Below are 97,699 nucleotides of genomic sequence, written 5' to 3'. Positions count from 1 at the left end.
AAGGTTGCTCATCATTCAGGTCTCCTTGCGAGCCCTGAATCACGGCAGATGACCAAAATCAATGGGTCTGGAGCCTAGATATATGTAGACCTCTGGAAAATGCAGAATCCGAACGCGCGTTCCAGGGCAGTAGATTTCATAGTGCATTTGCACCATAGACCGGACGCGGTCGGGTGATGTTTCCTTCACGGTCAGTGAACAGTGAGGAAACGGAAATGCCATTTATCAGCAGAAGACTTTTCTTGAAATCGACAGCGATGGCGGTCACGGCAGCAACCATTGCCGCGCCTGCGCTCGCGGCAGACCCGATCATTCTCGGCGTGCCGACAGCGCAGTCCGGGCCGGTTGGTGTTGCCGATCAGAAGGACTGGATGAACGGCGTCACCATGGCGGTGGAAGAGATCAATGCCGCTGGCGGCGTTGCGGGCCGCATGCTCGAGATCAACAATGTCGATATCGACATCCTGACGCCCGAGGGCACGCTGGCCGCATTTCAGAACCTCAACGAGGCCGGGGCGCACGCGATCCTGTCGCCCTTCGTGCTAATCCCGCAGCCGGCGATGGAGGCCGCAGCGGCGACCGGCATTCCCTATCTTCACGGCAACACCCAACAGGCCTCGCTGGACCTGTTCAAGTCCGACCCGCAGAAATACCGCAACATCTTTCAGATCGATGTGGCCGAAACCTTCTATGGTTCGGGTTTCGTCAAGTTCCTTTCGGATCTGAAAGCCAGCGGCGCATGGACGCCGAAGAACAACAAGATCCACATCGTGCAGGAGCAGATCGGCTATACCCAGGCGATCTCGAAGGCGACGCAAGATGCGATTGCGGCCTCGGGCGGCGAATGGGAGCTTGGCGCAGTCACCGACATCCAGTTCCCGGTGCAGGACTGGGCGCCGGTCATGCGGGCGCTGAAGGAAACAGATGCGGGCGCGATCATGATCGACCACTGGGTCGCGGCGGAACTGGCCTCGTTCGCGCAGACCTTTGCGGTGGACCCGGTCGAAGGCTCGCTGGTCTACCTGCAATACGGACCGTCACAGCCGGAATTCCTGGACCTCGCGGGCGAGGCGGCGAACGGTTTTGTCTGGGGGTCGGTCATCGGCGCCTATAACGACGAGATGGGCGCAGCGTTCCGCGCGGCCTATCAGGCGAAGTTCCCCGGTACGATGGGGCTGGTCTATAGCGGTGCCGGTTACGACACGGTGCACCTGATGGCCAAGGTCTGGGCCGAGACTGATCCGGGCAATTTCGACGCGGTGGGCAACGCCATCCGGTCAATCCAGCATCGCGGGGTCAGCGGGCTGTACCGGTTCGACAACGATACCCAGTCGGGTACCAGCTATCCCAACCAGACCGACGATCCCGAAGGCGGACAGGCGCATCTCTTCTTCCAGGTGCAGGACGGTGAGCACAAGATCATCGCTCCGTCGCCCTTCGAAGAGTCCGGGTTCCAGCCCGCCTGGTGGATGTAAGCAAAGGCATTTGCAGTGACCATCGCGGACACCAAAGGCATCTTCGGCTGCCGGGGGATAGGAATATCCTTCGGCGGTCGTCCGATCCTGAACGACGTCGCCCTGCATGTCGAAAACCACGAGGTGATGGGACTTGTCGGGCCGAACGGCGCGGGCAAGACATCGCTCTTCGAGGTTCTGTGCGGGCGGTACACCCCCACCGCGGGGCAGATCTGGCTGGACGGGACCGATATCTCCGACCACGCGGTGCATGACCGGGCACGGCTGGGCCTGGCGCGCACGTACCAGAGCCCGGTGGTGCCTTCGGCCATGACCGCGGGCGAGGTGTTTCGCGCGGCGCGATTTTCGCACAAACCCTATCTGACACGGTTCGATGCGGAATGGGGCTGCCACCTGGCGCATTTTCACCGCAGCTGGGAGACGCCCTGTGGTGCGCTCGATACTTTCGACCGTCGCAAACTTCTGCTGGCATGCCTCCTGATGCGCAAGCCCAAGGTGCTGCTCTTGGACGAACCGGCCTCAGGCCTGATCAATTCCGAGATCGACGAACTCGACCTGATCATCCGCCGCCTCGTCGACGAATACGCCTTGGGTGCTGTTCTGATCGAACACCGGCTGGAACTGTTGTCGGCAATTGCCGACCGGACCGTCGTGCTGGACCTGGGCGAGGTGATCGCCACCGGCACCCCGCGCGAGGTGTTCGACGATCCGCGCGTGCATGCCGCCTATTTCGAGGAGCCGGAACATGCCTGATGTGCTGACGATTTCCGGGTTGACGGCGGGTTACGGCCCGCTTCGGGTGCTGCACGAGATCGATTTTCGCGTCGGCGAAGGCGAACGGGTCGGGCTGGTCGGTCTGAACGGTCACGGCAAGACCACGCTCTTTCGCGCCGTGTCGCATCTTGTCGGGTGGCAGAGCGGTTCGATCAAGCTGAACGGGGTCGAGATCGGCGGCACGCGGTCCACCGGACCGGGGCGCAAGACGCCCGCAATCGTGCGCCTCGGTCTGGCCATGACTCCGCAGGGCGATGCCATCTTTCCCGGCCTCACGGTACGCCAGCACCTCGATTGCGGTGCCTATACGCGGCTTGCCTGGCGCGAGCGCCGTCAGCGGCGCGACATGGTAATGGACATCTTTCCGCCGCTCAGACGGCTGGAAGACGCGCTGGTGGGAAAACTGTCGGGCGGCGAGCGGCGCATGGTCTCGGTCGGCCGGGCGCTGATGGTCGAGGCGTCTCTCTACCTGATCGACGAACCATCGCTGGGCCTTGCGCCCAAGATATCGGCCAGCGTGGTCGAGGCGTTGTTCTCCCTTCCGACCGAAGGGCGCGCGATGGTGATCGCCGAGCAAAACGTGGCGCTGCTGTCGGGCCGGGTCGACCGGATGATCGGCATGCATGCGGGGCGCATTCGCGGCGATGTCGGCCACGTGGGATTGGAGTAGGGACGATGGACATTTTCGGAACGATCATTCACGGGCTGAACCTGGCGGCCATCTACGGGCTGATGGCGATCGGGATCTCGATCCTGTGGTCATCCGTGGGTATGATCAACATGGCCCATGGGGCCACCTTTGCCGTATCGGGCTATGCTGCCTGGCTGGCGTCAGCCGCCGCCAAGCCGGTCATCGCCGCCGCTTTCGGCAAGACGCTGGCGGCCACGCTGGCAACGGCGGGCGTGACGGTTGGGGCGGGGATATTGGCCGGCGCGATTTTTGGCGCCATCATCTACCTGCTGGCTTTCCTGCCGATCCATGACAAGCCGAATTTCGCAGTGCGGTCGCTGATCATGACCCTGGCGATCAACCTGGCGACGGTGCAGTTGCTGTTGTGGTATTTCGGCCCGCGCCAGCGCGGCCTGCCCAAGCTCTTTGGTTTTGGCAAGTTCGAGGTCCTGGGCATACCGGTGCGCTACGACCAGGCTGGCGCGATCCTGTCAACCGCAGTGATCCTGACCCTGGTGTTGCTGTGGTTGAGGATGTCGCGCAAGGGGCTGGAAATCCGGGCCATGATGCAGAATCCCGAAGGCGCGGTGCTGTCGGGGATCTCGGTGCGCTGGACGGCGCTTCCGGTCACGATGCTGACCGGAGCCCTGGCGGGGCTGGCGGCGATTCTTCTCTCCCAGACGATATTCGTCAGCCCCACCTCTGGCGCCTTGCCGCTGATCAAGGGATTGACCATCGCTTTGCTGGGCGGCCTGGGTTCGGTTCCCGGTGCGGTGGCCGGGGCCGTGATTATCGGGTTCCTCGAGGCCACGGTCGGGGCCATCCCCTTCCTGGGCCAGCGATACGTGCTGTTTGCCAGTTTCATTTTCATCATCACGGTCCTGATCATCCGCCCTCGCGGTTTGGGCGGGCTGTTGGACGAGACGCGGGAATAGCACATGTCCGAGACCAAGACCTTTTATCAGATCGGAACGCGCCCGCAGGAGTTGCTGTTCTATCCGGCAAGTGATGCACCGATGCGCCGCTATCGGTTGCCCTTCACCCGCCGGCACCTTTTGAAATGGCGCAGCCGCGCCAATCCCAAGTCCCTGCGGCAAGAGCGGCGGTTGGCCGACAAGCGGCCCTTGTGGTGGACGCTGGGTCTGGGTGGTTTGCTGGTGGCCGCGCCCTTTCTGTCGAATTCGATGCTGACCATCGCGGCGATCTTCTGCATGTTTGCGGCCATCAACGTGCTGTGGACGCTGGTGATCGGGACTGCGGGCATCTTTTCGTTGGCCACGCTGGCGATCGTCGGCATCGGTGGCTATGCGGCCGCCGCTTTGAACGTCTGGCTTGGCTTGCCATGGCCGCTGATGTTCGTGGCCGGCGGGATGGCCGGGCTGATGATCGGGGGGGTGCTCGCCCTGCCGTCGACCCGGCTGGACGGGCTCTACTATGCCCTGCTGACCATGGGATTTGCCGAGATCTGCCGCCTGTTCGTGGTGCAGTTGAAGGTGCTGGGTCCGACCAACGGTTCGATCAATAACGTAGGCAGTTTCATCCCCGAAGCGTGGTTCCTGCAACGGCCCGGTTTGCTGATGGGGTTTGCCGGAGCGTTCGTCCTGCTGCTGCTGGCGCTGCTTACGTTCCGGATCGTCAATTCCGAACGTCTCGGCATGCTGCTGCAAACCTCACGCGAAGAGGTGGGCGGCGAGGCCTTTGCCGAGGCGATCGGCATCGACTACCGCCGGGCACGGATGCACGTGTTCCTGATCTCCTCGACCGGGCTTGGGGTGATCGGGGCGTTCTATGCCATGTTCTACCAGTCGATTTCGCCTTCGATCTTTTCGTTGGACCAGTTGCTTCTCCTGTTCGCGATGATCGTGATCGGTGGATTGGGCCGGTCCGAGGGCGCGGTGATCGGCACCGCCATCGTGGTGCTGATCGACAAGGGCATGCTGGATCTGGGCCCGCTCCGCGTGTTGCTGATCGCGACCATCATGCTGGGGGTCACTTTGTGGACCCATAACGGCATCGTCGGCATCCGCGACCAGTTCCGGGGCTATCGCAATCGCAAGAAATCAGAGGCGCGCGCGCGCCGCACGGAAAAGGGAGGTGAGGTCATGCCGGAAGAGGCGATTGAGTTTACTGACAAGCAGGAGATCTATTATCGCCGCTTTCACAAGCGTCTTCGCGATCACCTGAAATCATTGATCACCGAGGATCTGATCGAGGAGCACCGGCGCGATCCGCTGGGCAAGCATTCCGACAACCTGAACCGGGTTCTGAACTATTTCCGGCGCGGCGAGATGGCGGACAAATATGCCATCATGCGCCTGCCCGAGGGGTTCCACAAATACAAGATCGTCGCCTTTTCGGGCGTACGTGGGGCGCCGCCGCGGCTGGTGGACGACAAGCTCTACGAAAACCTCAACGATGCCTATCACGCGGTGTTCCTGCTGCGCGTGAACGACCTGTTGGAAAGCTGACATGACCAATACCCGCATTTTCGGCTATGCCGACCCGCTGAACCCCAAGGCCGGGGAAAATGTCGACTTCATGATTTCGGTCGAAGGCCGCCACGAGGTCGAGGCAAAGCTGGTGCGCCTGGTTCACGGTGACCAGAACCCCGAAGGTCCCGGTTTCATCGAAGAGGAAGTCGAGGTCGATCTGCCCCACTGGCTTGATGTGAAACGGCAATACACCCAGATCGGGGCCTTTGCGCAATGCGACGATCCCGATGGGCGTCTGGAAGGCCTCGAGAGCTTCACCCTTTTTGCCCATGTCTATCCCACGCTGGCCAAGACCGAACGGCAGATGATCATGGGCCGTTGGGCGATCGAGGGGAACCGGGGCTATGGCCTGGGCATCGACCCCGAAGGGCATGTTTCGCTGTGGCTGGGCGACGGCAAGCAGGTCGACCAGATCACGACCGAGATCTCGCTCGTGCCCTACGCCTGGTATTTCATCGCGGCCAGCTTTGACTCCACGACGGGGCAGGCGGCGCTGCATGTGATCAACTGCGTGAACGCGTGGAACTCGCGCATTTCGACCGTGGTGCCATTCGAGGATGATGCCTGGGTCGAGGAAGTGTTGCGGATCAAGCCGGCCGACACCGGCGCGGATGCGCCGTTCAAACTGGCTGCCGCGACGGCGTGGAACTCTCAGCGCGGCTCTTATGCGTCTTTTCTGTTCAACGGCAAACTGGACCGCTCCGGCGTTTACGGTCGGGTTCTGACGCGAGACGAGGTCGCGGCGCTGGCCTCCGGCGGCAAGCCTGGTGAAGACAAGCTGATCGCCTATTGGGACCCGACCGAGGGGATCACGCCCAAGGGTGTTGGCGATGTAATTGCCGACACCGGGCCGCATGGGCTGCATTTGCAGGGTGTGAACCGCCCGGTGCGCCTGATGACTGGGGTGAATTGGCGCGGGGCCGACAGTTTTCACATGGCGCCGGAAACCTACGGGGGCGTGCATTTTCACGACGACGCCCTGACCGACAGCAAATGGGAGAAAACACATTCCCTGACCCTGCCCGCCGATCTGCGCAGCGGGGTCTATGCCCTGCGCCTGCGCGCCGGCGAGGCCGAGGACCACATTCCCTTTATCGTGCGACCCCGGACCCCGCGCGCCCGGATCGCGTTCCTGCTGCCGACCTTCACCTATCTGGCCTATGCCAACGAACATCTCAGCTATGAGGCACCGATCGCCCAGGCGATTACCGGCCATACGCCGATCGTCACAGCCGAGGACCTGGAGTTCAAGAAACTCGAGGAATTCGGCCTGTCGACCTATGACCATCACACCGATGGTGCGGGCTGCTGCTATTCGTCCTGGCGTCGGCCTATCATTTCCATGCGGCCAAAATACCGTCTTCCGGCCATGGGATTCCCCTGGGCGCTGCCGGCCGACCTGTCGCTGCTGTGGTGGCTTGAGCATGCGGGCTATGACTATGACGTATTGACCGATCACGACCTGCATGCCGAAGGTGTCGCCGCCCTGCGCCCTTATAAAGTGGTCCTGAACGGTACCCATCCCGAATACTACTCGGAACAGATGATGGACGGGACCGAAGAGTACCTGCGCGAAGGGGGGCGGGTAATGTATCTGGGCGGCAATGGATATTACTGGGTCACGGGCACCCGCGAGGACGAGCCGCATTGTATCGAGGTGCGCAAGCTGGATGCTGGCAGCCGCGCTTGGCAAGCGGAACCGGGAGAAGGGCACCTGGCCTGTACCGGAGAGCGTTCGGGTCTGTGGCGGTCGCGCGGACGAGCGCCGCAAAAGATCGTGGGCCTGGGCTTTACCTCCGAAGGGATGGATTCCAGCGAGTCGTTCGAGCGGATGCCGGATTCGTTTCACAAGCGGGTTTCGTGGATCATGGAAGGCATCGGTGACCAAGATTCGATCGGCGATTTCGGCTTGGCCCTGGGTGGCGCGGCCGGGGTCGAACTTGACCGGTACGACCTTGTGCTGGGCACGCCTCCGCACACGATGTTGCTGGCTTCGAGCTGGGGTCACTCCGACAACTATCCGCTGGTCAGCGAAGAGGTTACCTATGCCTTTCCCGGCCGCGGCGGCACCCAGGACGCGCAGGTGCGTGGCGACATGATCTATTTCACCACGCCGAACAATGGCGCGGTCTTTGCCGCGGGTTCCATCGCGTGGAGCCAGGCTTTGCCGTGCCACGGGGGTGAAAACAACGTTGGCACCATCATGCGCAACGTGCTGAACGCCTTCATAAAGGATGGCAAATTACCCGGTACACAGTATACTGGCGACGAAAAACTTTGGCGATAGAGCCCGCTGTCCAAAGGGGGGCAGCCGCATGAAGAACAGCCTGCACGCGTTTTCCAGTTTCGTGTCCGAGATCCACGACCGGGTTCGGACGGACGATGCCGAGGGCCTTGCTCGTTGGGCCGTGGGTGAGTTGTCGGAAACCCTTGGGTTCGATGCTGCCTGGTACGGCTGGGCCGACATAAATCCGGAAGGGGTGGTGGTGCACGCCAACGCCACCGTCAACCTGCCGGATGATTTCTACGACACCTGGCTGACGATTGCCGACGACGATCTTCTGGCGGAAAAGTTCCTGAAAGATCCGAGCGGCATCGCGACCTACAGCCGGTCCGGCCCGCATCAGACCGAAGGAATGGTGCATCTGGCCGACACCTACGGGCTGACGAAACTCGCCACCGCGATGCACATGCGTCCGGGGCGCATCGCCTCGTTCTATCTATCCAGTTACCGCACGGGTCGTCACGTGCGGGACTGGTCCGAGACCGAACAGCAGTTTCTGCAATGCGCCGTGGATCAACTGTCGGAAGCGATGAAGCTTTCGACGGCTGAGCCCGGGCGTGGAGAAAGCGCTGGCTCCGTGACCATCTTTGTCAACGAAAACGGCATTGGCATTCTTGGGCTTGGCAATTTGCGGGACCAATTGGGCGCGCTCTGGCCGGAATGGAAAGATGATCTGCTGCCCGAACATCTGCGCCGTCTGGTCAAGACACCGGGCGAATACATCATGACCGAGCGGGATATGGTCGTGACTTGCGAGGAAGCCCCCGGACTCGGTGGAATGGGATTGCGAAAGCTCACGCTCAGACGGCTGAGTCCGCTGGACCTTCTGACACACCGCGAGCGCGAGGTCGCGCGGGTTCTGGCGGCAGGCAAAAGCCACAAGGAAGCGGCCCGCATCCTCGGCGTGGCTCCGGCGACGATCCGCAACCAGACACAGGCGATCTATGCCAAGCTGGGGGTCGGGAACCGGGCAAGCCTTTCGTCGTTGCTACACTCTTCGCGCGGTATTTGAGCCACTGAGCGACGTCAGAACCACTATTCCCACTGGCCGGATGCGATCTGCAATTCCAGCCCTTCGTTGATATGGTCGATCATGGCCGCAGCGGCGATCGAGCCGTCCTTGGTCTCGATGGCATCGATCAGTGCCATGTGCCCGCCAAGTGATTTGGCCAGATCGACGGACCGGATTGTCGAGAACACGGTAAAGGAAGACCCCCGGTTCCAGATGTTTTCCGAGAACTCCAGCAGGAAGCGGTTTTCCGATGCTTCCACGATGGCGCGGTGAATCTGGTAGTTGGCCATGAAATAGGCTTCGACCGAGTCGTTTCGGAGGTCTTCTGCCTTGGAAATCGTTTCACGCAGCGAATCGTAGATGGCCTTGCTTCCGTTGCTGGCAAGCAACCGAGCGGCGTAGGCTTCGATCGCGCAGCGTGAGCCATAGAGTTCCCGGATCTCGGCCAGATCAAGCTGACGGATACGGAAACCGCCGTGACCGGCAACCTCGAGAATGCCTTCCTGCTCCATCCGGAACAGAGCCTCGCGGACCGGCGTGCGGCTGATTTCGAACTGTTCGGCAAGCTTTTCCTGGACGATCCGGTCCTGAGCGGAGATATCGCCCGCCCGAATCGCGGCCATGATCTGCTCATAGACCTGATCCGCCAGTCGAAGCCGGGGTTGCGACAAAGATTTGAAAGCCATGCAATGCGCCCTTTTGTTCCGGGATACAGGATACAACTGTCCGGCGGAAGTGTGAACGCGACGAATTCCCCCTTGCGCATTCTTGAGTACTGTATACAGTATACGAATAAAGAAATCGTGCGCCATGGGCGAATACTGGAGGTAAACGAATATGTGCGGAATCGCTGGGCGAATACTGAACGCGCCGGGCAAGGTGGGGCGCGATCTCGTGGAGCTCATGCATGCGCAAGAGCATCGCGGGGCGGATTCCACCGGATTTGCGATCTACGGTGTCCCGAGGGACAGCGGCTATGTCGTGCGCGCGATGGGATTTGACCGCGCCACCCTGGGCAAGGACCTTGAGGATTTTCACGCGATCCTTCGGGATCACGGCGGCGACTTCGTCGATGACCCGACCTGGGATGACAGCCGCGACAAGCACTATTCGGTGCGCATGACCATCACGGATCCTGCGGATCGGGCCCGCTGGACACAAGCCGCCGACGAGATCTGCGACCGGCTGGAGATGCAATCCGTGGGCCGGTCGCTGGAAATCATCAAGGACACCGGCGGCGCCTATGCCGTGGCCGACAAGCACGGTGTGCGCGACATGATCGGTACACATGGGCTGGGCCATGCCCGCCTGGCGACCGAAAGCGACGTTCGTCCAAATGCCAGCCACCCGTTCTGGGCACGTCCGTTTGCCGATGTGGCCATCGTGCACAATGGTCAGATCACCGACTATTACTCCTGGCGCGACAGGTTGCAGCGAAAGGGCTATCGCTTCCTGACCTACAACGACAGCGAGCTGATTGCCGTCTGGGTGTCGGACCGGATGAAACAGGGGCTGGACCTGGAAGCCGCGCTGACCCGTTCGATCAAGGAGATCGACGGCGTGTTCACCTACATGATCGGAATGCCGGGACGGATCGGTTGGGCCAAGGACCGTTTCGCGATGAAGCCGCTGGTTGTGGTCAATCAGAATGGCGACATCGCCGCCGCGACCGAAGAACAGGCCGTGCGTCGCGTGTTCGACCAAGATGACATCGGTATTATCAATTACGACGGTCCCAGCCTGCACGGCATCTGGGGTGTCGGGAACCGGGAGGCGGCGGCATGAGCGACGTCATCATCGAAGTCGGCGATCGTCCGGTTCGCGAAGTCCACGAAGAGATTCAGGCCGCGGCCAAGGCGGGCAAGTCGATCGTCGTGCGCCACACCATGTCGCGTCACAATCTGGGTGTCGGCCTGCCCGCGGGCTGCAAGATCCGGTTCGAGGGGTCGGTGGGTTACTATTGCGGTGGCCTGAACAACGGCGCCACCATCGAGATCAAGCGCAATGCCGGCTGGGGCTGCGGAGAGGCGATGGACTCGGGCCATATCACCGTCGGCGGATATGCCGGCATGTCGGTCGGTGCCGCGATGCTGGGCGGCACCATCCACGTCAAGGGCGACTGCGGCCCTCGCGCCGGTGTCGCCATGAAGGGCGGCAACATCATTGTCGAAGGCAAGATCGGCTATCAGTCGGGCTTTATGGCGCATGGTGGCAAGATCATCGCACTGGGCGGCGCAGGGCCGTCCTGTGCCGATGCCCTGTGGCAAGGCGAGGTTTGGGTTACGGGCGATATCGAGGATCTCGGGGTTGACGCTGTCGTGACCGAACCCACGGCCGAACAGGTGGCCGAGGTCGATGCGATCCTCGATCCCTTGGGTCTGAAAGACACTTCTCGCAACTGGCGCCGGATCGTTGCCGGACAGCGCCTTTGGTACTTCGAAAGCAGGGACGCAAAAGCATGGCTGATGATATAAAACAACCCTACGAGTTCCCGTTCGAGGAAGCATCGGAAGAACTGATCAAGTTCGGTGACGGAGCCATAGACGGGCGGCCCGCCGGTGTTCCGTCATCCTATGACGAAGGCGGTTCGACCCGCTGGACACCCGAAGCGATCTCGGAAATGCACGCGCTGGCGCAGCTGGGGCGGTACCAGGTCCGCGGCTACAACACGTTCAACAAACGGTTGCCTACCTGGGACGACCTGACCTTTGTCCCGGCCACCATGACGCGTCTGCCGCTGGAAGGGTATCGCGAGAAATGCGAGACCCGGACCGTGCTGGGCCGAGGCCGGGGGCTGGTGGAGAACCCCATCGAGCTGGATATCCCGATCTACATCGCGTCGATGTCCTTTGGCGCTCTGTCGGCCAGCGCAAAGGAGGCGCTGGGTCATGGTGCGTCCAAGGCGGGTACGATGACCTGCACCGGCGAAGGTGGCATGCTGGAGGAAGAGCGTGCGGCATCGAAGACGCTGGTCTACCAGATGTCTCCGGCGCGCTACGGGCTGGACCTGGATCACCTGCGCCGGGCAAACGGACTGGAACTGGTGGTTGGGCAGGGCGCAAAACCCGGCACTGGCGGCCTGCTTCTGGGGATGAAGGTTTCTCCACGCGTGTCGAAGATGCGCACCCTGCCCGAAGGTGTCGACCAGCGGTCGACCATCCGCCACCCTGACTGGCTGGGTGCGGATGACCTTGCGGTCAAGATCGAGGAGCTTCGGATCGCCACCGACTACAAGGTGCCGATCTTCGTCAAGATGGGTGCGACCCGCCCGCGCTATGACGTGGCGGTGGCCGCCAAGGCAGGAGCGGACGTAGTGGTGGTCGATGGTGCCGAAGGGGGCACCGGCGCTTCACCCGAATTGCTGCTGAACCACACCGGCATTCCCGCGATGTCCGCCATTCCGGCTGCGCGCGAGGCGCTGGACGAATGCGGCATGTCCGGCAAGGTCTCGCTCGTGGCCGCCGGCGGTATCCGCACCGGAACCGACGTGGCCAAGGCGCTGGCGCTTGGGGCTGACGCGGTGATGATCGGCAATGGCGCAATGATGGGCCTGGGCTGCAACTCGCCCCGGTATCTCGAGGACTATCTGGCGCTTGGTACCTCACCGGGAGCCTGCCACCATTGCCACACCGGGCGTTGCCCGGTCGGAATCGCCACACAGGACCCGAAACTGGAAGCGCGCATGAACGTGGCCGCCGGGGCCGAGCGGATCGCACGTCTGCTGACCGCGATGACCATGGAAGTAACGGCTCTGGCGAAAGCCTGCGGCAAGTCGTCTGTGCACAATCTCGAAACCGAGGATCTGCGCGCGCTGAGTTTCGAGGCATCGGCCTTTACCGGCGTCAAGATGGCTGGCATCGACCGCCCATTCGACTGGGCGGGCGGACGCAAGGGCTGAGTTCGTTCTCGACTTGCCCTTGGTTGCGAAGGACCGTGCCACCTCCCCGGCGCGGTCCTTTTTCGTAGGAGAATGATAATGGCGCAACGCCGCATTCTGGTGTTTCAACATCATCCCGCCGAGCATCTTGGCCGTTTCCTGCCGCTGTTCGATGCGCATGGGTTGGTTCCGGTCACCGTCCAACTGGATCAGGGCGACGCTGTGCCCGACCTGAGCGGATTTGACGGGTTGTGGGTTCTGGGTGGCCCGCAACAGGTATGGCAAGAGCAGCAGTATCCCTGGCTGGTGACAGAGAAAGCGGTAATCCGCAGTGCAGTTCGGGATCTCGGATTGCCGTTCTTCGGTCTGTGTCTTGGCCATCAATTGCTTGCCGACGCGTTGGGCGGCGAGGTTGGGCCAAGTAAATCGCCCGAAGTCGGAATCCTGCCCGTCGACCTGACGGAAGACGGTGCCGCGCACGCGTTGTTCTCCGGCCTCGGTCCGTTCATGACCTGCGTGCAAGGGCACGGGGCCGAGGTTTCGCGACTTCCGCCAGGGGCGATTTCACTGGCGCGCTCACCCGCATGCGGGGTTCAGGCCATGCAAGCGGGTCGCCGGGCGTTCAGCCTGCAATTCCACATGGAGCTGACACCGGAGATGATCGACGCCTGCCTGAAGCTGCCCGAATACAAGGCGGATTTCGACGCGATGCTGGGCGAGGGCGGGGTGCGCGACTTTATCGTAACGAACCGGCACCGCGCGCCGCAGTTCGAAGCGGATGCTGAACGTATCCTCGGGAACTGGGTCGGGATCGTCTTCGGCTGATCGCGCCGGGCGGTGCGACCAGCCGAGGTGCTTTATCTCCCCGAAGGGCTTTCGTTCGGAGAAAGCTTCTTGCGCGGTCCCAGCTTGAACCGGTCCGGAGTTCCGAAATCGCGGAGCCCAACTCCGGCGGCAAACTCGCCGAACACAGGCCCATGCTTCAACAGGTGTCCCGAACATCCGCCGGCCAGCAGCACGTTTTTATGCTCGGGGTGGAAGTCCAGGATGAAATGGGTGTCGGGCGTGATGATGATCTGGTTGAACTTGCTGTCCACAATGCGCTGACCTTTCAATCCGGGCAGGCGGTGGTCAATGTATTGCCGGGTGCGCGAGATCATCTTTTGCCGGATCAGACGTTCGTCGTTGTCCAGGTCGATCTGGTCGGGGATCACGACCGCGGCCTTGACGCCCGAGCCTTCGACGGATGGCAGGCCGAAGCTGCCTTTTCCGTGGTCGATCCAGCAAGGCATCCGGCTTTGGTCGAAGAGTTCCGAACCGTCCGGCGTCGAGTGATAGAGAACGTTCACCCCGGCCACGACCGAGATCGGCTTGACCGTGCGGGGGAACATGTCGGCCATCCAGGGACCGGTGGCCACAACGACCAGTTCCGCATCCAGCGGCTTGCCATCCAGGCAGGGGCGTTCGGCCGCGTCCGTGGTGACATGCCCGCGCCGGATCGTGCCACCCAGCCGCTTGAGCAGGGCCACGGCCGTGATCAGGGCGCGATGCGCCATGATCATGCCGGCCTCGGGTTCATGAATCGCGTATTTAATTCCCTTCGGATCGAACTGCGGAAAGAAGGTTCTGACATCATCGGGGCGATAGGTGTGATAGGGCACGCCAAGTGCGTCGAAGGTGGCGCAGGTGTTGTCTTCCCAGGCGCAATGCCCCTCGGTCGCAAGAATGAGCGCCCCGCATTCGTAATAGAGCTTCTGCCCGGTCTCTTGCTCGAGTTCGAGCCAGCGCAACCGCGCCTCGCGCGCCCAGCGGGTATAGAAATGATCCTTGCCGTGAATGGCACGAATCACACGGTTGTAGTCAGAGGACGTGGCGCGGGCGTGGCCGGGTTCCCACCGGTCGATCAACTCGACCTGAACGCCACGGCGGGCCAGGGAAACGGCGGTCATGAGGCCGGCAATTCCCCCGCCGACAACGATTGCTTGGGGTTTTTTCATCTCGTCCAACTTTCTTCTTGCACGGTGCTGCATTCTGTATACAGTATACACAACGAGAGCGCAAAAGACTTTTGTCGCGAACCGGGAGGAAAAAATAGTGAGCGAACAGGATTACAGTTTGCCGCCTGGCACTCATACGGTGGCATTTGGCATGGGCGATCTAAATGGCATCATGCGCGGAAAGCGCATTCCCGCCAGCCATTGGGAAACGACGTGCAAGAGCGGCAATGCGCTTTCGATTGCTCTTCTGGCGCTGGATATGACGTCGGATGTCTGGGACACACCTTATGTCAACTTCGACAATGGCTATCCCGACATGCACATGTTCCCGCTGACCAAGCCGGTGGCAACACCGTGGGAACCCGGTGTGGCCTTCTGCATGGCACGGGCCGAAGGAATGGACCACAAGCCGGTTCCGATCGACCCGCGCGGCGCATTGGTGGCCCAGGTCGAACGGGCCGCAAGAATGGGGTTCGAGGTCAAGACCGGAACCGAGCTCGAATTCTACCTTCTCGATCCCGAAACGCTGAGACCAAAGGATACGGGAATCCAGGTCTATAGTCTGGCCCGCGCGGCGCGGCTGGAACACGTTCTCGGGCCGATCCGTCAGCAGATCAACGAGATGGGCATCGCCATCGAGCAGTCCAACCCCGAATACGGACCAGGACAGGTCGAGGTGAACATCCGCTATGACGAGGCGCTGAAATCGGCCGACCAGGTGATCATGTTCCGCTCGCTTGTGCGGCAGCTAGCACAGTCCGAAGGCTATATGGCAACCTTCATGGCCAAGCCTTTCATCGATCAATCGGGCAGCGGGTTCCACACTCATTATTCGCTGTGGAAAGACGGCAAGAACGCGTTTTCAAACGATGGCAAGCTGAACGATACCGGTTTGTCGTTCCTGGCCGGTCTGCAAAAGCACATGGCCGAGATCGCGCTGGCCGGGTCCAGTACGCCCAACGCCTATCGCCGCCGTCAGCCCTATACCTTCTGCCCGACCAACAACAGCTGGGGCTATGATAACCGCACCGTCGGGTTGCGGGTGATCGAAGGCGATGACAGCGCGGTCCGGATCGAAAAGCGGGATGCTTCGGCCGACTGCAACCCGTATTACCTGTTGGCCTGTGACATCGCGGCCGGCCTTGACGGGATCGAACAGGGCCTGCGTCCGACCGAGCCCTGCATGGGCAATGCCTATGAGTTCGAGGGCGCCGATCCGCTGCCGCTGACCCTCCCCGACGCGATTGCCGCGGCCAAGGACAGTGAGTTGATGACACGCGTGATGGGTGAAGACCGCAAGCTGATCCTGATCCAGCAGGCGGAGCGCGAGGTCGAGTTCTTTGCCCAACAGGTCACGCAGGTCGAGATCGACCGTTACATGAGGAATTTCTGATGCGGATTGCTCGTGTCATCGGAACGGCGACGGCCACGGCCAAGGCGGCCGGTCTGTCGGGTCACAAGTTGCTGATCGTCGACGTCCAGGATGCCAGGGGCAAGGTGATCGAACCTTCGCTGGTTGCCGTGGACACGGTCGGCGCCGGGCGCGGCGATCTGTGCCTGATGGTGCAGGGTTCCTCGGCACGAATTCCCGCGGGCGCGGCCGGTCTTCCGGTCGATGCAACGCTGATTGCAGTGATCGACACCGTGTCGGTCTGAACCAAACAGAAAAGACAGCTACATCAAAGGAGAAATGAGCATGGCTCAGAAAACGGCTGCAGGGCAGACCGCCCTGGGAATGATTGAAACCCGTGGCCTGGTCGCGTCGATCGAAGCGGCGGATGCGATGGTCAAGGCGGCCAGTGTCACCATGGTGTGTCAGACCAAATCCGGCGGCGGCCTGATTTCGACGCTGATCCGGGGTGAAGTGGGAGCGGTCAAGGCCGCAACCGATGCCGGTGCCACCGCCGCCAACAAGGTCGGCGAAGTGGTTGCCGTTCACGTCATCGCGCGCCCGCACGAGGAACTCGAAAGCTTCCTTTCGGCGCTTGGCGGCGGCAGCGCCGACTGAACCCGAAACAAGAGCTGAAGCGGCAAGGCGGCGGACAGCCAGTCCGCCGACCCGCTTCCCATGCGCAGGTGACAGATGAGCGTTGCTGGATTTGAAGAATTCGCGAACACGGTGAGCAGCCGGACAAGTACCCGCGCCGCAATCCCAGGTCGCGCCCTGACGCGGGTGACCGTGCTGGGCGGCGGGGACGATGCGCGCATGTATGCTGCTCTGGCCCTTGCGGAAAACCGGGAGGTCACTCTCTTTTCGGCTTACGGGCAGGAACTGGACGACTTGCGGAGCGCCGGCAGCGTGACCCTGCGTGGCGAGGGCCCGATTGGTTCGTTCCATGTAAACCAGCCCTCGGGGCCGTCCATCCGCACCACTGCGGCGCTGGATCAGGCCGTAGCCGGGGCCGAACTGATCCTGCTGACCGGTCCGCTCCACAAGCAGCGCACCTATGCGATGGTTCTTGCGGATCATCTGCGGGACGGGCAGGTCCTGGTTCTGCCAAACGCCCGCTCTCTGGGCGCTGTCGAGGTGGCCTGGCTGTTGCAGACCGGTGGTTGTGCCGCCGATGTGACCATCGTCGAATGCGGCGGTGCACCCTATTGGATCCAGCGGGACAGGTCGGCGCTGATCCTGTCGGCTTGTGGTTCGGTTCCGGTGGCGACGCTCCCCCAGGGTCGCTCCGACGTGCTTTCTGGGTTGAAGCCCTTGTTTCCCAACGCCAGTGCAGAACTCTCGTGCGTGCATTCCGGCTTTGACGACGCCAGTGCGGCGGTCGAGCTTCCAGCGCTGCTGATTGGCGGTCCGGCCGCCCCCTGTGGTGCGCCTCTGGTACAGCAAGGTGGCGTGCCATTGGCCGAAAACGCGACATTCCGCACCCTGATCGGCGCAGCGCATCAGGCCGTGATCGCGCGGCTCTGGGAAGAACGTGTCGCCGTCGCCGCCGATTTCGGCGTGCGCGGTCTCGAGGACGCGGCGGCAGCCACGCAAAGGGTCGCGGGAAATCTGCGCGGCGCGGGCGCCCGGCAGGTTCCCGACAGTGCCGAGGCGAAGGAGCTTTTGCGCGCCGGGGTGATCGGGTCGCTGATCCCGTTGGTGTCGGCGGCCGAGCTGACCGGGCGCAATGTGCCGATGACGCGGGCAATGATCGACTTGGCCATGACCGTGCTCGAGCGCGACCTGCGCGGCGCCGGGCGCAATCTCAACTCAATCGGCGTAACGGCGACGGATGTCAGCGCAGCGCGCCGCCAGTTTGATGCAATTCTGAACGGGGGCCTCCATGGATAAGGATCTCAAATCCATCGCCAGCGCCCGCCGCACCGTCGAACGGGCGTGGGAAGCTTATAACAAGTTTCTGGGCACCGACCCCAAGCTGATCGACGAAATCGTCGATGCCATGGCACGTGCGATCGAACCCGAGGCCGAGCGGCTGGCGGTGCTGGCAGTCGAGGAAACCGGATACGGCAACGTGCCCGACAAGCGGGTGAAGAACCTGTTCAATGCCCTGTCGGTGGCCGATTACCTGCGCGAGATTACGACACTGGGCGTGTTGTGGCGCGACGATGCCGCCAAGATCGCCGCTATCGGGGTGCCGATGGGAGTGGTGGCTGCATTGATCCCGGTGACGAACCCGAATTCCACCATCATCTACAAGGTGCTGAGCGCAGTGAAGGCCGGTAACGCCATCGTCTGCGCGCCGCATCCGCGCGGTCTGAAATCGGGGATCGAGACGGTCAAGATTCTCGCCGACGTCGCCGAAAGCATGGGCGCCCCCAAAGGGCTGATCCAGTGCCTGGAGGAAGTCACGCTGGAAGGCACCGCCGAGCTGATGCGACATAAGCGTACCAGCGTTGTCATGGCCACCGGTGGGCCGGCGATGGTCAAGGCGGCTTATAGCTCGGGCAAGCCGACCCTGGCAGTGGGCGCGGGCAACGTGCCCTGCTATGTCCACAAATCCAAGGCGCATATGCTGGGCGAAGTGGCCGAGCAGATCATCACCTCGAAATGCTTCGACTATGGCACCGCCTGCGTCAGCGAACAGGCGGTGGTGGCGGACAAGGAGATCGCCCGCGAGCTGCGCCAGGAGATGAAGATGCGCGGTGCCTATTTCTGCACACCGCAAGAGGCCGACCGGCTGGCCAAGGTTATCTTTTCCGGCAAGCACGCGATGAACCCCAGCAACGTGGGTCAAAGCCCCGAAAGCCTCGCCCGTCAGGCCAGTATTTCGCTGCCGCCCAACACGCGCTGCCTTGTCAGCGAGGAATCCGAGATCGGCTGGCACCGTCCGTTGACGGCGGAAAAGCTGAATCCGGTGCTGGCGTTCTTCGAGGCGCCGACCAGCGAAGAAGGCGTCAACATCGCCGAGCGCATCGCCAAGTTCGAGGGTTGGGGGCATTCGTCGATCATCCATTCCGACGATCCTTCGGTCGTGGCCGAGTTCAGCCGCATTCCGACGGGCCGCATCCTGGTCAACACGCCAGGTATCCTGGGTGGCATGGGCTACTCCACCGATCTGGAACCCTCGTTCATGCTGGGTACTGGCACATGGTCCGGCTCGATCACCTCGGACAACGTGACGGCGTTGCACCTGATCAACATCAAGCGCGTGGCCTACGAGAACCGGCCCTGGCGCGACATCTACGAAGATTACGGAGCTTGATAAATGGCTATCACCATTCGCGCGCTTGTGCAGATCGACAACCTTCAACCGAAATTCGCGGCTTTCAACGGTGCCACCGTCCAGGGGTCGGTTCCGCTGGCCGGCGATACGGTGCTGATCGGTGAATTCGCGCCGGGCAACGGAGTGTTTACCCTGATCGACCGGGCGCTCAAAGCGTCGTCGGTGGAAACCACAACGCAGCTTGTCGAGCGCGAGTTCGGGTTTTTCATCCTGCGGTCCAGTTCCAACGCCGAAGTGTCGGCGGCCCGCGATGCGATCCTGGCAGAGCTTGGACAGAGCATGTCGGACCGGATCAAGCCGACCGTGGCCTCGACCCAGCTGATCACCAGCGTCGAACCCTATCAGGCGCAGCTTCTGAACAAGTGGCGCAAGGGCTCGCTGATCGTGCCGGGTCAGACCTTGGGCATCGTGGAATGTGAACCGGCCGCCTATATCACGCAGGCTGCCAACGAGGCCGAAAAAGCCGCCAATATCGACATCGTCGAGGTGCGTGCGGTGGGCAAGTTCGGGCGTCTCTTCGTCTCGGGCGGAGAGGATGATGTGAAGAACGCTCTGGAGGCGGCTTCGGCTGCGATCGAGGCGATTGACGGGACCGCCCGGAAATGAGCAAGCGGCGCGTCATAGGGGCCGAAACGGTCGCCGAGGCGCGCAAGCGCCAACGAAATATCATCGAGGTCCTGCCGGGCGACATCGTGACCTCCGAGGCCAGGGATCAGGCTGACCGCCTTGGCATCGCTCTGGTGGCCGGGCCGTTGGAAAAACCGCTTGCGGTGCGCACCGACGGCAACACCGCAGCGCGCCGGGCGCTTTGGCGGCGCTCGCCAAAATGGGTGGCGCCGTCGAACCGGATCAGCCATCGGCCGCGCCGGTTCCGCAAGATCGCCTTTATCGGTGCAGGTGGTGTTGGTGCCAACGCGGCGCATCTGTGCGCCAATGCGGACATGGCCGAGGAACTGACCCTGATCGACATTTCACCGGGCGTGGCCGAGGCGACGGCCCTGGACCTGAACCACGCCAGCGGCGTAACCCGCTCGCGGGCACGGGCCAATGGCGGCACCTCGCTGTCCCTGGTCGAAGGTGCCGATGTGGTACTGGTCACGGCGGGGCGACCGCGCCAGCCGGGCATGACCCGTGCCGACCTGATCGACGTGAACCGACGGGTGATCCATGCCGCGGGTGCGGCCATCGCTGCCCATGCGCCGAACGCCATCGTCATCGTCGTCACCAATCCGCTGGACGAAATGACCTTCGAGATGCTGCGCGCGACCGGGTTTCCCCGCAACCAGGTGCTGGGCATGGCGGGAACGCTGGACAGTTCGCGTTTTCGCAATGCGCTGGCCATGGCGGCGGGCGTGACCACTGCGGATGTCGAGGCGGTGACGCTGGGCAGTCATGGCGAGGAGATGGCGCCGATCGTGTCGGCCTCGCGCATCAAGGGGCGGCCTCTGGACGTGTTCCTCAGCGAGGAAAAGATCGCCGCCTGCGTCAAGGATGCGATAACAGGCGGCGGCCAGGTCGTGGCCCTCAAGAAAACCGGATCAGCGGTGATCGCACCAGCGCACAGCTCGGTCGAGGTGATGGACCACATTCGCGGCGCGCGCGCCGGAACGGTGCCGGTCTCGGTCATGCTGGAAGGTGAATACGGTATCGACGGCGCGGTGCTGGGGGTGCCTTGTCATCTGGGTCAGTCCGGGCTGGTGAGCGTGGATGAAATGAAACTCCTGCCGGATGAACTGGCCGCGCTCAAGGCTGCGGCCGAGGCGATCCGCAATAGGCTGGCGGAATGATGGCCAAGGCAACCTATTTCTCGGGCGGTAGGTTCGAACAGGTGGGCTCTTATGCACGTGCAAAGCGGGTCGGGCCCTTTGTCTGGGTTGCGGGCACCACCGCCATCGAACCCAACGGCAAACTGCACGCGCCCGGGGATGCCTATGCGCAGTCGGTCTATATCTTTGGCCGCATTCGCGAGGCGCTGGAGGAGGTGGGCGCCGAGATGCGCCATGTTGTACGCACAACAGGGTTCCTGACCGATATGGCCACGGGTGCAGCCGGGCTGGTCCGTGCCCATGGTGAGACGTTCAAGGGCATAAATCCGGTCATGGCGGCGGTCGAGGCCGGGCTGACCACGCCGGGCATGGTTGTGGAAATCATGGTCGACGCCGTGATCCATGACGAGAATGGTACGATTCCGTTGACCTGAGCCACCCCTGTTCGCCCCGCCCGGCGGGGCGGAACACGACATCCGGGCGTTTGGTCTGGCACGCCTGACCCGCCGCGAGAGACAAGCCATCACCGCAAGACCACCGATGAAAATGGCTATTCTTCTGACCGACACCGATGTGTCTGAGTTTGCCAGCGGCTTCGCCGATGCCCTGGGTGCAGCCCTGGCAGGAGGATATGCGTTTCTGGCGCGCGCGTGACGAGGACGTCACCCGTCTGCCCGAGGGCGCGGTAACGCTTGGCTATGATCCTCGGTCCGACATCAGCGCCTAATCCACCGGAGCGCATGCCTTCACCACCCAGCATCACCCCGAGATCACCCCGGACTTCATGCAGGGCATGCTGGAGGTTCTGGCCGATGCCGTCGAGCCCGGTCTGCTGGCCGAAGCGAGATCAAGCAGCGACGGCGGCGCCGAAGGTGTGCGGTTCGCCGAATCGATGGCGAGATTTTTCGAGTTGCCGCGTCAGGGATGACCCCTTCGCAGTCTCGTTGGCCTGTGTGCCGTCAGGCTGCGTCACGATTTTCTCCACGACGGAGACAAGGATTGACTGAATTAGGATACCGTGTACTGTATACGGAATACATAGTTCTGGGAGGATCAACATGAATTGGAACACGCAACTGTGGCTGGGTTCGGTTTCGCTCGCCTGCTTGATGAGCGCCGGGATCGCCGCTGCGGACGTTAAGGTGGGGTTCATCGGATCGCTTGCATCCGACGCGGGTCGCAGCACGCTGCGCGGGGCACAGATCGCCATCGACGAGTTGAATGCCAGGGGAGGCGTTCTCGGCGGTCAGCAGATCACCCTGGTCGAGGCCGACACCGGGGAGGACGTGACCGAGGGCATCAAGGCCTATGAGTACCTTGCTGAAACCGAAGAGGTCGACTTCATCATATCCGGGTCGATCGACGATGTGAGCCTTGGCTGGCTGCCGCGTATGGTCGAGTATCAGATCCCGACCCTGGACACCTGGACCAGCTATATCGGCATTATCGACAAGCTGGTCGAGGACTATGACGACTACAAACCCTATTTCATGAATGTCGCCTCTGACGAGGCGTTGGCGACACTGTATATCGATTTCGGCAAAGACGTGCTGGCCGGTCAGATGGGTTGGAAATCGGTGGTGATCCTTCAGGAAGACACCGCGTTCGGCGGCGCCATCAACGGGCTGGTCAGTCAGCTGCTGGCACCCGAGGCTGGCATCGAGGTGGTGGACACCATCGTCTATGACGTAGCGACGGTCGACTTCTCGCCGATCTTCAACCGGGCCGTGGATAGCGGGGCGGATTTCATCTATATCATCTCGTCGGTCAACTCGCAGGTGGTCAGCTCGCAATACGTGAAGTTGCAAGTGCCCAAGGCAATGACCGGGGTGAACGTGGCGGCACTGGGCCAGGAATACTGGGAAGACACCGGCGGTGCCGGGGGTGGCATCTCGACCTTGTCGCCGGTGCCCTCGGTCGGCTTCGCGTTGGACCCCGTAAGCAAGGCATTTGCTGACAAATACGTGGAGCGATTTGGCGACAGCCGTCCGAAATTCCCCCATTTCAACGGGTTCAACGCCTATCACGGCATTTACCAGGCATTTGCAGCTGCCGAAGAGGCGGGCGGGTTCAACAACACCACCTGGGTCGAGGCGATGGAGAAACAGGACATCGTGCTGGAACGGGATGGCCAGATGTGGCTGCGCTACGGCTTTTGGCAACCGGGCGAGGTCGAGCCGCGCACCGGGCGCACCTATCCGCACAACATCCGCTTTGACATTACGCCGCCCTATGACGATGGCGCGCCGTCGATGGTGGTGATCCAGTGGTACGAGGACGGCACGAACGCTGTTGTCTATCCACCGAAATACGCCACCGGTGAATTCAAGGTCCCAAGCTGGGTCAAGTGACCCCTCGCTGGTCCGGGGGCGTCTTCCTCACGCCCCCGGATCGATGACGATGACTTTTCCCAAAGGATGACCTCATGAGCCAGATCCTGATCCAGGGCCTGCTGCTGAGCGGCCTCTATGCGCTAATCTCCATCGGTTTCACCATGATCTTCAGCGTCGGGCGCGTTCTGAACCTCGCCTATGGCGCCTATCTGATGCTGGGCGGGTACAGTTATTTCTGGGTGGTGCAAAGTTTGGGTTTTCCAAAGATCGCCGGGATACTGGTGGCCGTCGCGGTCGGCATTCTTGCCGGACTTCTGAAACACCGCCTGATCGTGAAGCCCTTGAAATCGGACCCGGTTGCCGTGGAGATTTCGACGTTGATCCTTGCGGTGGTGATCCAGGCGGGTATCGTCCTTGTGTTCAACGACAGTCCCAAAATCATGCACCCTATCGTCAACGGGGTCTGGCGGGTCGGTGGGGCGACCGTCACCTACAACATTCTGGCGGCGACCATCGCCAGCTGGGTGATCCTGATCGGGCTTTATCACTTTGTACGAAGGACTCATGTTGGGCGCGCCATTTCGGCGGTCAGCATGGATGTCAAGGGCGCGGCGATTTCCGGTATCAATCCCGACCGGATCAACATGATCACATGGGGGCTGTCGGGCGCTTTGGGCGCTGTGGCGGGCGTTTTCTTTGCCTCGTACACCCAGCTTTCGCCGTCGATGTGGGTGGCGCCCCTGATCATCGCCGTGGCGGTGGTGATCGTCGGCGGCATCGGGTCGATCATCGGCACGCTGATCGTCGCCCACATAATCGGCTTCATGGAGATCATCTCGACCACGCTGATCGCGGCCGAGCTGCGCGGCGTGTTCACCATGTTGTTGATCATCACGGTGCTGGTTCTGATGCCCAAAGGGCTGTTCGGACGGGGAGAGCTCTGACATGACACCCGCAATCAAATGGCAACACATGCTTTACTGGGCGCTGTTCCTCGGCGGCATGGCCTTGCTGCCGCAACTGGTCGGCAAGGGGACGCTGCGCACCATCATCTTTGCCAACTACCTGGCGATCTTCGCCATGAGTTGGGATGTGCTGTCTGGGCGCACCGGTTATATCAGTTTCGGCCACCCCTTTCTGATCGGTATCGGGGCCTATACCAGCGCGATCCTGAGCTATCGTTTCGACGTGCCTTTGGGATACTCGATCCCGATTGCCGTTGTGGTGACGATGGCAGCGGGCATCCTTTTCTTCCTGCCGGCATTGCGCATCAAGGGCACCTACTTCGCGCTGGTCACACTGGCCTTCATGGAATTGATGTATCAGTTGGTGCAGGTGATCCGCCCCGACCTGACCGGCGGAACGCGTGGCATCTCGGGGGTCGAGACCCTGATCAGAGGCGCTGAGAACAACTATTATATTTCGCTCGGATTGATGGGGGTGATCGCCATGTCCCTGTGGGCGATGATGAAAACCCGGCTCGGCACGGCTTTGTCGGCCATCGGAATGAACGAGGAAGCGGTCGAAGGTTCCGGGCTGAACACCACCAAGCTGAAGCTGTTCGCCTTTACCGTCGGCGCCGGAGTCGCCGGTATTGGCGGCGCCTTCTACGTACATTATCTGGGCTCCATCGCACCGCGAGCGCTCTTCGACATCAACTTTCTTTTCACCATCATCGTGGCCGCCCTGCTGGGTGGGGCCTCGACCATCATCGGCCCACTGGGCGGAGCGTTTTTCCTGACCTTCCTGCTGGAATACCTCCGGCCCTTCCTGCCTGGGGCTGAACGATACTTCATCTATGGGGGCATTGCGCTGGTGCTCTATATGTATCAGCCCAAAGGCCTCTACGAAGTGATCCGGCAGGGCCGCGCCAGATTGACCGGAGGCCGCACATGAGCACGATCCTCGAACTCGATCATGTGGTGAAGCGTTTTGGCGGGTTGGTGGCCACGAATGACATGTCATTCGTGGTGGACAAGGGCGAAAGCGTGGGGCTGATCGGCCCGAACGGGGCCGGCAAGACCACGATCTTTTCCCTGATCATGGGCGAGCACAGGGTCAATTCCGGTTCGATCCGCCTGCATGGCGAGGAGTTGACGCGCCTGCCGACCCACAAGCGCATCCGCCGGGGCGTCGCGCGGACCTACCAGGTGCCACGTCCCTTTGCGGACATGGACGTGCTGGCCAATATCGAGGTCGGACTGATGCCGGATTCGATCCTGGGCATGCTGCTGTCGCCCTTTGACCACAAGGAGGGAGTCGCCCTGGCCCGGTCGGTCGGGCTGAGCGAAGGGGATCTGCATCGCGACCCGGCAGAGCTGAGCATGGGAGACCTGCGCAAGCTCGAACTGGCGCGAACCCTGGCGACCCGGCCCGAAGTCATGCTGTTGGACGAGGTATTCGCCGGGCTGACAGCGGGCGAGATCTCGCAAATCTCGGGCCTGCTCAACGAGAAGCGGCAAGAGGGGCTGACCTATGTCATCGTCAGCCACGATCTGCGCTCGCTCGAACCGCTGATCGACCGCGCCATCGCGATGGCGCAGGGCACATTCGTCTGCCAGGGCAGTTATCAGGAGGTCATGAGCAACGAGGCCGTGCGCATGGCCTATCTGGGACATTGAGGGGGCACGCAATGGCATTGCTGGAAATCGAAAATCTCTCGGCCTTTTATGGACGGGCGCAATCGCTGCATGACGTCTCGTTCTCGGTCGAGAAGGGGGATATCGTGGCGGTAATCGGCACCAATGGTGCGGGCAAGTCCACGCTGATGGATTCAATCATGGGCATGGTCACGAATACCGGTGCGATCCGGCTGGACGGGCAGAACCTGGTTGGGCGCCGCTCGTCTGAGATCGTCGAGATGGGCGTGGGCTACGCGCCTGAACGGGCGCACCTGTTCCCTTTCATGACGGTCGAGGACAATTTGCTGGTTGGCGGTTACACCGCCCGCGACGACATCGCCCGCAACCTGGCCCATGTGCACGAACTGTTCCCCGTTCTCAAGGCTCGTGCCAATCAGGAAACCGCGACCCAATCCGGCGGCGAACGCCAGATGGTGTCCGTGGGCCGGGCCTTGATGACCTCTCCGCGGCTTCTGCTGGTGGATGAGCCCACGATCGGCCTGTCTCCCAAGGTCTGCTCGGAGATTGCCCAGACATTGCGTCGTCTGAATGAAGAGGACGGGCTGACCATTCTCATCACCGAGCAGAACATCAACTTCGCGATGTCGTTGGCGCGCAGGGTCCATGTCCTCGAAACCGGCCATCTGCGCATCAGTGGCACGCCCGAGGAGTTGATGGAGGACGATGATCTGAACAGGGCGTATTTCGGGACATGAGGGGGGAATACACAGGCTCTAATCCTCCGGCTGCAACTCCGTAAACAGTGTCAGGTTCATTCCGGGACTGTAACGTAGCCGGAAGAGCGGTTTCGCCGACAGTAAGGGGCGCTCCTCCGCCTCGACAGCCGGTTTCTTCTTGTCGGTACCATGCCTCGACACCGAGGCCGCCAGGTTTCCGAACTACTCCCCGCGCGAAAGGTTCTCTCCGACGGGAGTTTGGCGAGGAGGATTTGTCGTCAGGCAACCGAAAAGCAATTTGTAGGCGTCGCAACGTGCGCAGCAGCGGCTTTCTTGGGTTATTGAATTGACAGGAAAGTTCGACATGAGCTTTCTTGTAATCAGAGTTCTGCCTCGATCCCTTGTGCACCGCATTGTGCCAAGACCGAGGCAATCGCCCGACCGCTGCCGTGGCCCGCGCCGTTGACCAGCGTGGTCCTGTCGCCCAGGTCGATGGACAGCCCGACGAAGCTACAGGTCCGTCAGGCTGCCAAGTGCCCGTTCGACGGTGAAGGCGACGGTTTCCGACAGTGTCGGATGGGCGTGTACGGTCAGCGCGATATCTTCCAGCGTTGCCCCCATTTCCATCGCCAGCACGCATTCCGCGAGAAGTTCGCCCGCATTGCGCCCGACCAGGGTAGCGCCCAGAACCCGGTGGCTGGTGGGGCAATGGACCAGTTTGGTCAGCCCGTCGCCACCGCCTGCGGACAGGTTTCGCCCACTCGCCGCCCAGGGGAAGCACGCGACCTTGTGAGAGATGTCGCGTTCCTTGGCCTGCGCCTGTGTCAATCCGGCCCAGGCCACCTTGGTGCCGGTATGGATCGTAATCCCGTCCGCCTCCAGCGCCGCATGCAGGATGCGCGCCGCCTCGGTATCGGCGCCGGGGGCGATCTGGTCCATGAACTCGATCACTGTCACATCCGAACCAAGCGCGGCGTAAACCGTCGCCATCTCAAGCCCGATGATGCCGCCGCCGACGATAGCCAGCCGTTTCGGCAGCGCGCGCAGGTCCAGAGCAGCCGTCGAATCCCAGATGCGGTCGTCCTCGGGCCAGCCCGGCAGGCGCACCGTGGCGGAGCCCACGGCGATCACCGCCTGATCAAAGGTCCATGGCTTGCCGCATATCTCAAGGCTCTGCGCCCCGGTGAACTCTGCGGTGCCCCGCACCACCTGCACCTCGCGACGCTTGGCAACCCGACAAGCCCACCGGTCAACTGTCCGACGATCGCGTCCTTCCTGGCGCGGAGCATGTCGAGATCGACCGCCACCTTGCCCGTGGAAATGCCCCAGACGCTGCCATGGCGGGTTTCGCGGAGGATCTCGGCGGCATGCAACAACGCCTTGGACGGAACGCAGCCCTCGTTCAGGCAAACCCCACCCAGCGTGGCGCGCGGATCGACCAGCACCACCTTGCGGCCCAGATCAGCGGCGCGAAAGGCGCTGGCATATCCGCCGGGTCCGGCGCCAAGCACGATGAAATCGGCGTGATTTTCCGCCATCCCGGCCCCCTCAGACCATGATCCGGCGCGGATCGGCGATCAGCCCGGCCAGGTAGGTCATGAACCGCGCCGCATCGGCGCCGTTGATCACCCGGTGGTCATAGCTCAGGTCCAGCGGCACCATCGGCACCGGGCGCGGCGTGTCGCCCTCCCAGAGTGTGACCGTCTCGGTCCGGGTAATGCCAAGGATCGCGACCTCGGGCGGGTTGACGATGGGGGTAAAGCCGAGGCCGCCGATGCCGCCGAGATTCGAGATCGACATCGACGCGCCGCCCATCTCGTCCGGCCCGATCTTGCGCGCCTGCGCGCGATCGGCGAGGTCGCTGATCTCGTCCGCGATCTGCCACAGCCCCTTGCGATCCACGTTGCGCAGCACCGGCACCATCAGGCCATGGGCAGTGTCCACGGCAATGCCGATATGCACGTAATCCTTAAGGATCAGGGCCTTGCCGTCAGGGCTGAGCGAGGCGTTAAAGCGCGGAAATTCGCGCAACGCCCGCGCCAGCGCCTTGGCCTGGAACGCCAGCGCGGTCAGTTTGACACCGCGCGCCTGCGCTTCGGGCTTCAGCTCTTTCCGCAGCGTGTCGATGGCGGTGACATCGGCGCGGTCATGATGCGTCACCTGCGGGATCAGAGCGTTGGCAGCCGCCAGGTTGCCTGCGGCCACCCGGGCGAACCGGCTCATCGGGTCTTCGGTGACGGGCCCATATTGCGCATGATCCACGTCCCAATAGGTCGTGTCTCCAACGGGTCCGGCGGCCGGTTTGCCGCTCTCCAGATCCTCGCGCGCGATTGTCGTGCGGCCCAGTTCGCGGGCCAGCTTTTCCAGGTCGATGCCCTTTTGCAGGGCCAGCGCCCGGACCGAAGGCGGTGCGATGACATCAGACATGCCGCTCACCATGCCGCCGAGATGTACTGGGTTTCCATGAATTCGAGCATGCCCTCGTGCCCGCCCTCACGGCCCAGCCCCGATTGCTTGACCCCGCCAAACGGCGCCGCCGGATCGCTGACCAGGCCACGGTTTAGGCCGACCATGCCATATTCCAGCCGCTCGCAAACCTGCAGTGCGCGTTTCATATCCTCGGAGAAGACATAGGCGACAAGCCCGTATTCGGTGTCGTTGGCGCGGGTGATGACCTCTTCCTGATCGGTGAAGGTCTGGATCGCGGCGACCGGGCCGAAGATTTCGTCATGTACGCAGTCCGCGGTTTCCGGAACGTTCGACAGAACGGTGGGTGGGTAGTAGAAGCCCTTTCCGTCCGGCACGGTGCCGCCGCATTCTACTTTCGCCCCCTTGGCAACGGCGTCGGCCACGAACGCGGCCACCTTGTCGCGGGTGTCCGCATTGACCAGCGGACCGACATCGACAGAGGGATCCGTGCCATCGCCCACCTTGAGCGCGGACATGGCGGCGGCAAGGCGGCGGGTGAACTCCTCGGCTATGCTTTGATGCACGTAAATGCGGTTGGCGGCGGTACAGGCCTCGCCCAGGTTGCGCATCTTGGCCAGCATCGTGCCCTCGATGGCCGTGTCCATGTCGGCATCTTCGAACACCACCACGGGTGCGTTGCCGCCCAGCTCCATCGCCGGTTTCAGGACCTGGTCGGCGGCGCCCTTGAGCAGCTTGCGGCCTACGCCTGTGGAGCCGGTGAAGCTGACCACGCGCACGCGCGGATCGTGCATCAGGTGATCGACCAGCGCGCCGGTCTTGCGGCTGGGCAGCACATTGACCAGACCCGACGGCACGCCGGCCTCCTCAAGCAACGGCATCAGCGCGAGCATGGTCAGTGGCGTTTCCGAGGCCGGCTTGATGATCACCGCGCAGCCCGCGGCCAGCGCTGGTGCGATCTTGCGGGTGCCCATGGCCGCAGGATAGTTCCAAGGTGTCACCAAAACGGCGAGGCCGGCAGGCTTGTGCTGCACCATGATCCGCGCGCCAGAGGCAGGCGCATGGGTGATCAGCCCATCGGCGCGTACGGCCTCTTCCGCGAACCAGCGAAAGAATTCGGCGGCATAGGTCGCCTCGCCCATAGCATCCGCGCGGGCCTTGCCGTTTTCCAGCGTGATCAGGTGGGCAAAGTCTTCAAGCCGGGCAGTCATCAGTTCCCAGGCCTTGCGCAGCACTTCCGAGCGGGCGCGGGGCGTGCGGGCGGCCCAGTCTTTCATCGCGGCCTCGGCAGCATCCAGCGCGGCCTCGGCGTCGGCGATATCGGCGGAGGCGACAGAGGCGAGTACCTCTTCGGTGGCGGGGTTGAGCACATCGAAACGCCCGGCGCTGCCCTTGTGCCATTGGCCGTTGATATAGAGATCGGTGTAGTCCATGTCGGTCTCCCGTCGGATCAAAGCAGGTGGCGGAGCGGCTGCTCCATCCGGCCTGCGAAATCGGAAATCAGGGCGACGGCTTCGCGAGCCGTCATGTGATGGGCGGCGCATTCGAGCGTGATCGTCAGCCCGGCGCCCGCGCGGGTCAGGGTCAGAACCGGTCTGTCTTCCGGCCCTAGGTCCACCCCGCTGATCGAGCTCATGCGCAGGTCGCGCAGGGTGAGAGCGGGCACGGCCTCGGGATCGGCGGGTTCGACATGAGACAGGGGACCCATCGGCGCGGCATAGGTCGCGACATCGCCAAAGCTCTCGACCGCCACGATCGCGTCGCACCCCAGGCTGGCTCCGGCCAGGCCGGCAAGCAGTGCGCGTGGGTCCGACAGGTCGGCATTCTGTGCCGCCCATGTGGCAAAGCCAGCGAACCCGTCCGATGCAGGCGTGGCGGTCAGGCGCCGCGATGCGGACCCAAGCGCGACAGGTGCGGCAGGGGGCAGCGTTTTCAGCACTTCGAGATCGGAGACATGATATGGTTGCGGGTGACCGGCCTCGACCAGGCGACCCAGTTCCAACCCCTGTTCCAAAGCCAAGCGGCGTGCCTTGGGAGAGGCCAGGATACGGCCGTCCCCAGAGGCGGGGAGCGCGGGTACGGGCCGGGGTCGCACATCCCCCTTTTCGGGTGTCTTCGCAATCGGAACCGGCGCCGGTTCGGCGGCGGGCGCGGTGGTTCTGGCACGGCTCTTTTGCACCGGGTTCTCTGGCTTTTCGACGGCGATCACCGCAATGACCTCGCCCACCGGGGCCTCTTCGCCGGCCTCTGCCAGCAGGGCCGCGACGAAGCCATCGCACCCGGCTTCAACCTCCATCGTGGATTTGTCGGTCTCGACCTCGAACAGCACGTCGCCCGAGGTCACGGCATCGCCCGGCGCCTTGTGCCATGCAACAATCAGCCCGGTGTCCTGTGCCATGCCGAGCGCGGGCATGATCACCCTGTTGCCTTTGGGCAGGTCGGGTGCGGATAGCGCCGCGTCTGCGGACGGTTCCTCGGCCTGGTCGACCTCAGCCGCCTCGCCGATCACGGCGATCACGTCGCCCACCGGTACATCGTCGCCAGCCTTGGCGCGCACCTGGGTGAGAAAGCCCGCGGCCTGGGCCTCGACCTCCATTGTCGCCTTGTCGGTTTCCACCTCGAACAGCACATCGCCCTCGGCCACCGGGTCGCCGGGCGATTTGTGCCAGGCAACGATCAACCCGGTGTCCTGCGCCATGCCGAGCGCGGGCATGATCACCTTATGCGGCATGGATCATCTCCCCGGACATGAGCTTGCGGGCGTTTTCGACCACCGCTTCGGGCGTTGGCACGGTGATGTCCTCAAGCGCCGGGCTGAACGGCACCGGCACGTCCATCGCGCCCATGCGCAGCACCGGCGCATCAAGATGATAAAAGGCCTTTTCGTTGATCCGACCGGCAATCTCGCCAGTGATGCCAAAACTCTGGTGGCCTTCGTCGACGACAATGACGCGGCTGGTTTTCTTCGCCGATTTCAACAGCGCTTCCTCGTCCAGCGGGACGATGGTTCGCGGGTCGATCACCTCGGCGCTGATACCTTCAGCCGCCAGGATCTCGGCCGCCTTTTCACAGACCTGCACCATGGACGAGGTTCCGATCAGCGTGATGTCCGTGCCATCGCGCAGCACATGCGCCTCACCGAAGGGGATCAGGTACTCCTCCTCCGGCACCGGGGCCTTGTCGTTGTACATCAGCTTGTCTTCGAAGATGACCACCGGGTTGTTGTCGCGGATGGCGGTCTTCATCAGGCCCTTTGCCTCGTAGGCCGAGGAGGGCAGCGCTACCTTCAGCCCCGGGATATGGGCGACGAGCGCGTGCAGGGACTGCGAGTGCTGTGCTGCCGAGCGGCGTGTCGCGCCGAGGTTGGTGCGCAACACCAGAGGTACGTTCAGCTTTCCGCCCGACATGTAATGCGTCTTGGCGGCCTGATTGCAGAGTTGGTCCATGATCAGAAAAATGAAGTCGCCGAACATCAGGTCGACCACCGGACGCGCGCCGGTCATGGCCGCGCCGACGGCCATGCCCATGAAGCCCGGTTCGGCAATCGGCGTGTCGATCACGCGGGTCGTTCCGAACTCCTCGACAAGACCGGACAGCACCTTGAAGGGCGTGCCGGCCTCGGCCACGTCCTCGCCGATGATGAATACGGTCTCGTCCCGGCGCATTTCCTCTGCCAGGGCTTCGTTCACGGCCTGGGACAGGGTGATGTTTCGCATATTCTCTCTCCTCAATCCGCAAAAACGTGCATGTCGACTTCGACAGCATCGGGGTATTTGGCGTTGAGTGCGTATTCGACGGCGGCCTTGGCTTCGTCGCGGATCTCGGCCTGCATCGCCTCGAGCTCCTCGGTGCTGGCGATCCCTTCCTTGGTCAGGTATGCGCCGAAGAGGGTGATAGGATCCTTGTTATCCTTCCAATCCTGCTCTTCTTCTTTGGGCCGATAGTATTCGCGGTTGATGTCGCCGACATGGTGACCGTGATAGCGATAGGTCATCAGTTCCATCATGAACGGGCCTTCGCCCTTGCGCGCCCGGGCAACCAGTTTCTGGGTCAAATCGTTAACGGCCAGAACGTCCTGTCCATCGACCGTATGCGCCTCGATCCCAAAGGCCTCGGCACGGGCGGTCAGTGACCCGGCAGCGATCTCGTCCGTCTTGGTGTATTCAGAATAGCCGTTGTTCTCGCAGGCATAGATTACCGGCAGGCCCCAAAGCGCCGCCATGTTCATCACTTCGTACCACAGCCCCTGCGCGGTGGCGCCGTCACCGAAGAAGCAGACTGTCACATCGTCCGAACCCTGCAATTTGGCGCGCAACGCCGATCCGGTGGCGATGCCCATCGACCCGCCGACGATAGCGTTCGCGCCCAGGTTGCCATGGCTCTGGTCGGCGATATGCATCGAGCCGCCCTTGCCCCGGCAATAACCCTCTTCCTTGCCCAGCAGTTCGCAGAACATCTCCTTGAACGCGGCACCCTTGGCCACGCAATGGCCGTGGCCCCGGTGGGTCGAGGTAATGCGGTCGTCATCGGTCAGCGCCTCGCAGATGCCCACAGCGACGGCTTCCTCGCCGGAATACATATGCGTCAGCCCTGGCATCTTCGCCGACAGGTACAATTGATTGGCGTTGTCCTCGAAGGTGCGGATGCGCACCATCTGGCGGTACATGCGCAGATAGTCCTCTGCGTTCGATGTCTTATTGGCGGGGTTCATGGGCGATATCCTTGACAAAATCGCCCGGACCCGAAGGTCCGGGCAGTCTCGGGGAGGTTAGTAGCGATTGGCGATCGGCAGCTCTTCGGCCGGGAAGAGCGAGATCACTTCGCAGCCGGTCTCGGTCACTACGACCTCTTCCTCGATGCGCGCGGCGGAATAGCCATCGGCCGCCGGGCAATAGGTTTCGAGCGCAAAGACCATGCCGGTCTGGATCTCCATCGGATGATCCAGGCTGACCGCGCGACTGATGATGGGCCGTTCATGCAACGCAAGGCCAAGGCCATGACCGAATTGCAGGCCAAAGGCCGCGTCCTCGTTGGGAAAGCCGAATTCCTCGGCCTTGGGCCAGACTTCGGCGACCTTGTCGGTGGTCACGCCGGGTTTGATCATCGAGATCGAAGCGTCGATCCATTCGCGCGCCTTGACATAGGCATCGTTCTGCGCGGGCGTCGCCCGGCCGATATTGAAGGTCCGGTAGTAGCAGGTGCGATAGCCCTGATAGCTTTGCAGAATGTCAAAGAAGGCCTGATCGCCCGGGCGGAACAGCCGGTCGGTGAAGTTGTGCGGGTGCGGGTTGCAACGCTCGCCCGAAATGGCGTTGATGGCTTCTACATCGTCGCTGCCCATCTCATAGAGCATCTTGTTCGACAGGGCGACGATGTCATTCTCGCGCACACCCGGTTTCAGCTCTTCATAGATCATGTGGTAGACGCCATCGACCATCGAGGCCGCCTGGGTCAGAAGCTGGATCTCGTCCCAGTTCTTGATCTCGCGCGCTGCCAGCATGATCTGCTGGCCATCGATCACGTGCAGGCCTTCTTCCTGTAGTGCGTGGAACATCGCCGTTTCGGCATAGTCCACACCCACCGGCATATCACCCATGCCGGCGTCGCGGATAAGACCTGCGATCTGCTTGGCGTATTTCTTCATCAGTCCGAATTCGGGCGGGATGGTGCCGCGCATGCCGACGACGCCTGCCAGGCAATGGTCCGGCTCCAGCCAGTCGGAATAGAGCTTGTGGTGCTGTGCGGCGGAGCCGAAATCCCACACATAGGGGCTGTCGTCACCGGTCAACAGGCAGAAACGGCACATCTTGTCCCGCTCCCATTCGCCGATCTTGGTGGCGCTGACATAGCGGATGTTGTTCACGTCAAACAGCAGCAGCGTACCGGCGGGCGAGTTCTGCAGCGCCTGCCGGGTCCGGGCCAGGCGATACCGCCGCAGGCGGTCATGGTCGATGCGGCGTTCGAAATCGACCGACATGTGCCCCCAGGCCGGCAGCTTGTCGCGCCATTCCCAATTGGGTTCCAGATCCTGCGGGGTAAGCATGTTGGGCATCAGTGCGCGTGACATGTAAGGCTCCTTCGGGTGCGGAGTTGCGCACCCGTTTGTTGATGAAAATCAGTTGTTTACTTCGTTACTTGGTGACCCAGCCACCGTCGATCGAGATCATCTGACCGGTCATGTAGTCGCTGTCGTTCGATGCGAGGAACGAGGCCGTGCCGGTGATGTCATCGGGGTAGGACACGCGCTTGATCACCAGATTGTTCTCGACGATGTCGTCATAGGCCTGCCCGGCCCGTTCCTTGAAACCGATCTCGACAAGATCCTTGTCCAGCTGCTCCCAAAGCGGGGTCACCACGACACCCGGCGCATAGCCGTTCACGGTGATGTTGTGCTCGGCAAGACCCAGCGCGCCGCACTCGGTCAAGGCAAGGCAGCCGTATTTCGAGGTGCAGTAGACGGTGACATCCACCAGCGGCTTGCGCGAGGCGATGCTGCCCACGTTGATCAGTTTGTAGGGGTGATCCTCCATCGGTCCCTGGGCGATCATCTGGCGGGCGGTTTCCTGCATCCCCAGCCACATCGCCTTGGTATTGACGTTCATGATCATGTCCCAGTTGTCTTCGTCGATATCCATAAAGAACCGGGGTTTGTTGAGACCCGCGTTGAACAGGCCCACATTGATCGACCCGAACGCCTCGACCGTGGCCGCCACCGCTGCGGCATTGTCTTCCCTCTTGGTCACGTCGCAATTGACCGCAATAGCGCGGCCATTGCCGGCCGCGTTGATGCGATCGGCCACGTTCCGGGCCTCGTCTCCGTCCAGATCGGCAAGACAGACATTTGCCCCCTGTGCGGCAAAGGCCTCGGCATTGGCCGCCCCCATGCCGCGCGCGGCACCGGTGATCAGAATGTTCTTACCTTTCAGGCGATCGGGGTCCATGGGTCATTCCTCCTCAGGTCAGGTTGTCTTGTGGTGTCGCATCAGCGCATCCGCCCGATCTTGGGCCTTGCGCAAAGCTTCTCGCGGGGGGACGATCCCACGCAGCATGTCGTGAAATTCCTCGCCGCAGATCTGGATGATGTCGCAGATCTCGGGCACCGGCGGGCGTGGCCAGAATTGCAACTCGTCGCGCCAGGACATCCCGTCCACCGCCTCGAAGATCGGCGAGGTGCGGCGGACTTCGGGGTCTGCCCCGACCGAGTAGCGGGGATTTGTCCGACTGCCGTTCTGGACATACATCTTCTGCGCCGCAGGTGAGGTAAACACGGTCAGCGCTTCGACCGCTGCGGGCACCCTGTCTGGTGGCAGGTTGGCCGGGATGCCCATGACATAGCCGCCCACAGGTGCGACCGGTGACGCACCGGGGCCAGCCGGATGCGGCAGGTATCCGGTTTGACCGCAGGCTGGCGAGCTTTCGTCCAGCTCGAAATAGGGCGCGAGCAGGGTATAGCCATAGGCCATCGCGATGGTGCCCGCCGCGTAAGGACGGACGCGCTCGTACCAGGACATCGACAGGATGTCGGGGGGGGAATACTTCAGCAGTTCCATCAGGAACTCGGCGGCGTGCAAGCCCGCCTCGGTGTCGATGGTCGGCTGATAGTTGCGGTCGGACAGGCGGTCGGTTTCGAACCCGCCCGCGATTTTCGGCAGGTTCAGCACCGGCTGGCCGAAATCGGCCATGGTCATCAAGACGGTATGCCCCAGAGCAGTGCCGCGCGCGGCGTTCCAGGCGATGCCGTAACGCCCGCGTGCGGGGTCATGCAATGCCGCAGCGGCCGTCAAGAGGCCCTCGGTCGTTGCGGGCGGTTCCAACCCGGCCTTGGCAAACAGGTCCTTGCGATAGAACAGAAGCTCGGGCGTGGTCTGGGCCGGCACGCCATACGGGCGCCCGCCCCAATGCGCGGCCTTCCACCCGGCGGTATGAAAATCCGCCGGATCAAGCCGCGCGATATCCATCGCCTCGTCCAGCGGCATCAGCATGCCACGCTCGGCATATTCGCCGACCCAGGGCAGGTCCAGGGCGATGATATCGTAGCGACTGGTCTTGCGTTCGGCATTGCGCAGCGCCTCTTCGCGCAAACGGTCGATGGAAAAGGCGCGCTGGTGAATCTGGCTGCCGATGGCCTGTTCGAACTGGCGCTTGAGGGTTTCCATGACCATGAAGGTCGGATCTCCATGCACCAGCACACGGACGCCGCCCGGCACTTTCAACGGCTCAGGCAGAACTTTCAGAGGTGGAACCGTCTGGGCCGACATGTAGGAGCCGCCAAAGAAGTAATCCTTGGTATCAGTCCCGCGCTCACGCCCGCCGAACTGTGCCTCTGCAAGGCGGCGAATGCGGCTCGACAACTTGGCCCAGTGATCCAGCAGTTTCTCGCTGGGATGCATCGAGAAGCTCTTGCCGCTTTTGGTGCGCGGGCGCTGCTCGATCAGTCCAGCGTCCAGCATCTCCTTCATGCGCCGGGTCGCTGTCGCGTATGGAACCTGGCTGGCCCCGATCAACGAGGTGGGAGTGATGGTCTTGGCGTCGAAGTATCCCTCAAGCAGATGCAGCGCCATTCGCAGGTAAGGATTGGGCACGACCAGATCCATCCCGCGATCAAGCTCATCGCTCAGATCATCCAGAAAGGACACCATCTGGAGCATCTCGGACTTTGCCTGAGGCGCAGCCGAACCCTGGTCCATATGTCCCTTCATGGCATTCATCGAGATTTTCCGTATCCTTGCGTTGTGCGATATGCCTTCGCTTGCAGATTTATTCATTTTGGACGAAGCTGAATCTGTCATCGCGCTGGTCCTCCGCAAAATGTTCAAATTGGCATCCGGACCGTATCGCAAAAATGTTCATTTTGGATATCAGCAAGTTCAATTCGGATATTTTGCCTGCATTTCGGATTGGCTCGAACCTGCATGCTGCTGCGCATTCGTCCAACATGACAGGATGATGATTCTCGGCCCGGGAGGGGCTCTGAGAACAGTTATCGCAACTGGATTAATCCGGGAGGAGACCCGCATGAGATTTCGCAACGTACTTGCAACGACCACAGCTGCCGCTCTGGCCTTTGCCGGCGCTGCCACGGCCGAAACCATGAAAATCGGCATCACTCAGAACAACGTGGGCGTGGACAGCTATCAGACCACCTACGAGCAGGCCTTCATCGCGGCGGCCGACGCCAACGCCGATGTCGAAACCGTGGTTCTGGACGCCGGTGGTGATGTCGCGCGCCAGATCGCGCAGGTGGAGGACCTGATCCAGCAAGAAGTCGATGCAATCATCATCTGGCCGACCAACGGCGAGGCCGTGATCCCCGCCGTGCGCAAGGCCCACAAGGCCGGTATCCCGGTCATCGTGACCAATTCGAACATCGCCGAGCAGGGCTTCGGCTTCGTCAAATCCTTCTCCGGCCCCGACAACATCACCCAGGGTGCACGTTCGGCCGAGATCATGTGCGACAAGTTCAAGGCCATGGGCATCGAGAACGAGGCCAAGGTCGTGCACATCACCGGCCAGCCCGGCTACACCACCGCCATCGAACGCGCCAAGGGCTTCAACGATCGCCTGCCCGAGGTCTGCCCGAACGTCGAGCAGATCGACCAGCAGCCCGGCGACTGGAACCGCGAGAAATCGCAACAGGTCATGGAAGCCTTCTTGGTCAAGTATGACGATATCGACGGTGTCTATGCTGGCGACGACAACATGGGCGTCGGCGCCCTGAACGCCGCCAAGGCCGCCGGCCGCGACGGCATCATCTTTGTCGGCGCCACCAACTTTGCCGTGGGGTACGAGGCCATGGCCGCAGGTGAATACTGGGGGTCGATCTATCAGTCTCCGGTCGACGATGCCGAAGCTGCCCTGAAAACCGCCATCGACGTGCTGAACGGTGTCGAAGTTCCGTTCCTGAACTACTTCGACACGCCGAAGATCACCCAGGACAACATGGGCGACTTCACCAAGCCGGTCTTCTAGGACCCGCTTGTTTCCGGGCGCGCATCGCCGCGCCCGGTTCTCAATCCAGATCACAACGTTTTCCCGGGGAGGAGAGCATGGGCCGAGTTTCGGGTCGTTCTTGCATCGTGACCGGCGCCGCCCAGGGCATTGGGCGCGCTATTGGCGAAGCTCTGCTGGACGAAGGCGCGGATGTCTGTTTTGCCGACATCAATGGTGAAAAGGTGGCCGAGGTAGCCGCGGCCAACGCCGAACGGGCCGCCGCGGGCGGTGGACTGGTGACTCATGCCACAGTCGATGTGACCGACCGCGCACAGGTCCGGGCGATGATCGCCCACGCGGTGGGTCTCTTCGGCAAGCTGGATGTCAAGTTCAACAATGCCGGCGTCAACAAGCCGATGAACTTCCTCGATGTGACCGAGGAAAACTGGCGCTTCATCACCGATGTGAACGGGCTGGGTTGCCTGATCGGCATGCAGGAAGCAGCCCGGCAGTTCATCCGTCAGGGTTCCTTCGGCAAGATCGTCAACACCGCGTCGATCGCCAGCCGACAGGGCTTTGACAACGTGGCGCCCTATTGCGCATCGAAATGGGGTGTCGTCTCGCTTACCCAATCGGGTGCGCGCGATCTGGCCAAACATGATATCACGGTCACGGGGTTCGCTCCGGGTGTGGTGGCGACCGAGATGTGGGAGCAGGTCGATCAGGACCTGATGGCAATCGGTGCCGCCGAGCGGCCAGGCCAGGCGATGGAGGAGTTTTCGTCCGATATCCTGAAGGGCCGCGTCGCCACACCGCAGGACATCACGGGAACGACCACGTTCCTGGCATCGAAGGACAGCGACTACATGACCGGCCAGATCGTGATGATCGACGGCGGCATGACGCTGGTGTGACCGCCCGTGCGGGCAGCAGAGGGGAAAGCGCCATGGCAGGACTGACAAAAGAGCAACTCGGTGGATTTCTTGCCCGGCAAGGTATCCTGGTCGCCTTTGTCTTGTTCATGATCGGGTTCACAATCGCCAATGCGCGGTTTCTCGACCCTGATAACATCATGGGCGTGGTGCGCTCGTCGGCCATTCTGGGCGTGATGGCGCTTGGGGTCACCTTTGTGGTGATCAGCGGAAATCTCGACCTTTCGGTCGGCTCGATGATGTCTTTCTCGACCATCGTGGTGCTGGACCTGCACGACAAGATCGGCCCGGCGTTGGCGATCCCGGCGATGTTCGCCATGACCTTGTGCCTGGGCGCGTTCATCGGCTTTCTCGTGGGCTACCTGAAGCTCAATTCGCTAATTGTGACATTGGGTATGCTGTCGGCCGTACACGGCCTGACGCTGACCTATTCCGGTGGTAAGAACATGGACATCGCCGACAAGGAGGGGACCTGGTTCAAGGTCTTCGGTCAAGGAGAGGCGTTGGGCATACCGGTTCCCATCCTGATTTTCGTGGCTCTGGCGGCCGTGCTGGGAATGCTCCTGTCGAAGACCCCGTTCGGGCGCAAGGTCTATGCCGTCGGCGGCAACGGCGTCGCGGCCACGTTCTCAGGCATCCGCCGCGCGCGGGTGGTATTCATGTGCTACCTGATGTCGGCATTTTGTGTGGCCACCGCCGGCCTGTTGCAAGCCAGCCGCAGCCTTGGCAGCCAGAACACCGTCGGCCAGGGCATGGAGCTTGAAGTGCTCGCCGCCGTCATCCTCGGTGGTGCGTCGCTCCTGGGCGGGTCCGGCACGATCTTCAAAACAGTGATCGGCGTGCTGATCCTGGGCTTCATCCAGAACGGTCTGCTGCTGGTGGGCCTGCAGTTCTACGCCCAGTTCATCGTCACCTGGATCATCATCATCCTTGCTGTCTGGCTCGACATCGCGGCCAAGCGCGGCAAGCTCTGGTCGCCAATCGCGTGAGGAAATGGACATGAAACCCGGAACTCTCAGCACATTTCTCAAGCGTGGCGCGATCTGGGCTTTCATCGCCGTCGAGCTGGTCTTCTTCTCGATCGCCGGTGAATATCTTTCAGTCTCGGACAAGGCGTTCATGGATTTCGACAACATGCTGCTCTTGTTCAAACAATCGGCGCCGATCGGAATCATCGCGCTTGGCATGACCATTGTCATGATCAACGGCAATATCGACCTGAGCGTCGGGGCCACCTATGCGCTTGCCGCCATCGTGCTCCTCGACAGCATGACCTGGCCGATCTTCGCGGGCTTGGGAGACTGGGTGATCCCGGTGGCGTGGCTGTTGGCGCTGCTGACCGGTGTTCTCCTGGGCGCGATCAATGGCATCATCGTCTGGAAGACCGGGGTCGATGCATTCATCGTCACGCTGGGGTCGATGCTCGGCTTTCGCGGTCTGGTGTTCATGTATAACGGAGAACAGCCCACCAGCCACCTGAACTGGACGCTGGTCGATTTTTCCGAGGCGCAGTTTCTCGGGCTGCATACCGCAACCTGGTTCCTTCTGGCCGTCACCCTTTTCCTGTGGTTCGTGATGACCCGAACCGTGCATGGACGTAACGCATATGCCATCGGCGACAATCGCGATGCGGCGGTGAATGCCGGCATCCGCGTCGGCCCGCACATGCTGATCAATTTCATGATCATCGGCTTTCTCGCGGCGCTGTCGGCGGTGGTGTTTTATTCCGAAAGCGGGTCGGTCAATCCCAATGACGGCATGCTCTTCGAACTTTGGGCGATTACCGCCGTTGTGCTTGGCGGCACCAAGCTGACCGGGGGTGCGGGGTCGATCGTCTCGACCTTTGGCGGTGTGCTGGCAATCCAGCTTCTGCGCAAGGGGCTGGGCCATATCGGGGCGGACACCGAGACCGTGAACCTGGTGATCGGCCTCATCCTGATCGCGGTCCTGTTCCTGGATCGTCAACTGAACATCAAGGGCAAAGAGGAGTTGCGGACATGAGCGAAAAAACACCCGCCCTGCGCCTGGAAGGCATCGTCAAGACCTTTCCTGGTGTGCGTGCCCTGGACGGGGTATCGTTTTCCGTCATGCCTGGTGAAGTTCATGCCCTGATGGGCGAGAACGGCGCGGGCAAGTCCACCCTGATGAAAGTTCTGGGCGGGATCTATCAGCCCGACGAAGGCAAAATCGTTGTCGGCGAAGAGCCAGCAGTGATGGCTTCGCCGCTTGAGGCGAAATCCAAAGGCATCGTTTTTATTCACCAGGAGTTGAGTCTTGCCGAAGAGCTCTCAGTTGCAGAGAACATCTATCTGGGCGAGTTGCCCCGGAAGAGCTTTGGCCGGGTGGATTGGACCTCTCTTTACGCCAAGACCAACGCCATTCTGGACAAGCTGAAAGTCAAGTTCGACGCCAGGACACTGGTCGGAGAGCTGTCGATTGCCAATCAGCAGATGGTGGAAATCGCACGGGCGCTGACGGTCGACGCAAAGGCCGTGATCTTCGACGAACCCACCGCCTCTCTCACCGATGCCGAGAAGGTGGTTCTGTTCGACGTTATTGCCGATCTCAAGGCGCATGGCGTCGGCATCATCTATATCTCGCACCGGATGGAAGAGATCTTCAAGATCACGGACCGGATCAGCGTGTTGCGCGACGGCAGTTATCGCGGCACCGTCAACACCGCCGAGACCGATGAGGAAGCCGTCACCCAGCTAATGATCGGGCGCAAGCTGGATCTCAGCCGCAACGAAAACCATCACGAGTTGGGCAGCGTCGTTCTGGAAGTGCGCGGGTTGAGCTGCGGCGATCTATATCGCGATGTGAGTTTCGAGGTGCGCCGGGGCGAGGTTGTCGGGTTCTACGGCCTCGTCGGGGCGGGGCGCACCGAGATTGCCGAGACCCTGTTCGGCCTGCGCGAACCCTCGGCGGGAACCATCCTTCTCGATGGCGAGCAAACCCGCATCCACTCCCCCGCCGATGCCATCGCGCGCGGTATCTCGCTGGTGCCCGAGGACCGCAAGGGCCAGGGCCTGGTGCTGGGCATGAATTGCCGGGACAACATGACCCTTCCCCAGGTCGACGACCTAAAGGCTGGACCTTTCGTGGCCGAAGGCTCGGAGATTGCGATCTTTGACCAGTACCGCGACCGCCTCGATATCCGCACGCCGGGCTGGAAGCAGCTTGTCGGCAACCTCTCGGGTGGCAACCAGCAAAAGATCGTCATCGGCAAATGGTTGTCGATGCATCCAAACGTGCTGATCGTGGACGAACCGACCCGCGGCATCGACGTCGGTTCAAAATCCGAAATTCACAACCTGATCCGCGAATTGGCGGCCCAAGGTTATGCGATTATCGTAATCAGCTCGGAAATGCCCGAGGTACTGCATGTCTCGGACCGGATCGTCGCAATGTATCACGGCCGGATCATCCGCACCTTTACCTCGGACGAGGTGACCGAGGACAATCTGATCCAGGCGATTTCCGGGATCGGAGTCGAGAGCGGCGCGCAGGTGGCGTGATGCGCGTTGGCTTTGTCGGGCTGGGTAGGATGGGCGCTTGTATGGCACGCAACCTCGCGCGGGCCGGGTTCGATCTGAGGCTGTGGACTCGCTCGTTGGGCAAGGCGCACGCCTTGGCGGCCGAGTTGGGATGCGCGGTGGCCGACAGCCCGCGCACGCTCTCGGATACGGTGGATGTGGTTGTGACGATGCTGGCCGATGATCCCGCGTCGCGGGTGGTGCATTTCGGGCCCGACGGGCTGTTCGCCGGTCAGCGCGCGACCCGTTTCGTCGAAATGGGCACGATGAGCCCTGATCACCTTCGAGCTCTTGCAGATGCCGCTCGCAGCGGTGTCAGGATTATCGACGCCCCGGTCTCGGGCGCGACGCAGGCGGCGGCAGAGGCACAGCTGGTGATCATGGCTGGATGCGACGCCGAAAGCGCCGCGCCGGTGCAGCCGCTTTTCGACGCGATGGGAAAACAGACCCTCTACCTTGGGGAAACCGGTGCAGGCGCGGTGATGAAGCTGGCGGTCAATTCGCTGATCCACGGCATCAACCAGACCCTGGCCGAGGCAATGACCCTGGCCGAGGCAGCGGGGATTGCGCCCGAGGTTGCCTTTGACGTGATCGAGGCCTCTGCGGCCTGCGCACCGATGCTGAAATACCGCCGTCCGCTTTACCTCGACGAGGCCGGCCATGACGTCACCTTCACCGTGGCGCTGGCGCGCAAGGATATGGAGGTCACTGCCGACCTGGCCCACAAGCTGGGCACCGGGATGCCACAGGGGTTGCGTACATTGGCCATTTTGAAACAGGCCGAGGCCGAGGGATTTGGTGCCCGCGACATGGCCGCGATCCTGAATTACATGCGAGGAAAAAAGTCATGAAAGCTGCGCTTTTCGTGGGCGGCTGGCAGGGGCATGCCCCGACCCATTTCGCCGAGTGGTACAAGGACCTGCTCGAGGCCAGTGGCTTTGCGGTCGACATTTATGACACGCTGGAGCCGCTGGAGCGGCCCGAAGAGCTGGCAGATCTGAGCCTCATTACGCCGATCTGGTCCTCTGCCCGGTCCGGTCACCGCGAAGAGTTCGGCAACATGACCAAGCCACAGGAAGACGGACTGCTCAAGCTGATTGGCGAAGGCTGTGGCCTTGCCGGTTGGCACGGGCATATGGGTGACGCGTTCCGCGACCGCCCGACCTATCACTTCCTGATCGGAGGCCAGTTCGTCGCCCACCCGCCGGGCTGGCCCGACAATCTCCAGCCGAAAGAGGATTACATCGACTATGATGTCACCATCTGCAAGCCGGACGATCCAATCGTGCAGGGCATCCGCAGTTTTCGCCTGACATCCGAGCAGTATTACATGCTGGTCGACCCCTCGAACGAGGTTTTGGCCACAACCACGTTTTCCGGAGATCACCTGTGGTGGATCGAGGGTACGGTGATACCGGTCGTCTGGAAGCGCCGCTGGGACAAGGGGCGCGTGTTCTATTGCTCGATCGGGCACGAGCTTGCCGATCTGAAGATCCCCCAGGTCACCGAGATCATCCGGCGCGGTGCGTTGTGGTCTGCCGCTGGTAAAGACCAGCGACCGAATGTCTGCTGACCAACCTCCCGCGACTTCCCTCAGCGTCGTGCAGAGGCTGCGCCCACTCTGAACGAGCGGGCGAATGCGAGTAGCTTTTTCACCGAGGCGCAGATTATCGGGGTGAACACAATGCAATAGCCCGGTAATCGGCGCGCGAAACGTGGACGCCGATGCCAGCCGAGGGATGTCAAACATGCGCTGGCCGTTGGACTTTGAGCCCGGCTGCTCCGGCCCCTCGCAAAGGGTCCGAAGCCTGGCCGTCATTGATGATTGCCGCGCGAATAGCCCGATATCAACAGGACAGAGTTGCAGGCGAAAAAAGCAAGCGTCCGGGTGTTTGTCCTAGAACGAGGATGGCGTGCATGCGCTGATCACTTTGCAGGCGGTGTCACCTGCATTCCGGAACCGATGGGGAAGGATGCTGGAAAAATAGTAAGCGTCGCCGGGTCCCAGAACACGGGATTGGCCATCGACAGTAACCTCAAGCCTGCCTTCGATGACCACCGCGCATTCCTCGCCCTCGTGCGAAAGCGCGGTGCGACCGGACTCTGCGCCGACTGCATATTCTTCTATCAGCATCTGAAGCTTGCGATTCCGCCGCTCACCCGCGACGAGAAGGTAGGAAATACCGTGAGAGCCAAGGTCGCGCATACCGCTATGGGGAAAAAAGAAGCCTTCGTCGTCCTTCAACTCGAAGCTGAAGAAAAAACCCAGATTCACATCAACACCCGCAAGAATTTTCTTGAGAAGCGCCACTGACGGTTGGGTCGAGGCACTTTCGATCTGTGAGATCGTTCCGCTGCCGACGCCTGCTCTCTTCGCCATTTCACGCTGACTCAAACCCTTCGACGTTCGAATCAAGCGCAATCGCCGCGCGACTTCCAAATCTGATGTGATGGATTCTCCCACGGCGCTTTCCTGCTTTCGATCGAAAGCAGAATAGTCTGGCGCCCCCGATTTTTCAACGTCTTAGAGATCTCTACAAAACCGGCTGCACAGCATTCGGCGCATCTGCAAACATGTCAACAATATTAAAAATCACCAAGAGGGATTTCCGGTGCTCGATAAGCGCAACACTTTGACATCGTTCTGGATGCCATTCACGGCAAATCGCGATTTCCTGCGCGACCCACGGATGATCCAGTCTGCCGAAGGCATGTTTTTTACCAGCGCCGACGGTCGGAAGGTCATGGATGGTACGGCCGGTCTCTGGTGCGTCAACGCTGGGCATCGCGATCCGTTGATCGTAGAGGCCTTGCAGCGCCAGGTCCAAGAGCTGGACTATGCTCCGAGTTTTCAATTCTCGCATCCGCAGGCATTCGAACTCTCCTCAAGGCTGACGACCTTGATGCCCGAGGGCATGAACCACGCATTCTTCACCAATTCCGGGTCTGAATCGGTCGATACTGCACTGAAGATCGCATTGCACTACCACCGGATGCGGGGTGATGCGTCGCGGACTCGGCTGATCGGACGGGAGCGCGGTTATCACGGGACCGGCTTTGGTGGCATTTCCGTCGGCGGGATTGTCAAGAACCGGATGTATTTCGGGTCATTGCTGACGGGTGTCGATCATTTGCCGCATACGCATGAACTTGAGCGTAACGCTTTCTCGCGTGGGTGCCCGGCTCATGGAGCAGAGCTTGCCGATGATCTGGAGCGTATTGTCGCCCTGCATGATGCCTCGACCATCGCGGCAGTGATCGTCGAACCGATGGCGGGCTCGACGGGCGTTCTGTTGCCGCCAAAAGGCTATCTGAAACGACTGCGCGAAATCTGCGACCGATACGGTATCCTCCTGATTTTCGACGAGGTGATTACAGCCTTTGGCCGTTTGGGCGCGGCCACGGCTGCGGAGTATTTCGAGGTCACCCCGGATATCATCACCACTGCGAAGGGGCTGACAAACGGCATCATCCCGATGGGTGCCGTGATCGTGCGGGACGAAATCTACAACTCCGCCATGGAAAACGCGGATGCGCCCATCGAACTGTTCCACGGCTATACCTATTCAGCCAACCCGATGGCCTGCGCGGCGGCCCTGGCAACGCTTGAGAGCTACGAACAAAACGATCTTTTCAGGCGTGCCGCGTTGTTGTCGCGGGTTTGGGAGGAACAGATGCATGCGCTGAAAGGTTTGCCGAATGTCATAGATATTCGGAACCTGGGGCTGGTCGGTGCCGTTGAGCTTGCGTCACGTGATGGCGCACCGGGAGCGCGGGCCTACGAGGCGATGAAACGGGCCTGGGACGCTGGGATCATGATCCGCGTCACCGGAGACATCATCGCGTTGTCTCCGCCGCTGATCATCTCCGAGCCCGAAATCGTAACTCTGTGCCAAACACTGGGCGAGGTTCTGGCGGACCTGCCATGACCCCTGACTGATTTTCCCTGAAGGACCCAGATCATGAAAGATGCATCCCCGATCGATTTGATCGGACACGACAGGCGTGGCCAAATCTTTGCTTCGCCGCATCAAGAAGAAACCCAATCGGTATTCAAGCCCGTGACAGGTGCGCGGTCCGGGCAGGTTCCGCTGGTAGGCGCGCAGACATTGGGCCAAGCGGTTGCCGTTGCCAAATCCAAGGCGACAAATCGTGCCGACCCTTTTCATGTGGTGGATGGTGTCGTGCGATATTGCATCGCCAAAACGCCGGATAGTGTCGCTCTCACCTCGGTCTGTGTTGCTGACAACGTGACCCTGCCGCGTGCCATGTCTTTGGCTGACAGCGGCCCCAAGGCGGCGTTGCCCCGGAATGATCGCCTGGTGAACGGGGTCAACACGGCGCTCCGCACCATTACTCACAAATTCGAAGATCCCAGAAATTTGCTGTCTTGAGCAAATCATTGCCCGTCACGGGACGGGCGCAACTCGCCAACAGGAGGACAAACCCAAATGAGTTTGAACAAGATCAAGAACGTCATGATTGCGGGCGCCATCGGCGCAGTGATGTCGACCGCGGCAGCCGCAGATGACATGAAGCTGCGCTTTGCCGGCGTGTTCCCGATCGACCATCAGGGCACGAAGATGATGGAGCAGGTCGCGGCCGACGTTGCGGCAGCGAATGTCGGACTGACGATTGAAGTCTTTCCGGCAAACCAGCTCGGCTCGGGCGAGGCACTGTTCGAGGACGTGGCGCGCGGCAATATCGATCTGGCCGCTGCCTTTATCTATGCGGATACCGATCCCCGGCTCGAGTTCCTTTCAATGCCGTTCCTTGTGAGCGGCTGGGACGACATGAACAACATCATGCGCAACATGGATTCCGAGTATAACAAGATCCTGCAAGAAATTACCGGGGAATATGGGGTCAAGATCATGGCCCAGAACCCGGAAGGTTTCGTCGGCATCGTTGCCACGCAGGAACCGACCAACTGGAACACTTTCGAAGACAAGGGCATGAACATTCGTGTCTGGTCTTCGAGCGTCGTGAAATCGATGGTCGAAGAGCTCGGCTTCCAGGCAACCACGATGGCCTGGGGTGACATCTTCCCGGCAATCCAGTCCGGCATCGTCGATGGCGCGATCTGCTGCACCAAGACCGCGACCTACTCCATCTTCGCAAAGTCAGACGTCGGTACGCATTTCGTCGAATACAACTCGATCTCTGAACTGACGACCTTCTATGCGTCGCAGAGGACGCTGGACAAGCTGAACGACGAACAGCGCAATGCCCTGCAGGCGGCGATGAGCAAGGCCTCGGACGACTTCTTTGCATACAATCGCGAGAACGACGAGGTCTTTGGGCAGAAGCTGCTCGACAAGGGCTACACCATCCTGAGCCTGAGCGCCGAAGAGCAAGCCGCAATGGCCGCGCATGTCCAGGAAAAGGTCTGGCCGTCAATGGCCAAGAACGTCGGGCAGGACATCATCGACCGTCTGCTGGCAGCCAAGAACAACTGACCAGCGGGGGCCGGCGCAACAGCCGGCCCCTTTTGCTTTGCAGCGTAAAAGGGAAGGGAGGGAGAAAATGTCCAGTACATTGGACGAACGGCCGCCGGTCATCCTCGACGAGGAAAGCAACCGCCCGCAAAGGATCACCGACGAACTGCCTGCTGTCATTGGCTATCCCATGAAGTTGGTAGCATTGGTCATGCGGCAGATCGTGATGTTCACAGGGTTTCTGATGGCATTCACATTCGGCGCCGTGGTCGTGATCAGATACGGATTCGGCGGCGACCTTTTTGCCTACGAGGAATGGCTTCTGGGGATCAGCATCGTCGGCTTTTTTGCCGGTGCTGTCCTCGCCTCGGCGCGAAATCTGCACATCAATGCAGACATACTCGGGATCGTGATCCAGAACCCCCGGCTGATCTGGTGGCGCGGGTTTGTCGTGCTGGTGGTCGAATTGCTGGTGATCCTGTTTCTTGTTTACGCGTGCTATGTCTCGCTGCTTGACGATTTCTCGTTCCCTCGTTTGCGAGCGACCCCCGTGTTGCGCATTCCGTTCGTCAGTTGGCGGATCGGGATCATGATCGCCTTCGGCTTCATGGCGATGTTCACCGCTGCCTACCTCTACGTTCATATCCGCAAGGGCCTTGGCCTTCCGCTGAAATCCGACCTGTCCAGGAGGGCCGCAAAATGATCATCACCGGTAGTCTTCTTATCGTCTGCGCGATGCTGCTTCTTGGTGTCAGCGTCTTTGTGGCCTTTGGCGCGGTTCTGATCTTTATCGCTCTTGTCGGGGATCAATCGATCACGGGATACCTGCCGACGGGTTCGACGGGAATCCGATCACTGGTCCTTCTGGCAATCCCGCTCTTCATGATTGCCGGCGGCATCATGGAGAAAGGCAAGATCGCCGCGCCTCTTGTCGCACTCGCAGAAATGTTCATCGGGCATATCAAGGGTGGTCTCAGCGCAGCCGGCGTCTTGGCTTGCGGGGTCTTCGGGTCGATTTCAGGCAGTGCGAACGCCACGCTGACCTGTATCGGCGGCATCATGATGCCACACCTGAAAAAGGCCAATTATCCAGGAGGCCAATCGGCTGCGCTCATTGTTGCCGCAAGCCCACTTGGTCTTCTGATTCCGCCAAGCTCGTCCCACATCCTGTACGGATGGGTTGCTCAGCAGCACGTTCTGAAATGCTTTCTGTCCACTGTGATCCCGGCGATCATCCTGATCACGCTGCTGATCGTGGTCAATCAGTTCATGCTGCGCAAATACGATGGTATCAACCTGACGGAACGGCCAAGGCCTTTCCTGCCAACCTTCGGTCGTCAGGCACGGCTGGCAGGGCCCGCCCTGATGATGCCTCTCATCATCCTCGGCGGGATCTATGGTGGTATCATGACACCCACCGAAGCGGCAGGTATCGCCGTGGTTTATTCGATCCCCATCGCGATCTATTTCTACCGCGGCCTGACCTGGAAAACTCTGGCTCAAACGATCCAGGGTTCGGGGGTCACCATCGGCGTGGTGATGGTCATGATCTTCATGGTTCTGATCGTATCGGACAACCTGATCGCACAGGGTGCGCCACAGCTGGCCAAAGACCTGGTCTATTCGGTTTCCGATAATCCGATCGTCATCCTGCTGATGATCAACGTCGTGATGATCCTGATCGGGATGCTGATGGATGATATCTCGGGCCTTCTTCTGGCGACTCCGATCCTGTTGCCCATCGCGCAGAGTACCGGGATGGACCCGATCCATTTCGCTGCCGTCATCGGTGTCAACCTCGGCATGGCGAATATCACCCCGCCGACGGCACCTTTGCTCTATCTGGGTGCTCAGGTCTGTGACGAGCCGGTTTCGCGGATGCTTTGGCCGACCTTGATCTTCATCACCTTTGCCTGGCTGCCAACGCTGATGCTGACGACGTTCGTTCCCGAGCTTGCCCTGTTTTTGCCGGACCTTCTGCTCGGGAAATAAGGCACGCAGACCAAGGCTCGTCGGATCAAGACAACAATCGTGCATCCCGGATTGGGTTCCGGGATGCGCGGCAACCGGCCCGACAATTGACACTTGAGAACAAGCGGCAGGCCGGGAGAGCCGGCGAAACGACAGAAACCCGAAACGCGAGGATAACTATGTACAGCAATATATTGGTCGCTCTTTCGTTGGAACACGGCATCAGTGAACAGGCACTTGCGGCAGCCCGCGCCCTGTCTTCCGAGGGAGGGAAAATCACCGCGGTCCATGTCCATGAACCACCTAACAAGCAGATCATGTACTACATGGACGAAGGTGTTTCCGAGAAATCCTATAACAAGGCAAAGTCCAGTCTGGCTGAGCGGCTGCGCGGGGAAACCGGTGTCATTCCTCTTCTGCTCGAAAGCCAGTCGGCCGGGCGGGCGATTACCGAGTTTGCCAACAACAACGGCATAGACTGCATCGTTCTGGCCTCTCACAGACCGGGAATGAAGGAGTTCTTTCTGGGCTCGACCGCCGCATTGGTGGTTCGGCACGCCCATTGCACCGTGCACGTGCTGCGACTGTGATGTTCCTGTCGGGCCCACTCCCGCCAGAGCGCTGGCATTCCTGCCACAGATGGTGATTGGAATCTTGCCAGGCTCTGAGCCTGAGGAGGATCACGCCGGGGTCGCTCCCGCCCCGGCGTGATCTGGTCCATGTGACGTGTGGCCTGAACCTCAGGAATGACTGCATCGGGAGCGACCTCGATCACACTCGGCAGCCAAGGTGGAGCGGCCTTTTTCTCGGATAGTGCTGTGCGCTTCGATCTCACAGAGTGGCCGCCGTTCGCCGTCACGAACTCCATGGTGTTCAATGATGTGCAGTCCTTCTGTCGTGCCGTCGCGGCCAAGCGGCACAAGGGCAATCCCCAAGGCGGGTTTCTGGTGTCTTGTCCGACCGAAAGCTTGTTCGCTGGGGTCTTGTCAGGCGTCTTGGGTCTTCGACATCCTCAAGCTGTCCCAAATGGCTTGCGCAACCGTGCCCTGCGTCACATCACGCCTGCGCATCGCATAATGCGAAACCCGTGTCGGCGGGTAGCCTTCGATGTTGAGCGGCACCAAGGAACCCTCGTCCAATTCTGCCTGTATCATGTGCTGGGGCAAACCGCCCCAGCCCATATTCGCCAGAAGGATCTCCTTTTTGGTGGCAAAGTCGGACACCGTCCAGCGCAAGCCACCCGGCAGGATGCCCCTGCTTTGCGTGGCTGCACGAGCGCTGTCGGATACCACAACCTGGATATGGGTTTGCATCTCGGTATCCGATTTCATCCGGTCGTCCTGGGCGGCAGGAAAATCGGGATGTGAAACGGGGATCATCATGACCGGTCTCAGAGGCAGCGCCTCGATGCGGTCCAGCGGCACGTCATCCAGGGTCGAGATTGCGATCTGCACATCTCCGGCCAGAAGCCTTTCCAGCGATCCCCCCATGTTGTCGCGTGACATCTTGATATGAGTGGCCTGGAACCGGGCCGTCATCTCGCTGACCAGGGACAGGATCGGAGGCAGCGGGTAAGTGGCCGTGACGGTCAGTGCCACTTCGGCCTCTTGCTCGCTGCGCAACGTCGCCGAGATCGACTTGAGTTCCTGTACACGTTGCAGAACGCGTGTGGCATGGCGGTAGATCACCTCGCCACGTTCCGTCAATGATGGTCGATAGGCGTCGCGCGACAACAACTCGAACCCGATCTCGTCTTCAAGCTTTCTCATCATATGGCTGATGGCGGATTGAGCCTTGTTCAAATGACTTGCCGCGGCGCGAAATGTGCCATGTTCGACAATGGCGTTCAATACAATCAGCTGTTCCAGGGTCATGGTCGGGCCTTTACGATGATCTAGTAATTAGATCATAATAGTGAAAAAACGATATTATCAATTGCTGATGGTCGGTTCTAGGTTGCTCTCGGACACAGTCGAGTAACAGAGATGACCCAGACAAACACACGTATCATCCACCGCGATGACCTGCCGTTAGGTGGCTTTGCCGGTATCTTCGAGACCCGCATGGTGCAGAGCCCGCGTGCCTTTCCGGGCGCTGAAAAGCGCCTCGGCATCAGCCATGGATTGGGAGATTTCATCTCTCTGGCGACGGGATATTACAAACCCGGAGACGGGGCGCCGATGCATCCTCATCGGGATGTGGACATCATCAGCTTTATCCCCAACGGCAAGATTGGCCACGAGGGCACTATCGGCCACGGCACAACCATCACGGGGCCGGGTGTCCAGGTGCAACGCGCGGGAACCGGCCTGCAACACGCCGAATTCAATCTGACCGGTCAACATACGGAACTGGTGCAGATCTGGTTTCTGCCTCCGAAACGCGGGCTGAGGCCCGATTACCGGGACATCGCGCTTGAACAGGGGCGGATCACAACGGTGCTGGGCGGGTCAGATGGCACATTCGAGAGCAAGATGACGTGCCAGATCGGTCTTCTGAACCCCGGGCAAACCGCCCGTACCGGGCATCGTTTCGTGGCGTTTCTCAGTAATGGTCACGCCACAGCGAATGGTGAGCCGGTCAAGGCTGGCGACATCATCGAGGGTGATGCGCTCGAACTGGAAACGCAGAGCGGATGCAACCTCGTATTGATCCAATTCACTGAAACCTTCCAATAACGATCGGAGAACACCCATGAAAATCGTAGCGTTTGGCGCAAGCAACACGAAGAACTCGATCAACAAGGCGCTGGCGCGGTTTACCGCAACACTGGTTCCGAATGCCGAGATCGAGATCCTGGACCTGAACAACTATGATCTGCCCATCTTCAGCGAAGATATCGAGAAGGAGATCGGCCAACCGCAAGCAGCCAGAGAATTCTATCACAAGATCGGTTCCGCCGACGGCGTGATCGTATCCTTTGCCGAACACAATGGATCCTATTCCGCGGCCTACAAGAACCTCTTCGACTGGGCGAGCCGGATCGATCAGAAAGTGTTCCAGAACAAACCGACCGTCTATCTTGCGACCTCTCCCGGTCCGGGGGGCGCAGGAAGCGTGCTGGCCGCGGCCAAAGGCTCGGCCCCGTTTTTTGGCGCGGACCTGAGGGCGGCGGTTTCCGTTGCGAGCTTTCATGACGCTTATGACGCCGAAACCGGACGCATCACCGAGCCGAACGCCCTGGCCGATCTGTCCGCTGCGGCCTTGGCATTGTCCATGCAGGAGGTTGCCGAACATGTTGCGTCATGATCGTCTACAACGGCTCGCGGGCTCTTTGGTCATGTCCGCCTTCATGTCGATGGCGTTGTCAGGTGTCTTCAGCCTCTTGGAGTTCGGTGTCTCGTGGCTGTGGCTGCGGGTCTGGGGGCAAAGCATTCTGATTGCGCTGCCTATCGCGTTTTCACTGGATATGATGTTCGGAGACTCGCTGCGTTTTTTCTCGAAGAGAGTGGCAGACAAGGCCGCGCGCGCATGGCTCTGATTTTCAGGTTCGGGAGAGCGATCGCGCTCTCCCGAACCTTGGATTTGAACGCATCGATCACGATTGCGCATCACCTGCCGACATGTGGAAGTCTTGCTTGATCCACGCCGGTGCATCTCGCGGAAGCCAGAGCCTGACCGGCTCGGCGATTTCTTTCGACGACCTGGCCGAATGAGTTATTGGCCAACCGAAACGGCCGCTTCATGAATGTCAGGCAAGCAACCAGAACGTCCCGCCCGGTGCCACGGTTTTGCCATCCGTCACCAACGCGATCATGAAATGCTGGTGTGAGCAGCGGTTCTTGTCGGCGCGCCCGACGGGTGTCAGCCGCGGATTGGCTTACCGGTCCTGGGTCACCTCGATAGCAAGCGCCGTGAGGCTGTCGACCGCCCGCCGCATTTCCGTCATGCTTGCGGGATTGGTCGCGTTGCCCTGCTGCGCCCTTTGGATGACCCCCGTTGCAATCGCGATCAGGCGAAAGAAGGAAAAGGCCAGTGCAAACGCCCAGTCTTGCGGAAGGTCGATCCGGCGCTGTGCGCAGTAGCGTTCGACAAATGCCCTTTCGTCGGGAAGGCCCAGAGCGGTGCGATCCAGCTTTCCCAATCCCTTGATGACTCCCTCTTCCGGCAACCGGAGGCACATGCAGAAATACGCCAGATCTGCAATCGGGTGGCCGAGGGTGCAAAGCTCCCAATCCAAAATGCCGATCAGGGTTTCGGCATCATGGGAAAAGACCAAGTTGTCGATCCTGAAATCGCCGTGCACGATGCTGACCTGCCCGTCATCCTCAGGTTCATGGGCCTCAAGCCAGCGGATCAGGTGTTCGATCCCGGCCGCGTATCCGTCGGCGCTTTCGCGATACTGTTTTGTCCAGCGTCTGAGCTGTCGAGAGAAGTAATTGCCGGGTGCACCGAAATCGGCCAATCCGATTGATGCCGGATCAATCGCGTGCAACCGCGCCAGCGCGGTACAAATCTGGTCATGGACATCGGCGCGTTCCCCGAGGACCAGTTCTGGCAGGGCCGGGTCCCAGAAGATCCGGCCATCCAGCATTTCCATCACGTAGAACATCGTGCCAAGCGGGTTCTGCTCGCCGCTCAGGTGATAGACCCTCGGAACGGGTACCGGCGTGTCTGCCAATGCGCCGAGCACCCGGAATTCGCGGTCCACCTGATGCGCCGAGGACAGGAGACGGCCCGGTGGTTTCGCACGCAGCACAAAGGCATGCGGGCCACTGACGATCCGGTAGGTGGGATTTGACTGCCCACCGCCAAATCGTTCGATCTCGTCGAGCTGACCGAAATTGTCGATATGCGTGGCGAGATAGGTCGACAACTCTTGCCGGTCGAACTGGTGAAGCGGTTTCGGCATGTGACGCGCCTCAGCCCAGACTGATGACGAGTTTGCCCTGCACGCTGCGCTGAGAAAGCTTTTCCAGCGCAGCAGTCGCGTTTTCCAGCCCCTGCATTACCTCGACCTTAGGTTTCACCTTGCCGTCGGTGTAGAAACCGAACAGCTCTGTGGTCGCTTCGGCGTGGCGCGCGGGGTTGCGCTCGACGGCAGCCCCCCAGAACACGCCCGTGATCGAACAGGCCTTGAGCAGTGGCAGGTTCATCGGAAGCTTGGCGATACCAGCGGGAAAGCCGACGACAAGATACTGGCCTTCCCAGGCGATGGCGCGCAGGGCCGGTTCCGAATAGTCCCCGCCGACCGGGTCATAGATGACATCCGCACCCGCCTTGCCACAGAGATCCTTGAACCGGTTTGCGAGTTCCTTATTGTCGAAATCCCCTCTTGGATAGACTAGGCCATCATCGGCCCCGGCATCCAGCGCGGTGCGAAGCTTGTCCTCTGATGAAACCGCCGCCAGCACCCGTGCGCCCATGACCTTGCCCAGTTCGACGGCGGCAAGGCCCACACCGCCAGAGGCGCCGAGCACCAGCAGCGTGTCCCCCTTGCCCAAAGCCGCGCGGTCCCTGAGCGCGTGATAGGATGTGCCATAGGTCATCATGAAGGCCGCAGCATCCTCAAAGGGCATGTCATCGGGTATTTTCGAAACCTTGTCGGACCCGACAACCACACGTTCGGCCAAGCCGCCCCAGCCCGAGAAGGCAAGAACCCTGTCCCCAACGGCGAGACCGGTGACACCGTCACCCACGGCCTCGACGATACCGGAAACTTCGGAGCCGGGGGCAAAAGGGCGGGGTGGCTTGAACTGATACAAATCCCTTATGATCAACAGATCAGGAAAGTTGAGGCCCACGGCCTGAACCTTGACCAGAACGTCACCCGCGGCGGGTGTCGGGGCAGGGATGTCATCTATCCGCAGCGTTTCGGGGCCTCCGGGCGTATGGCTCATGAGCGCTTTCACAGGCGTCCATCCTCTGTTCTGGGGCTTGTCGATCTCTAGCCCAATATTGTTGACAATCTTTATGTTCGCATCTTAGGCTCATACAACATGTATCGCAACCCGCTCGCAAAGGCCGTGCGGTGATTGTGGAAATGGGAGGAATGGGGCCAGATGGAAATCATCCTGCTCGTGGTCTGCTTTGTGATCCTCGTGCTGGTCGGCGCTCCTGTGGCGCTGGCAATGATCGTGATGCCGACGGGATACATCCTGCTGACCGGCGCGGCGCCGCTGCTGACCGTACCGCATCAGATGTACGAAGGCATCGCCCACTTCCCGCTTGTGGCGGTTCCCTTCTTCATGCTGACGGGCGAGTTGATGAACGGCTCGTCGGTGACCGAACGGATCATGCGGCTCAGCCGTGTCATCGTCGGGCGGATGCGCGGCGGGCTGGCACAGGTCAACATCGTGGCCAGCATGTTCTTTGCGGGAATGAACGGGTCCGCCGTGGCCGATACCGCGACCATAGGCACGATCATGATCCCGGACATGAAGGCAAAAGGGTACACCCCTGCCTATGCGGCGGCGATCACGGCGATCGGCTCGACCATTGGCGGCATCATCCCGCCAAGTATCGCCATGATCGTGCTGGCCAGCTCTGTGAATCTGTCGGTCGGTGCGCTGTTCGCCGGGGGGGTCCTGCCGGGTATCCTGATCGGCTTGCTGCTCATGTTGACGGCGTGGATCATCGCCAAGGCCAAGGACCACGAGCGCGGAGATGAACCGTTTACCATCCGTGCCTTCATCGCTGCGGCATGGGGCGCGTCTTTGGCGCTCAGCGTTCCGTTGATCCTGGTGGTTGGCATTTTTGGCGGCTGGTTCAGCTCGGTCGAGGCGGGGGCAATCACGGCGCTGGTTGCGCTTACACTCGGAACCGTCGTCTATCGCGATCTCGATCTGGCGTCTTTTCTCGGGGCGCTCAATCGTACGGTGCGGATGTCGGCGTCGGTCTTTGTCATCATCGCTGCAGCCGGTCCCTTCACGTGGCTTCTGGCGCGTTTGGGGGCGCTTGAGATGTTGCAGAACTGGCTTCTCGGCTTTGCCGAAACGCCGTTTCTCTTCGCGCTCATGCTGCTGGGCCTTATCCTGCTTGCCGGCATGATCATGGATGCCGCCGCCAATATCATCGTGCTCGGCCCCTTGCTGGTCGCCGCCTGCGAGACCGCCGGTTATGAGCCCGTCCAGGCGGCGCTTGTCGTGGTTGTCGGTTTCCTGCTGGGCACCGTCACCCCGCCCGTCGGGGTCTGCTATTTCACAGCGACCGCCATCGCGGGCTGTCGGCTGGAGCAATCCGCAGCCGCCCTCGTGCCATTCCTGGTGGCCGAAATCGTCGTTCTGCTGCTTATGCTTTTCCTGGCGCCGTTGACGCTCTTCCTGCCGCAGCTGTTGGGGTTCATCTGACATGGACTTTTTGAAACGCATTGCTGATCTGGCGGATTTTGTGATCCTTCGAGCCCTGCCCGTGATTTGTGGTTTCATGCTGGTACTGATGGTGGTTTTCATCGCCTACACGGTGGTGATGCGTACCGTCTTTCTCAATCCGCCATTCTGGGGCGACACACTGGCGCTCTTCGCCAATGTCTGGATGGTGTTTCTTGGTCTGATTATCGCTGTGCGCGAACGGTCGAACATCGCGATGGAGGCGCTCTATCAGATGATCCCCGCACGGTATGGCAGGCTTTTCCGCAAGCTTTGGGCGCTTGTTTTTGCGGGCTTTGGATTGCTGCTGCTGATCAAGGGCCATGAGGCCGCTTCGCGTATTCTGGGCTCTTACTGGGAGCTTGGAAATCTGCCGAAATCCTACCCGATGATGATCCTGCCGATCACCGGAGCGGGCATCCTGGTCGCCTCTCTCCTCTCGTTTGTCCGCCCGCTTGATGAAGAGCCCCATGCCGACGAACAGGAGTTTCCCTGAACCTTTGCCGACTGTGCAAACCCGACAAGAAACAAGGAGGTTGAAATGAAATTGAAACGGATGAGAAGCGCCCTGCTGGGGGGTGCGCTGGCAGCTCTGACCGCGGGAACAGCCTGGGCCGAGGCCGAGATCAAGTTGGTCTTTGGCGTGGCAGGTCAACCAACCTGGGGTTTCGGCAAGCTGCTGACCGATGTGATCGAACCCAATCTCGAAAAATACTCGGATGGCCGAATTGATCTGGAGGTGCATCAGCGCGGCGCATTGTGCAGCGAAGCGGCCTGCATGGAGCAGTTGGGGCTTGGTCAGATCGACATGACAACCGTTTCGGCGGGGAACATGGGTGCGTTCGGCAAGACCTTCGACATTCTGAACCTGCCCTATCTGTTCAAAGGTCAGCAAGAGGCCGAGACCATCATGCGCGGTTGGCTGAGCGATGAGCTTGCCAAGCAGGCCGCCGAAGAAATGGGCATCCACGTGCTGGCGACGGTATCGTCCGGTGGCTTCCGCAACGTGGTCAATACCGAGCGCGAAGTCCGCGTGCCCTCCGATCTCAACGGTCTCAAGATCCGGGTGACCAAAAGCCCGACCGAGTTCAATCTGGTGCAGGGGTGGGGCGGGGTTCCCATTCCGTATGCCTGGGCCTCGCTCTATGAAGGTCTGCAATCCGGCGTCGTTCAGGGCATGTATCTGCAGGACGTTTTCGTCTCGGCGGCCAAGTTCTATGAGGTGACCAAATTCGTCACCCGCGTGGAAAGCTCTTACAGTGGCCGACCGGTGATGATGAGCAAGCAGCGCTATGACGAGTTGCCCGACTGGGCAAGGGAGGCTATCGACAAGGTTGCCGTGGACATTGCCAACGAGGCACTGAACTTTGATCTGGCCTGGCAGGAAGAAGCCGTCGCCGCGATGCAGGACAAGGTTGCGGTCTATGTCCCGACCGAGACGGAACTGGCCGAATGGTCGAAAGGTGCGGTTGACGCCTGGGTCGCTGTCAAAGGCACCTATGATCCGGCACTTGCGCGGCGCATTCTAGAAGAGCAGGGTCAGACCGAGCTGATCGGGCTGCTCGAAGAGGCCGGCGCGCTCTGAGCCTGTCACTTGCGAGACCTGCTTCCTCCCGGCAGGTCTCGTTCCTATTCAGGATGGGAAACATGGACATCATCGACGCGCATCATCACCTCTGGGATGTCGAGAAGAACGGTGCAAGCTATCCTTGGTACACCGAGGATCACGGCGACCGGGGCTGGGGCGACACCTCGGCCATCATGCGCAACTACACGCCTGCCGAACTGCTGAGAGATGCGCAAGAGGGTGGGGTGACGGTTCTGAAATCGGTCCATGTGCAGGCCAATTTCGATTTCTCGAATCCGGTGGGGGAAACCCGATGGCTTGAAGAAATCGCGCAGGAAGAGGGGTCAGGCAACCTGCCGACCGCCATTGTCGGTTATGCCGATCTGTCTGCGGTGGATGTGGGGCGGGTGCTTGAAGCGCATGCGGAACACCCTCGCTTTCGTGGTGTGCGGCAGGTGCTTAACCGGCACGACGACCCTAAACTGAACCGCGCTCCGCAGGATTTCTTGGCCAACCCGGACTGGCGGACAGGGGTGCAAAGGCTTTCAGAAATGGGCCTCAGCTTTGATGCGCAGATCTATCATCAACAGGCCGCGGCCTTGATCGAAGTGGCCGGTGATCTCCCAGAACTCGACATCGTTCTTGATCACGCGCTGATGCCTGCCGAACGGGATGACGCGAATATCGAGGGCTGGCGGCAGGCTGTGATGCGCCTGGCCGAACTGCCAAATCTGTCGATGAAAATCAGTGGCTTCGGTATGGTTGATAACAACTGGTCAACCGAAAGCATTCGCCCCTTTGTCCTGCATTGCATCGATGCGTTCGGACCGGACCGGATCATGTTCGGTTCAAACTTTCCCGTCGACAAGCTGATGTCGGATTACGGTCGGCTCTGGCGAGCCTATGACGAGATCCTCTCGGGTTTTTCCGATGCTGAACGCCATGCCATGCTGATCGGCACGGCTGAACGCTTCTACAGGATCTGAAGTCAGGGGGCAGCGTCTTTTTCTTCGCGCAGCAACCGGATTGCGTGGACCTTGGATTCCTCGACCAGACGGCGCGCGGTCTGTTCGGCCTGAGCGCCCCGACCTGCCGCAATGTGATCGACCAGTTCCGACCAGTTTTCGCAGGACTGAACTCGGCGCTCCAGCGACGAAAGGCCAAGCCGCGAGTACCGCAGGGTCTGGTGAAAGAGCAGGGTCACCATCGAGTTGAGACGTTCATTGCCCGATGCCTCGCTGATGGACAGCCCAAACTCGACCACCGCGTCGACATAGTCGGCCGAGGCCTTGGGGCCCGTTTTCTTGGCAAGCTTGTTCAAGGCCGCAAGATGCCGGCGCAGCATGTCGATGTCATCCTTGCTACGCGTCTCGGCCAGCCGGCGCGCGCCAAGACCCGCGAGTACGGCGCGGATGTCGAAAACATCGGCAACCTCTTTTGCGGACAGTTGAGTGACAATTGCCCCGCGTCTGGGCGCAATCGTGACCAACCCGGCATTTTCAAGAATACGCAAGGCTTCGCGTACAGGGCCACGACTTACCTTGTAGCGCTCCGAAATGCCGATCTCCTGCAACCGGTCATTCGGCATGTAGCGCTCGTTCACGATCTCATCGGCCAATTGCATCGCGATCTGCTCGGAAATCGACAGCGCTTCGCTTCCCCCCGCAAGCGACGGCCTAAGTGAAGCAAGCATCGCGCGATGCAGTGCCGTGGTCTGTTGATACATCTACTTGTCCCTGCGGCTGCATATTAAGCCCAAGCAAAGTTTATTAGCTTAGCGTGATGCGCACAAGCGGCTGACCCTCCGAGATGGCGTCGCCTTCTGCCACAAGGATTTCGGAAACGGTGCCGTCACAACTGGCCTCGGCCGGGATCTCCATCTTCATGGATTCCAGGATCATCAGGACATCTTCCTCTTCCACGGTGTCTCCAACCTTGACCTCGATTTTCCAGACGGTGCCCGCGATCTCGGATTCGATCGTTTCGTCACTCATGCTTCATCCTCCACGATTTCCGCACGCCCGACAGGCCCGGGCGACGACAGGTTTCATTCTTTTTAAATCATTCTTATTGTCAACAATCTTATTTTGTGTAGTCTGAATGAACGACCCGAGTGACAAGACCGGAGGGAGCGCCTCATGAGCTGGCAGAAAGAAGTTGACGAGATCAACAGGCGCCGCGAGATCGCCAAGGAGCTTGGTGGCGCAGAGGCGGTCAAGCGGCAACATGATGCCGGGCGGCTGACCGTACGCGAGCGGATCGACATGCTCGTCGACAAGGGCAGCTTTCGGGAACTCGGCGCGCTCACCGGCAAGGCGACCTATGACAAGGATCACAACCTGATCGATGTAACCCCGGCCAATGCGGTGATTGGCACCGGCAAGATCGACGGGCGCAAGGTCTCGATCGACGGGGACGATTGGACCATTCGGGGCGGATCGTCCGAGGCGACGGTTTCGGAAAAATGGATCTATGCCGAGAATTACGCCGAGGCGATGCGCATGCCGTTGATCCGCCTCGTCGAAAGCGCCGGTGGCAGCGTCAAGATCCTCGACCAGAACGCCGCGACCAAGTTGCCGGCCTATCCCACCTGGAGCCTTGCGCGGATGATGGGAACGATCCCGGTGGTGGGGCTGGCCCTTGGTCCCTGCGCCGGGCTTGGCGCGATCAAGGCCGCCACGGCGCATTATTCGGTCATGATCAAGGGCACCAGCCAGGTCTTTGCCGGTGGCCCGCCGGTTGTCGAGCGCGGCATGGGGATCAAGGTCGACAAGGAAGAGCTGGGCGGTTCCAAGGTTCATACCCGCGAAAGCGGCGTGATGGGCAACGAGGCAAAGACCGAGGAAGAGGCCTTTGAGATGGTCCGCAAATTCCTCTCCTACTTGCCGTCGAGCGTGTACGAAATGCCGCCTGTCATCGACTGCGATGACCCCAAGGATCGCCACGAGGAAGAGCTGATCGAGATCATCCCGCGCGACAAGCGCAAGGTCTACAAGTCGCGCAAGATTCTCGACATGGTCTTTGACAAGGGATCGATCTTTGAACTGACCAAGGGTTACGGACGCTCGATCGTCACCTGTTTTGCACGGCTTGGCGGGCGGCCCGTCGGCGTCATCACCACCGACCCGATGCAATATGGCGGCGGTATGACCAAGGCCTCTGCCAGCAAGATGGAGGCGTTCATAGACCTGTGCGATACGTTCCACCTGCCGATCGTTCACATGGTTGACCAGCCCGGAACAATTGTCGGCCCCGAGGCCGAGCGCACCGGCGCCGTCAAGGGCTCGGTCCGTGTCTGCATGGCCATCGAACAGAGCCAGGTCCCCTGGTGTGCGATTATCACACGGCGGTGCTACGGGCTTGCTGGCAGCACCTTTGGCCGGGTTCAGGGGATCAACCTGCACTATGCCTGGCCCTCTGGACGTTGGGGCTCGATCCCGGTCGATGGCGGAGCAGAGGCCGCGTTCAAAAAGGAACTGGACGCGCTTGATCCCGAGGCCCGCGCTGTGCGCCTTGCCGAGATCGAAAGCCATTTCTTCCACATGGAATCGCCCTTCCTGACGGCAGAGAAATTCCGCATCCCCGACATCATCGACCCCCGCGACACCCGAGCGCTGCTCAATGACTGGCTCGATGACGCCTGGAAGCTGATTCCGGACCAGCTGGGCCCCAAAGGCCGCACCTTCCGGATGTGAGGTCGCCATGAAACGTCTGCTGATTGCCAATCGAGGAGAAATCGCCTGCCGCATCATCAGGGCGGCCAAGTCACTCGGCATCGAAACGGTCGCCGTCTGTTCAGAGGCCGATGCCGCCGCGATGCATGTGTCGATGGCAGACCATTCCGTCTGCCTTGGCCCACCACAGGCGGCGCAAAGCTACCTCAAGCAGGAAGCACTTCTCGAGGCGGCTCGGTCAACCGGCGCCGATGCCGTGCATCCGGGTTATGGGTTTCTTGCCGAAAGCGCCGCGTTTGCCCGCAAGGTGACCGGGGCAGGTCTGACATGGGTCGGTCCTTCTCCGGAAACGATAGCGGACATGGGGGACAAGGGTCAGGCCCGCGTTCTTGCGATCAAGGCGGGTGTGCCGGTGCTGCCCGGCTCGGAAAGTTTCGCCGAAGGCAAGCTCGACGGGCTTGAGTCGGCAGGCGCCGCAGTCGGGTTTCCGCTGCTGGTCAAGGCGACGGCCGGCGGAGGCGGTATCGGCATGCAGCGCGTCGACGACCCGGCCAAGCTGCGCAAGATCGCCGAACGTACCCAGTCCGCCGCTGCGCGGAGCTTCGGCGACGGTTCTGTCTTTCTGGAACGTTTCATCGCCCGCGCGCGCCATATCGAGATCCAGCTGTTCGGCTTCGGCGACGGGCGCGCGGTGCATCTGTTCGAACGCGACTGTTCGTTGCAGCGCCGTTTTCAGAAAGTGGTCGAGGAAAGCCCTGCGCCACAACTTGATCGGGCGATTGCCGAGCGGATGGGAGAGGTCGCCTGCGCGCTGGCAGGTGCGGTGCATTACAGCGGCGCGGGGACGGTCGAATTCGTGTTGGATGCCGACACCGGAGAGTTCTTCTTTCTCGAGATGAATACGCGCATTCAGGTTGAGCACCCCGTAAGTGAAATGGTCACGGGAACCGATCTCGTCGCCGCCCAGCTGCGTCTGGCGGCAGGCGAGGATCTGACCGACGACCTGAGCGATCGACCCCTTGCAGGCCATGCGGTCGAGTGTCGGCTTTACGCCGAGAACCCGGCCAAGAAGTTCCTCCCTTCACCCGGCACGCTGGAGCGTTTCACCCTGCCCGAAGGGATGGAGGGCATCCGTATCGACACGGGTGTGCGCGAGGGAGACACGATCACCCCGTTTTATGACCCGATGATTGCCAAGATCATCGCCTATGGGGACAGCCGCGATCAGGCCATCGGTCGGATCAATGCAGCGCTGCGCGCGACCGAAGTCGAAGGTCTTGTCACGAACCGGGATTTCCTGATCGCCGTCACATCGAATCCGACGTTCAAGGGCGGCGATGTCTGGACGGGTTTCATCGATACGCATCTGGACGACCTGTTGTCTGCCTCCAGGAGCTGAGCGAGATGCCGGAAAGGACGACCATGAAACCGCCCCAATCGCTTCTACATGCCTTGCAACCGTTTCTGGCTGGTGAACCGGACAAGGAAGCGCTTGTTTTCGGTGCTCATCGCCTGACCTTTGCCGATATGGCCGGTCTCGCGGTCGCGCAAGCCGATGTTCTGCGCGACCACGGGGTAAAACGGGGCGACCGTGTCGCCGCAATTTTTCCCCCGCGACCCGAAGCCATCCTGTCCATGCTCGCGTGCTGGCTTGTGGGGGCGACGTGGATTGGTATCAATCCCCGCTATCAGCGCCGTGAACAGGCGCAAATCCTCATCGACGCAGATGTGACGCTTTTGATGTCGATGACCCGTATCGGCAACCGGGACCTTTCCGAAGACCTGGCAGGCCATGAAGCTGAGCTGGGGCTCGACATCATCCGCTTCCAGCAAGAGTTCACGATCGAGGGCCTGCCTGCTCCGGTCCCTCGCGATACCGCCATGGCCCGGTGGCATGTGGCGCTCGAACAGCTGGACCCCGAACAGCCAGCCGTGGTGATCTATACCTCCGGGTCGACCGGCAAGCCAAAAGGCGCTCTGATCACCCATGTCGGCCTGGCGTTCCGCTCGCACACGCTTCACACGGACCGGTTCGATCTGCCGGCCCCGACGCAGCTTATCGACCTGCCGGTCAATCACATCGGCGCACTGGCCAGTGGCATTGGCGTTGCCATGGTGTCGGGCGGAAAAATGATCCTCTCGGAACAGTTCGATCCGGGAGTCACGCTGAGGACGGTCGAGGAAGAGAACCTGGCGATCCTGAGTGGCGTTCCCGCGATGCTCGCCCGGCTTGTCGATCATCCCGACTTCGGGTCGACGGACCTGTCTTCGGTCAAGGCGATCAGCTGGGGTGCGGGACCCATCCCCGAGGCCGTGCTAAAGCGGCTGATGAGCGCGAGTGACGCGGTTTTCTCGCAGCAATACGGCATGACCGAAAGCAACGGTCCCATCGTCTTTACCCCGCCCACGCGAGACGTGGACATCCTGTTGCAGACGACGGGCAAACCTGATCCTCGCCTTGAGTTGCGCATCGCCGATGAGGCCGATGTTCCGGTGCCCTTCGAAACCGAAGGCGAGGTGCAGGTCAGACACCCGCATCCGTTCGCAGGCTATTTGGGCAATCCCGAAGCCAGCGCCGCCGCCTTTACGGCAGACGGGTTCCTGCACACGGGTGACCGGGCAAAGATCCGCGAGGATGGCTATCTCGTTTTTTGCGGACGCAGCAAGGAGATGTACAAGTCGGGTGGCTTCAATGTCTATCCGCGCGAGATCGAGATCGCGCTCGAGGCGCATCCGGACATTCGGGCGGCCGCCGTGCTGGGCGTCGACGATCCGCAATGGGGGCAGGTGGGTCATGCCTTTGTTGAACTGGCCGCCGAGTTGACGGTCGACGAGATCAAAGGCTGGTGCAGGGGGCGACTGGCGGATTTCAAGGTACCCAAGCGCATCAGTGTGATCGACACCATGCCACGCACACCCGTGGACAAGGTGGACCGTATGCGCCTGGCAGAGATCGCGGCGCAAGGCTGACCCAAGGCAACGACAAGGAGGCCGTTTCATGGATTTTGCACCATCCCCCAAGGCCAGAGAATACGAAGCCCGGCTCGCCGCCTTCATGGCGGCCCATGTCTATCCAGCCGAACAGATATATCATGAGCAGCAGCGCCAGGCGTCTTCTCGCTGGTCGGTCCCGCCGGTGATCGAAGAGCTGAAAGCCAAGGCACGCGCCGAGGGCTTGTGGAACCTGTTCCTGCCCGATGCCGAGCTTGGCGCCGGGCTGTCGGTTCTGGAATACGCACCTTTGGCAGAGTTGACGGGCCGCAGCCACATCGCGCCCGAGGTATTCAACTGCAACGCTCCCGACAGCGGCAACATGGAAACGCTCTTTCTCTATGGAACCGAGGAGCAGAAGGATCGCTGGCTGCGTCCGTTGCTGGCGGGTGAAATCCGCTCGGCCTTCCTGATGACCGAACCGGATGTTGCTTCATCGGATGCGACAAATATCGAATGTGAAATGCGCCGCGATGGCGACGAATATGTGATTAACGGTCGAAAATGGTGGTCTTCCGGGGCAGGGGACCCGCGCTGTCGGATCTTTATCGTGATGGGCAAGACCGATCCCTCGGCGTCGGTTCATGCGCAGCAATCCATGGTGCTGGTGCCCGCGGACACGCCCGGCGTCACGGTGGAACGTCATCTGCCCGTGTTTGGCTATGATGACGCGCCGCATGGTCATATGGAGGTATCGCTCACCGAGGTGCGGGTGCCGGTCTCGAATGTGTTGCTTGGCGAGGGCCGGGGTTTCGAAATCGCGCAAGGGCGCCTTGGTCCCGGACGGATCCACCATTGCATGCGCTCTATCGGCGCGGCCGAGCGGGCGCTGGAACTGATGACCGAACGCCTGCTGAGCCGCAAGGCATTCGGCAAAGCCATCGGTATGCACTCGGTCTGGGAAGAACGCGTCGCCAATGCGCGTTTGAACATCGAAATGACGCGCCTGATCTGTCTCAAGGCGGCGTGGATGATGGGTTCTGTCGGCAACAAGGCGGCCAAAGACGAGATCGCTATGATCAAGATTGCCGCCCCGAGCATGGCCGCAAGGGTGATCGATGATGCGATTCAGGCCTTTGGTGGGGCCGGTGTCTGCGATGACACGCCGTTGTCGTGGATGTATGCGGCGCAGCGCGCTCTGCGGCTTGCCGATGGGCCGGACGAGGTGCATCGCCGTGCAATGGCCAGGTCGGAATTCAAGCGCGCGGCGGGACGCCTGGGTATCGACATTCGCTCCGTCTCTGGATGACACCGGCGGACGCGCCCCTCGCGTTTCGTTCTTCCCGTGACACGAAGGCCTGCGACGCTAGGGTTCGTCCAATGATCGGCATACGCCCTGTCATTGCAGGGCCGCAATAGGCGGTCTCTGCAATTGCCGCCGTGTTCATCCGGCCCGCACCGGGGCGCCCAACCTGCGTGACAGATCGATCGCCGCGTCCCGCACGAGGTTGCCGATCTCTGTCAACCGCTCGTCGGGCATCCTGTCCGAGGGGCCGGACACAGAGATGCCACCGACCGTCTCGCCGGTGAAATCGGTGATCGGGGCGGCAACACAGCGCATGCCGTGGGTGCGTTCCTCGTCATCCAGCGCCCAGCCCCGACGATGGATCAGGTCAAGCTCGGCCAAGAGACGCTCTTTGTCGAACAGCGTCTTCATCGTGAACTGTTCCAGCCGTGGTTCGGGCAGCAGCCTGTCGATGCGGACGCGGTCGTATTGCGACAACAGCGCCTTGCCGATCCCCGAGGCATGCAGCGGCGCGCGCGTGCCGGGTTGAAAAAAGGCGCGGATGTTCGATTGGGTCTCTACCTGGCTCAGGAACAGGATCTCGCCATCGCGTTCGATACCGATATTGGCGGTTTCTCCGGTCGTTTCCATCAGCTTGCGTAGAACGGGGCGGGCGCGCTCGACCAGCGAACTGCGCAGCAGAAAGGCGGATCCCAGTCGGAACAGGTCTGGGCCGATATGCCAGGTCTGGGTTTCCGGGTCGATCTCGGTCAGGCGGCGGCTCTCAAATGTGTGCAGTGCCCGGTATACCGTCGCCGGTGCCAGGTCGAGCCGGTCCGCCACCTCTGACAGCGTCAGCCCCCGCGCCGAGGCGAGGCATTCGAGGATGTCGATGGCCCGGTCGAGCGACTGATTGGTGTTCTGCTCGCTCTTGTCGGCAAAGGCCTTGGGCCGCCCTCTTTTCCGTTTCTCCGTCGCCAAACCGCTGTGCTCCTGTCGATCTTTTGTTTCTGTGACGTCACATCTCGTCGAGATGAAAAACTATAAGTCTATGTCAATAATAATATAAACCCATCTTCACTTGTAATGAAAAACATTTTCAAAAAAATTGTCAAGGGGCCGTGCCCGGTGGATGATAGGACATCGAATCCGTTGAACGAGGCACAAGATGAGTTTCCAGAACCCCGTTTTCATCCCTGGGCCGACCAACATCCCGGAACGCCTGCGCAAGGCCTGCGACATGCCGACGATCGATCACCGTTCGCCATTGTTCGGGCAGATCCTGCACCCGGCACGAGCGGGGGTGCAGGCCGTGCTCAAGAGCGAAACAGCCGAGGTCTTCATCTTTCCTTCCACCGGGACCGGGGGCTGGGAAACCGCGCTGACCAATACGCTGTCGGCGGGCGACGGGGTGCTGGCCGCGCGCAACGGCATGTTTTCCCATCGCTGGATCGACATGTGCCAGCGTCATGGGCTGATGGTCGAGGTCGTCGAAACCCCCTGGGGCGAGGGTCTGCCTGCGGATCGTTACGAAGAGATCCTGACGGCCGACACCGAACACAGGATCAAGGCGGTTCTGGCCACCCATAACGAGACCGCAACCGGGGTCCGCTCGGATATCGCGGCGGTGCGTCGCGCGCTCGACAAGGCGGGGCATCCGGCGCTTCTGTTCGTCGATGGGGTCAGCTCGATCGGGTCGATGGATTTCCGCTTCGACGACTGGGGGGTGGATGTGGCCGTCACCGGCTCGCAAAAGGGCTTCATGCTGCCGGCCGGGCTGGCGATTGTCGGGTTCAGCCTCAAGGCGATGGAGGCGACCCGCACCGGCACCCTGCCGCGCACCTTCTTCGATGTGCATGACATGGCCAGGGGCTATGCCAACAGCGCCTATCCCTATACCCCCGCGGTGGGCCTGATGAACGGGCTGAACGAGGCGTGCAGGATGCTGCTGGACGAGGGGCTGGAGAATGTCTTTGCCCGCCACCACCGCATCGCCGAAGGCGTGCGCGCGGCGGTGAGGGCTTGGGGGCTCGATCTGTGCGCGGCCTCGCCGGATGTCTGTTCCGACACGGTCAGCGCCATTCGCACGCCCGAGGGTTTCGACGCCACCCGGATCGTGACCCATGCCGCCAGCAAATATGGTGTCGCCTTTGGCGTCGGGCTGGGCGAGGTCGCGGGCAAGGTGTTCCGCATCGGCCATCTGGGCAGCCTGACCGATGTGATGACCCTGTCGGGAATTGCCACCGCCGAGATGTGCATGGCCGATCTGGGGCTTGATGTTCCGCTTGGGTCGGGTGTGGCCGCCGCGCAGGCGTATTTCCGGTCACATAGCGCCGCCTCGGTGCTGAAAGCAGCCTGAGGGAGGGACCAGAAATGTATATCCCCACCTACGAGGACATGCTTTGTGCGCATGATCGGATCGCGCCGTATATCCGGCGTACGCCGGTGCGGGTGTCGGATTATCTGAGCGAGTTGGCGGGGTGCCGGCTGTTCTTCAAATGCGAGAACTTTCAGGAGCCGGGCGCGTTCAAGGTGCGCGGGGCCACCAACGCGGTCTTTGGACTGGACGAGGCGCAGGCCGCCAAGGGCGTGGCGACGCATTCGAGCGGCAATCATGCCTCGTGCCTGTCCTACGCCGCGATGCTGCGCGGCATTCCCTGCAACGTGGTGATGCCGCGCACCGCGCCGCAGGCCAAGAAGGATACGGTGCGTCGCTATGGTGGCGTGATCACCGAATGTGAGCCCTCCACGACCTCGCGCGAGGCGACGTTCGCCGAGGTGCAGGCCGCGACGGGTGGTGATTTCGTGCACCCCTACAACGATCCGCGCGTGATCGCGGGGCAGGGCACCTGTTCCAAGGAATTCATGGAGCAGACCGACGGGCTCGACATGGTGGTGGCCCCGATCGGGGGCGGCGGCATGATCTCGGGCACCTGCCTGACCCTGGCGACGCTGGCGCCGGAAACACAGGTGATCGCCGCCGAGCCCGAACAGGCCGACGACGCCTATCGCAGCTTCAAGGCGGGTCACATCATTGCCGATGATGCGCCCAGGACCATTGCCGATGGTCTGCTGGTGCCGCTCAAGGACCTGACCTGGCATTTCGTCTCGCACCACGTGTCCGAGATCTACACCGCCTCGGAACAGGAGATCATCGATGCGATGAAGCTGATCTGGAAGCACCTGCGCATCGTGATGGAACCCTCCAGCGCCGTGCCGCTGGCCACCATCCTCAAGAACCCCGACGCGTTTCGTGGCAAGCGCGTGGGCGTGATCATCACCGGCGGCAACGTCGATCTGGACAAACTGCCCTGGATGCAGGGCTGAACAGGAGAATTCCCATGAAAGACTCGATTGACCTGGACGCCTACGAGGTCGGTTTCGACATTCCCGCCAAGCCGGGCATGGATGCCGCCGATATCCAGACGCCTGCTCTGGTGCTGGATCTCGACGCGCTCGAGCGCAACATCAGGAAGATGGGCGACTATGCCAAGGCGCATGGCATGCGCCACCGCGCGCATGGCAAGATGCACAAATCCGTCGATGTGTTGAAGCTGCAGATGGACCTGGGCGGTGCTATCGGCGTCTGCTGCCAGAAGGTCAGCGAGGCCGAGGTCTTTGCCCGCGCCGGCATCCAGGAGATCCTCGTCTCGAACCAGGTCCGCGATCCGGGCAAGATCGCGCGTCTCGTCCAGCTGCCGAAGCTGAGCGGGGGTGAGGTGATCGTCTGTGTCGATGATGTCGCCAACGTGGCGGACCTGTCGGCGGCGGCCACCGAAGCCGGAACGAAGCTCGGCGTTTTTATCGAGATCGATTGCGGTGCCGGGCGCTGTGGCGTGACCACCACGCCTGCGGTGGTCGAGATCGCCAAGGCCGTCGCCCAGGCGGACAACCTGACCTATCGCGGCATCCAGGCCTATCAGGGCGCGATGCAGCACATGGACAGCTTTGACGACCGCAAGGCCAAGATCGACGCCGCCATCGCGCAGGTGCAGGATGCCGTGGATGCTCTGAAGGCGGACGGGATCGAGACCGAGCTGGTGTCGGGCGGTGGTACGGGATCGTATTACTTCGAGAGCAATTCCGGCCTCTACAACGAACTCCAGTGCGGGTCCTATGCCTTCATGGATGCGGATTACGGCCGCATCCTCGATCAGAACGGCAAGCGCATCGATGCGGGCGAGTGGGAGAACGCCTTCTTCATCCTGACCTCGGTCATGAGCCATGCCAAGGCCGACAAGGCGATCTGCGACGCGGGCCTCAAGGCGCAATCGGTCGATAGCGGGCTGCCGTTCATCTATGGGCGCGACGACGTGGAATATGTCAAATGCTCGGATGAACACGGCGTGATTTCCGACCCGAAGGGCGTCTTGAAGGTCAACGAGAAGCTCAAGCTGGTGCCCGGCCACTGCGACCCGACCGCCAATGTGCATGACTGGTATGTCGGCGTGCGCAACGGCAAGGTCGAATGCGTCTGGCCGGTCTCGGCCCGCGGCCGCGCTTTCTGATTTCGGACAGGCACCGCCTGTCCGACCGGGGGGAGGGTCGTCCTTTGGCGCCATTGGTTCAAGCCCAATGGACGACGCCCCTCCAGACCTCCCCGGGATATTTGCAGCAAGAGGAAGAGGCAGGGCATGGCCCTGATGGGATGCGATGTGGATTGTTCCAGAACGTGAGATAGCCGGGTTGATGACCCGCGCGGCGGCCTTTGATGCCGTTGAACAGGTCTTTGCCGCCATGGCCTCGGGCGATGCCTGCAACTTTCCCGTGGTGCGCGAGGCCCTCGGCCACGAGGACGCGCTTTACGGCTTCAAGGGCGGGTTTGACCGCGCCGGCCTGACACTGGGCCTGAAAGCGGGCGGCTACTGGCCCCACAACCTGGAAAGGCGCGGGTTGATCAATCACCAGTCCACCGTGTTCCTGTTCGATCCCGATACCGGCAAACCCTCGGCCATGGTCGGCGGCAACCTGTTGACGGCCTTGCGCACGGCGGCGGCGTCCTCGGTGTCGATCAAGCACCTGGCTCGCAAGGACGCAAAGGTCATCGGCATGATCGGCGCGGGCCATCAGGCCACCTTCCAGCTGCGCGCCGCCCTGGAACAGCGCGCCTTCGACAAGGTCATCGGCTGGAACTACCACCCCGAGATGCTGCCGAACCTGGCCCAGGTTGCCGAAGAGGCCGGCGTGCCGTTCGAGGCGGTTGATCTGCCCGGAATGGATGAGGCGGATGTGATCATTTCGATCACTTCGGCCTTCTCGCCGTCCCTCATGGCGGATCACGTCAGCCCGGGCACCCACATCGCCTGCATGGGAACCGACACCAGGGGCAAGCAAGAGGTCGAGGCCGCGCTTGTGGCCCGCGCCACGGTCTTCACCGATGAAGTGGCGCAGTCGGTCAGCATCGGCGAGGCACAACACGCGATCGCGGAGGGTCTGATCACCCAAGCCGATCTCATCCAGTTGGGCGCCGTGATCAACGGCACCCATCCGGGCCGCACCGCCAACGATCAGATCACCCTCTTCGACGGCACCGGCGTCGGTTTGCAGGACCTTGCCGTCGCCGCCGCAGTCGTCAACCTGGCAATAGACCGCGGCGTCGCAATCCAGGTCGATTTCTGAAGAAAAAGCCGAAAACCGGCGGTGCAGGGTACAAGCTGGCGTCAGGCCACCGCGCCCTGACCGGTTGAAACCCGGTCGACTGGGGTCATGGGGGGGACGATACCAAGATCAGACGCGTGTCCGGACGGCATGCCTGGCCGCAATCGTCCTGTTGTAGCCACCTCAGCCTCAGACCTCTGAAAAAATCGCGCCTGTCCACCGATGCATCTGCCCTTCGGAACTTTCGGAAACACGCGGCCTGGTGCGCTGTTTCCATTCATCACATCTGCGGCTCGGTTGCCTCGAGAGATGCCGGAAAGCGCCGAAGGCAAGGTGCAGGATACCCGCCAACATGCGCCTGCCGAGCCCGGGATATCGTTGCAGCCCAGCTGTTGCTGGTGACGTCTCGGCACCTCTTCTCGACGCCGAGACGATCGGCAGAACTGCTGGGAACAACGGAAGCTCCGCATCGGTTCAGCGCCTTGCCGCGGGCAGAAAGCCATGCGCGCAGAGGGTCGCATGGCTTTGGTCCGGCCCATCTGAGCGGCCGAGCCCTCGCAGAAGACACTTGAAAAATCCTTTCACACCGTATTTGGAAAGGAACTCATGACGCAAACCAAAGGCATCTTCGATTTGGAAGCCAGAACCCTGACAATCGTTGATCTCGAACGAGGCCCGGCCATTGTCGTTGTGCTCTTGGCGGCGCTCATTATCTGGGTCTTGTTCCGGCAATGGGAACGCACCCGATGGTTTCTGGTAAAACACCCGTTCACGGGTGGTATCATCGAAGCCACTCTCGTCGTCTTTGCAACCTATACAATCCACGGGATCATCATCCTTGTCGGCACCTTGCCGCGCTTCACGGGCTGGACCGATATCACCCGGATCGGCGCGGAACTCGTGCTGCATCTGGGCTGGGCGGTCGCGATCGCGCGCATTGTCGAAGGCATCGTGCACAAGAAACGCGCGGACAAGCCGGACTGGCGCGTCTCTCGCCTGTCCCGGATCGGCTTTTACAGCATCTTCATGCTTTTGGGCGTCCTCGGGTTTTTCGTTTCCGATGGCAATACCCCGACCGAGTTGTTCGTCTGGACCGGCGCCACAGCCGCTGTTCTGGCCTTTGTCATGCAGCAGACGCTCGGCGATTTTTTCTCGGGGCTTGCTCTGACGATCGAGCACCCTTTCAAGATTGGCGACTGGCTGCGGCTCGAAGATGGAACCGAGGGGCAGGTCGAAGACGTGAACTGGCGGGCCACACGGCTGCGCAAATGGGACAAGACATCCTATGTGATACCGAACGGACGTCTGGCGAGCGAGAGTTTCACCAACCTATACGGCAGCCAGCACAGCTTTGCCCCTTGGTACACGGTGAAGGTTTCGAATGAACATGCGCCCGCCCTGGTGGTCGCCTTGCTTGAACAGGCGACGCGCACCTGCAAGATCCCCTCGCGCGATCCCGAGCCTGTCGTCAGATTGATGGATGCAGGCAGTTCGCCCTACACTTACATGATCTGGGTACAGTTCCCGAATTATCCGACGATGTTTGCGGGTCGCGACGAGCTCTATCGCGCGATCGACGATGCGTTGCGCTCGGCCGACATCGAAATCGCCACCGACATACAGGAAATTCGTCTGCGTGATTTCGGCAAGGTCAAGACACCTTCAGGCTAGGGCCCAGCCCCTTGGGGCTCTGCCGGTCGCACTGCACCCGCCTTGTCAATGCAAGCGGCCCAACCCCCTGATCCTGTCCGGATAATCATCGGGAAACCGCCAAACGACCTCTCCGGGAATGCGGACAAGGCCGCGTTCAGCAGGTTGCGTATCGGTCAGCAGGGACAGAAAGAGATCGCTGCTGGCCCAGGGCGAAGACTGGAAATACCAATGTCCGTTGCCTGTACTGGCAGCCTCGGCATCGGTCACGTCGATGACATGCAGTCCCTTGACCCGTGCCAGTTCCGCTTGCACCGCAGGCGTCGCCTCGCCGGGATCAGCCGTTTCGCCCAAACGCTTACGGCCAAAGACAAGCCTTGAAATGGCCAAAGCGGAATCCGTGCCGGACTGATAGACTGTTAGATCGGTGACGGCATCGAGAATTCCGTCCTCTATCGCCTGGATGAAATAGGCGCGGTCCAAATCGCTGCCGATCAGGACCAGCTTGCCAAGACGGGCGCCTTCTTCGGCGCCTAGGGTGATCTGGTAGGTCGTATCGAAGGCCAGTCGGCTGCCGGCACTGTAGCCAATCAGATGGATACGTCTCGCATTTGTAGTCGACGACAGAAAGCCAATCAATTCCCGCAGATAGCGCCGTGCGGCCAGAGCCGATTCCTGATCCCTGAAATAGGCCAGCCGGTTCGGCGTCGCGGTCCAGTTGAAGCTGACAAAGGCACCCTGATAGCCCAGAAAATGCTGCAACTGGCGGGACACCAATGTGGAATAGTCGAAATCGACGTTGTAGCCGTGAACGTAGATAAAGATATCCTTGTTGCGCGATTGGGAAAGCTGCGCATTGACCTGAGCTGCAAAACGCCGTCCCGCCGCCTCGATCTCGGCACGACTGGGCGGTGCGTTCATGTATTTGATTGCGCTGAACGGCATGATCCCGGTTTCCTGCACGCCCGCGACACGCAGGGAATAGGTCTGATCACGCGCAGCGGCGAGCGTAATCTGGCGGGCTCTTTCCCAGGTCTCGAGTGGCGGGTCCGACATCACTTCGACGACGCCCGTGCGCAATACCAACCCGCGGGTGTTGTTGTAGCTTTCCTGCGGGTCATCCGGCCCTGCGGGTTCCCGATCGGTGGCATAGAAAAGCCGCGCGCGGTCGGTGAAATTACGGTCGGTCACGTTTTCAAAAGGATCGAGCGTCCCGCTGGCAAAGACGGTCGGCGCGGGCATAATGTCGATGTTGTTATAGGTATTCGGTCCGCAAGCCGACAACATCGCTAGGATCATGAGCCTGGGAAACCAACGCATCAGATCTTTTCAATCCCCAGTTCTTGCGCCGCTTTTCAATCTCGCGGCGTGACAGAGTTCGCCTCTTTGCAAATGGGTCCGGATTGACAAACAAGTTGCTTCCCACGCGACCATCGGTACCAGTACCCTCTTTCGGGGCTGGCCTGAAGGGGCCCCGGCGAAAAGGATGTTCCGCGCCGCCGTGCGGATGCTCCACCGCGGCTCCGTACCACCGGGGCAAAGGTCTGTAGACCCGCGTTGCGGCCTTCGACACCGATAGGATGACACACCGCTCCAGCGGTTGAAGATGCGTCTGAAACGACGCGAGTCCTTGTGACCCAGCGAACGCGCTCTCTCCTCGACCCGCACATCGCTTTCGGACAACAGTCGCTGCGCCCTGCCTTTTGCGAACCGCGATTGCACGGCACTGAACGCGAGGCCCTCCCGCCGCATGGCGCGTCGCAGGGTCCACGGCCTCATTGCAGAATGGCTTGCCACGGTTTCCCCGGACATATCCGCATGTGAAATCGTGATCTGCAAAACTGTTCCAAGGCATCCTCGTTGGGCTGCACGGGATCACCCTGTATTCCGATTTCAAGCTGACCAACCCCAACCCCCTTCACATGATCGAGATGGTGATTACCCGGCGGTCAGCTCCGACGCCGGGTCACTGGGTTGTCCCTTGCACCGGTCGCATTGTCGCGACAAGTTCCGCAACCTTCAGGCCGAACTTGCGCATCTCGGACTTGTTCATGATCGCGCCATCAGCGGTGAGATACATCCAGTCGGTCGCCTTGAGCACATGGCCCCCTGCACTTTCGGGCAGGACGATCTGATAGTGGAGCTGGACCGTCGAACCCGAAATCGTGCCCTGGGCCTCTCCCACCAGATCGTCTGCGGTCGCGGTGAAGGTGTTGTCGGGACCAAGGGTCAGGTACCATTTCCGGCTCTGGGTCGTCCCGTTGGAATAGGTAAATTCCTCGGACAGGGTGCCGGTGTCTCCGTCCCACTCGCCAACCATCTTTGCAACGAAGCTGTTGGCCATCTTGCCGTTGGGTCCGAAAATGATCCCTTCGGACAGGATTTCACCGGAAAGATGCTTGTTCAGCACGAATTGCGGTCCGGTATCGGCATAGTCCTGCGGTGACTGGAACCGAAAGCTGAGCAGATAGGTCTTTACGACCATCGCGGCGACGATCACCAGCAGGGCAACTGTAAGGAGTTTCATCGGACAAGTCTCTCTTGTGGCAGCGTCAATGCGAATGCAAACGCCGCGGATTTCAGCACGCAGGGGAAGATGGCATAGGTCAGGGTCAGAGCGCCCAGGGCGCGGGGATCGTTGTCAGCGCCCGGTTGGAATCCCTGCTGCTCCAGCAGAGGCAGGGCAAGGAAGGCGGCCAGCGCCAGGGCCAGCTTTCCGGCAAAGGACCAGATGCCAAAGGCAGTCGAGGCATTCAGGCCCGCCCGGGTCAGCGCGATGCTGAACATGGCCGGCAACAGCACCATGTCGGCGCCAAGGGTCGCGCCCGAAATGGCGCAGATCAGGACAAAGGCCAGCAGATCGCCAGGCCCCAGAAAGGCCGCTCCGGCGAAACTGGCAATGGCCAGCGGCATCGCGATCAGCAGAGTTTGCCGGGGTCCGACACGCTGGCTGAGGCGGGTCCAGAACGGCACGCTGAGGCCGGCGAACAGAAAGAACAGCACCAGCAGTCCGCCCGCGTATCCGGCCAGTTGCAACCGGTCCTCGACAAAGAACAGGAACAGTGTCGAAGTCAGCGCCACCGGCAGGCTGTTGAGGACCGCCAGCGCCAGCAGGCGGAGCGCTCCCGCATCCGCCAGCGACGGGAGCGACAGGGGCCGGCCCGCCAGCACGGGCAGCGCCCAGATCGGGCGGGTCAGCAGCGCGGTCAGCAGCGCAAACCCGCCAAGCGCAAGACCAAAGGCCGGATAGGCATTGCCCGACGACCCGAGGCCCGCAAGTGCTGCGGGTGCAATGGCCGCAAAGATCACGCCCGCCAGCATGCCGCCTTCGCGAAAGGCCGCAAGGGTCAGCAATTCACCCGGCTCGCGGGTTCTGGCGAGCGTCGCGCTGCGGCCATAGAGCAGGATCATGCCAAGACTGTAGGCGGTGAACAGCCCGATCAGAATGGCGACCAGCTTGACGATGACACCGGGCCCGGCGGTCAGGGAGAACAGCAGCGGAAAGCCAAACGCCAACCCACCGGCGGCCAGCATGGCAAAGGGCATCTGTGCCGATGGCCAGCGATCGACCAGCCAGCCGATCGCCGGATCCTGAACAAGATCGACGAGCCGGATGGCAAGCAGGATGGCGCCAACCGTGCCCAGACCGATCCCCAGCTCCACCGCCGCGAATTGCGGCAGATGGATATAGAGCGGGATCCCCGCCGATGCGAGCATCATCGCATAGAGGCTGACACGGGGATAGGTCATCACTGACCCAAGAGCGCCTGCGTGAAGCGGGCCGAGCGGCTGTCGGGGCCCAGGAAGATCGACATGAAATCGCGTTTGATCCCCTTGTGGCGCAGGTCACAGGTCTTGCGTCCGTTCAGACGGAACTCCAGCCGATCCGGTCCCCGGCTGATGGCAAGATAGCTGTCACCGGGTTGGACTTCCTGAAAACAGGTCGCGAACTTGGCGGCAGGTGGCGGCGGGTTCCCCATCCGCTCCATTTCGCGCAGGGTTGCGTCGACCAGATCGGATTGGCTGATCCGGCGCTGATATGTCAGCTCGATCCCGAAATCCTGCGACCAGTCCAGCGGCGCCGCGTTGGGCGTGAACAGACGCGCCTGATAGATCGGCAGACCCAGCAGGCGGAACATGGCGGCGCCGCGCTGCTCGGCCCCCGGCAACAGCGATTGCACCTGGCTGGCGGGTGCGGCGACGGGCAGGACAAGCAGGCAGAGAAGGGCGAACAACCTAGGCATGGGCCAGCTCCACCTGCACCACATTGGTATGGCCGATCGCAAAGGAGGCAGCGCAGATTTCAAGGTAATACTGCCAGTTCCGAAAGAAGGCCTCGCCGTGGCCCAGCTCCATTATCCGGCGCTTCTGATCGGAGAGGCGGCGGGCCCAGATGCGACAGGTCTTGCCGTAATCCTGGCCAAAGCCAAAGCTGTCCCTGACCTGCAAGCCCGCCAGTTCCGCCTGCCGTGCAATCACTTGATCGGACAACAGCATGCCGCCCGGAAACACGTATTGCCGGATGTAATCCGACGAGGCGCGATAGGTCTGAAAGAAATCGTCGCGCACCGTGATCGCCTGCAACAGCACCCGACCACCCTCGGCCAGATTGGCCTTGAGCTTGGCAAAATAGCTTGGCCAATACCGCTCGCCCACCGCTTCGATCATCTCGATCGACACGATGTTGTCGTACCGGCCCTGGATGTCGCGATAGTCTTGCAGCTGGATGTCGGCCCGCCCGTCCAGACGGCTTTCGGCATAGCTGTGCTGGTTGCGCGAGATGGTCACGCCGGTCACGTCGCGGCCCTCGCTGCTGGCCTGTTCGGCAAAGCCACCCCAGCCGCAGCCGATTTCCAGAACCCGTTCACCCGCGCCCAACCGTGACAGGATACGAGCGTTCTTGCGGGTCTGGGCCTGTGCCAGATCGTCCCCATCCGGCCCGAACAGGCCCGAGGAATAGGTCATGCCGTCATCCAGCCAGAGCTGATAGAACTCGTTGCCCACGTCGTAATGGGCGCGGATGTTCCTGCGCGCGCCGCGCCTTGAATTGGCGCGCAGCATGGTATCGACCATGCGGAACTTGGCACGGTTCAACGGGCTAGCCTGATCATAGCTGCCAAGATGGTCGCGATTGCGCATGGCAAGCTGCATCAACCCCTCGACCGAGGGCGTGTCCCACAGACCCTGCACATATGCTTCGCCCAGACCGACCTGACCATGCGCCGCCATGGCGGAGACGGCGGCCCAGTCATTGATCCGCATCTCTGCCTCGGGTCCGGTGCTGCCGAACTCGTACCGCGCCCCGTCGGGGGTGCGCAGCGTCAGCCGGCCCTCACGCAGACGCGCGCAGACCGACAGGAATTCCGATTTCAGCGCCTTGTCCGTGAGTGCCATGATCTGTTCCTTTGGCTGGGTAGAGGGTGAGCGAGTTCATCATCCGGACGATCCGCATCGCGCTGGCGATGCCGTCCTCGTGGAACCCGTGCCGGTTATAGGCGCCGGCGAACCAGGTGTTGTTCTGACCCTGCATCGCACGGATCTGCCGCTGTGCCCGCAAGGCGGCCTTGTCAAAGACAGGATGCGCAAACTCCACCCGGTCATAGACCTTGTCGTCGGGAATGGGGCGCGAAGGGTTCAGTGTCACGAACAATGGGTCGGTTTCCGGGATGCCCTGAAGGCGGTTCATCCAGTAGGTGACCCCGACACCGCCATCCTGGCTGCGATAGGCCCAACTGGACCAACATTTGCGGCGCCGTGGCATCTGCCCCTCGTCGCAATGCAAGACCGCGGTGTTGGGTTGATAGCGGATGGCGCCAAGCGCGGCGGCCTCAGCCGGGGTGGCATCGCTGCCCAGAATGGCAAGCGCCTGATCGGAGTGGCAGGCAAGGATCACATCGTCGAACCCGCGCACCGCCTGGCCCTGGGCCACGACCTGCACACCGCCTGCCTGACGCAGGACCCGGAGAATGGGTGCGTCCGTTTGGATCTCGCAGCCCCGCGACCGGAGCGCCGCTTCGAGCCGGCGCACATATTCGATGCTGCCGCCCTTGACGGTCCACCACTGGTGCTGGCCGGTTCCGGCCAGCAGCGCGTGATTGCGAAAGAACTGGACCAGAGATTTGGCCGGGAACGCGTCTACATCGCCGACCGGGGTCGACCAGATCGCGCCGCACATCGGCATCAGATAATGATCACGGAACGCGCGGCCCAGACCTAGTTCGTCGACCAGTTCACCGATGGTTTTCTCGTCATCGGTGGCGGCGGCCTCGGCCCGTTTGCCGAAGCGTATGATATCGGCGATCATCTTGTGAAATTGCGGCCGGAACAGATTGCGTTTCTGCGCGGTCATCGTGCGCAGATTGTTCAGACCATATTCCAGCCGACCGTCGTCGATGCTGGCACAAAAGCTCATCTCGCTCTTGATCACCGGTACGTCCAGTTCGCGGAACAGCCGGGTCAGATAAGGATATGTTGCATAGTTGAAAACGATAAAGCCGGTATCGACGGGCTGATCACCGTTCCTGCCGGCCATGACCGTCCGGGCATGCCCCCCCAGACGCGGCGCCGCCTCATAGAGAGTGACATCATGGGTAACAGAAAGATAATAGGCGGCGGAGAGACCGGAAATGCCGCCTCCGATAATTGCAATCTTGCGGCGGGGACCTTGGGTCTGGTCCAGCATGGGCAACATTCCTTCGTGTTGTTTGAAGGTGTTACGATGGCGCTGGAGAAACGGATCACCATTTTTCAAACAAGGTCGCGATTGGGTGATCCGCAACCGGCCTGACCGCGTAATCAAGTTATGATCGAACATGTTGCAGCTCAGACCTATCACGCCCGGCAGGGGAACCTGAAGAACGCCTTCCGCTACGGGGTCGACTATATCCTGACCGATTTGGGTACAGGCGCGCCGCCGCTGTTGTCGCGCAACCGGTTCAACCTGTTCTCGATCCATGACAGGCATCACGGCGGTCCGCGTGGCAACGGGCAGGGGGTCGCGTGGTTCCGCGATCAGCTGCGCCAGCGCGGCTTTCCGATCGAGCACGCCCGGCTGTTCCTGCTGACGCAACCCAGCTTTCTGTGGTTCCATTTCAATCCGGTCAGTTTCTGGATCGCGGTCATCGACGGCACCCCGCGCGCTTTCATCGCCGAGGTGAACAATACCTTTGGCCATCGTCACTGCTATTTTGCCGCCCATCCCGATTTCCGGCCGATCCGTCGCGAAGAGGTCATCGAGGCCGAAAAGCTGATGCATGTATCGCCGTTTCAACAGGTCGCCGGAGCGTATCGCTTTAACTTCGAACTGACCGACAGCGCCGTGAATATCCGTATCGCCTATCAGAACGGCGATCAGGGCGTGCTGGCGACACTGAACGGATTGCGCCGTCCCGCGACGACTGTCTCGCTGGCCGGGGCTGCCCTGCGCCGACCGCTTGGTGCCATGCGCGTGGTCGCTCTGATCCATTGGCAGGCGCTCAAGCTCTGGGTCAAACGGGCGCCGTTCCTCAGAACGCCGCCCCCGCCCAAGCCGCTGATCTCGGACAGTTCCACCTTCAGGGGCCGCAAAGCATGAACGGTTTTGACGGCAAGACGATCTGGCTGGTCGGGGCAAGCCACGGACTGGGCCGCGAAATCGCCCGCAAGCTGGATCGTCAGGGTGCGCGGATCATTCTTTCCGCGCGCTCGGCCGACGCGCTTGGAACGCTGGCGGCAGAGTTGAGGCAAGCGCGCGTCGTGCCTATGGATGTCACCGACCTGCGCTCGGTCATCCAGGCCGCAGATGCGGCGGGTCGGGTCGATGCAGTGATCTACAATGCCGGTACCTATGAGCCGATGCGCAGCCAGGACTGGGATACAGAGTCCGCGCTGACGATGAACGACGTGAATTTTGGCGGTGCGTTGCGGCTACTGGGACAGGTCCTACCCGGTTTCGTCCGGGCAGGGCAGGGCGATATTACGCTGATCGGATCCCTGGCCGGATACCGGGGCTTGCCCGCGGCCATCGGCTATGGCGCCAGCAAGGCCGCGTTGATCAGCCTGGCCGAGACGATGCGGCACGATCTGCGCGGCAGCGGCGTAACGGTGCGCCTGATCAATCCGGGCTTCATCAAGACCCGGCTCACCGGCAAGAACGATTTTGCGATGCCGCAGATCATGTCCCCCGACCGCGCGGCCGAGCATGTTGTGAACGCGATGCGAAGCCGCAGGTTTCGAACCGATTTCCCGCGCCCCTTCTCTTGGGCGATCAAGCTATTGGACGTGCTGCCCGATTGGCTGGTCTATCGCGGTGGATGAGAGGGATGCGGGTGGGTATCCGCCCCCATCCGGTCCTAGATTCTGAACAGCGGTTGCAACAGTCGCGGCATGAAGGCGTTGAAACGCAAGGGCGCATCCGTTGCGGCAAGGCAGATGCACGGATCTCCGGCATCCGCGACGGGCGTGTGCTCCAGATCCTCGTCGCCGATCTCGACGTCGCCCACGGCAAAACGTCCGGCTTCGTCGCTGAAACTGCCCTGCAGAACAAGCGTCAGCTCCAGCCCGTTGTGGCTGTGATCCGGCACCGCCTGTCCGGCCGGAATATATAGCAGCCGCGCCGATCCGCCATCGCCCTCGAACAGGATGCTTTGCCTGACACCCATGCCAAGCGTTTTCCACCGGGGTGCTCCGCCTTTGAGGGCCTGCATCACGGGACCGGGGTAGATCCCGGTGGCATCATAGACCGGTTCAGGTGTGACCGGCTCATCCAGCAGGGCCAAGACATTTGCCTTGAGGTCGCCGGAAATGCTGGCCCGTTCGGACTGTTCCAGCAACGCCCCGCCCGCGCTTTGATGCGCGCCCAGAGCCGCTTGGCATTCGCGGCAAAACGACAGGTGGCTGGCCACGACCATGGAAAACGCATGCGACAGGTTGCCCGCCGCATAGGCGGCGATCATCGCGTCGGGGATATGGTGGGTGATTGCAGGCATTCAGCGCAATCCTTTCAATTCTTTCCGAAGCTGCCCCAGTCCAAGTCGAATACGGGATTTGACTGTCCCAAGGGGAAGCCCGGTCTGCGTACTGATCTGCTGATGAGTCAGCTCGCCGATGTAGGCCTTTTCGATCATTTCTTTCTGATCCGGGTGAAGCTGTGCGATCGCCTGCTTCAGCTTTTCGGTTTCCTGTTCGAGCGCCAGGATCTGGCTTGCATCATCCTCGGGTTCGGGCGCTTCGCCCAGCTCGTCCGGGATCGGACGCTGCTCTTTCCTGACGATGTCGATATGGCGGTTTCGGGCAATCTGATAGATCCAGGCCGAGGCCTGGGCCTTGCGCGGGTCGAATTGCGCCGCCTTCCTCCATATTGTGAGCATTACATCCTGCACGATTTCCTCGGCCAGGGCAGAGTTGGCGCCGGAGCGCATGACAAATCCCTTGAGCCGGGGGGCAAGATGGTCGAACAGGTCGCCGAACGCGGCCCGGTCCCGCTGGTCGCGGACCGCAAGCAGCCAGACGGTCAACTGTGAATAACTGGTGTCGTCGGACAATACTGCCTTGCCTCTCGGGATCGCCCTTTTCAGAGAGCCCGTGCCGGTTTCTTTTTTCACGTCCAGTGTCACCATGGAGGGGATACGGGTAAAGCCCCAAACTGGATCAGCGGCGGAATGAAATTTTTCGCGCAACCCTGTCACCGCGGGTGTCACCCCCGTTTCGGGATAACGATACTGGCGGTGTCCTCGGTCAGAATTGCGCGGGCGCGGCTTCCCGCTCGGCCCGCAGGCGGGCAAGGAAAGCGCTGACCCGCGACAACCCGTCGGTCAGGATTTGCGGGTCGTTTGCATAGCCGATGCGCAGCCAGCCCTCGATATGCAGAGCGGAACCGGGTGTGAACATCACCCCGGTCTCCTCCAGCAGGCGGACACAGAAGTCGCGCGAGGGCATGTCGAAATCGTACTTCAACAGCGCGGTGGTGCCGGCGCGCGGGCGGACCCAAGAGATATCGGGTTCACCCGCGACCCAATCGGCCAGGATCTCGATATTGCCACGGGTGATGCGGTGGCTGCGTTCAAGGATGCGATCCTTGGACTCGAGCGCCATGGCAGCAAAGTAATCGTCCAGCATGCCGACGCTGATCGTGTTGTAATCGCGATGGATCGACACCGCCGCGATCAGGTCGGGATTGGCGGCGATCCAGCCCAGCCGCAGACCGGCCAGAGAAAAGGTCTTGGACATGCCGCCAACACTGATACCGCGTTCGTAGAGATCGGCGATGGCAGGGGCAAAACCGTCGCCCTGATGATTGGTCCCACGATAGACCTCGTCACACAAGATCCAGCTACCGTGCGGGCGGGCCAGCGCGATGACCTCTTGCAACAGGTCATGTTCCATCAAAGCGCCGGTGGGATTGTTGGGATTGGCAAAGGCGATCAGCCGGGTTTCGGGCCGGATCAGCGAGGCCAGTTCCGCCATGTCCGGCAGAAAGCCGTTCTCGGGCCGCAGATGCAGGATATCGACCGTGGCGCCATAGCTTTCGGGGATGGAGTAATGCTGCTGGTATGTGGGGCGGATGGCGATCACGTGATCGCCCGGTTCGACGAGGGTTTCATGCACCAGCGCATTGGCACCGATGGCGCCATGGGTCACCACGATATTGTGGCGCTGCTGATGCTGGTAGAGGGTCGAGATCGCGTCGCGCAGCCGGTCGGAGCCTTCGATGGCGCCATAGGTCATCTTCATCGCGCGCAGGTCGCCCATCACGTCGTCATTGCGCCCGGCCAGTTCCAGCAACTCACCGATGTCGAGCGAGGCCACGCAGGTTTCGGCCAGATTATAGGCGCAGTGGTTCTCGAACTCGTTCATCCAGATTTCGACGCCAAAGGGGTCTATGCGCATGGCTGGCCTTTCTTTCGGTCTGCTCGGCGGTCCGGTCCGCGGGACAGAGTTCCCAGATTTCGGCGCTGGACGCAATCTCTGCCATGTTCCGCATCTGGATCAGGCGAAGCGCGCGCGACGAAGGGGCCGTTTTCCGCCACGGAAAACGGCCCGGAAAATTTGCAATTTTCCGGTTCGGAAATCTGCGATTTCCGTTACCACCGCATTTGAGGGGTCAACTCTCGGCCTCATCCAGCAGGCGCCGCAGCCAGCGTCCGGCCAGCCAGCTGGCCGGGATGCCCAGCGGTAGCGACCAGAGGAACGCCGCCACCGGCCCCAACGGTGTTCCGCCCAGCACGCGCAGCATCAGCGCTGCCATGAAGAGATTGATCGCCACCGTCGCCGTCACCGCCGGCCACAGCAGCAGCGCCAGTTTCCAGACCGGCCAGCGGCCCTCGATGCCCGGCTCAGTGGCTGGTGCCTTCGGAGAAGGTGATCTTGTTCCAGACATTGTATTTCCCCGAGGGTTTCTTCATCGGCAGGCGGTGCACTTCTTCCAGCGTCGCGGCATCATAGACAATGACCGCACCATCCTCTTCCCAGATCGAGACCAGCGCATGTTTGCCATCACGGGTGAACTCCACATGCGCCACCGTTTTTCCCGGTGCCGGGCGCAGAGTGCGCACGATCTCGAGGCTCTGCTTGTCGATCACATGCATCGCGTCCTTGTTGGGGCCAAAGAACACATCGGCCCAGAAATAGGGGGTATTCTCGTGGCTGCGCAGGAAAAATCCCGGCCCTTCGGTGGCGATGGTGGCGATGCGGGTCCAGTTTTCGGTGTCGATGACGCTCAGTTTGCCCTCTTTCAGGTGCGGCGTGGCCATCACCCGGCGCCCGTCGCGTGCCCAGCTGATGCCCGAGCCCAGATGCGGCATGCCCTCCAGCGGCAGTTCGGCAATCTCGCGCCCGACGTTCAGGTTCACCACCACCCCGCGCACCCCATCGCGCGCGGCGCCGATCAGGTTGCGGTAATCGTCGGAGAAGAAGAAATCGTCGAGCGGCTCGGATATCTCGATCCGGCGCCGGGCGAACAGCCCTTCGGACGAGGCGATCGCCTCGACCATGCCCTTTTCGCGAGAATGGATGAACCCCTCGTAGACCGGCTCGGCATCGGGGTCGGTCGCCACCTCCCAGATCTCGGGCGCGTCCTTCAGCGCGAGGATAAAGCTCTGGCGTTGCGGCGCCTGATAGACGGCCGAGACCCGGCTGGGCGTGCCATCCTTGGCGGTCACCTTCATGACCCTCGCCACCGACAGATCCTCGGTACTCAGCAGGGTCAGCGACATCGGCAGGTAATTGGCAACGGCCAGCCATTTGCCGTCATGGCTCATGGCGATGTTGCGGCTGTTGAGCCCCGCGCGCACCCGGCCCACCTGTTGCAACGACCAGAGGTCGTATTTCTGCACCCAGCCGTCGCGCGACATGATGAAGACATAGCGCCCGTCGGGGCTGAACTTGGGGCCGCCATGCACGGCAAACGGCGTCTCGAAGCGGTCGAGCACCTCGAACGTGTCGCCATCCAGCACGCTGACATGGTGATCGCCGGTTTCTACCACCAGGGTGATGTTCATCGGATCGGCATCCCAGACCGGCGCGGCGGCGGCCACATAGTCGCCATCCAGCACCCGGCTCGCCGTGATCTCACCCTCGCCCCAGGCGGGGATCTCGGCCAGCGGTTCCTTCACATACTCCGCCAGCGCGGCGATGGCCGCTTCGTCCAATATGTCCGTGAACCCCGGCATCTGGGTCGCGGTGCGGCCCTCGCGGATCACGGCCGCCACTTTCGGCCCGCGCATCCGGCCCAGCGTCTCGGGGATCAGCGCCGGTCCCAACCCGCCCAGCCGTGCCGCGCCATGGCAGCTGGCGCAATACTCGGCATAGTCCTCGGCTGGCCCTGCCGCTACCGGTCCCGCCAGCATCAGGGCACAGACCCCGTATTTCACTTTGCTCCAAATACTCCCGCCGAAGGCTCCTCCGCTTGCGGCAGGCACAGCGGATGCGACCCCACGCGGGCGGGTGTCAAAAGAACTGATGCGCCGGGTCATGTCTCTTTCCTCGGAACGGGGTAACGGTCAGGCGGTCCGAACCCGTCACGCCGATCTCGGCATCCGACAGGTAACAGGCCGGGTCCTCGGCCCAGGGATCGCCGGTCAATTGCAGGGCGCGGATGCGGGTATTGCCGCCGCAGACATCCTTGAGCGTGCAGGCACCGCAACAGCCCTTGAGCGGGCGGGGTCGCGTGCGCAGCAGCGCCAGCATCGGGTCGTCTCCGGTCCAGAGCTGGGAAAACGGCGCCGTCTTAACGTTGCCCACGGTGTAATCGGACCAATAGGTATCCGGATGAACCCGGCCCAGATTGTCGATATTGGCCACACCCAGCCCGCTGGAATTGCCACCCCAGGCGGCGAGGTGAGCGCGGATATGCGCCACCTTCCCGGCGTCGAAATTGCGCCGCACCCAATCCAGGAAGTAACCCGCGTCGGCGTCGTTGTTGCCGGTCACAATATCCAAAGGCATGTCCTCGGCCGCGGCCACCCAGGCGCGGTCCAGCAGCAGGTCCATGGCGTGGCGGGTGCGCAGATGGGCGGCATCCTCGCCCCGGTTCTTGTCGCCACGCCCGGCATAGACAAGGTGGCTGAGATAGAACTTGTCCACGCCCTCGTCATCGCAGAGCTGAAGCAGGTCGGGCAGATGGTGCTGGGTGCCTTCGGTCAGGCAGAAGCGCAGGCCAACCTTGATGCCGCGCGCCTTGCATGCGCGCACCCCGCGCAGGGCGTCGGCAAAGGCGCCCTCGACGCCGCGGAACCAGTCATTGGTGGCGCCGATCCCGTCCAGCGAGATGCCCACATAGCTGAAGCCCACATCGGCGATGCGGTCGGCGGTCTCGCCTTGTATCTTGGTTCCGTTGGTCGACAGCGCCAGCATCGGCACCAATTGGCGCGCGCGCATGGCGATGTCGAAGAAATCGAACCGGTCCAGCGGCTCGCCCCCCGACAGGATGATCGCGGGCACCTTGAACCGGCCCAGATCCTCCAACGTGTCCATCGCCTGTTCGTGGGTCAGCTCGCCGGGAAAGTTCACATCCGCCGAAACGGTATAGCAGTGGCGGCATTTCAGGTTGCAGCGCCGGGTCAGGTTCCAGATCACCACCGGTTTCACCGGGCCGGGGCGGCGCTGGCGCACCGGGGTCGGTGCGATCAACTGGTGCATGTATTCGGTGAGCCGGAACATGTCAGGTCCTTTCCTTCAGACGCAGCCCGGTCTTTTTCAGGATGCGGGTGGAATAGAGGATGTCATGCCCCCGGCAGGCGGTGCCCAGCAGGGTGGCGATTTCGCCGCGCTTGGCCTCGACCTCGTCCCGGTCGGCGCCATGCACCATGGCAAACAGGTTATAGGGCCAGTCGGGCCGGGCGCGGGGGCGTTCATAGCAATGGGTCACAAAGGCCAGCGCGCCCACGCGCGCGCCCAGATCGGCAATGCGGGCGTCATCCACGTCCCAGACGGTCATGCCATTGGAGGTCATCCCCAGCTTGTAGTGGTTGGGCGCGGCGGCGATGCGGCGGATCACGCCGCGCGCCTTCAGGGCGGCGATACGCTCCATCAGCTCGGGCTCGGGCAGGGCCAGGTCGGCGGCGACGCGGGCAAAGGGTGCAGGCACCAGCGGCAGCCCCTCTTGCATGGCCGCGATGATCCGTCTGTCTGTCTCGTCGATCATGCCGCCACCCGGAAGCCGATGAAGAATTCCTGCAATTTCGGAAAGCGCAGGACCGCGATCCCGGTTTCCGTCTCAATCGCATCGGCGGTGGCCGCGATCCCCTGGGGGGTTTCGGTGGCCAGCACGAACCACATGTTCAGCCGGTGCGTGCGTTCATAATTATGCGCCACCTCTGGGTGGGCATTGACTTTGGTCAGGACGGTTTCGAATTCCGCCTCGGGCACCGCCATCGCACACAGGCAAAAGGCCCCGCCCATGGCGGCGGCGTCGAAGAAGGGGCCGAACCGGGTGATCAACCGCGCCGCTTTCATCCGGGTCAGCCGCGCCAGCAGGTCATCTTCGGTGAGACCCAGTTCGGCGGCTACGGCGGCATAGGGATGCGCCGTCAGCGGCAGATCCTCCTGCATGCGGTTGAGGATACGGCGGTCGGTTGCGTCGGGGCTCATGCGGCCTCCTCTCGGGGTTTGATCAGCGCCCCGGTCTGTTTGAAACAACGGGTCGAGAACAGCACCTTGTGCGGGGCACCGGCCAGTTCGGGCAGGGCGGTGGCGCTGTTCAACACCGCCAGCGCCTCGCGGCGCGAGCGGGCGTGGATCATGGAATAGAGCCGGTAGGGCCAGACACCCGGCACCGGGCGGCGCTCGTAACAGAGGGTGACACCGGGATGCGCGGCCAGCGCCGGCCCGGCGCTGTCGATCCGTTCGGGCGGCAGGTTCCAGACCACCATCGCGTTCGACGACCATCCCAGCGCCCGATGCCGCACGATGACCCCCAGACGCGAGATCACCCCGGCCTGTTGCAACAGCGCGATGCGCGCCATTGCCTCACCCGCGTTCAGGCCCAGCCGGGTCGCCAGCTCGGCATAGGGCGCGGGTACAAGCGGCAAGCCCTGGGTCAGCGCCTGCAACAGGTCGGTATCGCCGGGACGCAGCACGCTGGCATCGACCGCCCGCCGGGTCGGCACGCGCGGCGTTCTGGCACCCATCCGAAAGCCCAGATCGACGTTGAAGGGCCGCAGCAAGGGCAGATCGAGTACCCGCAGCCCGCTGGCCGCTCCGATCCGCGCCAGCGTCGCGTCCACATGCGCCCGATCGGGGCCGGTGGCGACGAACCAGAGGTTCCAGTCATCCTCGCGCTGGTAATTGTGGTTCACCCCCGGCTCGGCGCCGATCATCCCGGCGATCTCTTCGATCCGGTCCTCGGGGGCGGCAACCGCGGCGAGGGTGCTGGCAGAGGCGCTGCCGGGCGCGATGGTGGCTCCCACCCGCGTGATCCGCCCCGCCGCCTGCATCCGGGTAAGGCGCGTGATCACTTCGTGCTCCGAGATGCCCAGCTGTTCGGCCAGTCCCAGGAACGGGCGGTCGGTGATGGGAAATTCGCGCTGCCAGTCATCCAGCAGGGCACGGTCGATGGGGTCGGTGATCTGGCACATGATGGTTACAACCCCGTCCGGTGGGCCCGCGCGGTAAAGAAGATGCCCGAGGGGCTGTCGGCCTCGATCTCGCGCAGTTTCTCAAAGGTGCGGGTGTCGTAGACCATCACCTTGCCCGCGTCGCGGACGCTGATCCAGACCTCGTGCCCGCGCGGCGTGAATTCCATATGCAGCACGGCGGGGCCGGGTTTGAACTGGTGGATCACCTCTTTGCTGACCGTGTCGATCACCTGAATTGTGTCGTTCAGCGGATGGGCAAAGTTGACCCAGACCTGACGCCCGTCGGGCCGCGCCATGGCGAATACCGGCTGGCCATGGGTGGCGGTGCGCCCGGTCTCGGTCAATGTGTCAGCATCGACCCACAGGACCTGCGCATGCCCCACGGCGGGCAGCACGAATTCGCGGCCCGTCAGCGCCCAGCCTTCGAGATGCGGCATCTTGTAGACCGGCATTTCCTGCTGGCCCCGGCCATAGTCGGGCAGCACGCGGATCGGTTGGGGCGTCTCGTCCCACAGGTCAAGCGCGGTCAGCCCGTCCTCGCCAAAGAGGCCGGTGATATAGGTGCGGCCATTGCCGGTGATCAGCGCGTCATAGGGATTCTTGCCCATGCCGGGAATGGTGGTCAGCATCGGCTCGGGCGTCGTGAAATCGGCGATCCATGTCTCTCCCGTATCCCAGACGGTAAAGACAAACCGGCGGCCCGGCGCATCGACCAGGCCGATGGTCTTGCCGCCGGTGGGGATGTCGGCAACCATCTCCAGCGTGTCGGCGTCAAAGACGCGCACCCCGCCGGGGTCATAGTTGGACACCGCCACCAGCCGCCCATCGTCGGATATGGCGCCGCCGATAGCATTGCCAGATTGCAGCACACGGTTCACGATCTGGCGGGTGGTGATATCGAGTTTGGTCAGACCGCCGTCGCGACCAAACACATAGGCAAAGCGTTCATCCGGAGAATAGACCAGCGAGGCATGCGAGAGATCGCCCAACCCCTCGATCCGGGCCAGCGCGGCGCGCTCGGACTGATCGACCAGCAGGACCGAGCCGTTGGCCCGTTCGATCACCAGCCCCAGATCGCCGGTGGCGACGGTCTGGGCGTTGGCGGTGCCCGCCAGCAGCGCGGCGACAAGAGTCAGGACAAGCGGTTTCATCGGGCCTCCGGGTCTTGCAGGTATCGGGCGATCCATTCGGCCTCTTCCTCGGTCAGCAGCGGGCGCCAGGGCGGCATGGCGGTGTCGGGGATGCCGTCGAGGATGACGCCGGTCAGCACCTCGCGGTCGAAATGGCCAAGCGCCTCGGGCCGGATATCGGGGCCAAGCCCGCCCTTGAGCGTCAGCCCGTGACACGAGCCGCAATCCTGCTGCACCAGCCGCCTGAGCGCGTCGGGGTCGAGGGTTTCGGCGGCAAAGGCGGTGGTGGCCAGAAACGCGGCAACGGTCAGCAACGCCTTGCCTGTTCCAACTGCGGTGCCGCTCTGAAAGCGGGGAAAGAAAGAACTGTCAGCCATGGGCCACCGCCTGTTCCAGCAACTCGGTGACCGGCTGCTCGGCATAAAGCGAGACCACCTTGCCGATGATAAAGAGGGTCGGCGCCTCAAGCGCCTCGGCCCGGGCATCCGCCGCGATCCGGTCGAGCCGCGACAGCAGGCGGCGTTCATCCGGCGTGGTGGCGCGGCTGATTGCCAGAACCGGGGTCGTGGCGGGCAGGTTCTCGGTCATCAGGCCGATGGCGATCTGCCCGATATTGGCCACGCCCATATAGACCACCAGCGTGGTGTCGGGATCGGCCAGGCGTTTCCAGTCGAGGTCCAGCACCCGGTCCGCCTGCCGGTGGCCGGTGACATATTGCACGCCTGTTGCCAACCCGCGATGGGTCAGCGGTACGCCGGTCGCGCTCGAGGCGCCCTGCGCGGCAGTGATGCCGGGGGCGTAATCGACCCGCACCCCGTGGGCCATGAGAAAGGCCGCCTCTTCCGAGCCGCGGCCAAAGATCATCGGGTCGCCACCCTTGAGCCGGGCCACCACATGGCCCGCGCGGGCCTCGTCCAGAAGAATGCGGTTGATCCGGTCCTGCGGCACGGGATGGCATTTGGGCGACTTGCCCACCGGGATCATCCGGGCACCATCGGGTGCCATGGCCACGATCCGGGGATCGACCAGCCGGTCATAGACCACCACCTGGGCCTCTTGCAGCAGGCGCAGGGCGCGCAGGGTAAGCAGTTCGGGATCTCCTGGTCCTGCGCCGATCAGGTGGACATGTCCGGTGAGTGTCATGGCGTGCTCCGTCAGGTTGGGGCTGGCGAGAGGGGAAGGGGATGGGCGGGCCCCGGGACGCAACCGGGCCCGCCCGACGGACCGGCGTCAGTAGACGTCGGACCGGGTGTTGTAGACGTTGAACTTGCCGGTCGGAGTGATCAGGCGCGGGTCCTTGATCACGGCCTTGAGTTCCAGCGTCTTGTCGTCGACAACGACGATGGCGCTTTCCAGGTCCTTGGCGTTCCAGACCGAGAACCAGATCTCGTTGCCTTCCTGGTTGAACTCACCCTGCACGACGCGGGGCTGGCCCTCGCCGATCTCGGCCCATTCCACGATCGGAAGAACGGTGTATTCCGGCTCTTCCTGGGCCAGATCACCCAGTTTGAAGACCGCGACCGAGCCCGAGATTTCCGCATCCGGGTTCAGCGGCGCATCGACATAGAGATGCTCCGATGTCGGGTGCGATTTCACGAAGAGCGAACCGCCGCCCTGGGCATAGAGGGTCTGCACGACCTTCCAGGCGTTGTCGGGGTGCCCTTCGGGGTCGGTGCCGATCAGCGCCACGGTCTCGTCGCCGAGGTGCGAGGTTGCCCAGACCGGACCATAGGTCGGGTGCATCAGGTTCGCGCCCCGGCCCGGGTGCGGTGTCTGACCGCCGGTTTCGACCAGCGCGGTCAGGGTGCTGTCCTTGGTATCGACCACGGCGACCTTGCCACGGGCGTTTGCGGCCACCAGGAAGTAACGCTTGGAACTGTCGAACCCGCCATCGTGCAGGAAGCGTTCGGCCTCGATCTCGGTCACCTTGAGGTTCTTGATGTCCGAATAGTCGATCATCAGGATCTTGCCGGTTTCTTTGACGTTGACGATGAACTCGGGGTTGAAGTGGCTGGCCACGATCGAGGCCACGCGCGGTTCGGGGTGATAGCTCTGGTCGTCATAGACCATGCCGCGGGTCGACTTGATCTTGAGCGGCTCCAGCGTGTCACCGTCCATGATCACGTATTGCGGCGGCCAGTAGGAACCGGCGATCGCGTATTTGTCCTCGAACCCTTTGAATTTCGAGGTCTCGATCGACCGCGCTTCGGAACCGACCTTGATCTGGGCCACGGTGGCGGGGGTTTCCATCCACAGGTCGATCATGTTCACAAGCGCGTCGCGCCCGATCACGAACAGATAGCGGCCCGAGGCCGAGATCCGGCTGATATGCACCGCATACCCGGTGTCGATCACGGCGTGGATCTTGTAGTTGGCACCGTCGATCAGCGCCACCTGACCGGAATCGCGCAGCGTGACCGAGAACAGGTTGTCGATGTCGATATCGTTCATCTTCTCGGTCGGGCGATCCTCGGGCGCGACCAGAACTTTCCAGGTCTCGCGCATCTCGGCCATGCCGAATTCGGGCGGCGAGGCCGGATCGAGCAGGATGTAGCGCGCCATGATGTCGATTTCTTCTTCGCTCATCTCACCCGACGTGCCCCAGTTGGGCATCCCGGCGGGCGAGCCGTAGGTGATGAAATCGCGCAGGTATTCATAGCCCACGTCACGGGTGATGTCGGTGGTCAGCGGCTTGCCGGTGGCACCTTTGCGCAGCACGCCGTGGCAACCGGCGCAGCGTTCGAAATAGATCTTGTTGCCGATGTTGTACTCTTCCTGCGTCATCACCGGGTCGCCTTCGCGGCGTCCGGGGATTTCCAGGTTCAGGGCACCAAGGGTGGTCATGCTGGGCTGATAGGCGGCGCCGGCATCCGACCCGTGGCTGTCCTGAGCGGCAACCATGGGTGCGGCCAGGCCCAGGGCCATGGCGGCGCTGGTCAGAAGCAGGGTTCTGCGAATGGCGGGGGTTGGTTTCATAACGGTGTCTCCGTCGAAGGCTGGTGAGGCATGTCCGACTCTGGCAGCCCGCGCGGGGCCGCTCCTTGACTTTCGTTAAGGTCACGCATTGTCGTCGCCGCTAGCGTGGTGGAACTGAGCGAACGGATCCCGCGCGCGCACCGCATGCGGGCAGGAGGCAAGAGATGACCGCGCTGGCGCGACTTTTTTCCGAAGGGTTTCGGGTATTTTTCCTCGCGGCGGGCCTTTACGGCCTGTTCGCCGGGGCGATCTGGGTTCTTTTTCTTGCAGGCGACGGGCCCGCGCTGGCGCAGGTGCCCAGCCAGTGGCACGCCCATGAGATGGTGTTCGGCTATGCCACCGCCGCGCTTGGCGGGTTCTTTCTGACCGCGGTGCCCAGCTGGACCGGCGCGCCGGGTGCGCGCCAGGGCTTCATCGCGCTGGCGGCGGGGCTGTGGCTGGCCGGGCGGCTGGCGGTCTGGTACGCGGGCGCGCTGCCGCCGGTCTGGGTGGCGCTGCTGGATCTGGCCTTTCTGCCGGTGCTGTCGCTCAAGATCGTGACCCAGCTGTTGAAACGACCCAAGCCGCAGAACCTGATGTTCCTTTTGTTCCTGGCCTATCTCTGGGCCGCCGACCTGTGGCTGCATCTGGACTGGATCGGCACCGGCTATGGCGATGCCGAAACCGGGCTGCGCGCCGGGCTGGCGGTGCTGTGTGCGCTGATCTCGGTGCTGGGCGGGCGGATCACCCCGGCCTTTACCCGCAACGCTATGAAACGCGCAGGCGTGGCTGAAACTCTCTGGCCGGTCAGCCGGGCGCCGGTCGAGCGGCTGGCGCTGGGGCTGGCCCTGCTCTTGCCGGGGCTGGTCCTGGGCGGTGCACCAGACGGGTTGACCGGCGCGGTCGCGCTGGCCTTTGGTGCAGTGCAGGCGTTTCGCCTCATGCGCTGGGGCGGATTGTGGTGCCTGTCTCAGCCGATCCTGTGGGCGTTGCACCTGGCGCTGGCGATGCTGGCGGCGGGCATGATCCTGTGGGGGCTGGCCGGGCTGGGCCTGGGCAGCGAACTGGCGGCATTGCATCTGCTGGGCATCGGCTGTGTCGGCGGCATGACGCTGGCGGTGATGAGCCGGGCAGCGCTTGGTCATTCCGGCCGCCCGCTGGTGGCGCCGGGGCCGATGGTGCTGGGTTACGGGCTGATGGCTGCGGCGGCGCTCACACGTTGGGCGGGCAGCGGGCTTGATGCGCTCTATCTCCCCGCAATGCTGCTGGCCGGGCTGCTCTGGACGGCAGCACTTGCCACTTACCTGGCCGCCATGTGGCCGGCGCTGATCGGTCCGCGCGCGGGCGCTGCCGGATAGTTCCGGCGTCTCACAGCCATTTCAGCAGTCGGAACAGCAACACGATGGCCAGGCCCAGCAGCGCCGAGGCGCCAGCCAGCAGCCAGAAGGCCAGCGGCGTACCCGTACCCGGCATTCCGGCGATATTGACCCCGAACAGGCCGGTGAGAAACCCCAGCGGCAGGAATACGGCGGCCAACACCGACAGCACGAAGCTGTTGCGGCCCAGCAGGCGCACCTGTTCCGAGGCGATCTGATCCTGCACTGCGGCCAGCCGGTCGCGGGTCGCATCCAGTTCCTCGATGGTGCGACGCGTGCGATCGACAGCCTCGCGCAGCAGAACCAGCCCGGCGGGATCGAACAGCCCGGCCTCGTTGCGCAAGAGCGCGTCCAGCGCCTCGCGCTGCGGATGCAGGTAGCGGCGCAGCTTGATTGCCTCCAGTCGCAGGGCGCTGAGTCGGTCATGCACGTCACCGGCGCCTTCCAGCGCTTCTTCCTCGATCCCGTCGGTGCGGTCGTCGAGCTCCAGCGAGACGGACTCGATCCTGTGCGACAGTCCGTGCAGCAGTTCGGACAGAAACAGGGCGATACTGTCCGGCCCGCGCCCACTGTCGGATTGCTGGCGCAGCTCATCCGTGGCGCGGATGCGACGGATACGTGAGGTGACGACAAGCGCGGGCGTCACCCAGAGCCGCAGCGAGACCATGTCCTCGCGCGCCGATCCCGGGTTCAGGTTGACGCCCCGCAAGTTGAGCAGGATACCATCGGCGAGCGGATCACAGCGGGGTCGGGTCTCGGTCTGGGTCAGGGCGCTGGCGGCCACCGGCGGGATATGCGCGTGCAGCCAGTCGGCGCTGGCTGGGTCGGAAAGATCGAGGTGTAGCCAGCGAAACCCGGCGCCCGCGATGGGCGCGGCGGCGGGCCAGTCCTCGGTGACGGGGGTGGCATGACCAGCGTCGAAATCGAACGCGTGGATTGGGGCGAGGGTTTTTGCGGGCATGGTAAACGGCCTGTTTTGCACCAAGAGTGACCCGCAGCCACACCCGCTGTCCAGCGCAAATCCTGTCGGCTCTTCCGCCCTTGCGGGCGTCCTCGCCGGGCATCGCGAGGAGGCCCGCAAGGGCCAAGGAGTGGCATTCGGCGCCTGTCTTGACTTTGGTTAAGGCATCTTTTGCCCCGCCCGCCATTGTCGCCCCATCAGAAACGCGGCGCAAAGGAGAGCGCGATGCGCGAAGTCATGACCAAAAGCATGGCCCGCAACATATTCTATGGCGGGTCCCTCTTCTTCATCCTCATCTTTCTGGCCCTGTCGGCCCATTCCCACC

Annotated in this window: 97 protein-coding genes (1 of these 97 running past the window's edge); 58 read left to right on the top strand and 39 right to left on the bottom strand. The window is 61.9% G+C overall.

What is annotated here, in order from left to right; all coding sequences use genetic code 11:
- The first annotated feature begins 242 nt into the window (after positions 1–242).
- The 7 genes from AC2FLM_RS22825 to AC2FLM_RS22795 are packed head-to-tail and all read left to right on the top strand — an operon-like array spanning position 243 to position 8,707.
- Positions 243–1,475 (top strand): ABC transporter substrate-binding protein, encoded by a 1,233-nt coding sequence (locus tag AC2FLM_RS22825; protein WP_496860072.1) that lies wholly within the window; start codon positions 243–245, stop codon positions 1,473–1,475.
- Positions 1,476–1,490: 15 nt separating this feature from the next.
- Positions 1,491–2,228 (top strand): ATP-binding cassette domain-containing protein, encoded by a 738-nt coding sequence (locus AC2FLM_RS22820; RefSeq protein ID WP_234143747.1) that lies wholly within the window; start codon positions 1,491–1,493, stop codon positions 2,226–2,228.
- Complete coding sequence (locus AC2FLM_RS22815) at positions 2,221–2,919, top strand: ABC transporter ATP-binding protein (protein ID WP_234143748.1); 699 nt, start codon at positions 2,221–2,223, stop codon at positions 2,917–2,919. Before AC2FLM_RS22820 ends, AC2FLM_RS22815 begins: the two co-directional genes overlap by 8 nt.
- Before the next feature lie 5 nt (positions 2,920–2,924).
- Positions 2,925–3,854 carry a branched-chain amino acid ABC transporter permease gene (locus tag AC2FLM_RS22810; protein ID WP_234143749.1) on the top strand — a complete coding sequence of 310 codons (930 nt, stop codon included), beginning with the start codon at positions 2,925–2,927 and terminating at the stop codon, positions 3,852–3,854.
- Between the two features lie 3 nt (positions 3,855–3,857).
- Complete coding sequence (locus AC2FLM_RS22805) at positions 3,858–5,387, top strand: branched-chain amino acid ABC transporter permease (protein ID WP_234143750.1); 1,530 nt, start codon at positions 3,858–3,860, stop codon at positions 5,385–5,387.
- A 1-nt stretch (position 5,388) separates the two neighbouring features.
- Positions 5,389–7,698: a N,N-dimethylformamidase beta subunit family domain-containing protein gene (locus tag AC2FLM_RS22800; RefSeq protein WP_496860071.1), complete on the top strand. Its 2,310-nt coding sequence runs from the start codon at positions 5,389–5,391 to the stop codon at positions 7,696–7,698.
- 28 nt (positions 7,699–7,726) lie between these two features.
- Positions 7,727–8,707, top strand: coding sequence for a response regulator transcription factor (locus AC2FLM_RS22795; RefSeq protein WP_234143752.1), 981 nt, complete (start codon positions 7,727–7,729; stop codon positions 8,705–8,707).
- 23 nt (positions 8,708–8,730) lie between these two features.
- Here the strand turns inward: AC2FLM_RS22795 and AC2FLM_RS22790 are convergent, their stop codons facing one another.
- A complete protein-coding gene (locus tag AC2FLM_RS22790; RefSeq protein WP_496860070.1) occupies positions 8,731–9,393 on the bottom strand; it encodes a GntR family transcriptional regulator in 663 nt (220 codons plus the stop codon).
- A gap of 151 nt (positions 9,394–9,544) precedes the next feature.
- On the opposite strand from AC2FLM_RS22790, the gene AC2FLM_RS22785 reads away from it, so the two are divergent.
- From AC2FLM_RS22785 to AC2FLM_RS22770, 4 genes are all read left to right on the top strand, one after another.
- A complete protein-coding gene (locus tag AC2FLM_RS22785; RefSeq protein WP_496860069.1) occupies positions 9,545–10,492 on the top strand; it encodes a class II glutamine amidotransferase domain-containing protein in 948 nt (315 codons plus the stop codon).
- Positions 10,489–11,181 (top strand): GltB/FmdC/FwdC-like GXGXG domain-containing protein, encoded by a 693-nt coding sequence (locus tag AC2FLM_RS22780; RefSeq protein ID WP_234143755.1) that lies wholly within the window; start codon positions 10,489–10,491, stop codon positions 11,179–11,181. The genes AC2FLM_RS22785 and AC2FLM_RS22780 overlap by 4 nt, the downstream gene beginning before the upstream one ends.
- Positions 11,166–12,605 (top strand): FMN-binding glutamate synthase family protein, encoded by a 1,440-nt coding sequence (locus AC2FLM_RS22775; RefSeq protein WP_496860068.1) that lies wholly within the window; start codon positions 11,166–11,168, stop codon positions 12,603–12,605. Before AC2FLM_RS22780 ends, AC2FLM_RS22775 begins: the two co-directional genes overlap by 16 nt.
- 78 nt (positions 12,606–12,683) lie before the next feature.
- Positions 12,684–13,409: a type 1 glutamine amidotransferase gene (locus AC2FLM_RS22770; protein ID WP_496860067.1), complete on the top strand. Its 726-nt coding sequence runs from the start codon at positions 12,684–12,686 to the stop codon at positions 13,407–13,409.
- A gap of 32 nt (positions 13,410–13,441) precedes the next feature.
- Here AC2FLM_RS22770 and AC2FLM_RS22765 read toward each other — a convergent pair whose 3' ends face one another.
- On the bottom strand, positions 13,442–14,581 hold the full coding sequence (locus AC2FLM_RS22765; RefSeq protein WP_496860066.1) for an FAD-dependent oxidoreductase: 1,140 nt from the start codon (positions 14,579–14,581) through the stop codon (positions 13,442–13,444).
- A 97-nt stretch (positions 14,582–14,678) separates the two neighbouring features.
- On the opposite strand from AC2FLM_RS22765, the gene AC2FLM_RS22760 reads away from it, so the two are divergent.
- The 14 genes from AC2FLM_RS22760 to AC2FLM_RS22695 all read left to right on the top strand — a co-directional run bounded on the left by AC2FLM_RS22760 (position 14,679) and on the right by AC2FLM_RS22695 (position 26,693).
- Positions 14,679–15,974 carry a glutamine synthetase family protein gene (locus AC2FLM_RS22760; protein ID WP_496860065.1) on the top strand — a complete coding sequence of 432 codons (1,296 nt, stop codon included), beginning with the start codon at positions 14,679–14,681 and terminating at the stop codon, positions 15,972–15,974.
- The gene (locus tag AC2FLM_RS22755; protein WP_234143760.1) at positions 15,974–16,237 is read left to right on the top strand and encodes a EutN/CcmL family microcompartment protein; all 264 of its coding nucleotides are present in this window, start codon (positions 15,974–15,976) and stop codon (positions 16,235–16,237) included. The genes AC2FLM_RS22760 and AC2FLM_RS22755 overlap by 1 nt, the downstream gene beginning before the upstream one ends.
- Before the next feature lie 34 nt (positions 16,238–16,271).
- Positions 16,272–16,589 carry a BMC domain-containing protein gene (locus AC2FLM_RS22750; protein WP_496860064.1) on the top strand — a complete coding sequence of 106 codons (318 nt, stop codon included), beginning with the start codon at positions 16,272–16,274 and terminating at the stop codon, positions 16,587–16,589.
- A gap of 75 nt (positions 16,590–16,664) precedes the next feature.
- Positions 16,665–17,864, top strand: coding sequence for a hypothetical protein (locus tag AC2FLM_RS22745; RefSeq protein ID WP_496860063.1), 1,200 nt, complete (start codon positions 16,665–16,667; stop codon positions 17,862–17,864).
- On the top strand, positions 17,857–19,236 hold the full coding sequence (locus AC2FLM_RS22740) for an aldehyde dehydrogenase family protein (RefSeq protein ID WP_234143763.1): 1,380 nt from the start codon (positions 17,857–17,859) through the stop codon (positions 19,234–19,236). The genes AC2FLM_RS22745 and AC2FLM_RS22740 overlap by 8 nt, the downstream gene beginning before the upstream one ends.
- 3 nt (positions 19,237–19,239) lie before the next feature.
- Positions 19,240–19,863 carry a BMC domain-containing protein gene (locus AC2FLM_RS22735; protein WP_234143764.1) on the top strand — a complete coding sequence of 208 codons (624 nt, stop codon included), beginning with the start codon at positions 19,240–19,242 and terminating at the stop codon, positions 19,861–19,863.
- On the top strand, positions 19,860–21,044 hold the full coding sequence (locus AC2FLM_RS22730; protein WP_496860062.1) for a malate dehydrogenase: 1,185 nt from the start codon (positions 19,860–19,862) through the stop codon (positions 21,042–21,044). The genes AC2FLM_RS22735 and AC2FLM_RS22730 overlap by 4 nt, the downstream gene beginning before the upstream one ends.
- Complete coding sequence (locus AC2FLM_RS22725) at positions 21,041–21,457, top strand: Rid family hydrolase (RefSeq protein WP_234143766.1); 417 nt, start codon at positions 21,041–21,043, stop codon at positions 21,455–21,457. Before AC2FLM_RS22730 ends, AC2FLM_RS22725 begins: the two co-directional genes overlap by 4 nt.
- Before the next feature lie 350 nt (positions 21,458–21,807).
- Entirely contained in the window at positions 21,808–21,951 is a 144-nt protein-coding gene (locus AC2FLM_RS22720; RefSeq protein WP_496860061.1) for a hypothetical protein, read from the top strand.
- A gap of 130 nt (positions 21,952–22,081) precedes the next feature.
- Positions 22,082–23,374, top strand: coding sequence for an ABC transporter substrate-binding protein (locus AC2FLM_RS22715; protein ID WP_234143768.1), 1,293 nt, complete (start codon positions 22,082–22,084; stop codon positions 23,372–23,374).
- A 74-nt stretch (positions 23,375–23,448) separates the two neighbouring features.
- Positions 23,449–24,300 carry a branched-chain amino acid ABC transporter permease gene (locus tag AC2FLM_RS22710; protein WP_496860060.1) on the top strand — a complete coding sequence of 284 codons (852 nt, stop codon included), beginning with the start codon at positions 23,449–23,451 and terminating at the stop codon, positions 24,298–24,300.
- A 1-nt stretch (position 24,301) separates the two neighbouring features.
- Entirely contained in the window at positions 24,302–25,252 is a 951-nt protein-coding gene (locus tag AC2FLM_RS22705; protein ID WP_234220007.1) for a branched-chain amino acid ABC transporter permease, read from the top strand.
- Positions 25,249–25,977: an ABC transporter ATP-binding protein gene (locus tag AC2FLM_RS22700; protein ID WP_234220006.1), complete on the top strand. Its 729-nt coding sequence runs from the start codon at positions 25,249–25,251 to the stop codon at positions 25,975–25,977. Before AC2FLM_RS22705 ends, AC2FLM_RS22700 begins: the two co-directional genes overlap by 4 nt.
- A gap of 11 nt (positions 25,978–25,988) precedes the next feature.
- Entirely contained in the window at positions 25,989–26,693 is a 705-nt protein-coding gene (locus AC2FLM_RS22695) for an ABC transporter ATP-binding protein (RefSeq protein WP_234143772.1), read from the top strand.
- A 471-nt stretch (positions 26,694–27,164) separates the two neighbouring features.
- Here AC2FLM_RS22695 and AC2FLM_RS22690 read toward each other — a convergent pair whose 3' ends face one another.
- From AC2FLM_RS22690 to AC2FLM_RS22645, 10 genes are all read right to left on the bottom strand, one after another.
- Positions 27,165–27,860, bottom strand: a complete 696-nt coding sequence (locus AC2FLM_RS22690; RefSeq protein ID WP_496860059.1) for an oxidoreductase dimerization domain-containing protein — start codon at positions 27,858–27,860, stop codon at positions 27,165–27,167.
- Positions 27,782–28,192: an FAD-dependent oxidoreductase gene (locus AC2FLM_RS22685; protein ID WP_496860058.1), complete on the bottom strand. Its 411-nt coding sequence runs from the start codon at positions 28,190–28,192 to the stop codon at positions 27,782–27,784. Before AC2FLM_RS22685 ends, AC2FLM_RS22690 begins: the two co-directional genes overlap by 79 nt.
- A 10-nt stretch (positions 28,193–28,202) precedes the next feature.
- Positions 28,203–29,081 (bottom strand): 2-oxo acid dehydrogenase subunit E2, encoded by an 879-nt coding sequence (locus tag AC2FLM_RS22680; RefSeq protein WP_496860057.1) that lies wholly within the window; start codon positions 29,079–29,081, stop codon positions 28,203–28,205.
- Positions 29,082–29,086: 5 nt separating this feature from the next.
- Positions 29,087–30,514 (bottom strand): NAD-dependent succinate-semialdehyde dehydrogenase, encoded by a 1,428-nt coding sequence (locus tag AC2FLM_RS22675; protein WP_496860056.1) that lies wholly within the window; start codon positions 30,512–30,514, stop codon positions 29,087–29,089.
- A gap of 17 nt (positions 30,515–30,531) precedes the next feature.
- On the bottom strand, positions 30,532–31,812 hold the full coding sequence (locus tag AC2FLM_RS22670; RefSeq protein WP_496860055.1) for a biotin/lipoyl-containing protein: 1,281 nt from the start codon (positions 31,810–31,812) through the stop codon (positions 30,532–30,534).
- Entirely contained in the window at positions 31,802–32,797 is a 996-nt protein-coding gene (locus AC2FLM_RS22665) for an alpha-ketoacid dehydrogenase subunit beta (RefSeq protein WP_234220001.1), read from the bottom strand. Before AC2FLM_RS22665 ends, AC2FLM_RS22670 begins: the two co-directional genes overlap by 11 nt.
- Positions 32,798–32,808: 11 nt before the next feature.
- Entirely contained in the window at positions 32,809–33,792 is a 984-nt protein-coding gene (locus AC2FLM_RS22660) for a thiamine pyrophosphate-dependent dehydrogenase E1 component subunit alpha (protein WP_496860054.1), read from the bottom strand.
- Positions 33,793–33,849: 57 nt separating this feature from the next.
- The gene (locus AC2FLM_RS22655) at positions 33,850–35,148 is read right to left on the bottom strand and encodes a M24 family metallopeptidase (RefSeq protein ID WP_234219999.1); all 1,299 of its coding nucleotides are present in this window, start codon (positions 35,146–35,148) and stop codon (positions 33,850–33,852) included.
- Between the two features lie 64 nt (positions 35,149–35,212).
- Positions 35,213–36,022 carry an SDR family NAD(P)-dependent oxidoreductase gene (locus AC2FLM_RS22650; RefSeq protein ID WP_234219998.1) on the bottom strand — a complete coding sequence of 270 codons (810 nt, stop codon included), beginning with the start codon at positions 36,020–36,022 and terminating at the stop codon, positions 35,213–35,215.
- Positions 36,023–36,040: 18 nt separating this feature from the next.
- On the bottom strand, positions 36,041–37,789 hold the full coding sequence (locus tag AC2FLM_RS22645) for an extracellular solute-binding protein (protein ID WP_234219997.1): 1,749 nt from the start codon (positions 37,787–37,789) through the stop codon (positions 36,041–36,043).
- 307 nt (positions 37,790–38,096) lie between these two features.
- Here AC2FLM_RS22645 and AC2FLM_RS22640 point away from each other — a divergent pair, with 307 nt between their 5' ends.
- The 7 genes from AC2FLM_RS22640 (at position 38,097) to AC2FLM_RS22610 (ending at position 45,052) form a co-directional block, all read left to right on the top strand.
- Positions 38,097–39,050, top strand: coding sequence for a sugar ABC transporter substrate-binding protein (locus AC2FLM_RS22640; protein ID WP_496860053.1), 954 nt, complete (start codon positions 38,097–38,099; stop codon positions 39,048–39,050).
- Positions 39,051–39,127: 77 nt separating this feature from the next.
- On the top strand, positions 39,128–39,925 hold the full coding sequence (locus AC2FLM_RS22635; protein WP_234219995.1) for an SDR family oxidoreductase: 798 nt from the start codon (positions 39,128–39,130) through the stop codon (positions 39,923–39,925).
- Positions 39,926–39,957: 32 nt separating this feature from the next.
- Positions 39,958–40,932, top strand: a complete 975-nt coding sequence (locus tag AC2FLM_RS22630) for an ABC transporter permease (protein ID WP_496860075.1) — start codon at positions 39,958–39,960, stop codon at positions 40,930–40,932.
- 10 nt (positions 40,933–40,942) lie between these two features.
- The gene (locus tag AC2FLM_RS22625; protein WP_496860052.1) at positions 40,943–41,944 is read left to right on the top strand and encodes an ABC transporter permease; all 1,002 of its coding nucleotides are present in this window, start codon (positions 40,943–40,945) and stop codon (positions 41,942–41,944) included.
- The gene (locus AC2FLM_RS22620; RefSeq protein WP_496860051.1) at positions 41,941–43,461 is read left to right on the top strand and encodes a sugar ABC transporter ATP-binding protein; all 1,521 of its coding nucleotides are present in this window, start codon (positions 41,941–41,943) and stop codon (positions 43,459–43,461) included. The genes AC2FLM_RS22625 and AC2FLM_RS22620 overlap by 4 nt, the downstream gene beginning before the upstream one ends.
- A complete protein-coding gene (locus AC2FLM_RS22615; protein WP_496860050.1) occupies positions 43,461–44,330 on the top strand; it encodes an NAD(P)-dependent oxidoreductase in 870 nt (289 codons plus the stop codon). Before AC2FLM_RS22620 ends, AC2FLM_RS22615 begins: the two co-directional genes overlap by 1 nt.
- Positions 44,327–45,052 carry a ThuA domain-containing protein gene (locus tag AC2FLM_RS22610; protein WP_496860049.1) on the top strand — a complete coding sequence of 242 codons (726 nt, stop codon included), beginning with the start codon at positions 44,327–44,329 and terminating at the stop codon, positions 45,050–45,052. Before AC2FLM_RS22615 ends, AC2FLM_RS22610 begins: the two co-directional genes overlap by 4 nt.
- 324 nt (positions 45,053–45,376) lie before the next feature.
- Here AC2FLM_RS22610 and AC2FLM_RS22605 read toward each other — a convergent pair whose 3' ends face one another.
- Entirely contained in the window at positions 45,377–45,943 is a 567-nt protein-coding gene (locus tag AC2FLM_RS22605; protein ID WP_496860048.1) for a cupin domain-containing protein, read from the bottom strand.
- Between the two features lie 148 nt (positions 45,944–46,091).
- Between AC2FLM_RS22605 and aptA the strand changes: the two genes are divergently transcribed.
- The 6 genes from aptA to AC2FLM_RS22575 all read left to right on the top strand — a co-directional run bounded on the left by aptA (position 46,092) and on the right by AC2FLM_RS22575 (position 51,478).
- The gene (gene aptA / locus AC2FLM_RS22600; protein WP_496860047.1) at positions 46,092–47,408 is read left to right on the top strand and encodes an omega-aminotransferase AptA; all 1,317 of its coding nucleotides are present in this window, start codon (positions 46,092–46,094) and stop codon (positions 47,406–47,408) included.
- A 33-nt stretch (positions 47,409–47,441) separates the two neighbouring features.
- A complete protein-coding gene (locus AC2FLM_RS22595; RefSeq protein ID WP_496860046.1) occupies positions 47,442–47,873 on the top strand; it encodes a hypothetical protein in 432 nt (143 codons plus the stop codon).
- Between the two features lie 84 nt (positions 47,874–47,957).
- Positions 47,958–48,938, top strand: coding sequence for a TRAP transporter substrate-binding protein DctP (gene dctP, locus AC2FLM_RS22590; RefSeq protein WP_496860045.1), 981 nt, complete (start codon positions 47,958–47,960; stop codon positions 48,936–48,938).
- A gap of 67 nt (positions 48,939–49,005) precedes the next feature.
- Positions 49,006–49,620 (top strand): TRAP transporter small permease subunit, encoded by a 615-nt coding sequence (locus AC2FLM_RS22585; protein WP_234143776.1) that lies wholly within the window; start codon positions 49,006–49,008, stop codon positions 49,618–49,620.
- Complete coding sequence (locus AC2FLM_RS22580) at positions 49,617–50,909, top strand: TRAP transporter large permease (protein WP_234219986.1); 1,293 nt, start codon at positions 49,617–49,619, stop codon at positions 50,907–50,909. The genes AC2FLM_RS22585 and AC2FLM_RS22580 overlap by 4 nt, the downstream gene beginning before the upstream one ends.
- A 188-nt stretch (positions 50,910–51,097) precedes the next feature.
- Positions 51,098–51,478: a universal stress protein gene (locus AC2FLM_RS22575; protein ID WP_234143778.1), complete on the top strand. Its 381-nt coding sequence runs from the start codon at positions 51,098–51,100 to the stop codon at positions 51,476–51,478.
- Positions 51,479–51,874: 396 nt separating this feature from the next.
- Here AC2FLM_RS22575 and AC2FLM_RS22570 read toward each other — a convergent pair whose 3' ends face one another.
- Positions 51,875–52,762, bottom strand: a complete 888-nt coding sequence (locus AC2FLM_RS22570; protein ID WP_496860044.1) for a LysR family transcriptional regulator — start codon at positions 52,760–52,762, stop codon at positions 51,875–51,877.
- A 111-nt stretch (positions 52,763–52,873) separates the two neighbouring features.
- Here AC2FLM_RS22570 and AC2FLM_RS22565 point away from each other — a divergent pair, with 111 nt between their 5' ends.
- The 3 genes from AC2FLM_RS22565 to AC2FLM_RS22555 are packed head-to-tail and all read left to right on the top strand — an operon-like array spanning position 52,874 to position 54,369.
- Positions 52,874–53,566, top strand: a complete 693-nt coding sequence (locus tag AC2FLM_RS22565) for a pirin family protein (RefSeq protein WP_496860043.1) — start codon at positions 52,874–52,876, stop codon at positions 53,564–53,566.
- Positions 53,567–53,582: 16 nt separating this feature from the next.
- Positions 53,583–54,137 carry an NAD(P)H-dependent oxidoreductase gene (locus AC2FLM_RS22560; RefSeq protein WP_234143781.1) on the top strand — a complete coding sequence of 185 codons (555 nt, stop codon included), beginning with the start codon at positions 53,583–53,585 and terminating at the stop codon, positions 54,135–54,137.
- Entirely contained in the window at positions 54,124–54,369 is a 246-nt protein-coding gene (locus AC2FLM_RS22555) for a DUF2798 domain-containing protein (protein WP_234184812.1), read from the top strand. Before AC2FLM_RS22560 ends, AC2FLM_RS22555 begins: the two co-directional genes overlap by 14 nt.
- 339 nt (positions 54,370–54,708) lie before the next feature.
- Here AC2FLM_RS22555 and AC2FLM_RS22550 read toward each other — a convergent pair whose 3' ends face one another.
- Together AC2FLM_RS22550 and AC2FLM_RS22545 are read right to left on the bottom strand one after the other, a co-directional pair.
- Entirely contained in the window at positions 54,709–55,740 is a 1,032-nt protein-coding gene (locus AC2FLM_RS22550) for a phosphotransferase family protein (protein WP_496860042.1), read from the bottom strand.
- Positions 55,741–55,750: 10 nt separating this feature from the next.
- On the bottom strand, positions 55,751–56,728 hold the full coding sequence (locus tag AC2FLM_RS22545) for an NADPH:quinone oxidoreductase family protein (RefSeq protein WP_496860041.1): 978 nt from the start codon (positions 56,726–56,728) through the stop codon (positions 55,751–55,753).
- Positions 56,729–56,890: 162 nt separating this feature from the next.
- Between AC2FLM_RS22545 and AC2FLM_RS22540 the strand changes: the two genes are divergently transcribed.
- The 4 genes from AC2FLM_RS22540 to AC2FLM_RS22525 all read left to right on the top strand — a co-directional run bounded on the left by AC2FLM_RS22540 (position 56,891) and on the right by AC2FLM_RS22525 (position 60,748).
- A complete protein-coding gene (locus AC2FLM_RS22540; protein ID WP_496830051.1) occupies positions 56,891–58,177 on the top strand; it encodes a TRAP transporter large permease in 1,287 nt (428 codons plus the stop codon).
- 1 nt (position 58,178) lies between these two features.
- Positions 58,179–58,691: a TRAP transporter small permease gene (locus AC2FLM_RS22535; protein WP_234143786.1), complete on the top strand. Its 513-nt coding sequence runs from the start codon at positions 58,179–58,181 to the stop codon at positions 58,689–58,691.
- A gap of 45 nt (positions 58,692–58,736) precedes the next feature.
- Entirely contained in the window at positions 58,737–59,780 is a 1,044-nt protein-coding gene (locus AC2FLM_RS22530; protein ID WP_234143787.1) for a TRAP transporter substrate-binding protein, read from the top strand.
- Positions 59,781–59,842: 62 nt separating this feature from the next.
- The gene (locus tag AC2FLM_RS22525; RefSeq protein WP_496860040.1) at positions 59,843–60,748 is read left to right on the top strand and encodes an amidohydrolase family protein; all 906 of its coding nucleotides are present in this window, start codon (positions 59,843–59,845) and stop codon (positions 60,746–60,748) included.
- A gap of 2 nt (positions 60,749–60,750) precedes the next feature.
- On the opposite strand, the gene AC2FLM_RS22520 is transcribed toward AC2FLM_RS22525, so the two are convergent.
- Positions 60,751–61,488 carry a GntR family transcriptional regulator gene (locus AC2FLM_RS22520; RefSeq protein WP_496860039.1) on the bottom strand — a complete coding sequence of 246 codons (738 nt, stop codon included), beginning with the start codon at positions 61,486–61,488 and terminating at the stop codon, positions 60,751–60,753.
- Positions 61,489–61,531: 43 nt separating this feature from the next.
- Positions 61,532–61,756 carry a biotin/lipoyl-binding carrier protein gene (locus AC2FLM_RS22515; protein ID WP_496860038.1) on the bottom strand — a complete coding sequence of 75 codons (225 nt, stop codon included), beginning with the start codon at positions 61,754–61,756 and terminating at the stop codon, positions 61,532–61,534.
- A gap of 144 nt (positions 61,757–61,900) precedes the next feature.
- Here AC2FLM_RS22515 and AC2FLM_RS22510 point away from each other — a divergent pair, with 144 nt between their 5' ends.
- From AC2FLM_RS22510 to AC2FLM_RS22495, 4 genes are read left to right on the top strand one after another with little or no spacing between them, the layout of a single operon-like run.
- Positions 61,901–63,457: an acyl-CoA carboxylase subunit beta gene (locus tag AC2FLM_RS22510; RefSeq protein ID WP_496860037.1), complete on the top strand. Its 1,557-nt coding sequence runs from the start codon at positions 61,901–61,903 to the stop codon at positions 63,455–63,457.
- 7 nt (positions 63,458–63,464) lie between these two features.
- Positions 63,465–64,835 (top strand): acetyl-CoA carboxylase biotin carboxylase subunit, encoded by a 1,371-nt coding sequence (locus AC2FLM_RS22505; RefSeq protein WP_496860036.1) that lies wholly within the window; start codon positions 63,465–63,467, stop codon positions 64,833–64,835.
- A 23-nt stretch (positions 64,836–64,858) separates the two neighbouring features.
- A complete protein-coding gene (locus AC2FLM_RS22500; RefSeq protein ID WP_496860035.1) occupies positions 64,859–66,406 on the top strand; it encodes a class I adenylate-forming enzyme family protein in 1,548 nt (515 codons plus the stop codon).
- 28 nt (positions 66,407–66,434) lie between these two features.
- Positions 66,435–67,676: an acyl-CoA dehydrogenase family protein gene (locus tag AC2FLM_RS22495; protein ID WP_496860034.1), complete on the top strand. Its 1,242-nt coding sequence runs from the start codon at positions 66,435–66,437 to the stop codon at positions 67,674–67,676.
- Between the two features lie 135 nt (positions 67,677–67,811).
- Here the strand turns inward: AC2FLM_RS22495 and bhcR are convergent, their stop codons facing one another.
- The gene (gene bhcR, locus AC2FLM_RS22490; RefSeq protein WP_496860033.1) at positions 67,812–68,633 is read right to left on the bottom strand and encodes an HTH-type transcriptional regulator BhcR; all 822 of its coding nucleotides are present in this window, start codon (positions 68,631–68,633) and stop codon (positions 67,812–67,814) included.
- Positions 68,634–68,820: 187 nt separating this feature from the next.
- Between bhcR and bhcA the strand changes: the two genes are divergently transcribed.
- The 5 genes from bhcA to AC2FLM_RS22465 all read left to right on the top strand — a co-directional run bounded on the left by bhcA (position 68,821) and on the right by AC2FLM_RS22465 (position 74,921).
- Complete coding sequence (gene bhcA, locus AC2FLM_RS22485) at positions 68,821–70,011, top strand: L-aspartate--glyoxylate aminotransferase BhcA (RefSeq protein ID WP_496860032.1); 1,191 nt, start codon at positions 68,821–68,823, stop codon at positions 70,009–70,011.
- Positions 70,012–70,025: 14 nt separating this feature from the next.
- Positions 70,026–70,979: a beta-hydroxyaspartate dehydratase BhcB gene (gene bhcB, locus AC2FLM_RS22480; RefSeq protein ID WP_496860031.1), complete on the top strand. Its 954-nt coding sequence runs from the start codon at positions 70,026–70,028 to the stop codon at positions 70,977–70,979.
- A gap of 14 nt (positions 70,980–70,993) precedes the next feature.
- Positions 70,994–72,160 carry a 3-hydroxy-D-aspartate aldolase BhcC gene (gene bhcC / locus AC2FLM_RS22475; protein WP_496860030.1) on the top strand — a complete coding sequence of 389 codons (1,167 nt, stop codon included), beginning with the start codon at positions 70,994–70,996 and terminating at the stop codon, positions 72,158–72,160.
- 145 nt (positions 72,161–72,305) lie between these two features.
- On the top strand, positions 72,306–73,271 hold the full coding sequence (gene bhcD, locus AC2FLM_RS22470; protein ID WP_496860029.1) for an iminosuccinate reductase BhcD: 966 nt from the start codon (positions 72,306–72,308) through the stop codon (positions 73,269–73,271).
- Between the two features lie 585 nt (positions 73,272–73,856).
- Entirely contained in the window at positions 73,857–74,921 is a 1,065-nt protein-coding gene (locus AC2FLM_RS22465; protein ID WP_496860028.1) for a mechanosensitive ion channel family protein, read from the top strand.
- 45 nt (positions 74,922–74,966) lie between these two features.
- Here the strand turns inward: AC2FLM_RS22465 and AC2FLM_RS22460 are convergent, their stop codons facing one another.
- From AC2FLM_RS22460 to AC2FLM_RS22435, 6 genes are all read right to left on the bottom strand, one after another.
- A complete protein-coding gene (locus AC2FLM_RS22460; protein WP_496860027.1) occupies positions 74,967–76,220 on the bottom strand; it encodes an alpha/beta hydrolase in 1,254 nt (417 codons plus the stop codon).
- Positions 76,221–76,866: 646 nt separating this feature from the next.
- Entirely contained in the window at positions 76,867–77,427 is a 561-nt protein-coding gene (locus tag AC2FLM_RS22455) for a DUF3833 domain-containing protein (protein ID WP_234145779.1), read from the bottom strand.
- Positions 77,424–78,650 carry an MFS transporter gene (locus AC2FLM_RS22450; protein WP_496860026.1) on the bottom strand — a complete coding sequence of 409 codons (1,227 nt, stop codon included), beginning with the start codon at positions 78,648–78,650 and terminating at the stop codon, positions 77,424–77,426. Before AC2FLM_RS22450 ends, AC2FLM_RS22455 begins: the two co-directional genes overlap by 4 nt.
- Positions 78,650–79,144 carry a hypothetical protein gene (locus AC2FLM_RS22445; RefSeq protein WP_496860025.1) on the bottom strand — a complete coding sequence of 165 codons (495 nt, stop codon included), beginning with the start codon at positions 79,142–79,144 and terminating at the stop codon, positions 78,650–78,652. Before AC2FLM_RS22445 ends, AC2FLM_RS22450 begins: the two co-directional genes overlap by 1 nt.
- Entirely contained in the window at positions 79,137–80,294 is a 1,158-nt protein-coding gene (locus AC2FLM_RS22440) for an SAM-dependent methyltransferase (RefSeq protein WP_234218733.1), read from the bottom strand. Before AC2FLM_RS22440 ends, AC2FLM_RS22445 begins: the two co-directional genes overlap by 8 nt.
- The gene (locus tag AC2FLM_RS22435) at positions 80,233–81,582 is read right to left on the bottom strand and encodes an NAD(P)/FAD-dependent oxidoreductase (RefSeq protein WP_496860024.1); all 1,350 of its coding nucleotides are present in this window, start codon (positions 81,580–81,582) and stop codon (positions 80,233–80,235) included. The genes AC2FLM_RS22440 and AC2FLM_RS22435 overlap by 62 nt, the downstream gene beginning before the upstream one ends.
- Before the next feature lie 120 nt (positions 81,583–81,702).
- Between AC2FLM_RS22435 and AC2FLM_RS22430 the strand changes: the two genes are divergently transcribed.
- Both AC2FLM_RS22430 and AC2FLM_RS22425 read left to right on the top strand, forming a co-directional pair.
- Positions 81,703–82,473, top strand: a complete 771-nt coding sequence (locus AC2FLM_RS22430) for a DUF1365 domain-containing protein (protein WP_496860023.1) — start codon at positions 81,703–81,705, stop codon at positions 82,471–82,473.
- Positions 82,470–83,195 carry an SDR family NAD(P)-dependent oxidoreductase gene (locus tag AC2FLM_RS22425; protein WP_496860022.1) on the top strand — a complete coding sequence of 242 codons (726 nt, stop codon included), beginning with the start codon at positions 82,470–82,472 and terminating at the stop codon, positions 83,193–83,195. The genes AC2FLM_RS22430 and AC2FLM_RS22425 overlap by 4 nt, the downstream gene beginning before the upstream one ends.
- A 35-nt stretch (positions 83,196–83,230) precedes the next feature.
- Here AC2FLM_RS22425 and AC2FLM_RS22420 read toward each other — a convergent pair whose 3' ends face one another.
- From AC2FLM_RS22420 to AC2FLM_RS22360, 13 genes are all read right to left on the bottom strand, one after another.
- A complete protein-coding gene (locus AC2FLM_RS22420; protein ID WP_234145772.1) occupies positions 83,231–83,866 on the bottom strand; it encodes a ChrR family anti-sigma-E factor in 636 nt (211 codons plus the stop codon).
- Positions 83,867–84,556, bottom strand: a complete 690-nt coding sequence (locus AC2FLM_RS22415; protein ID WP_496860021.1) for a sigma-70 family RNA polymerase sigma factor — start codon at positions 84,554–84,556, stop codon at positions 83,867–83,869.
- 58 nt (positions 84,557–84,614) lie between these two features.
- Entirely contained in the window at positions 84,615–85,766 is a 1,152-nt protein-coding gene (locus tag AC2FLM_RS22410) for an aminotransferase (RefSeq protein ID WP_496860020.1), read from the bottom strand.
- A gap of 214 nt (positions 85,767–85,980) precedes the next feature.
- Positions 85,981–86,256: a hypothetical protein gene (locus AC2FLM_RS22405; RefSeq protein ID WP_496860019.1), complete on the bottom strand. Its 276-nt coding sequence runs from the start codon at positions 86,254–86,256 to the stop codon at positions 85,981–85,983.
- A complete protein-coding gene (locus tag AC2FLM_RS22400) occupies positions 86,213–87,724 on the bottom strand; it encodes a cytochrome D1 domain-containing protein (RefSeq protein ID WP_496860074.1) in 1,512 nt (503 codons plus the stop codon). The genes AC2FLM_RS22405 and AC2FLM_RS22400 overlap by 44 nt, the downstream gene beginning before the upstream one ends.
- A gap of 100 nt (positions 87,725–87,824) precedes the next feature.
- On the bottom strand, positions 87,825–89,036 hold the full coding sequence (nirJ, locus tag AC2FLM_RS22395; RefSeq protein WP_496860018.1) for a heme d1 biosynthesis radical SAM protein NirJ: 1,212 nt from the start codon (positions 89,034–89,036) through the stop codon (positions 87,825–87,827).
- 1 nt (position 89,037) lies between these two features.
- A complete protein-coding gene (ahbB, locus tag AC2FLM_RS22390) occupies positions 89,038–89,520 on the bottom strand; it encodes a siroheme decarboxylase subunit beta (RefSeq protein ID WP_496860017.1) in 483 nt (160 codons plus the stop codon).
- Positions 89,517–89,966 carry an Lrp/AsnC family transcriptional regulator gene (locus tag AC2FLM_RS22385; protein WP_496860016.1) on the bottom strand — a complete coding sequence of 150 codons (450 nt, stop codon included), beginning with the start codon at positions 89,964–89,966 and terminating at the stop codon, positions 89,517–89,519. Before AC2FLM_RS22385 ends, ahbB (AC2FLM_RS22390) begins: the two co-directional genes overlap by 4 nt.
- Complete coding sequence (gene ahbB, locus AC2FLM_RS22380) at positions 89,963–90,952, bottom strand: siroheme decarboxylase subunit beta (RefSeq protein ID WP_496860015.1); 990 nt, start codon at positions 90,950–90,952, stop codon at positions 89,963–89,965. Before ahbB (AC2FLM_RS22380) ends, AC2FLM_RS22385 begins: the two co-directional genes overlap by 4 nt.
- A 5-nt stretch (positions 90,953–90,957) precedes the next feature.
- On the bottom strand, positions 90,958–92,103 hold the full coding sequence (locus tag AC2FLM_RS22375) for a cytochrome D1 domain-containing protein (RefSeq protein WP_234145763.1): 1,146 nt from the start codon (positions 92,101–92,103) through the stop codon (positions 90,958–90,960).
- The gene (locus AC2FLM_RS22370; RefSeq protein WP_234140182.1) at positions 92,100–92,459 is read right to left on the bottom strand and encodes a c-type cytochrome; all 360 of its coding nucleotides are present in this window, start codon (positions 92,457–92,459) and stop codon (positions 92,100–92,102) included. Before AC2FLM_RS22370 ends, AC2FLM_RS22375 begins: the two co-directional genes overlap by 4 nt.
- Positions 92,452–93,225, bottom strand: a complete 774-nt coding sequence (gene cobA / locus AC2FLM_RS22365; RefSeq protein WP_496860014.1) for a uroporphyrinogen-III C-methyltransferase — start codon at positions 93,223–93,225, stop codon at positions 92,452–92,454. Before cobA ends, AC2FLM_RS22370 begins: the two co-directional genes overlap by 8 nt.
- Before the next feature lie 87 nt (positions 93,226–93,312).
- Entirely contained in the window at positions 93,313–95,058 is a 1,746-nt protein-coding gene (locus tag AC2FLM_RS22360) for a cytochrome D1 domain-containing protein (protein WP_234145761.1), read from the bottom strand.
- A 164-nt stretch (positions 95,059–95,222) separates the two neighbouring features.
- Between AC2FLM_RS22360 and AC2FLM_RS22355 the strand changes: the two genes are divergently transcribed.
- Positions 95,223–96,395 carry an NnrS family protein gene (locus tag AC2FLM_RS22355; RefSeq protein WP_496860013.1) on the top strand — a complete coding sequence of 391 codons (1,173 nt, stop codon included), beginning with the start codon at positions 95,223–95,225 and terminating at the stop codon, positions 96,393–96,395.
- Between the two features lie 10 nt (positions 96,396–96,405).
- Here AC2FLM_RS22355 and AC2FLM_RS22350 read toward each other — a convergent pair whose 3' ends face one another.
- A complete protein-coding gene (locus tag AC2FLM_RS22350) occupies positions 96,406–97,374 on the bottom strand; it encodes a zinc transporter ZntB (protein WP_496860012.1) in 969 nt (322 codons plus the stop codon).
- A 225-nt stretch (positions 97,375–97,599) separates the two neighbouring features.
- On the opposite strand from AC2FLM_RS22350, the gene AC2FLM_RS22345 reads away from it, so the two are divergent.
- A protein-coding gene (locus AC2FLM_RS22345) for a c-type cytochrome (RefSeq protein WP_234140177.1) crosses the window boundary here: on the top strand, positions 97,600–97,699 show its start. 353 nt of this gene lie beyond the right edge of the window; only the first 100 of its 453 coding nucleotides appear in the window; its start codon is at positions 97,600–97,602; its stop codon lies off the right edge, out of view.

The organism is Ruegeria sp. SAZD011 (assembly GCF_059612545.1).
This window is presented reverse-complemented; position numbering and strand designations above follow the sequence as displayed.

What these genes read in the sequence shown, in the direction of transcription:
- AC2FLM_RS22815 (WP_234143748.1), top strand. Translation starts at nt 2,221, where the DNA reads ATGCCTGATGTGCTGACGATTTCCGGGTTGACGGCGGGTTACGGCCCG.
- AC2FLM_RS22810 (WP_234143749.1), top strand. Translation starts at nt 2,925, where the DNA reads ATGGACATTTTCGGAACGATCATTCACGGGCTGAACCTGGCGGCCATC.
- AC2FLM_RS22805 (WP_234143750.1), top strand. Translation starts at nt 3,858, where the DNA reads ATGTCCGAGACCAAGACCTTTTATCAGATCGGAACGCGCCCGCAGGAG.
- AC2FLM_RS22800 (WP_496860071.1), top strand. Translation starts at nt 5,389, where the DNA reads ATGACCAATACCCGCATTTTCGGCTATGCCGACCCGCTGAACCCCAAG.
- AC2FLM_RS22795 (WP_234143752.1), top strand. Translation starts at nt 7,727, where the DNA reads ATGAAGAACAGCCTGCACGCGTTTTCCAGTTTCGTGTCCGAGATCCAC.
- AC2FLM_RS22790 (WP_496860070.1), bottom strand. Translation starts at nt 9,393, where the DNA reads ATGGCTTTCAAATCTTTGTCGCAACCCCGGCTTCGACTGGCGGATCAG.
- AC2FLM_RS22785 (WP_496860069.1), top strand. Translation starts at nt 9,545, where the DNA reads ATGTGCGGAATCGCTGGGCGAATACTGAACGCGCCGGGCAAGGTGGGG.
- AC2FLM_RS22780 (WP_234143755.1), top strand. Translation starts at nt 10,489, where the DNA reads ATGAGCGACGTCATCATCGAAGTCGGCGATCGTCCGGTTCGCGAAGTC.
- AC2FLM_RS22775 (WP_496860068.1), top strand. Translation starts at nt 11,166, where the DNA reads ATGGCTGATGATATAAAACAACCCTACGAGTTCCCGTTCGAGGAAGCA.
- AC2FLM_RS22770 (WP_496860067.1), top strand. Translation starts at nt 12,684, where the DNA reads ATGGCGCAACGCCGCATTCTGGTGTTTCAACATCATCCCGCCGAGCAT.
- AC2FLM_RS22765 (WP_496860066.1), bottom strand. Translation starts at nt 14,581, where the DNA reads ATGAAAAAACCCCAAGCAATCGTTGTCGGCGGGGGAATTGCCGGCCTC.
- AC2FLM_RS22755 (WP_234143760.1), top strand. Translation starts at nt 15,974, where the DNA reads ATGCGGATTGCTCGTGTCATCGGAACGGCGACGGCCACGGCCAAGGCG.
- AC2FLM_RS22750 (WP_496860064.1), top strand. Translation starts at nt 16,272, where the DNA reads ATGAGCATGGCTCAGAAAACGGCTGCAGGGCAGACCGCCCTGGGAATG.
- AC2FLM_RS22745 (WP_496860063.1), top strand. Translation starts at nt 16,665, where the DNA reads ATGAGCGTTGCTGGATTTGAAGAATTCGCGAACACGGTGAGCAGCCGG.
- AC2FLM_RS22740 (WP_234143763.1), top strand. Translation starts at nt 17,857, where the DNA reads ATGGATAAGGATCTCAAATCCATCGCCAGCGCCCGCCGCACCGTCGAA.
- AC2FLM_RS22735 (WP_234143764.1), top strand. Translation starts at nt 19,240, where the DNA reads ATGGCTATCACCATTCGCGCGCTTGTGCAGATCGACAACCTTCAACCG.
- AC2FLM_RS22730 (WP_496860062.1), top strand. Translation starts at nt 19,860, where the DNA reads ATGAGCAAGCGGCGCGTCATAGGGGCCGAAACGGTCGCCGAGGCGCGC.
- AC2FLM_RS22725 (WP_234143766.1), top strand. Translation starts at nt 21,041, where the DNA reads ATGATGGCCAAGGCAACCTATTTCTCGGGCGGTAGGTTCGAACAGGTG.
- AC2FLM_RS22720 (WP_496860061.1), top strand. Translation starts at nt 21,808, where the DNA reads ATGCAGGGCATGCTGGAGGTTCTGGCCGATGCCGTCGAGCCCGGTCTG.
- AC2FLM_RS22715 (WP_234143768.1), top strand. Translation starts at nt 22,082, where the DNA reads ATGAATTGGAACACGCAACTGTGGCTGGGTTCGGTTTCGCTCGCCTGC.
- AC2FLM_RS22710 (WP_496860060.1), top strand. Translation starts at nt 23,449, where the DNA reads ATGAGCCAGATCCTGATCCAGGGCCTGCTGCTGAGCGGCCTCTATGCG.
- AC2FLM_RS22705 (WP_234220007.1), top strand. Translation starts at nt 24,302, where the DNA reads ATGACACCCGCAATCAAATGGCAACACATGCTTTACTGGGCGCTGTTC.
- AC2FLM_RS22700 (WP_234220006.1), top strand. Translation starts at nt 25,249, where the DNA reads ATGAGCACGATCCTCGAACTCGATCATGTGGTGAAGCGTTTTGGCGGG.
- AC2FLM_RS22695 (WP_234143772.1), top strand. Translation starts at nt 25,989, where the DNA reads ATGGCATTGCTGGAAATCGAAAATCTCTCGGCCTTTTATGGACGGGCG.
- AC2FLM_RS22685 (WP_496860058.1), bottom strand. Translation starts at nt 28,192, where the DNA reads ATGGCGGAAAATCACGCCGATTTCATCGTGCTTGGCGCCGGACCCGGC.
- AC2FLM_RS22680 (WP_496860057.1), bottom strand. Translation starts at nt 29,081, where the DNA reads ATGTCTGATGTCATCGCACCGCCTTCGGTCCGGGCGCTGGCCCTGCAA.
- AC2FLM_RS22675 (WP_496860056.1), bottom strand. Translation starts at nt 30,514, where the DNA reads ATGGACTACACCGATCTCTATATCAACGGCCAATGGCACAAGGGCAGC.
- AC2FLM_RS22670 (WP_496860055.1), bottom strand. Translation starts at nt 31,812, where the DNA reads ATGCCGCATAAGGTGATCATGCCCGCGCTCGGCATGGCGCAGGACACC.
- AC2FLM_RS22665 (WP_234220001.1), bottom strand. Translation starts at nt 32,797, where the DNA reads ATGCGAAACATCACCCTGTCCCAGGCCGTGAACGAAGCCCTGGCAGAG.
- AC2FLM_RS22660 (WP_496860054.1), bottom strand. Translation starts at nt 33,792, where the DNA reads ATGAACCCCGCCAATAAGACATCGAACGCAGAGGACTATCTGCGCATG.
- AC2FLM_RS22655 (WP_234219999.1), bottom strand. Translation starts at nt 35,148, where the DNA reads ATGTCACGCGCACTGATGCCCAACATGCTTACCCCGCAGGATCTGGAA.
- AC2FLM_RS22650 (WP_234219998.1), bottom strand. Translation starts at nt 36,022, where the DNA reads ATGGACCCCGATCGCCTGAAAGGTAAGAACATTCTGATCACCGGTGCC.
- AC2FLM_RS22645 (WP_234219997.1), bottom strand. Translation starts at nt 37,789, where the DNA reads ATGAATGCCATGAAGGGACATATGGACCAGGGTTCGGCTGCGCCTCAG.
- AC2FLM_RS22640 (WP_496860053.1), top strand. Translation starts at nt 38,097, where the DNA reads ATGAGATTTCGCAACGTACTTGCAACGACCACAGCTGCCGCTCTGGCC.
- AC2FLM_RS22635 (WP_234219995.1), top strand. Translation starts at nt 39,128, where the DNA reads ATGGGCCGAGTTTCGGGTCGTTCTTGCATCGTGACCGGCGCCGCCCAG.
- AC2FLM_RS22630 (WP_496860075.1), top strand. Translation starts at nt 39,958, where the DNA reads ATGGCAGGACTGACAAAAGAGCAACTCGGTGGATTTCTTGCCCGGCAA.
- AC2FLM_RS22625 (WP_496860052.1), top strand. Translation starts at nt 40,943, where the DNA reads ATGAAACCCGGAACTCTCAGCACATTTCTCAAGCGTGGCGCGATCTGG.
- AC2FLM_RS22620 (WP_496860051.1), top strand. Translation starts at nt 41,941, where the DNA reads ATGAGCGAAAAAACACCCGCCCTGCGCCTGGAAGGCATCGTCAAGACC.
- AC2FLM_RS22615 (WP_496860050.1), top strand. Translation starts at nt 43,461, where the DNA reads ATGCGCGTTGGCTTTGTCGGGCTGGGTAGGATGGGCGCTTGTATGGCA.
- AC2FLM_RS22610 (WP_496860049.1), top strand. Translation starts at nt 44,327, where the DNA reads ATGAAAGCTGCGCTTTTCGTGGGCGGCTGGCAGGGGCATGCCCCGACC.
- AC2FLM_RS22595 (WP_496860046.1), top strand. Translation starts at nt 47,442, where the DNA reads ATGAAAGATGCATCCCCGATCGATTTGATCGGACACGACAGGCGTGGC.
- dctP (WP_496860045.1), top strand. Translation starts at nt 47,958, where the DNA reads ATGATTGCGGGCGCCATCGGCGCAGTGATGTCGACCGCGGCAGCCGCA.
- AC2FLM_RS22585 (WP_234143776.1), top strand. Translation starts at nt 49,006, where the DNA reads ATGTCCAGTACATTGGACGAACGGCCGCCGGTCATCCTCGACGAGGAA.
- AC2FLM_RS22580 (WP_234219986.1), top strand. Translation starts at nt 49,617, where the DNA reads ATGATCATCACCGGTAGTCTTCTTATCGTCTGCGCGATGCTGCTTCTT.
- AC2FLM_RS22570 (WP_496860044.1), bottom strand. Translation starts at nt 52,762, where the DNA reads ATGACCCTGGAACAGCTGATTGTATTGAACGCCATTGTCGAACATGGC.
- AC2FLM_RS22565 (WP_496860043.1), top strand. Translation starts at nt 52,874, where the DNA reads ATGACCCAGACAAACACACGTATCATCCACCGCGATGACCTGCCGTTA.
- AC2FLM_RS22560 (WP_234143781.1), top strand. Translation starts at nt 53,583, where the DNA reads ATGAAAATCGTAGCGTTTGGCGCAAGCAACACGAAGAACTCGATCAAC.
- AC2FLM_RS22555 (WP_234184812.1), top strand. Translation starts at nt 54,124, where the DNA reads ATGTTGCGTCATGATCGTCTACAACGGCTCGCGGGCTCTTTGGTCATG.
- AC2FLM_RS22550 (WP_496860042.1), bottom strand. Translation starts at nt 55,740, where the DNA reads ATGCCGAAACCGCTTCACCAGTTCGACCGGCAAGAGTTGTCGACCTAT.
- AC2FLM_RS22545 (WP_496860041.1), bottom strand. Translation starts at nt 56,728, where the DNA reads ATGAGCCATACGCCCGGAGGCCCCGAAACGCTGCGGATAGATGACATC.
- AC2FLM_RS22540 (WP_496830051.1), top strand. Translation starts at nt 56,891, where the DNA reads ATGGAAATCATCCTGCTCGTGGTCTGCTTTGTGATCCTCGTGCTGGTC.
- AC2FLM_RS22535 (WP_234143786.1), top strand. Translation starts at nt 58,179, where the DNA reads ATGGACTTTTTGAAACGCATTGCTGATCTGGCGGATTTTGTGATCCTT.
- AC2FLM_RS22530 (WP_234143787.1), top strand. Translation starts at nt 58,737, where the DNA reads ATGAAATTGAAACGGATGAGAAGCGCCCTGCTGGGGGGTGCGCTGGCA.
- AC2FLM_RS22525 (WP_496860040.1), top strand. Translation starts at nt 59,843, where the DNA reads ATGGACATCATCGACGCGCATCATCACCTCTGGGATGTCGAGAAGAAC.
- AC2FLM_RS22520 (WP_496860039.1), bottom strand. Translation starts at nt 61,488, where the DNA reads ATGTATCAACAGACCACGGCACTGCATCGCGCGATGCTTGCTTCACTT.
- AC2FLM_RS22515 (WP_496860038.1), bottom strand. Translation starts at nt 61,756, where the DNA reads ATGAGTGACGAAACGATCGAATCCGAGATCGCGGGCACCGTCTGGAAA.
- AC2FLM_RS22510 (WP_496860037.1), top strand. Translation starts at nt 61,901, where the DNA reads ATGAGCTGGCAGAAAGAAGTTGACGAGATCAACAGGCGCCGCGAGATC.
- AC2FLM_RS22505 (WP_496860036.1), top strand. Translation starts at nt 63,465, where the DNA reads ATGAAACGTCTGCTGATTGCCAATCGAGGAGAAATCGCCTGCCGCATC.
- AC2FLM_RS22500 (WP_496860035.1), top strand. Translation starts at nt 64,859, where the DNA reads ATGAAACCGCCCCAATCGCTTCTACATGCCTTGCAACCGTTTCTGGCT.
- AC2FLM_RS22495 (WP_496860034.1), top strand. Translation starts at nt 66,435, where the DNA reads ATGGATTTTGCACCATCCCCCAAGGCCAGAGAATACGAAGCCCGGCTC.
- bhcA (WP_496860032.1), top strand. Translation starts at nt 68,821, where the DNA reads ATGAGTTTCCAGAACCCCGTTTTCATCCCTGGGCCGACCAACATCCCG.
- bhcB (WP_496860031.1), top strand. Translation starts at nt 70,026, where the DNA reads ATGTATATCCCCACCTACGAGGACATGCTTTGTGCGCATGATCGGATC.
- bhcC (WP_496860030.1), top strand. Translation starts at nt 70,994, where the DNA reads ATGAAAGACTCGATTGACCTGGACGCCTACGAGGTCGGTTTCGACATT.
- bhcD (WP_496860029.1), top strand. Translation starts at nt 72,306, where the DNA reads ATGTGGATTGTTCCAGAACGTGAGATAGCCGGGTTGATGACCCGCGCG.
- AC2FLM_RS22465 (WP_496860028.1), top strand. Translation starts at nt 73,857, where the DNA reads ATGACGCAAACCAAAGGCATCTTCGATTTGGAAGCCAGAACCCTGACA.
- AC2FLM_RS22460 (WP_496860027.1), bottom strand. Translation starts at nt 76,220, where the DNA reads ATGCGTTGGTTTCCCAGGCTCATGATCCTAGCGATGTTGTCGGCTTGC.
- AC2FLM_RS22455 (WP_234145779.1), bottom strand. Translation starts at nt 77,427, where the DNA reads ATGAAACTCCTTACAGTTGCCCTGCTGGTGATCGTCGCCGCGATGGTC.
- AC2FLM_RS22450 (WP_496860026.1), bottom strand. Translation starts at nt 78,650, where the DNA reads ATGACCTATCCCCGTGTCAGCCTCTATGCGATGATGCTCGCATCGGCG.
- AC2FLM_RS22445 (WP_496860025.1), bottom strand. Translation starts at nt 79,144, where the DNA reads ATGCCTAGGTTGTTCGCCCTTCTCTGCCTGCTTGTCCTGCCCGTCGCC.
- AC2FLM_RS22440 (WP_234218733.1), bottom strand. Translation starts at nt 80,294, where the DNA reads ATGGCACTCACGGACAAGGCGCTGAAATCGGAATTCCTGTCGGTCTGC.
- AC2FLM_RS22435 (WP_496860024.1), bottom strand. Translation starts at nt 81,582, where the DNA reads ATGCTGGACCAGACCCAAGGTCCCCGCCGCAAGATTGCAATTATCGGA.
- AC2FLM_RS22430 (WP_496860023.1), top strand. Translation starts at nt 81,703, where the DNA reads ATGATCGAACATGTTGCAGCTCAGACCTATCACGCCCGGCAGGGGAAC.
- AC2FLM_RS22425 (WP_496860022.1), top strand. Translation starts at nt 82,470, where the DNA reads ATGAACGGTTTTGACGGCAAGACGATCTGGCTGGTCGGGGCAAGCCAC.
- AC2FLM_RS22420 (WP_234145772.1), bottom strand. Translation starts at nt 83,866, where the DNA reads ATGCCTGCAATCACCCACCATATCCCCGACGCGATGATCGCCGCCTAT.
- AC2FLM_RS22410 (WP_496860020.1), bottom strand. Translation starts at nt 85,766, where the DNA reads ATGCGCATAGACCCCTTTGGCGTCGAAATCTGGATGAACGAGTTCGAG.
- AC2FLM_RS22405 (WP_496860019.1), bottom strand. Translation starts at nt 86,256, where the DNA reads ATGTCTGGAACAAGATCACCTTCTCCGAAGGCACCAGCCACTGAGCCG.
- AC2FLM_RS22400 (WP_496860074.1), bottom strand. Translation starts at nt 87,724, where the DNA reads ATGCTGGCGGGACCGGTAGCGGCAGGGCCAGCCGAGGACTATGCCGAG.
- nirJ (WP_496860018.1), bottom strand. Translation starts at nt 89,036, where the DNA reads ATGTTCCGGCTCACCGAATACATGCACCAGTTGATCGCACCGACCCCG.
- ahbB (WP_496860017.1), bottom strand. Translation starts at nt 89,520, where the DNA reads ATGATCGACGAGACAGACAGACGGATCATCGCGGCCATGCAAGAGGGG.
- AC2FLM_RS22385 (WP_496860016.1), bottom strand. Translation starts at nt 89,966, where the DNA reads ATGAGCCCCGACGCAACCGACCGCCGTATCCTCAACCGCATGCAGGAG.
- ahbB (WP_496860015.1), bottom strand. Translation starts at nt 90,952, where the DNA reads ATGTGCCAGATCACCGACCCCATCGACCGTGCCCTGCTGGATGACTGG.
- AC2FLM_RS22375 (WP_234145763.1), bottom strand. Translation starts at nt 92,103, where the DNA reads ATGAAACCGCTTGTCCTGACTCTTGTCGCCGCGCTGCTGGCGGGCACC.
- AC2FLM_RS22370 (WP_234140182.1), bottom strand. Translation starts at nt 92,459, where the DNA reads ATGGCTGACAGTTCTTTCTTTCCCCGCTTTCAGAGCGGCACCGCAGTT.
- cobA (WP_496860014.1), bottom strand. Translation starts at nt 93,225, where the DNA reads ATGACACTCACCGGACATGTCCACCTGATCGGCGCAGGACCAGGAGAT.
- AC2FLM_RS22360 (WP_234145761.1), bottom strand. Translation starts at nt 95,058, where the DNA reads ATGAAACCAACCCCCGCCATTCGCAGAACCCTGCTTCTGACCAGCGCC.
- AC2FLM_RS22355 (WP_496860013.1), top strand. Translation starts at nt 95,223, where the DNA reads ATGACCGCGCTGGCGCGACTTTTTTCCGAAGGGTTTCGGGTATTTTTC.
- AC2FLM_RS22350 (WP_496860012.1), bottom strand. Translation starts at nt 97,374, where the DNA reads ATGCCCGCAAAAACCCTCGCCCCAATCCACGCGTTCGATTTCGACGCT.